111 protein-coding genes and 1 pseudogene (2 of these 112 running past the window's edge) are annotated in these 112402 nt (G+C 68.5%); 58 read left to right on the forward strand and 54 right to left on the reverse strand.

Features of this window, described 5'->3' with window-relative positions:
* The 6 genes from DTA15_RS31285 to bioB form a co-directional block, all read left to right on the forward strand.
* A protein-coding gene (locus DTA15_RS31285; RefSeq protein ID WP_006487607.1) for a YchJ family protein crosses the window boundary here: on the forward strand, positions 1–300 show its 3' portion. It extends 135 nt beyond the left edge of the window; 300 of the gene's 435 nt are visible here — the last part of the coding sequence; its start codon lies beyond the left edge, outside the window; the stop codon is at positions 298–300.
* 106 nt (positions 301–406) lie between these two features.
* Positions 407–1678: a dienelactone hydrolase family protein gene (locus DTA15_RS31290; RefSeq protein ID WP_006487605.1), complete on the forward strand. Its 1272-nt coding sequence runs from the start codon at positions 407–409 to the stop codon at positions 1676–1678.
* 479 nt (positions 1679–2157) lie between these two features.
* Positions 2158–3504: an adenosylmethionine--8-amino-7-oxononanoate transaminase gene (gene bioA / locus DTA15_RS31295; RefSeq protein WP_012492369.1), complete on the forward strand. Its 1347-nt coding sequence runs from the start codon at positions 2158–2160 to the stop codon at positions 3502–3504.
* Positions 3501–4685, forward strand: a complete 1185-nt coding sequence (gene bioF, locus DTA15_RS31300; RefSeq protein ID WP_006483473.1) for an 8-amino-7-oxononanoate synthase — start codon at positions 3501–3503, stop codon at positions 4683–4685. The genes bioA and bioF overlap by 4 nt, the downstream gene beginning before the upstream one ends.
* Complete coding sequence (bioD, locus tag DTA15_RS31305) at positions 4682–5401, forward strand: dethiobiotin synthase (RefSeq protein ID WP_006483466.1); 720 nt, start codon at positions 4682–4684, stop codon at positions 5399–5401. The genes bioF and bioD overlap by 4 nt, the downstream gene beginning before the upstream one ends.
* Positions 5402–5442: 41 nt before the next feature.
* Positions 5443–6462, forward strand: coding sequence for a biotin synthase BioB (gene bioB / locus DTA15_RS31310; protein ID WP_006483467.1), 1020 nt, complete (start codon positions 5443–5445; stop codon positions 6460–6462).
* A 79-nt stretch (positions 6463–6541) separates the two neighbouring features.
* Here bioB and DTA15_RS31315 read toward each other — a convergent pair whose 3' ends face one another.
* Entirely contained in the window at positions 6542–7459 is a 918-nt protein-coding gene (locus DTA15_RS31315; protein ID WP_006483476.1) for a LysR family transcriptional regulator, read from the reverse strand.
* A 259-nt stretch (positions 7460–7718) separates the two neighbouring features.
* On the opposite strand from DTA15_RS31315, the gene DTA15_RS31320 reads away from it, so the two are divergent.
* From DTA15_RS31320 to DTA15_RS31345, 6 genes are all read left to right on the forward strand, one after another.
* Positions 7719–8501: a 5-oxoprolinase subunit PxpA gene (locus DTA15_RS31320; RefSeq protein WP_006483471.1), complete on the forward strand. Its 783-nt coding sequence runs from the start codon at positions 7719–7721 to the stop codon at positions 8499–8501.
* Positions 8502–8523: 22 nt separating this feature from the next.
* Complete coding sequence (locus DTA15_RS31325) at positions 8524–8766, forward strand: acetyl-CoA carboxylase (protein WP_006483474.1); 243 nt, start codon at positions 8524–8526, stop codon at positions 8764–8766.
* A 4-nt stretch (positions 8767–8770) separates the two neighbouring features.
* Positions 8771–10228, forward strand: a complete 1458-nt coding sequence (locus DTA15_RS31330) for an acetyl-CoA carboxylase biotin carboxylase subunit (RefSeq protein ID WP_006483475.1) — start codon at positions 8771–8773, stop codon at positions 10226–10228.
* A complete protein-coding gene (locus DTA15_RS31335) occupies positions 10225–11100 on the forward strand; it encodes a 5-oxoprolinase subunit B family protein (protein ID WP_006483469.1) in 876 nt (291 codons plus the stop codon). The genes DTA15_RS31330 and DTA15_RS31335 overlap by 4 nt, the downstream gene beginning before the upstream one ends.
* Entirely contained in the window at positions 11090–12085 is a 996-nt protein-coding gene (locus DTA15_RS31340) for a 5-oxoprolinase subunit C family protein (RefSeq protein WP_006483468.1), read from the forward strand. The genes DTA15_RS31335 and DTA15_RS31340 overlap by 11 nt, the downstream gene beginning before the upstream one ends.
* Positions 12086–12306: 221 nt before the next feature.
* Entirely contained in the window at positions 12307–13662 is a 1356-nt protein-coding gene (locus DTA15_RS31345; protein WP_006484074.1) for a purine-cytosine permease family protein, read from the forward strand.
* 24 nt (positions 13663–13686) lie between these two features.
* Here the strand turns inward: DTA15_RS31345 and DTA15_RS31350 are convergent, their stop codons facing one another.
* The 5 genes from DTA15_RS31350 to DTA15_RS31370 all read right to left on the reverse strand — a co-directional run bounded on the left by DTA15_RS31350 (position 13687) and on the right by DTA15_RS31370 (position 17902).
* Positions 13687–14775: a suppressor of fused domain protein gene (locus DTA15_RS31350; protein ID WP_006484078.1), complete on the reverse strand. Its 1089-nt coding sequence runs from the start codon at positions 14773–14775 to the stop codon at positions 13687–13689.
* Positions 14776–14836: 61 nt separating this feature from the next.
* The gene (locus tag DTA15_RS31355) at positions 14837–15562 is read right to left on the reverse strand and encodes a copper homeostasis protein CutC (RefSeq protein WP_006484068.1); all 726 of its coding nucleotides are present in this window, start codon (positions 15560–15562) and stop codon (positions 14837–14839) included.
* A 109-nt stretch (positions 15563–15671) separates the two neighbouring features.
* On the reverse strand, positions 15672–16076 hold the full coding sequence (locus DTA15_RS31360; RefSeq protein ID WP_006484079.1) for a hypothetical protein: 405 nt from the start codon (positions 16074–16076) through the stop codon (positions 15672–15674).
* Entirely contained in the window at positions 16073–16459 is a 387-nt protein-coding gene (locus DTA15_RS31365) for a hypothetical protein (protein WP_006484062.1), read from the reverse strand. The genes DTA15_RS31360 and DTA15_RS31365 overlap by 4 nt, the downstream gene beginning before the upstream one ends.
* Before the next feature lie 156 nt (positions 16460–16615).
* Positions 16616–17902: a sensor domain-containing phosphodiesterase gene (locus tag DTA15_RS31370; protein WP_006484063.1), complete on the reverse strand. Its 1287-nt coding sequence runs from the start codon at positions 17900–17902 to the stop codon at positions 16616–16618.
* 308 nt (positions 17903–18210) lie between these two features.
* Here DTA15_RS31370 and DTA15_RS31375 point away from each other — a divergent pair, with 308 nt between their 5' ends.
* Entirely contained in the window at positions 18211–19878 is a 1668-nt protein-coding gene (locus tag DTA15_RS31375; RefSeq protein WP_006484076.1) for a Na+/H+ antiporter, read from the forward strand.
* 92 nt (positions 19879–19970) lie between these two features.
* Here DTA15_RS31375 and DTA15_RS31380 read toward each other — a convergent pair whose 3' ends face one another.
* Together DTA15_RS31380 and DTA15_RS31385 are read right to left on the reverse strand one after the other, a co-directional pair.
* The gene (locus DTA15_RS31380; RefSeq protein ID WP_006484073.1) at positions 19971–23543 is read right to left on the reverse strand and encodes an indolepyruvate ferredoxin oxidoreductase family protein; all 3573 of its coding nucleotides are present in this window, start codon (positions 23541–23543) and stop codon (positions 19971–19973) included.
* Positions 23544–25268: 1725 nt separating this feature from the next.
* A pseudogene (locus DTA15_RS31385) lies at positions 25269–25825 on the reverse strand (DapH/DapD/GlmU-related protein).
* Positions 25826–26186: 361 nt separating this feature from the next.
* On the opposite strand from DTA15_RS31385, the gene DTA15_RS31390 reads away from it, so the two are divergent.
* Positions 26187–26801, forward strand: a complete 615-nt coding sequence (locus DTA15_RS31390) for a glutathione S-transferase family protein (protein ID WP_006484065.1) — start codon at positions 26187–26189, stop codon at positions 26799–26801.
* 32 nt (positions 26802–26833) lie between these two features.
* On the opposite strand, the gene DTA15_RS31395 is transcribed toward DTA15_RS31390, so the two are convergent.
* Together DTA15_RS31395 and DTA15_RS31400 are read right to left on the reverse strand one after the other, a co-directional pair.
* Complete coding sequence (locus DTA15_RS31395; RefSeq protein ID WP_006484077.1) at positions 26834–27802, reverse strand: ion channel; 969 nt, start codon at positions 27800–27802, stop codon at positions 26834–26836.
* Positions 27803–27967: 165 nt separating this feature from the next.
* Positions 27968–28987: a sulfate ABC transporter substrate-binding protein gene (locus DTA15_RS31400; RefSeq protein WP_006484066.1), complete on the reverse strand. Its 1020-nt coding sequence runs from the start codon at positions 28985–28987 to the stop codon at positions 27968–27970.
* A gap of 451 nt (positions 28988–29438) precedes the next feature.
* Between DTA15_RS31400 and dapA the strand changes: the two genes are divergently transcribed.
* Positions 29439–30332 (forward strand): 4-hydroxy-tetrahydrodipicolinate synthase, encoded by an 894-nt coding sequence (gene dapA, locus DTA15_RS31410; RefSeq protein ID WP_006484064.1) that lies wholly within the window; start codon positions 29439–29441, stop codon positions 30330–30332.
* Between the two features lie 56 nt (positions 30333–30388).
* On the opposite strand, the gene DTA15_RS31415 is transcribed toward dapA, so the two are convergent.
* The 3 genes from DTA15_RS31415 to DTA15_RS31425 form a co-directional block, all read right to left on the reverse strand.
* Positions 30389–30769 (reverse strand): type II toxin-antitoxin system VapC family toxin, encoded by a 381-nt coding sequence (locus tag DTA15_RS31415; protein WP_006484069.1) that lies wholly within the window; start codon positions 30767–30769, stop codon positions 30389–30391.
* A complete protein-coding gene (locus DTA15_RS31420; RefSeq protein WP_006484075.1) occupies positions 30769–30978 on the reverse strand; it encodes a hypothetical protein in 210 nt (69 codons plus the stop codon). The genes DTA15_RS31415 and DTA15_RS31420 overlap by 1 nt, the downstream gene beginning before the upstream one ends.
* 114 nt (positions 30979–31092) lie before the next feature.
* The gene (locus DTA15_RS31425) at positions 31093–32145 is read right to left on the reverse strand and encodes a LysR substrate-binding domain-containing protein (RefSeq protein WP_034178329.1); all 1053 of its coding nucleotides are present in this window, start codon (positions 32143–32145) and stop codon (positions 31093–31095) included.
* A gap of 106 nt (positions 32146–32251) precedes the next feature.
* Here DTA15_RS31425 and DTA15_RS31430 point away from each other — a divergent pair, with 106 nt between their 5' ends.
* Positions 32252–33523 (forward strand): MFS transporter, encoded by a 1272-nt coding sequence (locus DTA15_RS31430; protein WP_012492366.1) that lies wholly within the window; start codon positions 32252–32254, stop codon positions 33521–33523.
* A gap of 56 nt (positions 33524–33579) precedes the next feature.
* On the opposite strand, the gene DTA15_RS31435 is transcribed toward DTA15_RS31430, so the two are convergent.
* Positions 33580–34218, reverse strand: a complete 639-nt coding sequence (locus tag DTA15_RS31435; protein WP_006493377.1) for a glutathione S-transferase family protein — start codon at positions 34216–34218, stop codon at positions 33580–33582.
* Positions 34219–34330: 112 nt separating this feature from the next.
* Here DTA15_RS31435 and DTA15_RS31440 point away from each other — a divergent pair, with 112 nt between their 5' ends.
* Complete coding sequence (locus tag DTA15_RS31440; protein ID WP_006483397.1) at positions 34331–35251, forward strand: LysR substrate-binding domain-containing protein; 921 nt, start codon at positions 34331–34333, stop codon at positions 35249–35251.
* A gap of 9 nt (positions 35252–35260) precedes the next feature.
* Here DTA15_RS31440 and DTA15_RS31445 read toward each other — a convergent pair whose 3' ends face one another.
* From DTA15_RS31445 to DTA15_RS38760, 4 genes are all read right to left on the reverse strand, one after another.
* Positions 35261–37486 carry a xanthine dehydrogenase family protein molybdopterin-binding subunit gene (locus DTA15_RS31445; protein ID WP_006493375.1) on the reverse strand — a complete coding sequence of 742 codons (2226 nt, stop codon included), beginning with the start codon at positions 37484–37486 and terminating at the stop codon, positions 35261–35263.
* Positions 37483–38484 (reverse strand): FAD binding domain-containing protein, encoded by a 1002-nt coding sequence (locus tag DTA15_RS31450; protein WP_006488653.1) that lies wholly within the window; start codon positions 38482–38484, stop codon positions 37483–37485. Before DTA15_RS31450 ends, DTA15_RS31445 begins: the two co-directional genes overlap by 4 nt.
* Before the next feature lie 18 nt (positions 38485–38502).
* A complete protein-coding gene (locus tag DTA15_RS31455) occupies positions 38503–39258 on the reverse strand; it encodes a (2Fe-2S)-binding protein (RefSeq protein WP_006488645.1) in 756 nt (251 codons plus the stop codon).
* A gap of 228 nt (positions 39259–39486) precedes the next feature.
* Entirely contained in the window at positions 39487–39816 is a 330-nt protein-coding gene (locus tag DTA15_RS38760; protein WP_127837591.1) for a hypothetical protein, read from the reverse strand.
* Here DTA15_RS38760 and DTA15_RS31465 point away from each other — a divergent pair.
* Complete coding sequence (locus tag DTA15_RS31465) at positions 39815–40099, forward strand: hypothetical protein (protein ID WP_006493376.1); 285 nt, start codon at positions 39815–39817, stop codon at positions 40097–40099. The two genes, DTA15_RS38760 and DTA15_RS31465, sit on opposite strands and share 2 nt — an antisense overlap.
* Positions 40100–40341: 242 nt before the next feature.
* Here the strand turns inward: DTA15_RS31465 and DTA15_RS31470 are convergent, their stop codons facing one another.
* Positions 40342–40965, reverse strand: coding sequence for an RBBP9/YdeN family alpha/beta hydrolase (locus DTA15_RS31470; RefSeq protein ID WP_006488647.1), 624 nt, complete (start codon positions 40963–40965; stop codon positions 40342–40344).
* Positions 40966–41311: 346 nt separating this feature from the next.
* On the opposite strand from DTA15_RS31470, the gene DTA15_RS31475 reads away from it, so the two are divergent.
* The 4 genes from DTA15_RS31475 to DTA15_RS31490 are packed head-to-tail and all read left to right on the forward strand — an operon-like array spanning position 41312 to position 43954.
* Positions 41312–42253: a 2-hydroxyacid dehydrogenase gene (locus tag DTA15_RS31475; RefSeq protein ID WP_006488638.1), complete on the forward strand. Its 942-nt coding sequence runs from the start codon at positions 41312–41314 to the stop codon at positions 42251–42253.
* A gap of 32 nt (positions 42254–42285) precedes the next feature.
* Positions 42286–43218, forward strand: coding sequence for a hydroxymethylglutaryl-CoA lyase (locus DTA15_RS31480; RefSeq protein ID WP_006488652.1), 933 nt, complete (start codon positions 42286–42288; stop codon positions 43216–43218).
* Positions 43219–43244: 26 nt separating this feature from the next.
* Entirely contained in the window at positions 43245–43751 is a 507-nt protein-coding gene (locus DTA15_RS31485; protein ID WP_006488642.1) for a YbaK/EbsC family protein, read from the forward strand.
* Positions 43748–43954 (forward strand): DUF1289 domain-containing protein, encoded by a 207-nt coding sequence (locus DTA15_RS31490; protein WP_006488644.1) that lies wholly within the window; start codon positions 43748–43750, stop codon positions 43952–43954. The genes DTA15_RS31485 and DTA15_RS31490 overlap by 4 nt, the downstream gene beginning before the upstream one ends.
* 252 nt (positions 43955–44206) lie before the next feature.
* On the opposite strand, the gene DTA15_RS31495 is transcribed toward DTA15_RS31490, so the two are convergent.
* Positions 44207–45109, reverse strand: a complete 903-nt coding sequence (locus DTA15_RS31495) for a DMT family transporter (protein ID WP_006488637.1) — start codon at positions 45107–45109, stop codon at positions 44207–44209.
* Positions 45110–45221: 112 nt separating this feature from the next.
* Between DTA15_RS31495 and DTA15_RS31500 the strand changes: the two genes are divergently transcribed.
* A complete protein-coding gene (locus tag DTA15_RS31500; RefSeq protein WP_006488649.1) occupies positions 45222–45713 on the forward strand; it encodes an Lrp/AsnC family transcriptional regulator in 492 nt (163 codons plus the stop codon).
* A gap of 61 nt (positions 45714–45774) precedes the next feature.
* Here the strand turns inward: DTA15_RS31500 and DTA15_RS31505 are convergent, their stop codons facing one another.
* The gene (locus DTA15_RS31505; protein WP_006488641.1) at positions 45775–46671 is read right to left on the reverse strand and encodes an alpha/beta fold hydrolase; all 897 of its coding nucleotides are present in this window, start codon (positions 46669–46671) and stop codon (positions 45775–45777) included.
* 239 nt (positions 46672–46910) lie between these two features.
* On the opposite strand from DTA15_RS31505, the gene DTA15_RS31510 reads away from it, so the two are divergent.
* Complete coding sequence (locus DTA15_RS31510; RefSeq protein WP_006488640.1) at positions 46911–47870, forward strand: NAD(P)H-dependent flavin oxidoreductase; 960 nt, start codon at positions 46911–46913, stop codon at positions 47868–47870.
* Positions 47871–47985: 115 nt separating this feature from the next.
* Here the strand turns inward: DTA15_RS31510 and DTA15_RS31515 are convergent, their stop codons facing one another.
* The 3 genes from DTA15_RS31515 to DTA15_RS31525 all read right to left on the reverse strand — a co-directional run bounded on the left by DTA15_RS31515 (position 47986) and on the right by DTA15_RS31525 (position 51036).
* Entirely contained in the window at positions 47986–48948 is a 963-nt protein-coding gene (locus DTA15_RS31515; protein ID WP_006488650.1) for a LysR family transcriptional regulator, read from the reverse strand.
* A gap of 183 nt (positions 48949–49131) precedes the next feature.
* The gene (locus DTA15_RS31520) at positions 49132–50208 is read right to left on the reverse strand and encodes a porin (protein ID WP_006488646.1); all 1077 of its coding nucleotides are present in this window, start codon (positions 50206–50208) and stop codon (positions 49132–49134) included.
* A gap of 345 nt (positions 50209–50553) precedes the next feature.
* Positions 50554–51036 carry a hypothetical protein gene (locus DTA15_RS31525; protein WP_012492364.1) on the reverse strand — a complete coding sequence of 161 codons (483 nt, stop codon included), beginning with the start codon at positions 51034–51036 and terminating at the stop codon, positions 50554–50556.
* A 355-nt stretch (positions 51037–51391) separates the two neighbouring features.
* Between DTA15_RS31525 and DTA15_RS31530 the strand changes: the two genes are divergently transcribed.
* The 6 genes from DTA15_RS31530 to DTA15_RS31560 all read left to right on the forward strand — a co-directional run bounded on the left by DTA15_RS31530 (position 51392) and on the right by DTA15_RS31560 (position 58389).
* A complete protein-coding gene (locus DTA15_RS31530; protein ID WP_006482179.1) occupies positions 51392–52423 on the forward strand; it encodes a bile acid:sodium symporter family protein in 1032 nt (343 codons plus the stop codon).
* A 206-nt stretch (positions 52424–52629) separates the two neighbouring features.
* Complete coding sequence (locus tag DTA15_RS31535; protein WP_006482180.1) at positions 52630–54474, forward strand: EAL domain-containing protein; 1845 nt, start codon at positions 52630–52632, stop codon at positions 54472–54474.
* Positions 54475–54856: 382 nt separating this feature from the next.
* The gene (locus tag DTA15_RS31545) at positions 54857–55876 is read left to right on the forward strand and encodes a LacI family DNA-binding transcriptional regulator (RefSeq protein WP_006482178.1); all 1020 of its coding nucleotides are present in this window, start codon (positions 54857–54859) and stop codon (positions 55874–55876) included.
* Positions 55873–57153, forward strand: coding sequence for an AGE family epimerase/isomerase (locus tag DTA15_RS31550; protein ID WP_006482177.1), 1281 nt, complete (start codon positions 55873–55875; stop codon positions 57151–57153). Before DTA15_RS31545 ends, DTA15_RS31550 begins: the two co-directional genes overlap by 4 nt.
* Entirely contained in the window at positions 57150–58058 is a 909-nt protein-coding gene (locus DTA15_RS31555; RefSeq protein ID WP_006495474.1) for a carbohydrate kinase family protein, read from the forward strand. The genes DTA15_RS31550 and DTA15_RS31555 overlap by 4 nt, the downstream gene beginning before the upstream one ends.
* A gap of 109 nt (positions 58059–58167) precedes the next feature.
* Positions 58168–58389 (forward strand): hypothetical protein, encoded by a 222-nt coding sequence (locus DTA15_RS31560; RefSeq protein ID WP_006484657.1) that lies wholly within the window; start codon positions 58168–58170, stop codon positions 58387–58389.
* A 54-nt stretch (positions 58390–58443) separates the two neighbouring features.
* Here the strand turns inward: DTA15_RS31560 and DTA15_RS31565 are convergent, their stop codons facing one another.
* Both DTA15_RS31565 and DTA15_RS31570 read right to left on the reverse strand, forming a co-directional pair.
* Positions 58444–58638 (reverse strand): DUF2905 domain-containing protein, encoded by a 195-nt coding sequence (locus tag DTA15_RS31565; RefSeq protein WP_006484654.1) that lies wholly within the window; start codon positions 58636–58638, stop codon positions 58444–58446.
* Positions 58639–58651: 13 nt separating this feature from the next.
* On the reverse strand, positions 58652–59842 hold the full coding sequence (locus tag DTA15_RS31570; RefSeq protein ID WP_006484655.1) for a class I SAM-dependent methyltransferase: 1191 nt from the start codon (positions 59840–59842) through the stop codon (positions 58652–58654).
* A 13-nt stretch (positions 59843–59855) separates the two neighbouring features.
* Here DTA15_RS31570 and DTA15_RS31575 point away from each other — a divergent pair, with 13 nt between their 5' ends.
* The 9 genes from DTA15_RS31575 (at position 59856) to DTA15_RS31615 (ending at position 66845) form a co-directional block, all read left to right on the forward strand.
* Complete coding sequence (locus DTA15_RS31575; protein ID WP_041494513.1) at positions 59856–60455, forward strand: Rossmann fold domain-containing protein; 600 nt, start codon at positions 59856–59858, stop codon at positions 60453–60455.
* Between the two features lie 75 nt (positions 60456–60530).
* Positions 60531–60935 carry a dihydroneopterin aldolase gene (locus DTA15_RS31580; protein WP_006488695.1) on the forward strand — a complete coding sequence of 135 codons (405 nt, stop codon included), beginning with the start codon at positions 60531–60533 and terminating at the stop codon, positions 60933–60935.
* On the forward strand, positions 60932–61912 hold the full coding sequence (ttcA, locus tag DTA15_RS31585) for a tRNA 2-thiocytidine(32) synthetase TtcA (protein ID WP_034178390.1): 981 nt from the start codon (positions 60932–60934) through the stop codon (positions 61910–61912). Before DTA15_RS31580 ends, ttcA begins: the two co-directional genes overlap by 4 nt.
* Before the next feature lie 135 nt (positions 61913–62047).
* Positions 62048–63409 (forward strand): bifunctional UDP-N-acetylglucosamine diphosphorylase/glucosamine-1-phosphate N-acetyltransferase GlmU, encoded by a 1362-nt coding sequence (glmU, locus tag DTA15_RS31590; RefSeq protein ID WP_006488694.1) that lies wholly within the window; start codon positions 62048–62050, stop codon positions 63407–63409.
* Between the two features lie 50 nt (positions 63410–63459).
* A complete protein-coding gene (gene glmS / locus DTA15_RS31595) occupies positions 63460–65277 on the forward strand; it encodes a glutamine--fructose-6-phosphate transaminase (isomerizing) (RefSeq protein WP_006488693.1) in 1818 nt (605 codons plus the stop codon).
* 130 nt (positions 65278–65407) lie between these two features.
* Complete coding sequence (locus DTA15_RS31600) at positions 65408–65773, forward strand: type II toxin-antitoxin system RelE/ParE family toxin (RefSeq protein WP_006488696.1); 366 nt, start codon at positions 65408–65410, stop codon at positions 65771–65773.
* A complete protein-coding gene (locus DTA15_RS31605) occupies positions 65766–66086 on the forward strand; it encodes a helix-turn-helix domain-containing protein (protein ID WP_006477596.1) in 321 nt (106 codons plus the stop codon). Before DTA15_RS31600 ends, DTA15_RS31605 begins: the two co-directional genes overlap by 8 nt.
* Before the next feature lie 70 nt (positions 66087–66156).
* Positions 66157–66627 (forward strand): hypothetical protein, encoded by a 471-nt coding sequence (locus tag DTA15_RS31610; RefSeq protein ID WP_012492362.1) that lies wholly within the window; start codon positions 66157–66159, stop codon positions 66625–66627.
* Positions 66627–66845, forward strand: a complete 219-nt coding sequence (locus tag DTA15_RS31615; protein ID WP_006477594.1) for a DUF6566 family protein — start codon at positions 66627–66629, stop codon at positions 66843–66845. The genes DTA15_RS31610 and DTA15_RS31615 overlap by 1 nt, the downstream gene beginning before the upstream one ends.
* 125 nt (positions 66846–66970) lie before the next feature.
* On the opposite strand, the gene DTA15_RS31620 is transcribed toward DTA15_RS31615, so the two are convergent.
* Complete coding sequence (locus DTA15_RS31620; RefSeq protein ID WP_006488051.1) at positions 66971–67807, reverse strand: FTR1 family iron permease; 837 nt, start codon at positions 67805–67807, stop codon at positions 66971–66973.
* 12 nt (positions 67808–67819) lie between these two features.
* Complete coding sequence (locus DTA15_RS31625) at positions 67820–68152, reverse strand: cupredoxin domain-containing protein (protein ID WP_006488047.1); 333 nt, start codon at positions 68150–68152, stop codon at positions 67820–67822.
* A gap of 330 nt (positions 68153–68482) precedes the next feature.
* On the opposite strand from DTA15_RS31625, the gene DTA15_RS31635 reads away from it, so the two are divergent.
* Entirely contained in the window at positions 68483–68683 is a 201-nt protein-coding gene (locus tag DTA15_RS31635) for a heavy-metal-associated domain-containing protein (RefSeq protein ID WP_006477591.1), read from the forward strand.
* Positions 68684–68741: 58 nt separating this feature from the next.
* Here DTA15_RS31635 and DTA15_RS31640 read toward each other — a convergent pair whose 3' ends face one another.
* Together DTA15_RS31640 and DTA15_RS31645 are read right to left on the reverse strand one after the other, a co-directional pair.
* On the reverse strand, positions 68742–70232 hold the full coding sequence (locus tag DTA15_RS31640) for an aldehyde dehydrogenase (protein WP_006488053.1): 1491 nt from the start codon (positions 70230–70232) through the stop codon (positions 68742–68744).
* A gap of 88 nt (positions 70233–70320) precedes the next feature.
* Positions 70321–70872 carry a cupin domain-containing protein gene (locus tag DTA15_RS31645; RefSeq protein ID WP_034178391.1) on the reverse strand — a complete coding sequence of 184 codons (552 nt, stop codon included), beginning with the start codon at positions 70870–70872 and terminating at the stop codon, positions 70321–70323.
* A gap of 455 nt (positions 70873–71327) precedes the next feature.
* On the opposite strand from DTA15_RS31645, the gene DTA15_RS39265 reads away from it, so the two are divergent.
* From DTA15_RS39265 to DTA15_RS31705, 12 genes are all read left to right on the forward strand, one after another.
* On the forward strand, positions 71328–71510 hold the full coding sequence (locus DTA15_RS39265) for a hypothetical protein (RefSeq protein ID WP_006488040.1): 183 nt from the start codon (positions 71328–71330) through the stop codon (positions 71508–71510).
* A 283-nt stretch (positions 71511–71793) separates the two neighbouring features.
* Positions 71794–72579 carry a gamma-glutamyl-gamma-aminobutyrate hydrolase family protein gene (locus DTA15_RS31655; RefSeq protein WP_012492361.1) on the forward strand — a complete coding sequence of 262 codons (786 nt, stop codon included), beginning with the start codon at positions 71794–71796 and terminating at the stop codon, positions 72577–72579.
* 28 nt (positions 72580–72607) lie between these two features.
* Positions 72608–73945 (forward strand): glutamine synthetase family protein, encoded by a 1338-nt coding sequence (locus DTA15_RS31660; protein ID WP_006485614.1) that lies wholly within the window; start codon positions 72608–72610, stop codon positions 73943–73945.
* A gap of 34 nt (positions 73946–73979) precedes the next feature.
* On the forward strand, positions 73980–75422 hold the full coding sequence (locus tag DTA15_RS31665; RefSeq protein ID WP_012492360.1) for an aspartate aminotransferase family protein: 1443 nt from the start codon (positions 73980–73982) through the stop codon (positions 75420–75422).
* A 63-nt stretch (positions 75423–75485) separates the two neighbouring features.
* Positions 75486–76601, forward strand: a complete 1116-nt coding sequence (locus DTA15_RS31670; protein WP_006485616.1) for a polyamine ABC transporter substrate-binding protein — start codon at positions 75486–75488, stop codon at positions 76599–76601.
* Positions 76602–76789: 188 nt separating this feature from the next.
* Entirely contained in the window at positions 76790–77944 is a 1155-nt protein-coding gene (locus DTA15_RS31675) for an ABC transporter ATP-binding protein (protein ID WP_006485613.1), read from the forward strand.
* A 10-nt stretch (positions 77945–77954) separates the two neighbouring features.
* Positions 77955–78941 carry an ABC transporter permease subunit gene (locus DTA15_RS31680; RefSeq protein ID WP_006485610.1) on the forward strand — a complete coding sequence of 329 codons (987 nt, stop codon included), beginning with the start codon at positions 77955–77957 and terminating at the stop codon, positions 78939–78941.
* Entirely contained in the window at positions 78938–79777 is an 840-nt protein-coding gene (locus DTA15_RS31685) for an ABC transporter permease subunit (protein ID WP_006485612.1), read from the forward strand. Before DTA15_RS31680 ends, DTA15_RS31685 begins: the two co-directional genes overlap by 4 nt.
* 115 nt (positions 79778–79892) lie before the next feature.
* Complete coding sequence (locus DTA15_RS31690; RefSeq protein ID WP_006495490.1) at positions 79893–81482, forward strand: DUF3138 family protein; 1590 nt, start codon at positions 79893–79895, stop codon at positions 81480–81482.
* Positions 81483–81579: 97 nt separating this feature from the next.
* The gene (locus DTA15_RS31695; protein ID WP_006485894.1) at positions 81580–82884 is read left to right on the forward strand and encodes an NAD(P)/FAD-dependent oxidoreductase; all 1305 of its coding nucleotides are present in this window, start codon (positions 81580–81582) and stop codon (positions 82882–82884) included.
* A gap of 25 nt (positions 82885–82909) precedes the next feature.
* A complete protein-coding gene (locus DTA15_RS31700; protein ID WP_006485896.1) occupies positions 82910–84211 on the forward strand; it encodes an NAD(P)/FAD-dependent oxidoreductase in 1302 nt (433 codons plus the stop codon).
* Between the two features lie 95 nt (positions 84212–84306).
* A protein-coding gene (locus tag DTA15_RS31705; RefSeq protein WP_085964365.1) for an IS3-like element ISBcen10 family transposase occupies positions 84307–85670 on the forward strand; the annotation gives its coding sequence in 2 pieces (ribosomal slippage) (positions 84307–84769 and positions 84769–85670; 1365 coding nt in all).
* An 84-nt stretch (positions 85671–85754) separates the two neighbouring features.
* Here the strand turns inward: DTA15_RS31705 and DTA15_RS31710 are convergent.
* The 8 genes from DTA15_RS31710 to DTA15_RS31740 form a co-directional block, all read right to left on the reverse strand.
* Positions 85755–86429 carry a DUF799 domain-containing protein gene (locus DTA15_RS31710; RefSeq protein ID WP_006492460.1) on the reverse strand — a complete coding sequence of 225 codons (675 nt, stop codon included), beginning with the start codon at positions 86427–86429 and terminating at the stop codon, positions 85755–85757.
* A 10-nt stretch (positions 86430–86439) separates the two neighbouring features.
* Entirely contained in the window at positions 86440–86871 is a 432-nt protein-coding gene (locus tag DTA15_RS31715) for a DUF4810 domain-containing protein (RefSeq protein WP_006484285.1), read from the reverse strand.
* Between the two features lie 57 nt (positions 86872–86928).
* A complete protein-coding gene (locus DTA15_RS31720; protein ID WP_185626066.1) occupies positions 86929–87600 on the reverse strand; it encodes a CsgG/HfaB family protein in 672 nt (223 codons plus the stop codon).
* Positions 87601–87658: 58 nt separating this feature from the next.
* Positions 87659–87808, reverse strand: a complete 150-nt coding sequence (locus DTA15_RS38765; protein WP_154641531.1) for a hypothetical protein — start codon at positions 87806–87808, stop codon at positions 87659–87661.
* A 324-nt stretch (positions 87809–88132) separates the two neighbouring features.
* Positions 88133–89488, reverse strand: coding sequence for a glutathione-disulfide reductase (gene gor / locus DTA15_RS31725; RefSeq protein ID WP_006484284.1), 1356 nt, complete (start codon positions 89486–89488; stop codon positions 88133–88135).
* Positions 89489–89728: 240 nt separating this feature from the next.
* The gene (locus tag DTA15_RS31730) at positions 89729–89953 is read right to left on the reverse strand and encodes a hypothetical protein (RefSeq protein ID WP_011546403.1); all 225 of its coding nucleotides are present in this window, start codon (positions 89951–89953) and stop codon (positions 89729–89731) included.
* A 374-nt stretch (positions 89954–90327) separates the two neighbouring features.
* Complete coding sequence (locus tag DTA15_RS31735; RefSeq protein ID WP_012492356.1) at positions 90328–91449, reverse strand: porin; 1122 nt, start codon at positions 91447–91449, stop codon at positions 90328–90330.
* A gap of 344 nt (positions 91450–91793) precedes the next feature.
* On the reverse strand, positions 91794–92540 hold the full coding sequence (locus tag DTA15_RS31740; protein WP_006495495.1) for a YoaK family protein: 747 nt from the start codon (positions 92538–92540) through the stop codon (positions 91794–91796).
* Between the two features lie 287 nt (positions 92541–92827).
* Here DTA15_RS31740 and DTA15_RS31745 point away from each other — a divergent pair, with 287 nt between their 5' ends.
* On the forward strand, positions 92828–93166 hold the full coding sequence (locus DTA15_RS31745; RefSeq protein ID WP_006483072.1) for a hypothetical protein: 339 nt from the start codon (positions 92828–92830) through the stop codon (positions 93164–93166).
* Positions 93167–93212: 46 nt separating this feature from the next.
* Here the strand turns inward: DTA15_RS31745 and DTA15_RS31750 are convergent, their stop codons facing one another.
* Together DTA15_RS31750 and DTA15_RS31755 are read right to left on the reverse strand one after the other, a co-directional pair.
* Positions 93213–93740: a chromate transporter gene (locus tag DTA15_RS31750; RefSeq protein ID WP_006477572.1), complete on the reverse strand. Its 528-nt coding sequence runs from the start codon at positions 93738–93740 to the stop codon at positions 93213–93215.
* Positions 93737–94396 (reverse strand): chromate transporter, encoded by a 660-nt coding sequence (locus tag DTA15_RS31755; RefSeq protein WP_006495497.1) that lies wholly within the window; start codon positions 94394–94396, stop codon positions 93737–93739. Before DTA15_RS31755 ends, DTA15_RS31750 begins: the two co-directional genes overlap by 4 nt.
* Before the next feature lie 96 nt (positions 94397–94492).
* Here DTA15_RS31755 and DTA15_RS31760 point away from each other — a divergent pair, with 96 nt between their 5' ends.
* Entirely contained in the window at positions 94493–95377 is an 885-nt protein-coding gene (locus tag DTA15_RS31760; RefSeq protein WP_006483074.1) for a transcriptional regulator GcvA, read from the forward strand.
* Positions 95378–95440: 63 nt separating this feature from the next.
* Here the strand turns inward: DTA15_RS31760 and DTA15_RS31765 are convergent, their stop codons facing one another.
* The 4 genes from DTA15_RS31765 to DTA15_RS31780 all read right to left on the reverse strand — a co-directional run bounded on the left by DTA15_RS31765 (position 95441) and on the right by DTA15_RS31780 (position 101148).
* On the reverse strand, positions 95441–96748 hold the full coding sequence (locus DTA15_RS31765; protein ID WP_006483073.1) for a solute carrier family 23 protein: 1308 nt from the start codon (positions 96746–96748) through the stop codon (positions 95441–95443).
* A 278-nt stretch (positions 96749–97026) separates the two neighbouring features.
* The gene (gene flgL, locus DTA15_RS31770) at positions 97027–98262 is read right to left on the reverse strand and encodes a flagellar hook-associated protein FlgL (RefSeq protein ID WP_006489190.1); all 1236 of its coding nucleotides are present in this window, start codon (positions 98260–98262) and stop codon (positions 97027–97029) included.
* Positions 98263–98279: 17 nt separating this feature from the next.
* Positions 98280–100211: a flagellar hook-associated protein FlgK gene (gene flgK, locus DTA15_RS31775; protein ID WP_006493512.1), complete on the reverse strand. Its 1932-nt coding sequence runs from the start codon at positions 100209–100211 to the stop codon at positions 98280–98282.
* 181 nt (positions 100212–100392) lie between these two features.
* Complete coding sequence (locus DTA15_RS31780; RefSeq protein ID WP_006477567.1) at positions 100393–101148, reverse strand: flagellar brake protein; 756 nt, start codon at positions 101146–101148, stop codon at positions 100393–100395.
* A gap of 207 nt (positions 101149–101355) precedes the next feature.
* Between DTA15_RS31780 and DTA15_RS31785 the strand changes: the two genes are divergently transcribed.
* Positions 101356–102173, forward strand: a protein-coding gene (locus DTA15_RS31785) for an IS5-like element IS402 family transposase (RefSeq protein ID WP_085964347.1) whose coding sequence is annotated in 2 segments (ribosomal slippage) — positions 101356–101704 and positions 101704–102173 — 819 coding nt in all. Because the reading frame shifts where the segments join, the coding sequence is not laid out codon by codon here.
* 112 nt (positions 102174–102285) lie between these two features.
* Here the strand turns inward: DTA15_RS31785 and flgJ are convergent.
* From flgJ to flgB, 9 genes are read right to left on the reverse strand one after another with little or no spacing between them, the layout of a single operon-like run.
* The gene (gene flgJ, locus DTA15_RS31790) at positions 102286–103263 is read right to left on the reverse strand and encodes a flagellar assembly peptidoglycan hydrolase FlgJ (RefSeq protein WP_006493513.1); all 978 of its coding nucleotides are present in this window, start codon (positions 103261–103263) and stop codon (positions 102286–102288) included.
* On the reverse strand, positions 103264–104448 hold the full coding sequence (locus tag DTA15_RS31795) for a flagellar basal body P-ring protein FlgI (protein WP_034195648.1): 1185 nt from the start codon (positions 104446–104448) through the stop codon (positions 103264–103266).
* 5 nt (positions 104449–104453) lie between these two features.
* The gene (gene flgH / locus DTA15_RS31800) at positions 104454–105143 is read right to left on the reverse strand and encodes a flagellar basal body L-ring protein FlgH (RefSeq protein ID WP_006495504.1); all 690 of its coding nucleotides are present in this window, start codon (positions 105141–105143) and stop codon (positions 104454–104456) included.
* A 20-nt stretch (positions 105144–105163) separates the two neighbouring features.
* Positions 105164–105952, reverse strand: coding sequence for a flagellar basal-body rod protein FlgG (gene flgG / locus DTA15_RS31805; protein WP_006485706.1), 789 nt, complete (start codon positions 105950–105952; stop codon positions 105164–105166).
* A 34-nt stretch (positions 105953–105986) separates the two neighbouring features.
* Positions 105987–106745 carry a flagellar basal-body rod protein FlgF gene (gene flgF, locus DTA15_RS31810; RefSeq protein WP_006485699.1) on the reverse strand — a complete coding sequence of 253 codons (759 nt, stop codon included), beginning with the start codon at positions 106743–106745 and terminating at the stop codon, positions 105987–105989.
* A gap of 19 nt (positions 106746–106764) precedes the next feature.
* Positions 106765–108006 (reverse strand): flagellar hook protein FlgE, encoded by a 1242-nt coding sequence (flgE, locus tag DTA15_RS31815; RefSeq protein ID WP_006485700.1) that lies wholly within the window; start codon positions 108004–108006, stop codon positions 106765–106767.
* Between the two features lie 27 nt (positions 108007–108033).
* The gene (locus DTA15_RS31820; RefSeq protein WP_006485702.1) at positions 108034–108780 is read right to left on the reverse strand and encodes a flagellar hook assembly protein FlgD; all 747 of its coding nucleotides are present in this window, start codon (positions 108778–108780) and stop codon (positions 108034–108036) included.
* A gap of 55 nt (positions 108781–108835) precedes the next feature.
* On the reverse strand, positions 108836–109261 hold the full coding sequence (gene flgC / locus DTA15_RS31825; RefSeq protein ID WP_006485701.1) for a flagellar basal body rod protein FlgC: 426 nt from the start codon (positions 109259–109261) through the stop codon (positions 108836–108838).
* A 38-nt stretch (positions 109262–109299) separates the two neighbouring features.
* Positions 109300–109788 carry a flagellar basal body rod protein FlgB gene (flgB, locus tag DTA15_RS31830; RefSeq protein WP_006485705.1) on the reverse strand — a complete coding sequence of 163 codons (489 nt, stop codon included), beginning with the start codon at positions 109786–109788 and terminating at the stop codon, positions 109300–109302.
* A gap of 203 nt (positions 109789–109991) precedes the next feature.
* Here flgB and flgA point away from each other — a divergent pair, with 203 nt between their 5' ends.
* The 3 genes from flgA to DTA15_RS31845 all read left to right on the forward strand — a co-directional run bounded on the left by flgA (position 109992) and on the right by DTA15_RS31845 (position 112166).
* Positions 109992–111203 carry a flagellar basal body P-ring formation chaperone FlgA gene (gene flgA, locus DTA15_RS31835; protein WP_012492352.1) on the forward strand — a complete coding sequence of 404 codons (1212 nt, stop codon included), beginning with the start codon at positions 109992–109994 and terminating at the stop codon, positions 111201–111203.
* 117 nt (positions 111204–111320) lie between these two features.
* Complete coding sequence (flgM, locus tag DTA15_RS31840) at positions 111321–111647, forward strand: flagellar biosynthesis anti-sigma factor FlgM (protein ID WP_006483180.1); 327 nt, start codon at positions 111321–111323, stop codon at positions 111645–111647.
* Positions 111648–111725: 78 nt separating this feature from the next.
* A complete protein-coding gene (locus DTA15_RS31845; protein ID WP_006483184.1) occupies positions 111726–112166 on the forward strand; it encodes a flagella synthesis protein FlgN in 441 nt (146 codons plus the stop codon).
* Positions 112167–112215: 49 nt separating this feature from the next.
* On the opposite strand, the gene DTA15_RS31850 is transcribed toward DTA15_RS31845, so the two are convergent.
* On the reverse strand, positions 112216–112402 hold the 3' portion of the coding sequence (locus DTA15_RS31850) for a M24 family metallopeptidase (RefSeq protein WP_006483179.1). The gene runs 1664 nt beyond the window's last position; only the last 187 of its 1851 coding nucleotides appear in the window; its start codon lies beyond the right edge, outside the window; it ends in the stop codon at positions 112216–112218.

Here is a 112402-nt window from a genome sequence, read left to right on the forward strand (position 1 = left end):
TTGATGCGTTCGCGGTACAGCGCGTACGTGCTCGGCGCGACCGATTACCTGCGCGCGACGTGGGCCGCGCGCACCTGCCCGCCCGATCTCGACACCGACCCCAGCGCGCCGGACGCGCCGCGCTGGCTGGGCCTCGCGGTCAAACGCCACGCGCCGCTCGACGACCGGCACGCGGAGGTCGAATTCGTGGCCCGCTACAAGGTCGGCGGACGCGCCTACCGGCTGCACGAGACGAGCCGTTTCGAGCGCGACGAGCACGGTTTCTGGCGCTATGTCGACGGCGAAGTAAGTGAACGCTGACAAATAGTTGCTGTGTCAGACGCCGGGTTATTCCCGCATTGCACAACCCGATTTTGTCGGGCTACGATGACCTCGAATTGGTCATGTTGCATGGCAGGGCTTACGGATGGCGTTCAGCAAGGTATTGGTGGGATGGATGGCGGCCTGTGCGCTGTCGGCCGCTCAGGCCGGTACGCTGCCGAGCGCCAATACGGGTGCGGGCACCAGCGGCTCGCTCGCCCATGCCGAGCACTTCGACTACGCCGACGCGAACCTGCCGCAGGTTGCCGCCGACCTCAACGAACAGATCCTCCGCATTCCGGCCGACGCGTCGGGCGCCGTCACGCTCGAGGCCACGCTGTTCAAGCCGAACGGCCCCGGCCCGTTCCCGCTCGTCGTCTTCAACCACGGTAAAAACACCGGCGATCTCCATCTGCAGCCGCGCAGCCGGCCGCTCGCGTTCGCGCGCGAATTCGTGCGCCGCGGCTATGCGGTGATCGCGCCGAATCGCCAAGGCTTCGCCGGTTCGGGCGGCACGTACCAGCAGGAAGGCTGCAACGTCGGCAAGAACGGCCTCGCGCAGGCCGCCGACGTCGACGCGACGGTGCGCTACATGTCGCGCCAGCCGTACGTCGATGCGTCGCGCATCGTCGTCGCCGGCACGTCGCACGGCGGCCTCGTGTCGGTCGCCTACGGCACCGAAGCCGCGGCGGGCGTGCGCGGCATCATCAACTTCTCCGGCGGGCTGCGCCAGGACCTGTGCGACGGCTGGCAGCGCAACCTCGTCGACGCGTTCGACCAGTACGGCGCGCATACGGCCGTGCGGTCGCTGTGGTTGTACGGCGACAACGATTCGGTGTGGACGCCCGCGCTCGTCGCGCAGATGCACGATGCGTACGTGTCGCATGGCACGCAAGCGCAGTTCATCGATTTCGGCCGCTACAAGGACGACGCACACCGGCTGATCGTCGATCGCGACGGCGTGCCCGTGTGGTGGCCGGCCGTGCACGCATTCCTCGCCGAACTGAACCTGCCGACCGCGGTGCGCTATGCGGTCGCGAACCCGCACGAGCCGAAGGCCACCGGCTATGCGTCGATCGATGCGGTCAACGCGGTGCCGTACGTCGACGAAGCCGGCCGCGAAGGCTATCGCCGCTTCCTGAACCAGCATCCGAGCCGCGCGTTCGCGGTGTCGTCGGAAGGCGCGTGGTCGTGGGCCGAAGGCGGCGACGATCCGATGGCGCTCGCGCTCGACAACTGCGCGAAGCAAGGCGCGGGCGCATGCCGGCTGTATGCGGTCAACGACCGTGTCGTGTGGAACGACAACGCGACGCAGACGGCCGACAACGGCGACGCCCCCGCCCGCGACACCGATACGCGCGCACTGGCTTCGCGCTGACGTCCGACGCGCGGCGGATCGTACGCCGCGCGCGTTTTTCGTCTTTTCCCCCGCTTCGCTTCCTTTTCTTTTCTCCTGAGCGCGTGTCCGTCGCGCGGCGCCGCCTGCCGTTCCGGCTGCCCGATTGCGTTCCGGTTCCCCCCACCGCCGCGCCGCCGCCTTTCGGTCGCGACATCGCCCCGCACGCCCGTATTGCGCTTCGATCCCCGATTTTTCGCCCGCGCACCGTGCGCCGCGCCGCGATTTTTTTCTGTCGGGGGGTGTCACTCGAACGTCGTCATTTGCGCGCATTTCGCCCGATCCGTCGCGTTCCGTTCCGAGCCCCCACGAACTGCGCCGAACTCCCGCCCGACAAGGCTTTGCGGCACTTGTAACCGCTAGTGCAACGTCCGGCGGAACACGCTAATCTCAGCGCGTTTCGTATCCCGCCGCGCGGCATCCCGTCGATGCCGCGCGGTCGTTTTACCCCCGGAGTCGCCTTGAGTACGCCAGCCACCGACGACTGGGTCGCGCGCAGCCTGCGCGCGGTCTGGCACCCCTGCACCCAGATGAAGCATCACGAGCGCCTGCCGCTCGTCCCCGTCGCGCGCGGCGCGGGCGTGTGGCTGTACGACCGTGACGGCCGCCGCTACTTCGACGCGATCAGCTCGTGGTGGGTCAACCTGTTCGGCCATGCGAACCCGGACATCAACGCGGCGCTGAAGGACCAGCTCGACACGCTCGAGCATGCGATGCTCGCCGGCTGCACGCACGCGCCCGCGATCGAGCTCGCCGAACGGCTGCACGCGCTCACCGGGCGCACGCTCGGCCATGCGTTCTTCGCGTCGGACGGCGCGTCGGCCGTCGAGATCGCGCTGAAGATGAGCTTCCACGCGTGGCGCAACCGCGGCCGCGCGAACAAGCAGGAATTCGTCTGCGTCGCGAACAGCTATCACGGCGAGACGATCGGCGCGCTCGGCGTGACCGACGTTGCGCTGTTCAAGGATGCGTACGACCCGCTGATCCGCCACGCGCACGTGGTCGCGTCGCCCGATGCGCGCGGCGCGCTGCCGGGCGAGACGGCCGCCGACGTCGCCGGCCGCGCGCTCGCGGACGTGCGGCGTCTGTTCGTCGAACGCGGCGACCGGATCGCCGCGCTGATCGTCGAGCCGCTCGTGCAGTGCGCGGCCGGCATGGCGATGCACGATCCGTCGTACGTGCGCGGGCTGCGCGCGCTGTGCGACGAATTCGGCGTGCACCTGATCGCCGACGAGATCGCGGTCGGGTGCGGACGCACCGGCACCTTCTTCGCGTGCGAGCAGGCCGGTGTCTGGCCCGATTTCATGTGCCTGTCGAAAGGGATCAGCGGCGGCTACCTGCCGCTGTCGCTGGTGCTCACGCGCGACGACGTGTTCGCGGCGTTCTACGACGACGACACGACGCGCGGCTTCCTGCACTCGCATTCGTACACCGGCAACCCGCTCGCGTGCCGCGCGGCGGTCGCGACGCTCGACCTGTTCGCGCGCGACGACGTGCTCGCGCGCAACGCCGGCAAATCGGCGACGCTGCGCGCGGCGCTCGCGCCGCTCGACGCTCATCCTCAGGTGCGCCATCTGCGCGAGCGCGGCACGCTGTTCGCGTTCGACGTCGCGCTCGACGGCGACGCGGCGCGCGGTTTCTCGCGGCGCTTCTTCGAACATGCGCTGGCGCGCGAGCTGCTGCTGCGCCCGATCGGCACGACCGTGTACCTGATGCCGCCGTACGTGATGAGCGACGACGACATCGCGTGGCTCGCGCAGCGCACGCGCGACACGCTCGACGCGACGCTGGAGGATCTCGGCCGATGAGCCTGCTCGACACCCTGCAACGCGGCCTCGCCGACCTCGACGCGCAAGGGCTGCGCCGCGTGCGCCGCATCGCCGACACCGCGTGCGACGCGCGCATGACCGTGAACGGCCGCGAGATCGTCGGCTTCGCGAGCAACGACTACCTCGGCCTCGCCGCGCATCCGGCGCTCGTCGCCGCATTCGCGGAAGGCGCGCAGCGCTACGGCTCCGGCAGCGGCGGCTCGCACCTGCTCGGCGGCCATTCGCGCGCGCACGCCAGACTGGAAGACGAACTCGCGGGCTTCGCGGGCGGCTTCTCCGACGCGCCGCGCGCGCTGTACTTCAGCACCGGCTACATGGCGAACCTCGCCGCGATGACGGCGCTCGCGGGCAAGGGCGCGACGATCTTCTCCGACGCGCTGAACCACGCGTCGCTGATCGACGGGATGCGGCTGTCGCGCGCGAACGTGCAGGTCTATCCGCACGCCGATACGGCCGCGCTCGCCGCGCTGCTCGACGCATCGGAGGCCGAAACGAAGCTGATCGTCAGCGACACCGTGTTCAGCATGGACGGCGACGTCGCGCCGCTCGCCGAACTCGTCGCGCTGGCCGAGCGCCACGGCGCGTGGCTCGTCGTCGACGATGCGCACGGCTTCGGCGTGCTCGGCCCGCAGGGGCGCGGCGCGCTCGCGGCCGCCGCGCTGCGTTCGCCGCATCTGGTGTACGTCGGCACGCTCGGCAAGGCGGCCGGCGTCGCCGGCGCGTTCGTGATCGCACACGAAACCGTGATCGAATGGCTGATCCAGCGCGCGCGCAGCTACATCTTCACGACCGCCGCGCCGCCGGCCGTCGCGCATGCGGTCTCCGCGAGCCTGAAGGTGATCGCGGGCGACGAAGGCGACGCGCGCCGCGCGCACCTCGCCGCGCTGATCGAACGCACGCGTGCGCTGCTGCGCAACACGCGCTGGCAGCCGGTCGATTCGCACACGGCCGTGCAGCCGCTCGTGATCGGCAGCAACGATGCGACGCTCGCGGCGATGCGCGCGCTCGACGCACACGGCCTGTGGGTGCCCGCGATCCGGCCGCCGACGGTGCCGGCCGGCACGTCGCGGCTGCGCGTGTCGCTGTCGGCCGCGCATTCGTTCGACGATTTCGCCAGGCTCGAAGCCGCGTTGATCGAAGCTAGCGAGGCAGCCGCATGACCGCCCCGCTCTCGCTGTTCGTCACCGGCACCGATACCGAAATCGGCAAGACCTTCGTGTCGGCCGCGATGCTGCACGGCTTCGCGCGGCACGGGCTGCGCGCGGCCGCGCTGAAGCCGGTCGCGGCCGGCGCGTATCAACGCGACGGCGTCTGGCGCAACGAGGATGCCGATCAGCTCGACGCCGCCGCGAACGTCGTGCTGCCGCCCGAGCTGCGCACGCCGTTCCTGCTGAAAGCGCCGGCCGCGCCGCACATCGTCGCTGCGCAGGAAGGCGTGACGCTCGATCTCGACACGATCGTCGCGTGCCATCGCGAAGCGCTGACGCGCGCGGACGTCGTCGTCGTCGAAGGCGTCGGCGGCTTTCGCGTGCCGCTGAACGACACGCAGGACACCGCCGATCTCGCGGTCGCGCTCGGCCTGCCCGTCGTGCTCGTCGTCGGCATCCGGCTCGGCTGCATCAGCCACGCGCTGCTGACGGCCGATGCGATTCGCCAGCGCGGGCTCGCGCTCGCGGGCTGGGTCGCGAACCACGTCGACCCGGCCATGTCGTTCGCCGACGAGAACGTCGCGACGATTCGCGACTGGCTCGCGCGCGAGCACCGCGCGCCGCTCGTCGGCCGCATCGCGCACATGACGCCGGCCGCCCCCGAATCCGCCGCGGCGATGCTCGACATCGCCGCGCTCGTCGAGTCGCTGCGCGCCGCGCGGCCTTGACCCAACCGATCCCCCAATCCCGCCCAGGACAGGAAAACGAAATGACCCAAGCCCAGACCGTCGCCGTGCAATCCGACGCGATTCCCATGGCTGCACCGGCGCCGCAGCGCTGGCGCGTCGCCGACGTCGTCGCGCTGTTCGAACTGCCGTTCAACGACCTGATGTTCCGCGCGCAGCAGGTGCATCGCGAGCACTTCGACGCGAACGCGGTGCAGCTGTCGACGCTGCTGTCGATCAAGACGGGCGGCTGCGAGGAAGATTGCGGGTACTGCTCGCAGTCGTCGCATCACGACACGGGCCTGAAGGCCGAGAAGCTGATGGACGTCGACACGGTGCTCGACGCCGCGCGCGCGGCGAAGGCGAACGGCGCGAGCCGCTTCTGCATGGGCGCCGCGTGGCGCAACCCGAAGGAGCGCCACATGCCGGCGCTGACCGAGATGGTGCGCGGCGTGAAGGAGCTCGGCCTCGAGACCTGCATGACGCTCGGCATGCTCGAAGACGAGCAGGCTCGGCAGCTCGCCGACGCGGGCCTCGACTACTACAACCACAACCTCGACACGTCGCCGGAGTTCTACGGCCAGGTGATCTCGACGCGCACCTACCAGGATCGCCTCGACACACTCGACCGCGTGCGCGACGCGGGCATCAACGTGTGCTGCGGCGGCATCATCGGGATGGGCGAATCGCGTCGCGAACGCGCGGGCCTGATCTCGCAGCTCGCGAACCTGAACCCGTATCCGGAATCGGTGCCGATCAACAACCTCGTCGCGATCGAAGGCACGCCGCTCGAAGGCACCGCGCCGCTCGATCCGTTCGAATTCGTGCGCACCATCGCGGTCGCGCGCATCACGATGCCGAAGGCCGTCGTGCGCCTGTCGGCCGGGCGCGAGCAGCTCGACGACGCGATGCAGGCGATGTGCTTCCTCGCCGGTGCGAACTCGATGTTCTACGGCGACCAGCTGCTGACGACGAGCAACCCGCAGACGCAGCGCGACCGCGCGCTGTTCGAGCGCCTCGGCATCCGCGCGAGCCAGGCCGACGCGCTGTCGGACAACGCGTAAGCGGCAACGGCCGGCGCGCCGCGCCCGCCAACGAAAAAGCCGGGGCGCGCCCCGGCTTTTTCACGCCCGCGCGCACGGCTCAGGTCGCGCCGCCCAGTGCGCGCGGCTCCATGAACGTGTGCCGGAAATAGTCGCGCACCGCGTGCATCGCGGGACTCAGCTCGATGTTCTTGCGCCACGCGAGGCCGACGCTCATCGGCGGCACCGGGTCGCGCAGCACGATCGTCTCGATGCGCCGCCCTTCGAGCGACCACGGGCGATACACCATGTCGGACAGGATCGCCACACCGCTGCCGTTCGCGACCATGCTGCGCACCGCCTCGACCGACGAGGTGCGCAGGATCACGTTCGGCCGGTACGGCGTCTCGTTCCAGTAACGCAGCGCGGTCTGCCCGGCCTCGTCCACCGTCAGCATCACGAACGGCTCGTGCGCGACCTCCGCGAACGTGACGCTCTCGCGCCGCAGCAGCGGATGATGCGCGCCGACCCACAGCCTGCGCACCGAATGGATCACCGGCTCCAGCACGAGCTCCGGATTCGACACGTTCGACGTGAGCAGCACGGCCATGTCGTAGCGGCCCGCGATCAGCCCTTCCTCGATCGACTCGCGGTTCAGCTCATGCAGGTGGATCGTCAGGCGCGGATAGAGCGTATTGAGCCGCAGCACGTGATGCGGCAGGAAGTAGCCGAGCACCGTGTAGCTCGCGGCGATCGCGAGCGTGCCGGTCAGCGTGCTTTCGAGATTCGGGATCCGCATCGCCTCGTCGACCGACGACAGGATCGTGTACGCGTGATTGAGAAAACGCCGCCCGGTATCGGTCAGCGTCACGCCCGCCGACGTGCGCACGAACAGTTGCGTGCCGAGACTGTCCTCCAGTTCCTTGATCGCGCTCGTCACGGCCGACTGCGAGATGGTGAGCTGGATCGCGGCCTGCGAGATCTGTCCGAGCTCGGCGGTCGCGACGAAGTACTTGAGCTGTCTGAGCGTCAGGGCCATGCGCGGTGGAAAACTGATGGGGGCATGGCAACCATCATATCAACCGTCCGTTGCGCGGCAATCCGGGCCCGCCCGACCCGCGCGCATCCGCCTGCCGCGGCGCCGGGCAGCCGCTTTCCGCGATATCTGAAAAATCGATACGCTCGCATATAAAAATAGAACTATTTTGACGCACCCGGCACGGCTAACCTGCGTTCAACACGGTGTCGACACGCGCTGCGACGCACGCGAGACCGGAGAACCTGGAGGAACGAACCGTATGAGGAAGCACAGTGTCGACCTGAATTCGGACATGGGCGAAGGTTTCGGCCCGTGGACGATCGGCGACGGCGTCGACGAGCAGATCATGCCGCTCATCAGCTCGGCGAACATCGCCACCGGTTTTCATGCCGGCGACCCGAACATCATGGCGCGCACGGTGCAGCTCGCGCGCGACGCCGGCGTCGGGATCGGCGCGCATCCGGGCTTTCGCGATCTGGCTGGCTTCGGTCGCCGCACGATCACCGAAACGCCGCAGGCGCTCGTCCACGACATCCTGTATCAGCTCGGCGCGCTGCGCGAGTTCGCGCGGCTCAACGGCGTGAGCCTGCAGCACGTCAAGCCGCACGGCGCGCTCTACATGCACGCGGCGGCCAACGAGGCGTTCTCGCGGCTGCTGATCGAGACGCTGCAGCGCGTCGATCCCGGCCTGTGGCTGTACTGCATGGAAGCGTCGGTCACGTATCGCGTGGCGCGGGAGTACGAACAGCCGGTGATCCGCGAGTTCTACGCCGATCGCGACTACGACCGCAGCGGCTCCATCGTGTTCACGCGCCGCGTCGGGCGCCTCGACCCGCAGCAGGTGGCCGACAAGGTGCTGCGTGCGTGCATCGACGGCAAGGTGCGCACGATCGACGGCGACGACATCGACATCGATTTCGATTCGGTCTGCATCCACAGCGACACGCCCGGCGCGCTCGAACTCGTGCGCGAAACGCGCGACGCGCTGGTCCGCGAAGGCATCCGGACCGCCGGCCCGCAACCGCTCGCCGCTCATCACTGAACCCGATTCAAGGAGACGCAAGATGGCATTGCACGACATCGTCAGCCCGCTGCCGGGCACGTTCTACCGACGCCCGTCGCCCGAGGCGGACTACTACGTCGCGGTGAATGCGACGGTCGCGGCCGGCGCGGTGGTCGGCCTCGTCGAAGTGATGAAGCAGTTCACCGAGATCGAAGCCGATGCGGCGGGCCGCGTCGTCGAGCTGCTCGTCGACGATGGCGAGCCGGTCGACGCCGGCCAGGTGCTGATGCGGATCGAGGGGTGATGCGATGAAACCGGCAAACGCCCCCGACACCTTCTATCGACCGTCGCGGATCAAGACCGTGCTGGTCGCGAACCGCGGCGAAATCGCGGTGCGCGTGATCCGCGCGGCACGCGAGCTCGGCATGCGCGCGGTCGCCGTGGTCAGCGACGCGGACCGCGACAGCCTCGCCGCGCGCATGGCCGACGAAGCGATCCACATCGGGTCGTCGCATGCGGCGAAGAGCTATCTGAATCCGGCCGCGATCCTCGACGCCGCGCGGCAATGCGGCGCGGACGCGATCCATCCGGGCTACGGCTTCCTGTCCGAGAGCGCGGCGTTCGCCGCGCAGGTCGAGGCGGCTGGGCTGATCTTCGTCGGCCCGGCCGCGCAGGTGATCGCGACGATGGGCGACAAGGCGCGCGCCCGCGACACCGCGCGGCGTGCCAATGTGCCGACCGTGCCCGGCAGCGACGGTGTCGTGCAGTCGCTCGACGAGGCGCGGGAAGTCGCCGCGCGCATCGGCTATCCGATCATGATCAAGGCGGCCGCGGGCGGCGGCGGACGCGGCATCCGCGTCGCGCGCGACGCCGCGCAGCTCGACGCCGAACTGCCGCTCGCGCAGCGCGAGGCGCAGGCCGCGTTCGGCGACGGCGGCGTCTATCTCGAACGCTTCATCGCGCGGGCGCGGCACATCGAGGTGCAGGTGCTCGGCGACGGCCGCGACGTCGTCCACCTGTTCGAGCGCGAATGCTCGCTGCAGCGGCGCCGCCAGAAGATCCTCGAGGAAGCGCCGTCGCCGTCGCTCACGCCGGCGCAGCGCGACGCGCTGTGCGCGTCGGCCACGCGCCTCGCGCGCGAGGTCGGCTACCGCAGCGCGGGCACGCTCGAATACCTGTTCGACGATGCGCGCGGCGAGTTCTACTTCATCGAGATGAACACGCGCATCCAGGTCGAGCATCCGGTGACCGAGGCGATCACCGGCATCGATCTCGTGCGCGAAACGCTGCGCATCGCCGACGGCGAGCCGCTGCGGTTCGCGCAAGCCGACATCGCGATGCGCGGCGCCGCGCTCGAATGCCGGATCAACGCGGAAGATCCGCTGCAGGATTTCCGCCCGAATCCGGGCCGGATCGACGCACTGGTGTGGCCGACCGGCCCCGGCGTGCGCGTCGATTCGCTGCTCTACCCGGGCTACGTCGTGCCGCCGTTCTACGATTCGCTGCTCGCGAAGCTGATCGTGCACGACGAGAGCCGCGCGGCCGCATTGCGGCGTCTGTCTCGCGCGCTCGGCGAGCTGCAGGTCGGCGGCCTGAAGACCACCGCGCCGCTGCACGTCGCGCTGCTCGCGGACGACGACGTGCGCGCGGGCCGCTATCACACGAATTTTCTCGAAGCGTGGATGCCGTCATGGCGCGAGGCCGCGACGGCCGCCGCCCGGCAGCACGAAACCGCGGACGCCGCGCGCGTCGGGGAGGCCCTGTGACGACCCGTTATACGTTCGGCGGCGACGAATTCGTGTTCGTCGAGATCAGCGAGGCGATGTCGCTCGACGCCTTCTTCAAGGGCACGGCGATCACGCGCGAACTGCAGCGGCGCGCGGTGCCGGGCATCACCGAGATCTGTCCGGCGAACGCGTCCTACCAGGTGCGCTACGACCCGGACGTGATCGAGCCCGACACGCTCGTCGCGCTGCTCAAGGCGATCGAGGCCGAGGTCGGCGACGCGCCGCTCGAACTCGATACCCGCATCGTCGAGGTGCCGGTGCTGTACAACGACCCGTGGACGCACGAGACGCTGATGCGGTTTCGCGAGCGTCACCAGGACCCGTCGTCGACCGACCTCGAATATGCGGCGCGGATCAACGGCAAGCGCGACGTCGACGACTTCATCGCCGCGCACTCGGGCTCGCCGTGGTTCGTGTCGATGGTCGGCTTCGTCGCGGGCCTGCCGTTCATGTACCAGATGGTCGAGCGCGCACGGCAGCTCGAAGTACCGAAATACCTGCGGCCGCGCACCGACACGCCGAAGCTGACGGTCGGCCACGGCGGCTGCTTCGGTTGCATCTACTCGGTGCGCGGCGCGGGCGGCTACCAGATGTTCGGCGTGACGCCGGCGCCGATCTTCGATCCCGCGCAGCGGCTCGACTACCTGCGCGATTTCATGGTGTTCTTCCGGCCCGGCGACATCGTGAAATTCCAGCCGATCGATCGCGACGCCTATGACGCCGCGGCGGCGGCCGTCGAAGCGGGTACCTTCTCGCTGCGCGTGCGCCCCGTGAAATTCTCGCTCGACGCGTTCCGGCGCGATCCCGATGCGGTCAACCGTTCTCTCGTCGAGGTGCTGCATGCCCGCTGACGCGCACAACCTGATCGAGGTCGTGAAACCCGGCCTCGCGACGTCGGTCCAGGATACGGGCCGGCAAGGCTACTACCACGTCGGCATCCCGCCGTCGGGCTCGCTCGACCAGTACGCGTCGCGCGCGGCAAACCTGCTGGTCGGCAATCCGGAACAGGCGGCCGTGCTCGAATGCACGCTGCTCGGCCCGGAGCTGCTGTTCCATGCGGACGCGCTGGTCGCCGTCACTGGCGCCGAGATGACCCCGAAGATCGACGGCGTCGGGCAGCGCTGCAACGTCGCGCTGTGGATTCGCGCGGGCAGCGTGCTGTCGTTCGCCTACGTGAAGGGCGGCGCCCGCGCGTACCTGGCCGTCGCGGGTGGCATCGACGTGCCGGTCGTGCTCGGCAGCCGCTCGACCTACACGCTCGGCGCGATCGGCGGCCACGCGGGCCGGCGCCTGCAGAAAGGCGACCGTTTGCCGATCGGCGCGGCGCGCGGCACGCTTCGCGAAGGGCGCGAACTGCCGGCGTCGGTCAGCCGGCCGCTGGACAGCCAGGTCGAACTGCGCGTGCTGCCGGGGCTGTACCACTACCGGCTCACCGACGCGTCGGCGCACACGTTCTTCGATGACGAATGGACGGTCGCGCCCGAGGCGGACCGCATCGGCTACCGCTACAAGAACGGCCGGCCGCTGCAGTTCCGGCCGCGCGAGCAGCCGTTCGGCGCCGGGGCCGATCCGTCGAACATCGTCGACGCGTGCTATCCGATCGGCTCGATCCAGGTGCCGGCCGGGGTCGAGCCGATCATCCTGCATCGCGATGCGGTGTCGGGCGGCGGCTACGCGACGATCGGCACGGTCATCAGCGCCGACATGGACCTGATCGGCCAGATGCAGCCGAACCATCGCGCACGCTTCGTGCGCGTGACGATGGCCGACGCGCTCGCCGCGCGCCGCGAGTACCAGCGGCGCCTCGCGCTGCTGCGCGCCGTACTGAAGGACTGAGCGCCACGCGCCCGGCCGTCGCGCCGGGCGCCGTGCGCCGCCCTCCGTTTTCATCCTTCGCTTCCGTTTCCCGTCCGTGCGGCCGCGCGCGGCGCGGCGGGGACGCCTGCGCGCCGTTTTCGCCGGACCGGTTGCCCGCCCCGACGTCGGGGCAACCCCGCGGCTCGCATGGGCCGCGGCCCAGACGTCGTCCGCTGTTTCGCTCATCGAGGAGCACGCTCATGGCCAACCTGGCTCAGGCCCGCACCGACGAGGATCTCGACCTGTCGACGCTCGCCATTCCCGATCACGCACGCATGCCGCCCTTTGCGCTGACGATGGCGTGGTGGGCCGTCTGCAGCGCGGTGTTCTACATCGTCGTCGGCGCGACGCTCGCGCTCACCTACGGCGCGCGCAACGCGCTGATCGGGATGGCGCTGTCGGTCGTCTCGTACGGCATCGTCAATTCGATCATCAGCCGCTACGCGATCCGTACCGGCCTGTCGGTCGCGCTGTTCTCGCGCGTGCTATTCGGCAGCGCGGGCGCGGCGCTCGCGACGCTGATCTTCTTCGCGACGGCGATCTACTACGCGGTGTTCGAGGGCTCGGTGATCGCGGTCGCCGCGCATCACCAGTTTCCGGCGCTCGACTACAAGTGGGCCGCGCTGATCGTCGTCTGCTACAGCGTGCCGCTCGTGTTCGGCAGCGTGCAGCACTGGCTCGACAAGTTCAACGGCGTGCTGCTGCCGTTCTACCTGTTCGGGTTGCTCGCGGCGGTCGGGCTCGCGACGGCCGAGTACGGCTATCACGCCGCGTGGCTCGATTTCGGGCCGGCGGGCGGCGCCCCGGCCGGCGGCTGGTGGCAGTGCTTCGTCTACTACATGGGCGTATGGGTGCTGATGATGTTCACGTTCGACTACGCGCGCTTCGGCCGCAAGGCCGACGCCCGCTATCACGGCCGCTTCAACTTCGGGATGCCGTTCTACCTCGTCACGTTCCTCGTCAACGGCGCGGCCGGCATCTATCTCGTCAGCACGATTCCCGGGCTCGGCACGCTGTCGGAAGTGTCGGTCGTGCTCGCGCTGCTGAAGCTGATGGGCGTGTGGGGGCTGCTGTTCGTGTGGGTCACGCAGTCGCGCATCAATACCGCGAACTACTACCTCGCGACCGTCAACATGCAGGCGTTCTTCCAGAAGGTCGCGGGGCTGCGCGCGCCGAAATTCGTGTGGGCGGTCGTGGTCGGCGCGGTCGTCTATGCGCTGATGATGGCCGACATCTTCTCGCGGATCCTGCAAGCGCTCGCGTACCAGGGCATCTTCGTCGTCGCGTGGGTCGGCGTCGCGCTCGCGCACATCCTGTCGGCGCGCTACGGGCAGCTCGTCGGCGACGACGTCGAATGCCGCGACGCGCACGTGCCGGTGTTCAATCCGGGCGGCCTGACCGCGTGGTTCGCGGGCGCGTTCGCGGGGCTCGCGCTGAACCAGGCGACCGGGTTCGCCGCGTCGCTGTCGGCGCCGGCCACCTTCGTCGTGTCGTGGCTCGTCTATCGCGCGCTGCTCGGCACCGCGAAGCGGACCTGGTTCGTGCGCAACACGTGACGCGCCGCGGCTCGGGCGCCGGCCCTAGCCGATCGTCTGCACCGGATGGCCCTGCGCGTCGCGGATCACCGTCGGCTCGACCCGCCAGCGCACGCCGTCGAGCCCGTCGATCGCATACTCGCCGGCGCGCGGCTTCAGCGTGCGCGCCAGCGCCTGCACCGTCGCGTCGGTGAGCCGCAGCGTCAGCGTGCCGTCTTCGTCGCTCACGCCGTTCGCGTCGCCGCGCACGAACCGCACCGCGCCGTCGTGACCGACGAGGCGAAACGGCCGGTCGAACGGCAGCCGCAGCGGCAGTAGCGTGACGAGTTCGTCGACCTGCCGCGCGCCGACGGTGATCTCGATCACCGGCGCGCGCAGCAGCCGCTTGCGGGTGCCCCAGCCGAGCACGTCGGTGAACAGGTAACCGCTCGCCGAGCCGTCGCGCTGCGTGCCCGCGTCGACCTGCTCGCGCACGTCCGCGCGTTCGAGCAGCGACGCGCGGCCGAGATCGGTCACCCACAGCGGCATGTGCGGCAGCAGCGTGTCGAGCAGCGCACGCGTGCGCCAGCGCTTCGCGGCGCGTTCCTCGTCGAGCGTCAGCCCGACGACCTGCAGGAACGCGAGACGGCCGTGCGGCGTGTCGATCGCCGGCAGCTCCGGATCGAACGCGAAGCCCATCGAGCAGAGCGCCGTATCGGTATCGAGCGCGATCGGGCCGTTGGCCGTCATCCAGTGGCCGTCGTCGAACGCGTTGCCGCTCTGGAACACGTAGCGCGCGAGATTCTGCAGGAAGCTGAACACCCAGCGCGGCGGCTCGTCGTCGCCAGCCACGCACGCGACGCGCATCGTCAGCTCGAAGCCGAAGCCGCTGACGGCCGGATCGTCCGACTCCTTCGCATACAGCTCGCTCAGCCCGTACGTGACGAAATGCCAGTGCGGCACGGGCGCTGCGCGCCGCCACACGCTGATCCCGTCGAGCGGATCAGGGCCGCCGAGCCGCCACTTGACCAACGTGCCGTAGTGCTTCGGCTCCTGGCCCGGATAAAGGCGCGCGAGCGCGGCGTCGATCGCGTCCCACCCGGGCGCGGCATCGTCGTCCGCGCCGTCGTGCGTGTCGTGCGTGGCGTCCGTCATGTGGCCCGCTCTCCCCGATGATGTCGTGTCGTGTTTGTGTCGTGCGGTGTCGGGACGTGCGTCACACGTGCGACGCCGCGCCGTCGAGCGCCGCGCGCACGCGCTCGACGCGTTGCCCGTCGACGGGCGCCAGCACCTCGCCGCGCGGCCGCACGCCCGAGCCGAAATGCACCGCACGCACGCCGGTGGCGCGGACGAAATCGCCGACCGCGTCGATCGTGAGCCCCGAGCCGGCCAGCACCGTGCAGGTCGTGCCCGCCGCCTGCCGCACGAGCCGCGTGATCGTCGCAACCGCATCGAGCACCGACGGATGACCGCCCGACGTCAGCACGGACGTAACGGCCGGCACGCGCAGCAGCGCGTCGAACGCGGCGTTCAGATCGCGCGCGACGTCGAACGCGCGGTGAAACGTGAGCGCGCGCCCGTCCGTGGCGGCCGCGATCCGGGCCAGCGCGCCGAGATCGACGTCGCCGCGCGGGTCGAGCGCGCCGAACACGACGCCGTTCGCGCCGGCCGCGACGGCCGCGCGCACGTCGCGCTCGATCACGCGCAGGTCGTCGGCGTCATAGACGAACGAGCGGCTGTGCGGACGCACGATCACGTTGACCGGAATCGGCACGGCGGCCACGACGGCCTCAATCAGGCCGACGCTCGGCGTCAGCCCGCCTTCGGTGATCGCGGTCACGAGTTCGAGGCGGTCGGCGCCCGCGCGGGCGGCGGCCTGGGCATCGCCGACGGTCGTGGCGATCACTTCGAGGAGGACGGAAGAAGCGGCATGTCGGTTCATGGGCGGCCCGCGAATCGTCTGGATAATTCGCGCATCCTAGCCGAGCCGCGTGACGGACGCCAGCGTGCCGGCGGCCGCGTATTTCAGTCGCGCATTTCAGCCATGTCCTTCAGCCGCGCCGCACGAGCCAGACGCCGACGAGCGCGGACAACGCCGTCACCGCGGTGCCGGACACGAACCGGAACATGCGCGCGTCGAAGTACGCGCCCTGCTGCTGCATCATGTCGACGATCGCCGGTGTGAGCAGGAGCATTCCCCAGCCGATCATCCCGAGCGCGGTGGTCGCGGCCGCGGCCAGCAGCGTGATGCCCGCGCCGCGCGCACGCGGCCGGAATGCGCCGGCAAACGCGCCCGCAGCCAGCAGCACGGCCGACGCCGTGAACAACACGGCGACGAATACGACCGTCACACCCGCCTGCCCGACTTTCAGGAACGCGGCCATCTGCGCGGCCATCACGCCGAAGCCGGCGATCGTGAACAGCACGATCGCCAGCGCGTTGCGCACGACGTTCACGCGAGGGCGTGCCGGAAATACGCGGTCGCGGGACGCCGGAACAGCAGGTAGATGAACAGCGCGAACAGCAGGAAGCCGGGGATCAGCACCGCGAACATCGACTTCGGCATGTTGATGAACGAAAACGCGAAGCCGAACACCGACGTCGCGACGTAGGCCTTGCGCGACCACTCGCGCCCCTTGAGGATCGCGATGCCGATCACGACGTTCGCGGCTTCGATGATCACGCTGATGCCGAGCGTCGCCCAGACGGGCAGCAGGTAGTGCGACAGCAGCGCCTGGGTGGTCGGCATGCCGATCGAGAACGGCGTATACACGCAGGTGATCGCGTTGGTCACGATGATGACCCACGCGAGGATGGTCAGCGAAATCGGTCGTTTCATGGTTTTTTTCCTTTTTTATTCGCCGCCATGGTGGCCCCCGGGACGGCGCGCGCGGTCACGATGGCCGCGGTCGCGCCATTGTCGGGGAAGCCCGCGATGAACGCAACGGCCGCCCCGCGCCCCGCTCGCTGCTCATCGCATGCGCGCCGTGCGTCGCTACGCGACTGGCGCGTCGTCGTCGACCCAGTCGATGTCGCCGCACAGCACGCGCTGCGCATCGCCGACGCGCACGGCCACCGACAGCGTCACGCACGGCTGCGCCTCGTTGATCGACAGGTACGGCCGCGTGACCTGCACGCGCCCCGGCTCGGCGATCGCCGAGCGGAAATACGGCCGGCGCAGCCAGTTCGCGCCCTGCGCGTCCGCCAGCGGCGAAAAGCGCGCCTCGGCCAGCGCGCGATCCGCGCGCAGCACGACGTTGCGGCCCGACTGCCGGCCCTGCGCATCGAGCAGAAAACAGCGCGCGGCCGCGTCGAGCGCGAGGAAGTTCCAGCACACCTCGTCGAGCGGCTCGCCGGCCTCGAGGCGCTCGGCCGCCCGTTCGAACGCGCGCAGGTACGGCGCGAGCCGCTGCGTGTCGCGCCGCTCGCGCGCTTCGGTCTGCTGACGAAAGCGCTCGGTCAGCTCGCCGATGCAGCCGGTCGCGGCCGCGCTGTCGGGCAGCCCCGGCGCCGGCCGGCCGAAGTAGTAGCCCTGCACGAAATCGGCCTCGCACGACAGCGCGATCTGCGCTTCGTGCTCGGTCTCGATCCCTTCGACGAGCACCAGCTTGCCGGCCTCGTGCAACAGCGTCACGAGCCCGTGCAGGATCGCGGTCAGTCCCGTGCGATGTGCCGCATGCGACAGCATGATCCGGTCGAGCTTCACGATGTCCGGGTTCAGCTGCCAGATCCGCTCGAGGTTCGAATGGCCCGCGCCGAAATCGTCGAGCGCGATCAGGAAACCCTGCGTGCGGAACGCGCGCACGGCCTCCGCGAGCCGCTCGACGTCCTCCGCGCGCTGTTCGAGCACTTCGAGCACGATGCGCCGCGGCGGCATGCCGAGCCGCTTCAGGTTCGCGAGCAGCGCGGCCGCCTGGAACGGGTCGGTGAGCACGCCCGGATGGACGTTGAGAAACAGCCACTCGCGCTCGGCGCCGAGCAGCGCGAAGTTCTCCAGATGCAGCGCCTGCGCGAGCCGGTCGAGCTGCAGCAGTTCGCCCTGGCGCGCGGCTTCGCCGAACACGTCGAGCGGCGACACGGCGCGGTCGAGCGCATCGTGCGCGCGCAGCAGCGCCTCGTAGCCGACCGCACGCTGGTGCGACAGGCTGAATATCGGCTGGAACACGGTCGTGAGCGTCAGGTCGCGGTGCTGCGTCGCCAGCCGTTCGAAGCCGGAGCTCATCTCCCGCTCGAACCGGTACGGCGACGCGGCGGCCGGACGCTCCTGTTGCACGATCGTCATGCCCTTCTCCTGGTGATGCACTCGAACGCGCCGTCCGGCGTCACGGACGACGACCGGGACGGCGCGCGCAATGTCATGGTTGGACCCTCGGTTGCCCGGCGCGGGCCGGGCGGCTGCTCTCCCTCAAGCAAGCTCCGTGCAAGGTGCGCATGAGCCGTGCGCCGCAGGGTCGCGCCGGGCTGCCGCACCACCGTGGCGCGCCGTCGATGCACCATTTCCGTGCGCACGCACCGCCCGTTCGAGCGCATCCGTCACGTCGGCACGCTACACTCCGTACGATCGTTTCATTCTGCCTATCCGCCGTATCGATGGAAATCGTCTTCACCGTCCTCATTCTGCTGCTGACCGTCGCGCTGTCCGGCGCCGTCACGCGCCTCCTGCCGTTGCAACTGCCGCTGCCGCTGATGCAGATCGCGTTCGGCGCGATGCTCGCGTGGCCGAAGCTGAACCTGCACGTCACGTTCGATCCCGAGATCTTCATGCTGCTGTTCATTCCGCCGCTGCTGTTCGCGGACGGCTGGCGGATTCCGAAACGCGAGCTATACCTGCAGCGCCGCGCGATCCTGATGCTCGCGTTCGGGCTCGTGTTCATGACGGTACTCGCAGTGGGCTACTTCGCCCACTGGCTGATTCCCGAGTTGCCGCTGCCGATCGCGTTCGCGCTCGCGGCCGTGCTGTCGCCGACCGATGCGGTCGCGCTGTCGGGCATCGCCGGCAAGGGTCGCATCCCGCCGCAACTGATGCACATCCTCGAAGGCGAGGCGCTGATGAACGACGCGTCGGGCCTCGTCGCGCTGAAGTTCGCGATCGCGGCCGCGCTGACCGGCGTGTTCTCGCTGCGCGCCGCGTCGGTCACGTTCGTGATCGTCGCGGCCGGCGGGCTCGCGACGGGCGCGATCGTGTCCTGGCTGTTCAGCGCGCTGTCGACACGCTTCCTGAACGCCGAACAGGAAGGCGACCCGGCGCCCGGCATCGTGATGACGCTGCTGGTGCCGTTCGCGGCCTACCTGTTCGCCGAGCACCTCGACCTGTCGGGCGTGCTCGCGGCCGTGTCGGCCGGGATGATGATGAATTACACGAGCTTCTCGCGCAAAAGCACCGTCGCGTCGCGCGTGCGCGCCGAAAGCACGTGGGCGATGATCGAGTTCGTGTTCAACGGCATGGTGTTCATCATGCTCGGGCTGCAGTTGCCGCACATCATCGGCCGCGCGCTCGTCGACGCGCACCATACGAGCGACGCGCTGGTCGGCCGCATGATCTTCAACGTGTGCGCGATGATGCTCGCGCTGTATGCGATCCGCTTCCTGTGGGTATGGCTGCTGCGCTGGTTCGCGAGCCGCCGCGCCGCGCGCCAGGGCCTCGCCGGCACGATGGCCGGCGTGCGCACGATCGCGGTGATGACGGTCGGCGGCGTGCGCGGCGCGGTCACGCTCGCCGGCGTGCTGTCGATCCCGGTCGCGCTGTCCGACGGCGCGCCGCTGCCCGGCCGCGACACCGCGATCTTCATCGCGTCGGCCGTGATCCTCGGCTCGCTGATCGTCGCGGTGATCGGCCTGCCGCTGCTGCTGCGCGGCGTGCGCTCGTCGCGCAACCCGCTCGGCGACGAGGAGCGCATCGCGCGCTCGGCCGCCGCGCAGGCCGCGATCCGCGCGATCGATTCGTCGCACGACGCGATTTCGGCCGATCTCGACGAATCGGGCGCGGCGCGCTGCGCGGACATCTCCGCACGCGTGATGGACCAGTATCGCCGCCGGCTCGCCGCGCTGGCCGAGGACGGCCCCACGCCGCGCGCGGAAGCGAAGCAGGCCGAAACGATGGAGCTGCAGATGCGGATCGCGGCCGTGCGCGCGGAGCGCTCGGCGCTGTACCGGCTGCGCAGCGACAGCAAGATTTCCGACGAGACGCTGACGAAGCTGATTCGCGAGATCGACCTGTCGGAAACCGCGCTGTCGACGCGCAAGAAAGGCATTCTTTGACGGGCCTGCAACGGCCTGCGCGCGGCAACCGGCATGCATGAAAAAACGGCGACGCACCCGCGTCGCCGTTTTCGCATCCACTCGCGTTCGCGTTACTTCGCGACGACGACCGGAATCCCCTTCAGCATCCCCGCGCCCTTCATCTCGTCGAGCGCGTGCTGCACGGCCGCGCTCGTCGCCGCGTCGATGCCGAGCTGCAACGCGAGCTCGCGTTCCGCGCGCTTCACGCCGGCCAGGTTGCGCACCTTCACGTGACCGAAGCCGCGCACGCGGGCGTGCAGGTCGGCCAGTTGCGCGACCTGCGTCGCATTGCCGGGGGTCATCGCGGCGAACGCGCGCGTGAGCGTGGTCTCGTAGTCGTCGGCCAGCGCGCGCTCCATCTTGCGCTCGACGGTGCGGCCGAACGGATCGAGCCACGTGCCGCGCAGGCTGCGCACGCGCGCCAGTAGGCCGAGCACCGGCCACATCCACTGGCCGAACACGCGCTTCTTCGGCGTGCTGCCGTCGCTGCCGGCCTTCGCGACCGTCGGCGGCGCGAGGTTGAACTTCACGCGGTACGCCTGGCCCGGCACGCCTTCGAACTGCGCTTCGAGCGCGGTGCGGAACGCGTCGTCCGTGTACAGCCGCGCGACTTCGTATTCGTCCTTCACCGCGAGCAGCCGGTAGAACGTCGTCGCGACCGCGCGCGTCAGCGTGTCGTCGCCCTTCGCGCGCGCCGCACTCACCAGCGCCCGGTAGCGCTCGACGTAGCGCGCGCCGCCGTAGGCGTCGAGGCGCGCCTCGCGATCGGCGATCAGCTCGGCGAGCGTCTCCGGCGCGGCATGGACGGCCACCACATGGCGCGCGTTCCACAACGCGTCGAGGCCCGCCGCGTCGCCGGCCGCCATCCGGCCGATCGAGAACGCGAGCTTGTTCATCGGCACCGCGACGTTGTTCAGCTCGATCGCGCGCATCATCGCGGCGAGCGACACCGGCACGAGGCCGAGCTGCCATGCGTAGCCGAGCATCAGGATGTTCGCGCCGATCGAATCGCCGAGGAACTTCGCCGCGAGCGCCTGCGCGTCGCAGCTCGACAGGTAGCCGTCGCCGGCCGCGTGGCGCATCTTCTCGAGCAGTGCGTCCGCATGCAGGTTCGCGTCGGGGTTCTGCACGAACGACGCGTTCGGGATCCGGTGCGTGTTGACGACGATCCGCGAACGCTCGTGACGCACCGTCTGCAGCGCCTCGGCGCTCGCGCCGACCACCATGTCGCATGCGAGCAGCACGTCGGCCTGCTGCGTGTCGATGCGCACCTGGTTCAGCCAGCGGTCGCTCGACGCGATCCGCACGAACGACAGCACCGAGCCGCCCTTCTGCGCGAAGCCCATGAAGTCGAGCACCGACGCGCTCTTGCCTTCGAGATGCGCGGCCATGCTGATCAGCGCGCCGACCGTCACGACGCCGGTGCCGCCCACGCCCGTCACGAGCATGTCGAACGGCGCGGCATCCAGATGCGTCGCCGGCACCGGCAGCGCGTCGACGCGCGCGGCGAGCGCCGCTTCGTCGAACGCGGCGCCGGCGGCCTTCTTCAGCGCCGCGCCTTCGACCGTCACGAAGCTCGGGCAGAAGCCGTTCACGCACGAATAGTCCTTGTTGCACGACGACTGGTCGATGCGGCGCTTGCGGCCGAGCGGCGTCTCGAGCGGCTCGACCGACAGGCAGTTCGACTGCACGCCGCAGTCGCCGCAGCCTTCGCAGACCGCGTCGTTGATGAACAGGCGCTTGTCCGGGTCGGGGAATTCGCCTTTCTTGCGGCGGCGGCGCTTCTCGGCCGCGCAGGTCTGGTCGTAGATCAGCACGGTGACGCCCGGCGTCTCGCGCAATTCGCGCTGCACCGCATCGAGTTCGCTGCGGTGATGGAACGTCGTGCCCGTCGGGAACTGCCCGTGATGGCCGTCGTACTTCTCCGGTTCGTCGGACACCACGACGAAGCGCGACACGCCTTCCGCCTCGACCTGCCGCGCGATCTGCGGCACCGAGATGCTGCCGTCGACCGGCTGGCCGCCCGTCATCGCGACCGCGTCGTTGTAGAGGATCTTGTACGTGATGTTCGCTTTCGCGGCGACCGCCTGGCGGATCGCGAGGATGCCCGAGTGGAAGTAGGTGCCGTCGCCGAGGTTCTGGAACACGTGCTTCGTGTTCGTGAACATCGCGTGTGCGGCCCAGTCGACGCCCTCGCCGCCCATCTGGATCAGGCCCGTCGTGTCGCGCTCCATCCACGACGCCATGAAGTGGCAGCCGATGCCGGCCTGCGCGATCGAGCCTTCGGGCACCTTCGTCGACGTGTTGTGCGGACAGCCCGAGCAGAAGTACGGCGTGCGCTTCACCGCGTCGGCCTCGTTCGACAGGATCTGCGGCGCGACGAGATCGACGACGCGCTCGCGGCGGTCGAGCGCCGGCTTGTGCCGCGCGAGCCAGTCGGCGAACACCGGCAGGATGCGCGACGGGCGCAGCTCGCCCAGCTCCGACAGCAGGCACCCGCCGGCCGCGTCGTGCTTGCCGAGCACGCGCGGGCGCGCGCCTTCGGTGCGGTTGTACAGGTAGTCCTTGATCTGCTGCTCGATGACCGGGCCCTTCTCCTCGATCACCAGCACTTCGGCCAGCCCGTCGACGAAGGTCTCGAGCCGCGTCATTTCGAGCGGATACGACAGGCCGACCTTGTAGATCCGCACGCCGGCCGCGTCGAGATCGGCGACCGTCAGGTCGAGGCGGCGCAACGCCTCCATCAGGTCGAGGTGCGCCTTGCCGCAGGTGACGATGCCGACGTTCGCGTGGGTGCTCGGCGCGATCCATTTGTCGATGCTGTTGGCGCGCGCGAAATGGCGGACCGCGTCGAGCTTCGCGGCGAGGCGCGCCTCGATCGTGAGGCTCGGCAGGTCGGGCCAGCGGTTGTGCAGGCCGCCCGCCGGCGGCGTGAAGCCGGCCGGCGCCGGCCAGCGCGTCTGCAACGCATCGAGGTCGACGGTGGAGCCCGACTCGACCGTTTCCGAGATCGCCTTGAAGCCGACCCACGCGCCCGAGTAGCGCGACAGCGCCCAGCCGTACAGGCCGAATTCGAGCATGTCGGCGATGTTCGACGGGTTCACGACCGGCATGTGCCACGCCATCATCGCGAAGTCGCTCTGGTGCGGCATCGACGACGACACGCAGCCATGGTCGTCGCCCGCGACGACCAGCACGCCGCCGTGCGGCGACGAACCGTACGCGTTGCCGTGCTTCAGCGCGTCGCCCGCGCGATCGACGCCCGGGCCCTTGCCGTACCACATCGCATACACGCCCTCGACCGTGCGCTCGGGGTCGGCCTCGACCCGCTGCGTGCCGAGCACGGCCGTGCCGCCGAGTTCCTCGTTGATCGCCGGCAGGAAGCGCACGCCACTGGTGTCGAGCAGTTTCTTCGCCTTCCACAGCTGCTGGTCGACCATGCCGAGCGGCGAGCCGCGATAGCCGCTGACGAAACCGGCCGTGTTGAGCCCCTGTTCGGTGTCGACCGTGCGCTGCATCAGCAGCAGGCGAATCAGCGCCTGCGTGCCGGTCAGGAAGATCCGGCCGCGCGTCGCGGTCAGGTTGTCGGTCAGGCGGTAGTCGGACAGGGCAGGCGTGCCGTCGACGGGCAGGCGGGCGGTCATGAGGGGATGTCTCCGGATTGTGCTGTTCTGGGCCGTGCGCGGCGGAGCGTCGGATGACGCGCGGGTGCCGGCAGCGAATGGCTCTATTTTTTCGCGCGCCGGCGAGAATGTTTTTTCTCATCTTGCGCGGACCGGCCCGTGGCGAGAAAAACTGCGCAGCTTTTTGCCGTGATTTGAGAGAGTTTTCGCGCGGGTGGCGGGAGCGTGACGGGCGGCGCGTCAGGGCGGTCGAGTGGTTCGGCAGAAAAGCCGGTGCGTGCCGCAACGCTCGCCGCCAGCCGGGTGGAGGGCGCTCGAACCCCGAGCGGCAAGGGTTTCAGCGGCATCGGGACGTCACGCTCACCGTCGAAATGCACAGCGTTCCGATTGGTCGGTGGCGGCGGATGTCCACAACGACGCGTCCTTCGGCCGGTCGGGCAAGCGCGCTCACCGTTCGATTGCACAGCGTTTCGAGTGGCGTCGGGGGCGGGATGTCCACCTCCGGAATCGGCATGCAGAGCGCTCGGAGGCCGACGCTCACCGTTGAAATTCACAGCGCGGCGAGTCGGTTTGTGGGCGGATATCCACATTGGAGCCTGCGCATTTCGTCGCTCGGCTGCTCGCCCTCACCGGTCGGATACACAGGCGCGCGAGTACGTCCGTCCGGCGGACGGTCGCGCCGGAATACGCCGGTCGAGGGACTATCGCTTCACCCTCACCGTTGAAATACACAGGACTTCGAGTGGTTGCCGCGACAGTTTTCCACGCCCGGACCAGCATTGCGCGCCGGCCTGGCGCGCACCCTCACCGTCGAAAAACACAGCGCTTCGAGTGGTCCCGGGAACCGGATATCCACATGGACGAATGTGCCTGGATCGACAGAGGATGCACGCGTCGAAACCCATCGGCGACCGGCAATCCGTACCGGAAGCAGCACCGCGCCCGACGAAGCCCCGATGCTCACCGTCGAAAGTCACAGTGGCGAGAGTCGTTTCGGCGGCCGGATATCCACACGGGAATGCGTAGACGCCTCGCTCGCAACCTCGCGTCCAGGCGTGACACGGACGGTGCTTCGCGTGGCTTCATCGGTCGAGCGGCTGCTTCTTCGCGCGCTGCGCGCAGATCACGGGCCCAGATTCACCATTGGGTTACACGATGCGTCGAGTCCCGCGAACAGGCGAAGACGCGCACCGAAACCCGCATGTTGCGAACCACGCGCCGGCGCTCACCGTTAGAATGCACAGCCCTTCGATTGGGGCCGGAGCCGGATGCATACGTCCCCGGGCACGTATGCGGCGGTTACGCGCTCGCGACAGTCGGCTAGAATGCGCGGCGCGCCGAACCGCGGCAAACGGCGCGAAACCCGCGCCGGTGCAGGCGCCCCGCGTGATCGGGCGCGACACTCACCATCGAATTTCACAGCGTTTCGCTTCGTCTTGCCGCGAGTTGTCCACAACCTGCGTCATCTATCGCGCCGCATCCGGTCACCCTCACCTGTGAAAACCACAGCGCGCCGAGTCGTTTCGCGGCGCGGATATCCACAACCCGTACGCGACCGGATTTTCATCCGCCGTTCGGCGGATGCGTGGTTGGACGAAAGCAGCGGAAAGCCCGGAGGGCTTGTCCGGGCGGCCTCGGCGGCACGCTCACCGTTCAGATGCACAGCGTTTCGAGTGGCTGGGGCGACGGGTTGTCCACATCCGTTCGACGACGCCTCACCGCACCCGCACGCGCGCCCGGACGACGTTATTCGGCAATCGACCGGATGACCTTCGCCGGATTGCCGCCGACCAGCGTATTCGGCGGCACGTCCCGGGTGACGACGGCCGCTGCCGCGACGACCGCGTTCTCGCCGATCGTCACGCCGCCGATGATCGTCGCGCCCGCGCCGATCCACACGTTGCGTTCGATCACGATCGGCTTCGCGACCACGCCATCGCGCCGCCGCGAAGGTTCGACCGGATGACCGGACGTGATCAGGCTGACGTTCGGGCCGATCATCACGTCGTCGCCGATCTCGAGTCCGCCCAGATCGTAGAACGTGCAGTTCTGGTTGACGAACACGTTGTGCCGAGCTTCATGCCGGTGCCGCCGGTCGCATGAAACGGCGGGATCAGCACGAAGCCGTCGTCGGCCTGCGTGCCGATCAGTTCACCGAACAATGCGCGCACGTCGGCCGCATCGTCGAACGTCAGGCGGTTGAGCCGCGCGGTGATCGCCATCGCCCGTCTGACCTCGGCCACCATGGCCGCCGATTCGGGCGTTCTGCGCGGAACGAACGTGGTGCGATCGTCGTTTGTCATGCGTGACTTGTCTCCTCGTTATTGCGGCGGTACGTGGCGCGTTTCCGGTCCCAGCCGGACGATCGCGTTGCAATATGCGCGGGTACGGCGGAATGCGGCCGGGCGCATCGTAACGATGCGGATTTGCGTTGAAAGCTATCGATTTTTATAACTAGTTTATAAATAACTAGTCATTCATTGAACTCCCGTTGCCGAAGGCTTCACGAGGCATTTCGCCCGGTTCACCCGTGCTCCCGCGCACCGAATCAGGCACACGCAACCGACCGGCGCCCATGGCCGGGTTCCTCTGTCCGAACCTCCCGCGCTCGGGTACGCTTGAGCATCCACCGGATCGACAGCAGCACCCAAACGCGGAGGCGCGATGAAGCTCTACTACTGGCCGAAGACCCGGGCATTCCGGGCGCTGTGGATGCTCGAGGAACTCGGTGTGGTGTACGAACTCGTGCCGATCGACCTGCGCTCGCACGAGCAGGGCAGCGATGCGTTCGTGCAAGTCAACCCGATGGCCAAGCTGCCCGCGCTCGACGACGGCAGCGCGCCGTTCGCCGAATCGGGCGCCGTGCTGCTCTATCTCGCCGACCGTTGCCCGGGCGCCGGGCTCGGCGTCGCGCCCGACGATCCGCTGCGCGGCCGTTTCCTTCAGTGGATGTTCTTCACACCGACCTGTCTCGAACCGGCGATGGCCGAGAAATTCACCGGCGCGTCCGGCAATCCGGTCGCGTTCGGCTGGGGCAACATCGCGCGCGTGCAGCGCGCGCTCGCGCAAGCGCTCGCCCACAGCCGCTGGCTCGTCGGCGACCGCTTCACCGCGGCCGACCTGCTGCTGGCCAGCACGCTGAAGATCGCGTTCGACGCACATCTGCTGCCGCACGAAGGCGTGCTCGGCGACTACGTCGCGCGCGCCGAGGACCGCGACGCGTTCCGCCGCGCGGTCGCGATCGAACAGCGCGAAGCGGCGCGTCTGCTGCACGCGTGACGCCCGAACGGGCGGCGCCCCGCCGCCCTCGATCACGCCTGCGCGGCCGGCCCCGGCGATGACGCGTCCGCGTCGATCACCACGCCCGGCGAACCACGCTCGTCCGTGTCGACGTCGATCGGCACGACTTCGTGAAAATGCGTGTAATCGATGTGCGTGATGCCGTCCTCGTCGTGCATCAGGTCGACATAGCGGTGGCGCCAGCGGATCTCGCCATGCGCCCACGCATGACGCGCCTGCATGACCTGCGCGGTAGTCTCGTCCGAGCCCTCGATCGTGATCAGCAATTGCGCGTCGCGCGCGGCGAGCGATTCGGGCGTCTCGCCGAACAGCGCGCTCGACTCGTCGATCACGTGCATCAGGTTCCAGCCGAGCAGGAAGATCGGATGCTCGCTGCGCACGAGCGGCAGGTCGTGAATCTTGCGCAGCGAGTAGCCCTCGTGCGTGCCTTCGACGCGCATCAGCCGCAGTTTCGCCTGCGCCTCGGCAATCACGTTCTGGCGGGCATTCGCGGCGCGCACCATCAGCGTCATCCGGCCGTTCAGCGGCCGCACGATCGCGTAGCGCGCGAACAGGATCTTCGCCTGCGGCCGCGAAAACCGCGCGAACACGAGCCCGGTGGCCAGCGCGATGCCCGACATCCCGACGAAAATCTCAAACGTCGCGACGAGGTGCGCATAGACCGTCTGCGGATGCATGTCGCCGTAGCCGACGGTCGCGAGCGTCTCGACGCTGAAGAAGAACGCGCCGCCGAAGCCCGCCGGCGACTGGTTCGCGATCGGCGCATGGCCGAGCAGATAGAGCGTCGCGAAGCCGCCGTTGAGCAGCAGGAACAGCACCGCGAGCGACAGGAAGAACACCGGCCAGCTCACCGTCAGCGCGCGATGGTAGAAGTCGCGCCAGCCGAGCGGCGGCATCCCGTACGCGATCACCGGGCGGGTGCCCGACCAGATCTTGCGGCCACGGCCGCGGGAGGCTGGGGAGGACGAATCGACGTTCATCGCGCGGCGCCGGTTGCAGGGAGGCGATGAGCGTAGCACGCGCGGCGGCGGCCGGGAATGCGGGCCGGCTCGGAACGGAAATCCGCCGCGCAGGCACAAAAAAAGCCGGCCGCGGGAGCGGCCGGCTGCGTCGTCATGCGAGCGCGCGCGTCGTGCGCGCCGCACTCACTTCCGGTCGACGATCACCTGGTCGAACGTGCCGCCGTCGGCGAAATGGGTCTTCTGCGCGTTCGCCCAGCTGCCGAAGACCTGCTCGACGCTGAACGTCTTCAGCGCCTTGAACTCGGCCGCATGCTTCTTCAGCACGGCCGCGTCGCGCGGGCGCAGATGGTGCTGCGCGATGATCTCCTGCGCTTCCGGCGTGTACAGGTAATCCAGATACGCCTGCGCGACCTTGCGCGTGCCTTTCTTGTCGACCACCTTGTCGACGACGGCGACGGGCGGCTCCGCGAGGATGCTCGCCGACGGATACACCGCGTCGAATTGCGCGCCCGATGCGCCCGTGTCCATCAGCGCGACCTCGTTCTCGAACGTGACGAGCACGTCGCCGATGCCGCGCTGCGTGAACGTCGTCGTCGCGCCGCGGCCGCCCGAATCGAGCACCGGCACGTTGCGGAAGATCGCCTTCTCGAAGTCGAGCGCCTGCTGGTCGGTCGCACCCTTCTGCTTCTGGAAGCCCCATGCGGCGAGATACGCATAGCGGCCGTTGCCCGACGTCTTCGGGTTCGCGATGATCACCTGGACGCCCGGCTTCGCGAGATCGCTCCAGTCCTTGATCGCCTTCGGGTTGCCCTTGCGCACGAGGAACACCATCGTCGTCGAGTACGGCGAGCTGTTGTCCGGGAAGCGTGCGCGCCAGTCCTTCGGCAGCAACTGGCCGCGCTCGGCGAGCAGGTCGATGTCGTTCGGCTGGTTCATCGTCACGACGTCGGCCTGCAGCCCCTGCAGCACCGACAGCGCCTGTGCGCTCGATGCGCCGTGCGACTGCTTGATCGTGACCGTCTCGCCGGTCTTCTGCTTGTAGGCGGCGGCAAAGCTCGCGTTGATGTCCTTGTACAACTCGCGCGTCACGTCGTACGACACGTTCAGGATCGACGTGTCCGCGTGCGCGGCCGTCGCCGCCACGACCAGCGCCGCCGCCGCGCCCGTGTGCAGCCAGCGGCCGATCCCCTTGATGCTTGCCATCGTGATATGCCCCGTTTCCAGTGGTGGTGAATGTGCGTGACCGCACGCGTACGCGCTGTCATCGAAACGTAAGCGGGCATTCTAGCGGCCGGGCGCGGCGCGCTTTCCAATCAGTCGTGGAAAGCAAATCTCGAATCCTGCTAAGCGTCGGCCGGGGCTCGCGCGCGCCGCCGCTCCGGTGTTAAGATCGCCGCTCAGCCCATTCACGGTTCATCCATGTCCGCTACCCTGCGCTCGCCCTCGATCCTCGCCGCCGTCGCGGCAGGTGCGCGCGCGGCCGGGCTGAAACTGAAAAAACGACTCCTCGACTGACGGGGGCGTCGCGTCCCGTCAGGCGAATGCCGGACGGGATGCCCGCAGGTCGTTTCATTCTCCTTGCACGCACGCCTCGCTCCGGCACGCCGCCGGCGGAACGGTTCCTTCCCACTCCGTTTCCACCCTGAGGTTTTGCATGAACACACGTTTCGAAGGTATCTGGCTGCCGATCATCACGCCGTTCCACCACGGCGAGGTCGACCATGCGGCGCTCGCGCGGCTTGCGCGCCACTATGCGGCCGCGGGCATCGCGGGTTTCGTCGCGGGTGCGACGACCGGCGAAGGCGTGCTGCTCGACGCGCGCGAACAGGACGCGGTGTTCGCGACGCTGCGCGACGCGGCGCCCGGGCTGCCGATCGTCGTCGGGCTGACCGCGAGCGCGACGCATTTCGCGGCCGCCCGCGCACGGGAACTCGCGGCGCTGCGCCCGGACGGGCTGCTCGTCACGCCGCCCGTCTACGTGCGGCCGACCCAGGACGGCATCCGCCGCCATGTCGAGGCGATCGTCGACGCGGCCGACCTGCCGGTGCTCGTCTACAACATCCCGTACCGCACCGGCGTGAACGTCGAACTGGACACGCTGCAGGCGCTCGCCCGCGATCCGCGCGTCGCGGGCATCAAGGAATGCGGCGGCACGCTCGACCGGATGAGCCGGCTGGTGCACGACACGCCGCTCGCGATCCTGTCCGGCGACGACAACCAGAACTTCGCGGCGATGTGCGCGGGCGCGCACGGCGCGATCGCGAGCAGCGCGCACGTGCTGCCCGACTGGCATGTGCGGATTCACGCATGGCTGCGCGACGGGCGGCTCGCCGATGCGCGGCGCCTGTCGGTCGCGCTGCAGCCGCTTGTCGCGGCGCTGTTCGCGGAACCGAACCCGGCGCCGGTGAAGGCCGTGCTCGCCGCGCAAGAGTGGTGCGAGGACGGATTGCGGCTGCCGTTCGTGCCGGCGAGCGAAGGGTTGCGAGCACGGTTGGACGCGCTTTGCGCGGCGCTCGAAGCAATCGAGCCGGACGTCGCCACGGCATAGGCCGCTAAGCCACGCATGGCGCTGGCGGCAGATGAATCCCGCCCCGACGGATTATTTCAAACTGTCAAAACCAGGGACCGGTCATACCGAGCCAGATGCGCGTCGGCCGTCACAAGCCGAAGGGGTTCATGTCGCGCCTGCGCGACCAGCAATCGATCGAAAGGATCGCGATGGTGATGAGGCAAATCGCGCACCGCGGCTCCATGTACGGCGCGAACCGGTAACTCGCGAATCCCGCTTGCGCTGATTGCGCGGATCAGCTCGCCAACGTCGATGTCGAGCTTCCCAAGGCCGGCCTTGATGGCGGCCTCCCAGATGCTCGCGCTGCTGACGAAGCGTTCGTCAGCAGCCGAGATCAGTCTGCGCGCACGCGTGCTGAGCCTCGGATCGTTGGTCGCGATCCACAGGAAGATGTGCGTATCGAGCAACAGGCGCATCACCGTCCTTCGAAAGCATCCAGCAGATAATCGGGCAGCGGCGCATCGAAGTCGTCCGCGATCCGGACCTGTCCCTGCAGGACCCCGAACCGAACGGGTAGCGAGGCAGGCGCGGACTGATCGGCGGGTTCCCCGTCACTGCGGATCGAACCATCCGTCCGATGCGCAGGATCGATCGCGCCGGCACCGGGAACATTCGCTTTTTGCATGATGACCTCCGTTTCAGATGATCATCACTGTAGTCAGGTTCGCCCGATCGATCCATTCGGCCAATCGGCAGAGGGGCTGTCGGATAACCGGCAGTGACCATCGCGAACGTGTCGTCAGGCCGCCAACGCCGCGCCTTCCGCCCCCGTCGCCCCCCGCACCGCCTGCGTCACGATCCGCGCAAGCCGGTCGACCGTCGGCGTCGCCGACGACGTGCGCCGCAGCAGGATCAGCGGCAGGCCAGGCAGCGCCGGCAGCCCGCACGACGCCGCATCGAGCACGCGCACCGACGCGGGCAGCCCGTAATGCGAGCGCACCGTCAGCCCGAGGCCGGCCGCCGCGGCCGCCCATAGCCCGGCCAGGCTCGGCGTCGTGAACGCGACGCGCCACGGCACCCCCGCGCGGTCGAGCGCATCGGTCGCCGCGCCGAAGAACCGGCACGGCCGGTCGAACACGACGAGCGGCAACGGCTCGCCCGTCGCGTGCACGGCGCGACCGCCGGTTTCGTCGACACGGCCCGTCACACCGGCATCCCCGCCGCCATCCGGCACACCGGCACCACCACCCGCCGCCGCGCCGATCCATTGCATCGGTACCTGCGCGATCGCTTCGCTGTCGATCCCCGCCCGCGACACGAGCGCCGCCGACGCCGGATCGCCCCACACGAGCGCCAGATCGAGCTGGTTCGCGTCGAGCCGGTCGAGCAGATCGGCGTTGCGCGCCACGCGCGCCTCGATCTTCACTTTCGGATGCGCACGCGCGAACCGCCCGAGCACGTCGGGCAGGATCGCTTCGCCGAAATCCTCCTGCAACCCGACGCGCACCCAGCCGTCGAGATTCACGCCACGCACGGCCGCGGCCGCTTCGTCGTTCAGCTCGATCATCCGCCGCGCGTAGTGCAGCATCGCGTTGCCGGCGTCGGTCAGCGCGAGCCCGCGTCCGGCCTTCACGAACAACGGCGTGCCGGCCTGCTCCTCGAGCTTGCGGATCTGCGCGCTCACCGCCGACGACGAGCGCGCGACGCGGTCGGCCGCCTTGGCGAAACTGCCGAGATCCACGCCCGCGACGAGGCTGCGCAGCGCCGCGACATCGAAGTTGGGCCGCGCCAGCGCGGCATCGGCCCCCGCGAGCGGCTCGCCGCCGTCGCGCGGCAGGTCTTGTCCAGGCATTTCAACCATCCTGTTTCATCGAACGATTCATCAAAAACTTTCCGATTTTCAGGATGAATGTAGGCCGCCAGACTGTGGACGTCAACTTCGAACCGGGCCTGCCGTCATGGACACTTCGTGCATCGTTTCTCCTGCTTCGCCAGCCCGCGACGTGCGCGGGCCGGCCCATCGCTGGCGCGTGCTGGCCGCCGGCGTCGCCGCGAACATGAGCTTTTCGGCCGCCGCGGCCGGCATTCCGACCACGGCCGTGTGGATGCGCTCGGCCTATCACCTCGACAATGGCGCGCTCGGCCTCGTGCTCGGCGCGCTCGGCTTCGGCGTCGCGCTGTCCGAGCTGCCGTGGGGCATCGCCGCCGACCGCTTCGGCGACCGCCGCGTGCTGCTGACCGGGCTCGTCGCGACGGCCGCGATGCTCGCGCTGATGGTGGGCACGGTCGTCCCGACCGCGCACGCGGCGCCGCCGCTGATGCGGGTCGTCGCGGCCATGTGCTGCGTCGGCCTGCTCGGCGGCAGCGTCAACGGCTCGAGCGGACGCGCGGTGATGCGCTGGTTCGGCGAGCGCGAACGCGGGCTCGCGATGAGCATCCGCCAGACGGCCGTGCCGCTCGGCGGCGGCCTCGGCGCGGCGCTGCTGCCGTCGCTCGCGTCGCATGCCGGCTTCGCCGCGGTGTTCGGGGCGCTGATGCTGCTGTGCGCGGGATCGGCCGCACTCACCTGGCGCTGGCTGCACGAACCGCCTGCCGAGCCGGCCGCGGCGCCCGTCGCGACGCGCCGCATCGCCCAACGGCCACCGACCGCCGGCCACGCGCGCAACCCGCTCGCGAGCGGCCCCGTGTGGCGCATCGTGCTCGGCATCGGCCTGCTGTGCGCGCCGCAATTCGCGGTGCTCACGTTCGCGACAGTGTTCCTGCACGACTTCGGCCGGCTCGGCCTGTCCGGCATCAGCGCGGCGATGGTCGCGCTGCAGCTCGGCGCGATGGTGATGCGGGTGTGGAGCGGCCGCCATACCGACCGGCACGGCAATCGACGCGCGTACCTGCGCGGCTCCGTGTTCGTCGCGGCCGGGTCGTTCACGCTGCTCGCGGCGGCGACGGCCGGCAGCCCGCATGTGCCGCTCGCCGCGATCGTCGCGATTCTGGTGTTCGCCGGCATCTGCGTGTCGGCGTGGCATGGCGTCGCGTACACGGAGCTCGCGACGCTCGCGGGCGCGAACCACGCGGGCACCGCGCTCGGGATGGCGAACACGATCGTCTACCTCGGACTGTTCGCGACGCCGCTCGCGATTCCGCCGCTGCTCGCCGCGAGTTCGTGGAGCGTGGTGTGGCTCGCGGCCGCGCTGGTCGCGGGCGCGACCTATCCGCTGTTCGCGGCGAAATAACCGCCGCCCGTTTCACTCGGACGTCGCGGCAAGGACCCGCGACGCCCGCTCCCCCGTCAGGCCGCCTCGCGCGCCAGCGCGCGCCGCGCGGCCGGCCGTTCGGCCTCGCGCTGCGCATGAGCGGTCCATGCTGGATGCCGCGTCATGTCGAGCCCGATCGCGACGCCCCAGCGATACAGCACGAGCAGGAACGGATCGACGATCGAATGCGCGCCCGGCTCGGCCCACGTGCGCCCGTCGGCCAGCAGGGCTTCGATCGACGCGTTCGCGGCCTCGATCGTGCCGCGCCCATGCGCGCTGATCGCGCCGTGCAGCGCCGGATCGTCGATGAAGCGCCCCGGCCGCCACAGCGCGCCATAGCCGACGCCGTGCACCCAGCCGACCAGCCACGCGAGCCATTCGTGGCAGCGCGCCTCGCGCAGCGGATCGTCGAGCGGCAGCAGTTGCGCGTCCGGATAGCGGCGCGCGAGATACGTGAGGATCGCCGGCGTTTCGGTCAACACGCGCGGCTCGCCCGGAATCGCGAGCACGGGCACGCGCGCCTTCGGGTTGATCGCGAGATAGCGCGCTTCGAGGTTCTGCTGTTCGCGCACGGACACGATTTCGACGTCGAACGGCGCGCCGGTTTCCTCCAGCGCGATGTGGGCGGCAAGCGAGCAGGCGCCCGGCGAAAGGTAGAGACGATAGGCGTTCATGGCGGTGTGGCCCGATGGGGCTGTGGAAGACGGAACCGAGTGTAGGAACGCGTACCGATACGCGGCAAACGATGAATTGTCGTGCTCGGACATTAGTGTTACTAATACCCGTATGCGACGCATCCACCTCCCTCCGCTGCAGACGCTGCGTGCGTTCGAAACCGCCGTGCGGCTGCAGAGCTTCACGCGCGCGGCCGACGAACTCGCGCTCACGCAAGGCGCGGTCAGCCAGCACATCCGCGCGCTCGAGGCGCAGCTCGGCTATCCGCTGTTCACGCGCGAGCGCAACGGTGCGACGCCGACGCACGCCGCGCACGCGCTCGCGCTGCAGGTCCGCCAGGGCCTGAGCGTGCTCGAACGCGCGTTCGAACCCGCGCTGGCGGTGCGCCGCCGCCCGCGCACCTGCGACGTGACGCTGAACGTGAGCGTGCTGCCGAGCGTCGCCGAGCGCTGGCTCGCGCCGCGCCTGCCGCGCTTCTCCGCCGCGCATCCGCACATCTCGATCGTGCTCCATCCGGACGTGGCGCTCGCGCCGCTGCGCAAGCGCGACCGCATCGACGTCGCGCTGCGCTACGGGCCCGGCACCTGGCCCGGCGTCGTCGCCGAGAAGCTGATGAATGAGACGATCTTTCCGGTCGCGAGCCCCGCGTACCGCAATCGCGACGGCATCGCCCCGCGCACGCCGGCCGACCTCGTCCGCGCGACGCTGCTGCGCCATCCCGCGCAACCGTGGGAACCGTGGTTCCAGGCCGCGCGGCTCGACCTCACCGAATCCGCGCGCGCGCCCCGTTTCACCGATACGAACGCGCTGATCGACGCGGCGCGGCAAGGCCGCGGCGTCGCGCTCGCGCGCCGCTCGCTGATCGAGCCCGAACTCGCGGACGGCACGCTCGTGCGCGTGTCGACGGTGCGCATTGCCGACGTGTATGCGCACTACGTCGTATGGCGCCCCGGCCATCCGCACGAAGCGGCGATCCGCACCTGGCTCGACTGGCTGCGCAGCGAAGTGCGGCGCAGGACGCCGCGACGCTGACGTCGCGGCTCACGCACGCGTCGGCATCGCCACCTTGTCGAGCGTGATCGGCAAGTCGCGCACCCGCACGCCGGTTGCGTGATAAACCGCATTGGCGATCGCGGCCGGCACGCCGGTGATGCCGATCTCGCCGATGCCGCGAATGCCGAGCGGATTGAAATGCGTGTCGCTTTCGTCGACGAAACTCACGTCGAGCGCGCCGATGTCCGCGTTCACGGGCACGTGATATTCGGCAAGATTCGCGTTCGTGAAGCGGCCGTGGCGCACGTCGAGATGCGAACCCTCCTCGAGCGCGGTACCCAGTCCCCATACCATTCCGCCGATCAACTGGCTGCGCGCGGTCTTCGCGTTGAGCAGACGCCCGACGCTGTACACGCCGACGATGCGCGGGACGCGGATCGTGCCGAGCTCCGCGTCCACGCGCACTTCCGCGAACACCGCGCCGAACGAATGAGACGCGTAGCGCGACTTCTCGTCGCCCGGCTTCGTCGTCGCCTGCGCGTCGATCGGTCGACCGCCCGCGCGCGCGAGCACCGCCGCGGCCGGATCGCGCCGCGACGGCGCGCCGCGATGCACGATCCAGCCGTTGTCGACCGTCACGTCATCGGCCGCGGCGCCGTGCAGCGGCGACCCCGGATCGGCGATCGCCAGCGCGATCAGCTTCGCGCGCGCCTGCCACGCGGCCTCGCGCACGGCCGGCGCCACGCTCGCCGCCGACTGCGAGCCGCCCGATACCGGCGCGCGCGGCAGGCTGGAATCGCCGAGCACGAAGCGCACGTTCCGCGGCGCGAAACCGAGCGCATCGGCCGCGACCTGGGTCATCACGGTGTAAGTGCCGGTGCCGATGTCCTGCGTGCCCGACGCGACTTCGGCCGTGCCGTCCGGCAAGATCCGCGCACGCGCCGACGCCTCGCTGCGGTTCGCCGGATACGTGGCGGCCGCCATCCCGAGGCCGATCAGCGTGTCGCCGTCGCGCATCGTGCGCGGCGCGCCGGCTCGGCGCGACCAACCGAAGCGCTGCGCGCCGACGCGGTAGCATTCGCGCAGCGCGTTGCTCGACCATGGCTTGCCGTCCTGCGGATCGACTTCCGCGTAATTCGCGAGCCGCAGCGCGACCGGATCCATGCCGAGCCGCCACGCAAGCTCGTCCATCGCCGATTCCAGCGCGAACGAGCCGGACGCCTCGCCGGGCGCGCGCATGAACGTCGGCGTGCCGACGTTCAGCGACACGATCCGGTGCGTGGTCGCGTGGTTCGGCACCGCGTACAGGATGCGCGACGGCATCCCGCAGGTCTCCATCCAGTCCTCGAACGTCGACGTGGTGGCGATCGTGTCGTGGCGCATCGCCGTCAACGTCCCGTCCTGGCGCGCGGCCAGCACGATGCGCTGCTCGGTGAACGGCCGCCCGCCGACCGGGCCGAACATCTGCGGCCGCGTCAGCGCGAGCCGAACCGGGCGCCCGACCTGTTTCGCCGCCATCGCGCACAACGACACGTGCGACCACGACGAACCCTTGCAGCCGAAGCCGCCGCCGAGGAACGGCGAAATCACGCGCACCTGCTCCGGTGCGATGCCGAAGACCGCGGCCACCGCCGCGCTCGTGCCCGACACGCCCTGCGTCGCATCGTGCAGCGTGAGCATCGGGCCGTCCCAGCGCGCCATCGTCGCGTGCGGCTCGATCGGGTTGTGGTGCTGCATCGGCGTCGTATAGGTTGCGTCGATGCGCACCGCGCCTTCGCGCAGGCCGGCATCGAGGTCGCCGCGCTGCGTGTCCATCGCACGCCCCTGCTGTTTCGGCGGCACGCGCGCGCCGTGCTTCGCCTGCGCGAAATCGAGCACGGCCTCGCTCGCGCGATAGCGCACCTGCACGGCGTTCGCGGCGTCGGTCGCCTGCTCGAGCGTCTCGGCGACGACGACCGCGACGGGCTCGTTGCTGTAGCGCACCGTGTCGTCCTGCAACAACGTGAGCCGGCGCCCGGCGGGCGGCGACAGCGGCGGCCGGCCGCCGTCGGGCAACCGCATCGCGTTCTCGTGCGTGATCACGATCAGCACGCCCGGCATCGCGCGGGCGCGCGCCGCATCGATCGATTCGATGCGCCCGGATGCGATCGTGCTCGTCACGAGCACCGCGTGCGCGAGCCGCGCATCGGCAAACTCGGCCGCGTAGTGCGCGCCGCCCGTCACCTTGAGTACGCCGTCGACACGGTCGAGCGGCTGTCCCGTCAACGTGTTCATGCGACACCTCCCGTCGTGGCGGCTGCCGTTGCGACCGCACGGACGATCGCCCGCTGCGCGAGCGCGACCTTGAATCCATTGCCGTCGAGCGGCCGCGCATCGCGCAACGCCAGCGCGGCCGCCTCGCGCAGCGTCGCGTCGGTTGGCGTGCGGCCCGCGAGATGCGCTTCCGCCTCCAGCGCCCGCAACGGCTTGTGGGCGACGCCGCCCAGCGCGATCCGCGCGTCGGCAACGTGCGGGCCGTCCATCCGCAAGGCGGCCGCGACCGACACCAGCGCGAACGCGTAGCTCGCGCGATCCCGCACTTTCAGATAGTGCGCATGGTCGGCGAAGCGCGGCGGCGGCAAGTCCACCGCGGTGATCAGCTCGCCCGGTTCGAGCGTCGTGTCGAGATCGGGACGATCGCCCGGCAAGCGGTGAAACGACGCGATCGGAATCTGCCGTGCGCCGCGCGGGCCGCTCACCTGCACGACGGCGTCGAGCGCGGCGAGCGCGACGCTCATGTCCGACGGGTTCACCGCCACGCAGTGCGGACTGGCGCCGAGGATCGCGTGCATCCGGTTGTGGCCGCCGATCGCCGCGCAGCCGCTGCCCGGCGCGCGCTTGTTGCACTGCGCGAACGCGGGATCGTAGAAATACGGGCAGCGGGTGCGCTGCATCAGGTTGCCGCCGACGGTCGCCATGTTGCGCAATTGCGCGGACGCCCCGGCGAGCAGCGCCTGCGACAGCAGCGGATAGCCGGCGCGCAGGCGCGGATGATCGGCCGCATCGCTGTTGCGCACGAGCGCACCGATGCGCATACCGCCGCCGGGCAACGCATCGACCGTATCGAGGCCCGCGATCCGCGTGATGTCGATGAGCGTGACGGGCCGCGCGACGCCGCCCTTCATCAGGTCGAGCAGGTTCGTGCCGCCGCCGATGAAGGCCGTGCCGGGCCGCTGCGCCGCGTGCACGGCGCCGGCGACGTCGGTCGCGCGCTCGTAGGAGATCGCTTCCATTGCGGTGCCCTCCGTCGGCTAGCCGTGCGCCGCATGCGCGGCGCGCACGGCGGCGACGATGTTCGGGTACGCGCCGCACCGGCACAGGTTGCCGCTCATGCGCTCGCGGATCTCGTCGTCGGACAGGCGCGCGGGGCGACGCCGCACGTCGTCGGTGGCGGCGCTCCCGGCGCCGGCCGCGAACTCGTCGAGCAGCGCGGTCGCGGAGCAGAGCTGGCCGGACGTGCAGTAGCCGCACTGGAACGCATCGTATTCGACGAACGCGCGCTGCACCGGGCTCAGCACGCCGTCGCGCGCCAGCCCTTCGACGGTCGTGATCCGCTCGCCTTCGTGCATCACCGCGAGCGTCAGGCACGCGTTGATGCGCCGCCCGTCGACGAGCACCGTGCACGCGCCGCACTGCCCGCGATCGCAGCCCTTCTTCGTGCCCGTGAGGCCGGCGTATTCGCGCAGCGCGTCGAGCAGCGTGACGCGCGGTTCGAGCTGCAGCGTGTACGCGCGCCCGTTGATGTCGAGACGCACGGGCTGCGCCGGCGCCGTATCGCGGCGCGGCGCGGCCGGCTGCGCTGCCGCGTGCGGCGGCTGCGAATGAACGTGCGATGCGGCGCTGACGGTCGCGGCAGCCGCCGCGGATTGCAGGAAGCGGCGCCGCGCGGCGCTGGACGGCGTATCGTGCGGCAACGGCGGCGCCACGGGATGGCCGGGCCCGAGCGGCGACGGGGCGGCATCGCGCGCCGGTTCGGCGGACGGAGAATCGGATCGATCGCTGGACATGGCTTGTGCTCGCTCCATGGTGGAGGGACGCGGATGTGCCGCTCGTGCCCGGATGGCAGCGCAGTCGGCACGCGGATCGGCAAACGAGCAATTCCGGTGCCGCGACACCGCGGGAAGCCGCGCCTCTGCAGCGTGCCGGCGCCGGGCCGCGGCGCGCACATGCGATCGCCAGGCTGGGGCGCCCGAGATCGCGCGTTCATGACGCCACGCTGGCGCGCGGCTGGCAATTCACTGACGAAGCGGCAATAACGCCCGGTTTTCGGGCGAAACCGGCCGCCCGTCGATCGCAAGTTGCCGGTCGCATCGCCAATGGCGCGCATGGCGGCCGCTTCGCGGTGGCCGGGTTGGGAAGTTGCGCGCCGTGTAAATGCGCGCAGCATCCGCGTCTGCTGGAAAATTCCGCCATGCGTGCAGGCGGATCGCCGCGAAGGCGCGCGGTCGGCCTGACGAAAACATGTCGCGATCGCGCCCCGATCGCCAACGATTCACCGAAACGTCGCATCGCGGCGGCATACTCGAAAACGTTTCCCGATCAGCCTGCCAGGAGAGAGAAGTCATGCGTCGCGTTTCCGTCGCCGTCGTTCTGTGTGCCGCCGTATTCGTCGCCGCCTGCAGCGACGACGCACCGCCCGACGCTCACGCGACCGACGCCGCGCCGCAGGCCGGCGCATCGAGCGGCGCCGCCAGCGCGTTCAACAGCGACGCGCCCGCGAACGCCGCCGCATCCGATGCCGCGCCGCTCGCGCCGCCCGTCGTGCACTACCCGCCCGATGACGACGACGATGCGAAGCCCGCCACGAACGCGGCCGCATCGAGCGCCGCCGCCTCGTCGCCGGGTTGATTCCTTCGTAACCTGACAGGAGTCGGCACCGCTCGCGCAGAGCAGCAGGCGCTCGTGCGGAGGCGTGACGGGTATGACGTGACGGTTGGGTGGACGGCGGCGCAAACGGCACGTTCGCGCGCCGCTTCGCGAGCCACATCGAGAACGGCCGGCCGAGCGATTCAGCGCCGGCCGGCGTCAGGCCGGCGCGTCATGGGCGCGACGGTGCCGCATGCCGCGGCAGCCGCCGCGCAGCCTGCCCGTCAGACCGCGTGCGCGAGCGCGCGATCGACGAGCGCGGCCTCGAAGCCGTCGTCCGCGTCGCGAAAGCGCAGCGGCGCCGCGCAATGCACCAGCGTGTCGATGAAGTATTTCGCGCGCGGCCACGGCCCGAAGCCGGCTGCGGTGTTGATGTGCCCGGCGTCGCCGAGGTTCACGAACGCGCTGCCCAGGCGCTGCGCGAGCGTGCGCGCATCGGCGAGCGGCATCCACGGATCGGTCTCGCTGCCGATCACGATCGACGGCACCGCGAGCCGGCGCGCGTCGAACGGCCCGGCAAACGTGAATTTCTTCGGGCTGGCCGGCGCGACGAACAGCACGCCCGCAACATCGCCCACGTGCGGCCACTGCGCGAGCGCATGCGCGGCCGCGAGGCAGCCGAAGCTGTGCGCGGCGAGCACGAACGGGCCGCGCTCGCGATCGAGCAGCGCGCGCACCGATTGCGCCCAGCCCGCGAGATCGGGCGCATCCCAGTCGTGCTGCTCGACGCGCAACGAGCGCGGGAACTGCCGCTCGAGCCAGGTCTGCCAGTGGGCGCCTTCGCTGCCGTGCAGGCCCGGAACGGTGACGAGCCGCGGCGGCCACGCCGATTTGCTGCATGCGCGCATGATTGCCCTCGCTTGCTTGAAGACGAGGTTCGATTGTGGCGCCGGGTACGCGGCGACCGAACCAATATTTTGTGCTTTGCTTTTGCACGACCGGTGGCGCGGTGGCGGCCGGTGGCCGCGTGACGGCGGCCCGCACCGGCCGCGCCGTCCCGCACGACGGCGCGATGTGCCGCGAAACCGTAGAATGTGGGCTTCCCGTCAGCTTCACACGGAACCGGTCCCCGCGCCGACGCGCCGGACCGCTCGTCAGGAGACGCCCGATGTCCGCTACGTCCGCCGGTGCGCTGCACCCGGCTTCGCTTGCCGTTCCCGCGGCGCGCCTTGCCGGCGCGCGCGCCCTCACGCAATGAAGATCCTGTTCTACTCGCCGCATCAGGAAGCCGGCGCATGGCGCGACGAGATCGCGCGTGCGCTGCCGGAAGCCGAACTGCGCGCGTGGCAGCCGGGCGATACGGCTGCCGCCAACTACGCGCTCGTGTGGCGCCCGCCGCGCGAGTTGTTCGCGCCGCGCGACGGCCTGCGCGCGATCTTCAACCTCGGCGCGGGTGTCGATGCGCTGCTCGCGCTCGACCGCGCGCATCCGGGCACGCTGCCCGCGCACGTGCCGCTGGTGCGGCTCGAGGATTCGGGCATGGCGCAGCAGATGGTCGAATACGTGACGCACGCGGTGCTGCGCTACCTGCGCCGTTTCGACGAATACGACCTGCAGCAGCGCGAGCGCCGCTGGCAGCCGCTCGAGCCGCATGCGCGCGCGAACTTCACCGTCGCGGTCCTCGGGCTCGGCGTGCTCGGCGCCGAGGTCGCCCGCGCGCTCGCCGCCCTCGGCGTGCCGGTGCGCGGCTACAGCCGCAGCGCGAAGCAGCTCGACGGCGTCACGACCTTCGCCGGCGACGGCGCGTTCGACGCGTGCATCGACGGCGCGAAGGTGCTCGTCAACCTGCTGCCGAGCACGCGCGACACCGACGGCATCCTGTCGTCGCGCGCATTCGCGCGACTCGCGCCCGGCGCGTACGTCGTCAACGTCGCGCGCGGCGCGCATCTCGTCGAAGCCGACCTGCTCGACGCGCTCGCGAGCGGCCAGGTCGCCGCGGCCACGCTCGACGTGTTCCAGCACGAACCGCTGCCGGACGACCATCCGTTCTGGCGTACGCCGCGCATCACGATCACGCCGCACAGCTCGGCCGAGACGCTGCGCGCGGAAGCCGTCGAGCAGATCGCCGGCAAGATCCGCGCGTTCGAGCGCGGCGCGCCCGTCAGCGGCATCGTCGACTACGCGCGCGGCTACTGAATTCCGCCACAAAGAGAAACCAGGAGACAACCATGACGTTCCCCACCGCCGTCAAGATCGTCGAAGTCGGCCCGCGCGACGGGCTGCAGAACGAGAAGACCTTCGTGCCGACCGACGTGAAGATCGCGCTCGTCGACCGGCTGTCGCGCGCCGGCTTCCGCAACGTCGAGGCCGCGTCGTTCGTGTCGCCGAAATGGGTGCCGCAGATGGCCGACGGCGCCGACGTGATGGCCGGCATCGAGCGTCGCCCGGGCACCGTGTACTCGGTGCTCACGCCGAACCTGAAGGGCTTCGAGAATGCGGTCGCGGCACGGGCCGACGAAGTCGTGATCTTCGGCGCGGCGAGCGAGGCGTTCTCGCAGCGGAACATCAACTGCAACATCGCCGAGAGCATCGCGCGCTTCGAGCCCGTCGCGAAAGCCGCGAAGGATGCGGGCCTGCGGCTGCGCGGCAGCGTGTCGTGCACGCTCGGCTGCCCGTACCAGGGCGAGGTGCCGGTCGCGTCGGTGGTCGACGTCGTCGAACGGTTCGCCGCGCTCGGCTGCGACGAGATCGACATCGCCGACACGATCGGCGTCGGCACGCCGAAGCGCACGCGCGAAGTGCTCGCGGCCGTCACGCGCGTGTTCCCGCGCGAACGCCTGTCGGGTCACTTCCACGACACCTACGGCCAGGCGCTCGCGAACATCTACGCGGCGCTGTTCGAAGGGATCGAGATCTTTCACGCATCGGTCGCGGGCCTCGGCGGCTGCCCGTACGCGAAGGGCGCGACCGGCAACGTCGCGACCGAGGACGTGCTGTACCTGATGCAGGGCCTCGGCATCGAAACCGGCATCGACCTCGCACAGGTCGTCGCCGCCGGCGATTTCATCTCGAACGCGATCGGCCGCGCGAACGTGTCGCGCGCCGGTCGTGCACTGCTCGCCAAGGCGCAGAGCGCGGCCGACGCCGAGAACTGCGTCTGATCACCTCGTTCCACGGATTCCCCGACATGACGACACCCGCTTCATTCGATTCCCTCCCCGATTCCGCGCGACGCGTCGCGCTGCTGCTGCGCGAGCGCGGCCATGCGAAAGGCATCGTGATGCTCGCCGAAACCGGCAAGACGTCGGCCGAGGCCGCGGCCGGGCTCGGCTGCTCGGTCGCGCAGATCGCAAAGTCGATCCTGTTTCGCCGGCAGGCCGACGGCGCGCCCGTGCTGGTGATTGCGAGCGGCGTCAACCGCGTGGACGAAAGGAAGGTCGCCGAACAGGTCGGCCCGGTCGGCCGCGCGGACGCGAAGTTCGTGCGCGACAACACCGGCTATGCGATCGGCGGCGTCTGCCCGATCGGCCATCTGGTCGAACCCGTCACGCTGATCGACGCCGATCTGCTCGCGCTCGACAGCCTGTGGGCCGCCGCCGGCCATCCGCACGCGGTGTTCAACCTGTCGCCGCACGAACTCGTGTCGCTCACCGGCGCGCCGGTCGCGGACGTCGCGTTGCGGGAGTCCGCATGAGCGACGTGACGATGCCGGTCGCCACGGTCGCGTCGCCGTGCACCGACGTCTGCCGGATCGATCCGCGCACCGACTGGTGCGCGGGCTGCCTGCGCACGCGCGGCGAGATCAAGGGATGGCGTACGTCGGACGACGACGCGCGGCGCGCGCTGCTCGCGCGGCTCGACGCACGGCGGCGCCTGATCGCAGGCAGCGAGACATAAAAAAAAGCCGTTCAGCCTCACGGGCGAACGGCATCGAGATCGGAATCCTGTGAACGTGATCAACGTCACAGCCCGCATCATACGAGCGACGCGGCCGCATCGCATCGGGTGTTTCCCTACAACTTCTTACAGCGCTTTTCCGAGTGCGCGCGGCGTCCGCTGGGCGTCGTTTCAAGCGCAATCTCCGTTCCCGACTCGCCCCTTCGACGGCCGCTGCATGAGCCCGCCGCGGCGCCGAATCGTCTGACCGTATCAGTTGCCGACCGCCGTGCGACGCGCCGGCACGATGCGCCAGCCGAGGTTCACGCCGGCCGCCGCGAGCAGGATCAAGAGCGCGCCGACCACCTGCGTCCACGCGAGCGTCTGCCCGAACGCGACGCGATCGACGACGATCGCGACGACCGGATAGACGAACGACAGCGCGCCCGTCATCGCGGTCGGCAGCTTCTGGACCGCGCCGTACAGCAGCACGTACATCAGCCCGGTGTTGACGATGCCCAGCACGATCAGGTCGGCCCATTGCCCGACCGTCGCCGGCAAGGTGTCGAAGTGTGCGAACGGCGCAAGCAGCAGGACGCCGAGGCCGACCTGCAGCAGTGCGAGCAGATGCGGCGGCGTGCCCTTCAGGTGCTTCGTGATGATCGACGAGATCGCATACAGGAACGCCGCACCGAGCGACAGCGCGACCCCTTCCAGGTATTCGCCGGGCACCGCGAGCACGGCCGGCTCCACGCGCACCACGAACACCAGCCCCGCGAACGCGAGCACGAGCCACGCGACCGTCGACGCGGTGATCCGCTCGCGGAACACGATGGCGCCGAGCGCGACGAGCATGAACGGCTGGGTGTTGTAGACAGCGGTCGCCATCGAGATCGACGCGCGCGAATAGGCGGCGAAGAGCAGCAGCCAGTTCGCGACGATCGCGAGGCTGCCGAACATCGTGAGCACGAGCATCCGCGGCGAGAACAGGGAGCGGCGCAGGAAACCGAACGCCGCACAGACGATCGCGAGCGTCGCCGTGCCGAATACGCAGCGGAAGAACACGACATTGGTCAGCGGCTGCTGCGACGACATCACGAGCCAGCCGATCGTGCCGGACATCAGCATCGCGACGATCATCTCGGCGGCGCCGCGGCGAATTTCATTCGTGGCCATCAGGAACTCCGTTGAAGAGAGTGGATGACTTCGATTCTAGAAACTTGCTTTCGCCGCAACCACGGCTAAACTGAAGTGAATCAGCCGATTCACCTTCGAAAGCAAAGCAATCATGCCGAAACGCCTTTCCCCGCCTGCCGTCGCGTCGCTCGACGCGACCGACCGCGCGATCGTCGCCGCGCTGGCCGACGACGCCCGCATCGCGACCAGCGAACTCGCCCGGCAGATCGGGTTGTCGGCGCCCGCGACAGCCGACCGCGTGCGGCGGCTCGAGGCGCAAGGCGTGATCGCCGCGTTCACCGTCGAGCTCGACCCGCGCGCGCTCGGCTACACGCTGCAGGCGATCGTCCGCGTGAAGCCGCTGCCGGGCCAGTTGCATCTGGTCGAGGAGTTGCTGCGGCGGATTCCCGAATTCGTCGAATGCGACAAGGTCACCGGCGACGACTGCTTCATCTGCCGGCTCTACCTGCGCACGATCGAGCATCTCGACGACATCCTGTCGAAGGTGACGGAGCGCGCGGAGACGAGCACCGCGATCGTGAAATCGACGCCCGTGCCGCGCCGCCTGCCGCCGCTCGCCGAAGACGAGCACGCGCACCGCTGAGCCGCGAGCGGCACGCCCCGCCGAGGCGCGGGCGACCCGCGCCGGCCGCCTGCAGGCACCGTCACGCAGCCGCGTCGCGCGCGTCGAAGAACGCGAGCAGTTCGTCGATCAGCGCGGCGGGCGCCTCTTCCGGAATGTAGTGCCCGCACTCGAGCGCACGGCCGCTGACGTCGCGCGCGACGCGCCGCCATTCGTCGAGCGGATCGAAGCAGCGGCCGACGATCCCGTGCTCGCCCCACAGCACGCGCAGCGGGCACGCGACCTTGTTGCCGCGTTCGAGATCCGCACGGTCGTGCTCGAGATCGATCGTCGCCGACGCGCGGTAGTCCTCGCACATCGCGTGCACGGCGCCCGGCTGCGCGAGCGCCGCCCGGTACGCGTCGAGCGCCTCCGGCGCGAACGGCGCCAGCCCGGCCGACCGGTTGCCCATCACGCGCTCGATGTACGCATCGGTGTGCGCGCCGACCAGCGTCTCGGGCAGCGGCTCGGGCTGGATCAGGAAGAACCAGTGGAAATACGCGGTCGCGAACGCGCGATCGGTTTTCTCGTACATCGCGAGCGTCGGCGCGATGTCGAGCAGCATCATCCGCTCGACGGCATCCGCGTGATCGAGCGCGAGCCGGTGCGCGACCCGCGCGCCGCGATCGTGCGCGCATACGTGGAAATGCTCGAAGCCGAAATGCCGCATCACGGCGACCTGGTCCGCCGCCATCGCGCGTTTCGAATACGGCGTGTGCCGCGCGTCGCTCGGCGGCCGGCCCGATGCGCCGTAGCCGCGCAGGTCGGTGGCGATCACCGTGAAGTGATCCGCGAGCGTCGCGGCAACACGATGCCAGATCATGTGGGTCTGCGGATGGCCGTGCAGCAACAGCAGCGGCGGCCCCGTGCCTCCTTTGACACCGAAAATGTCGGTGTCCTGCACCGTCACGCGAAACGGTGCAAACGCCTCAAACGACATGGTTTGTTTCTCGTTGGTTTGTTATGGCGGCTATTTTAGGAGCGCCGGCGCGTCTTCACAGCGGGGTAAGCACCCGAAACCATAGAAAGAGAACACTCACTCGATTGCCGGCACACCGCGCAGTTTGTTAAGCTCGCGTAGAATCGCACGACCGTTCGTATTAATATGAACGAACGCATTCCACAGCTACACTCGAATCACCGTCCGACCGCAACGCCCCCGGAGACTGGAGACATCACATGGCATTGCCCACCGTCCTGCAGAACCTGACGCTCCCCGTCATCGCGTCGCCGATGTTCATCGTCAGCTACCCCGAACTCGTGCTCGCGCAATGCAAGGCGGGCATCGTCGGCTCGTTCCCCGCGCTCAACGCGCGCCCGGCCGAACTGCTCGACGAGTGGCTCACGCAGATCCAGTCGGAACTCGCCGACCACAAGGCGAAACATCCCGATGCGGTGATCGGCCCGATCGCGGTCAACCAGATCGTCCACCAGTCGAACGCGCGGCTCGAACACGACGTGCGCGTGTGCGTCGAGCACAAGGTGCCGATCTTCATCACGAGCCTGCGCGCACCGGCGCGCGAGATCGTCGACGCGGTGCACAGCTACGGCGGCATCGTGCTGCACGACGTGATCAACCTGCGCCACGCGCAGAAGGCGCTCGAAGCGGGCGTCGACGGGCTGATCCTCGTCGCGGCCGGCGCCGGCGGCCACGCGGGCACGACGTCGCCGTTCGCGCTGGTCGGCGAAGTCCGCAAGATCTTCGACGGTCCGATCGTGCTGTCCGGCTCGATCGCGAACGGCGGCTCGATCCTCGCCGCGCAAGCGATGGGCGCCGACTTCGCGTACATGGGCACGCGTTTCATCGCGACGCAGGAAGCGCACGCGATCGACGACTACAAGCACGCGATCCTGAACGCGAAATCGTCGGACATCATCTACACGAACCTCTTCACGGGCGTGCACGGCAACTACATCCGCGAGAGCATCGAGAAGGCCGGCCTCGATCCGGACGCGCTGCCGGAATCCGACAAGACCAAGATGAATTTCGGCAGCGACAAGACGAAGGCGTGGAAGGACATCTGGGGTGCGGGCCAGGGCGTCGGCCTGATGGACGACCTGCCGAGCGTGGGTGCGCTCGTCGAGCGGCTCAAGCGCGAATACGACGACGCGAAGGCGCGGCTCGGCATCCCGCGCTGACGGAGGCGGCGGCCATCGCGGCCGCCATCGACGCGAAATCGTCGAGCCAGGCAAAAAGCGCGAACCGCAGCGGTTCGCGCTTTTTTTATTGCCCCGCCGCGGCGGACGATGCGGGTCAGACCGCGCGCTTCATCCGCGTGATCGGCAGCACGCGCAGACGCGCTTCGATCGACGGGCACAACGACTGCCCTTCGAAGCGCGCGGCAAGGAAGTCGACGAACGAGCGCACCTTCGCGGACACGTGACGACGGCTCGCGTACACCGCGTAGATCGGCGCCTCGTGCGGCGGCACCGAATCGAGCAGCACCGGCACGAGCCGGCCCGACTCGATGTCGTCGCCGACCACTTCGGTGCCGAGCAGCGCGATGCCCGCGCCGGCGAGCACGGCCGCGCGCAGCCCTTCGAGATGGTTCACGATCAGGTTGCCGTTCAGGCTCACGCGCGACGCGGCGGCCGCGTCGATCACCAGCGAATCGAGCATCGTCGAATTCGAATCGCGCCGCAGGTAGTTGTGGTTCGCGAGATCGGCGATCGTCTGCGGCGTGCCACGCTTCTCGAGATACTCGGGCGACGCGACCAGCAGGATGTGCGCGGTCGCGATCTGGCGCGCGACCAGCGACGACGATTTCAGGCCGTTCGGCGCCGCGCGCACCGCGACGTCGTAGCCTTCCTCGATCAGGTCGACCACGCGATCGGAGAGCGTCATGTCGACCGTCACGTCCGGGAACCGACCCGCGTAATCGGTGACGGCCTGCATCACGTGCCGCAGCCCGAACGCGGACAGCGACGTCACGCGCAGCCGGCCCTGCGGCACCACGCTCGCGGCGCCGACGGCCTGACCGGCCTCGTCGAGTTCGGACAGCGCCTGCACGAGGCGCTCATAGTATTCACGTCCGGCCTCGGTGGGCGCGACGCGTCGTGTCGTGCGATGCAGCAGCCGCGCGCCGAGCTGCTGCTCGAGGTGCATCACGTGCTTGCTCGCCATCGCCGCCGACATCTGCATGCGCTCCGCCGCGCCGACGAAGCTGCCCACTTCGACGACGTAGCGAAACACATTCATGCTGACGAGGGTATCCATCGAACTAGCTCGCAATCCCGGGGGAATCAACCAATTACGAGATAGGGTAACAAAGGCGAGGAAACAGAAAGGTCAAGAAAGGCAAAACGGCGCCGCGGGTGGCGGCGCCGTTTCGGGCGGGAAAACATGCAGCCAAAACGCGCGATTGACGCGCGCAGCCGGCGCGCCGATCGCGCGTGCGCGTCAGAACTTCGCGCGGATGCCTGCGCCGAACGTGTTGCCGGTCGACAGGCCGCTGATGTGGTCGTTCATGTAGGCCGCGTAGACGTCGGTGCGCTTGGACAGCGGATAGTCGTAGCCGACGGCCCAGGTCTGGCGCGTCTGGTCGAGGCCGCCCGCGTCGCGCGAGTACGCATACGACGCCATCGCGTTGCCCACGCCGAGCGGCACCGACACGCCGCCCTGCGCGGTGTTCACGTGCCAGCTGCCCGCGACCTGGTCGTTCTTCGTGTACATGTACTGGCCGAACAGCTTCACGAGCTTCAGGTCGTAGGTCGCGCCGACCAGCGCGATGCCCTGGCTCTTCATGCCGGTCACGAGCGCGCTCAGATCCTGCGGGCCGTTGTTGAAGTTCACGTACTGATAGACGGCGGTCGCCGCGAACGGGCCGTTCGCATAGTTGAACTGCGCGCTCCACTTCTTCGAACGGTTGTCGCCGGCCTGGTTGCCGAGTGCGTACATCGCGCCGAAATTCAGGCCACCGAACGAAGGCGACGTGTACGACAGCGCGTTGTTCCAGCCCGAATCGCCGACCGCGCCCTGGTCGCTCGGATAGGTCGGGAACGTGCCGAGGCCGAGGAACACGTGGTACACCATCGGCGAGAAGGTGTACGAGTCGTAGAACGGGTTGAACAGGATCGTCGACAGGAACAGGTGCGTCGTCAGGCGGCCTGCCGTCACCGTGCCGTACGGCGAGCTGATGCCGACGTACGCGTTGCGCGCGAAGAACGTGTCGCCCTGGAAGCGGCCGTACTGGCCGTTCTGCGCGCGGAAGAAGCTCTCCATCGTGAAGATCGCCTTGTAGCCGCCGCCGAGGTCCTCCGCGCCGTGCAGGCCCCAGTACGACGTCGACATGCCGCCGCCCGACACGTTCCACGCACGATTGCCGCCCGGGAACTTGGTGGCGCCGACCCATTCGTCGACCTGACCGTAGAGCGAGACGCTCGACTGCGCATGGACGGGTGCGGCGGCCGCCACGCAGGCGGCTGCGGCGATCAGCTTGACGGACGTGCGCGACGCACGGCGAGCGAATGCTTTCATGGGATCTCCAGGTTTTGTCGAATAGTCGATAAGTGGCGCGAGCGTTGTTTTTTGGAGCCGAGTGCTTGCGTCGTATGGGGCGCAGCCATCTTTACGGATCATTCGTCCGGTCAAAATTGCGCACACTTATTGCTGGTATAGCGCCAGCCTTAACTTCGCGGAACGTATCCATGGCCGGATGCACGGCGGCGGCCCGGCGCGAACGCGGTCGCACGGGCGGGCGGCGGCGTGGCATGCGCGTGCCGGGCGCGAAAGATAGCGCAATGCGGCGGGAAAATCAGCGGAAATCTGCGCGCGACTGTGGCGAATTCGCATCAGCCGGCGGGGGGACGCGCGCCGGGGCGCTTAGTTTCGGTAGAACGGGGAGAAAAACGGCGAGTGCGCAGGCTCTTCCTGCGAGCGGGGCGGCGGCATCGGACGACCGCCGCGCTCCTCGTTGTAGCGGGCGACGTCGGCGCGGATCGAACCGGCGCGCAGCGGGACGTTGCCGCCGCCCGGCGGGCGCGGCATCTGGCGGACCTCGGCGCTGATCGGCCGATACGGGCTTTGCGCGGCGTAGTGGCCGTACGACGGCGTCGGGCGCAGCCCCCAGCGGGAGCCGGAGCCGCTGACGCCGCCGGGACGTACGCCGGCAGGCGGCGCGGCGCGGCGCCAGACGGGACCGCCGGCGGCCGCCTGGCCGTACGCGCGCATGTCGCCGCTACCGAAGCCGTGGCCGCCGAACCCGTGACCGCCATGGGGCGGCTGGGCGAGCGCGAGCGGCATCAGCAGCGTGCCGAGCACGCCTGCCACCCATCGTCCGATCTTCCGTTTCACCCGTTCCGTCATCGTTCCGTGCCCATCGACGCCCGCCGTCGGCTCCTTTCGGCCGACCCAAGGCTTTCAGCAGTAATTTATGAGCGGGCGGAAAGTGTGTCGAGCCAAAAAGTGTTATGTCGCCGGCATCGGTGTAACACCATGTTACTGCTAGGTTTTTTCACTTCGGGGCGCGATCGCGACAGAACATTCTTCTGCTGTTTTGCGGGGGGCCGGACAGGTGTGGCGGACGCCATTGCATGCAACGGATTCATCAATCGATTCGCACAATGAATTTGTGTAGTGAATCGCCAACCGCGACAATGACGCCATCCGCGCGCGCGACGCGCGCCTTTGCCGCCCGTGCTGTTTCCGAATCGAGTTCCCGATGGCCCGTCCCCGTTTTCTTCCCGACAACTTCACGCTCGCGCTGGTCGGCACCGTCGTGCTCGCGAGCCTGCTGCCCTGCCGCGGCCCGGCCGCCCATGCGTTCAACTGGGCGACCAACATCGCGGTCGGCCTGCTGTTTTTCCTGCACGGCGCGAAACTGTCGCGCGAAGCCGTCGTCGCCGGCGCGACCCACTGGCGGCTGCACGCGGTCGTGCTGCTCAGCACGTTCGCGCTGTTCCCGCTGCTCGGCCTCGCGCTGAAGCCCGTGCTGCAGCCGCTCGTCACGCCGACGCTGTATGCGGGCGTGCTGTTCCTGTGCACGCTGCCGTCGACGGTCCAGTCGTCGATCGCGTTCACGTCGATCGCGAAGGGCAACGTGCCGGCCGCCGTGTGCGCGGCATCCGCGTCGAGCCTGCTCGGGATCTTCGTCACGCCGGCGCTCGTCGGGCTGATGATCACGTCGCAATCGGCCGCCGCCGCGTCGCCGTGGAGCACCGTCGGCAGCATCGTGATGCAGTTGCTCGTGCCGTTCATCGCCGGCCAGTTGCTGCGGCCCGTGATCGGCGGCTGGATCGACCGCAACCGCGGCGTGCTGCGCTTCGTCGACCAGGGTTCGATCCTGCTGGTCGTCTACGTCGCGTTCAGCGAGGCCGTCAACGAGGGGCTGTGGCACCAGATTCCGCCGCGCGCGCTCGGCGGGCTGCTGGCCGTCAACCTCGTGCTGCTCGCGATCGCGCTGCTGCTGACCGCGTTCGTCAGCAAGCGGCTCGGCTTCAACCGAGCCGACCAGATCACGATCATCTTCTGCGGCTCGAAGAAGAGCCTCGCGGCCGGCGTGCCGATGGCGAAGGTGATCTTCTCGGCGAACGCGGTCGGCGCGATCGTGCTGCCGCTGATGCTGTTCCATCAGATCCAGCTGATGGCGTGCGCGGCGCTCGCGCAGCGCTGGGGCGCGCGCGACACGAGCGGCGAGCAGGACGAGGGGGATGCGACGGCCACGTCGGGCGCGTTGAGTACCGGCAAGCGCTGACGTGTCTCCGGGGGGCCGGATGGCCGCCGCTGGCGGCCTCCTGCCTCCTGCCTCCTGCCTCCTGCCTTCCGCCCCTTCCAGCCGCACCCCAACGCGCTCGCGGCGCGATGCACCAACAACGCCCATCGCGTCACGAAATCTTCATTCAATTCTCCGCGAGCGGTGCCGTTAAGTCGGGCGTCCCGTCGATTCGGCTGCCCTCGCCCATGCCCGCGCTTCCCTCCGATTCCGCTGTCGCCCGCACCACGCGCCTGATCGCGGATCGCGCGCTCGCCGCCGTGTTCCAGCCGATCGTCGACCTCGGGTCGGGGACGGTCGTCGGTTACGAGGGGCTGATCCGCGGCCCGCGCGGCACCGACCTCGAACCACCCGCCGCGCTGTTCGCGCAGGCCGCGCGCGAAGGCGAAACCATCGCGCTCGAACGGGCCGCCGCGCTCACCTGCCTCGACGCGTTCGCGGCGCTCGGCTGCGACGGCAAGCTGTTCCTCAATTTCAGCGCGGGCACGATCCTCACGCTCGCCAGCGAACGCGAGCGCACCCGCCAGTTTCTCGGCCGTGCGCGCGTCGGCGCCGAGCGCATCGTGATCGAGCTCACCGAGCAGAACGCGATTCCCGACGTCGCGCACATCGGGCCGGCGGTCGCGTCGCTGCGCGACGCCGGCATCCAGTTCGCGCTCGACGACTACGGCACCGCGAACGCGAGCATGAACCTGTGGCTGCGCCTGCATCCGGACGTCGTGAAGATCGACCGTTTCTTCATCCACGACATCGCGCGCGACCCGCTCAAGTTCGAAGCGGTGAAGGCGATGCAGCACTTCGCGCAGGCGAGCGGCGCGCAGCTGATCGCGGAAGGCATCGAGAACGAATGCGACCTGATCGTCGTGCGCGACATGGGCATCTGCTGCGTGCAGGGCTTCCTGCTCGGCCGGCCGAACGCGCAGCCGTCGCGGGTGGTCGCGCCGGCCGCGCGCGACGCGATCCGCGCGCCGCACATCGCGGTGTTTCCCGGCGTGACGCGCGCGGTGCGGCCGGCCGGCACGATCGCCGGGAAGATGCTCGTACCCGCCCCGGCGCTGCCGCGCGACGCGACCAGCAACGACGTGCTCGAGCTGTTCAACCGGATGCCCGACCTGCACGCGGTCGCGCTCGTCGAGCGCGGGCGGCCCGTCGCGCTCGTGAATCGCCGCGGCTTCATCGACCGTTTCGCGCTGCCGTATCACCGCGAGGTGTTCGGCAAGAAACCGTGCCTGCAGTTCGCGAACGATGCGCCGCTGATGATCGACGTCGCGACGACCTTCGAGCAGCTCGCGCTGCTGCTCGCGAGCCACGACCAGCGCTATCTCGCGGACGGCTTCGTGATCACCGACCACGGCCGCTATGTCGGGCTCGGCACCGGCGAGAGCCTCGTGCGCGCGGTGACCGAGATGCGCATCGAGGCCGCGCGCTACGCGAATCCGCTGACGTTCCTGCCCGGCAACATCCCGATCAGCGCGCACATCGACCGCCTGCTCCAGCGCGACGCCGGCTTTCATGCGTGCTACGTCGACCTGAACCAGTTCAAGCCGTTCAACGACCAGTACGGCTACTGGCAGGGCGACGAAGTGTTGAAATTCGCCGCGACGGTGCTGGCCGGCGTGTGCGACCCGCAGCGCGACTTTCTCGGCCACGTCGGCGGCGACGATTTCCTCGTGCTGTTCCAGCGCGACGACTGGCGCGAGCGCGCCGCCGACGCGATCGCGCGCTTCAACGACGGCGCGCAGCTCTTCTACACGCAGGCCGACCGGCAGGCGGGCGGGTTGCGCGGCGAGGATCGCCACGGCAACCCGGCGTTCTTCGGCTTCGTGACGATGGCGATCGGCGCGGTCGGCGTGCCGGCCGGCGCGCACGGCGCCAAACGCTACGGCAGCGACGAGATCGCGTCGGTCGCGGCGCTCGCGAAGCGGCGGGCGAAGCAGCAGCCGGACGGGCTCGCGGTCGTCGATCTCGATGCCGGCCGCGCCGCGCTGCGCCATCGCGGCGAACCGCCGGCCGTGGCGGTGGCGGCAGGCTGAACCGCGCGCTGCCGCGGACGCACGGAACAGCTAGACGCCTGCGCACCGTGCGAGGAAACCGATGCCGGTGCGACGCAAGGTTCGGCGGTTGCGCCGCCGGCCCTCATCGTCGCGCGCGAAGTCCACGGGGCAGCACGCCTTCATGCGCGCCGCCGGCCCGCGCTCCTTCCGCTGTTTCCCGCGGCACCGTCGATGCCGCCCGATACCCGCACACGCACCTTGCCTTTTTCGCGTTTTGTTTAGTATTTTTAGTAACGGCGTTTTCGCAGATTAGCGCTTAAAAACCCGTTATTTTCGGGTATTCCCCGGTTATCCGGCCCGAATTCGGCGATGCGTTTTACTATACAATCGCTTTCACCCTAAACAAACCGGACCCCGAACGATGGGTACGACCATTCGCGATGTGGCGCGGGCGGCAGAGGTCTCGATCGGCACCGTCTCCCGCGCGCTGAAAAACCAGCCGGGCCTGTCCGAAGCGACGCGTGCGCGCATCGTCGAGATCGCGCAGCAGCTCGGCTACGATCCCGCGCAGTTGCGGCCGCGCATCCGCCGGCTCACCTTCCTGCTGCACCGCCAGCACAACCGCTTTCCGGCCAGCCCGTTCTTCTCGCACGTGCTGCACGGCGTCGAGGACGCCTGCCGCGAGCGCGGCATCGTGCCGACGCTGCTCACGGTCGGCCCGAACGACGACGTGCTGCGCCAGATGCGTCCGCACGCGCCCGACGCGATCGCGGTGGCCGGCTTCATCGAGCCCGAGACGATCGAGGCGCTCGCCGCCACCGGCCGGCCGCTCGTGCTGATCGACCTGTGGGCGCCCGGGTTGCGCTCGGTCAACATCGACAACGCGACGGGCGCGGCGCTCGCGATGCGCCACCTGCTCGCCACCGGCCGCTCGCGGATCGCCTTCATCGGCGGCTCGCCCGCGCACTACAGCATCGCGCAGCGCGCGATCGGCTACCGGCGCGCGTTCTTCGAAGCCGGGCGGCTGTTCGATCCCGCCTACGAAGTGACGATCGACGCGGGGCTCGACCCGGACACGGGCGCCGCGCGCGCGATGGAGCAACTGCTCGACGCGCCGGGCCCGCGCCCCGAAGCCGTGTTCGCATACAACGACGCGGCCGCGCTGGCCGCGCAGCGCGTGTGCACCGCGCGCGGCCTGCGGATTCCGGACGACATCGCGATCGTCGGCTTCGACAACATCCCGGCCGCCGCGCACGCGAGCCCGCCGCTCACGACGCTCGCGGTCGACAAGGAAGCGCTCGGCCGCCGCGGCGTCGAGCTGCTGCTCGCCGAAGCGCCCGAGCGCACCGAGATTTCCCTGCCCGTCGAGCTGATCGTGCGGGCCAGCAGCCAGCCCGCCGGCTCCCCGGCACTCGATACCGTAACGGCCACCGAATCATGAACATGCCTCCGGTCCAACCCTGCACGGCCGCGCCGGCCGCCCACACGCAAGCCGCACCGTTCGTCGCGAGCTTTCGCGATCCGTCGTTCCTGCTGTCGCACATCGAAGACACGCTGCGCTTCTACGCGACCCACGCCTTCGACCCGACGGGCGGCTTCTACCATTACTTCCGCGATGACGGCAGCATCTACAACCGCACGTCGCGCCACCTCGTCAGCAGTTGCCGGTTCGTCTTCAACTACGCGATGGCGTACCGCCATTTCGGCGATCCGCGTCACCTCGACTACGCGCGCCACGGGCTGCACTTCCTGCGCGACGCGCACTGGGACGACACGCTGCAGGGCTACGACTGGGAACTCGACTGGCGCGACGGCGCGAAGCGCGCGACGCTCGACGGCACGCGCCACTGCTACGGGCTCGCGTTCGTGCTGCTCGCGGCCGCGCACGCGACGATGGCCGGCATCGACGAAGCGCGCCCGCTGATCGCCGCCACCTACGAACTCGCCGAGCACCGCTTCTGGGATGCGGCCGCGGGCCTGTATGCGGACGACGCGACGGCGAACTGGAACGTGCCGTCGTATCGCGGCCAGAACGCGAACATGCACATGACGGAAGCGCTGCTCGCCGCGTACGAGGCGACCGGCCACCTCACGTACCTCGATCGCGCGGAAAAGCTCGCCACCCACATCACGCAGCGCCAGGCCGCGCTGTCGGGCGGCCTCGTGTGGGAGCACTACCATGCGGACTGGTCGATCGACTGGGACTACAACAAGGAAGACAGCTCGAACATCTTCCGTCCGTGGGGCTTCCAGCCCGGACACCAGACCGAATGGGCGAAGCTGCTGCTGATCCTCGAGCGGCACCGCCCGCTCGACTGGCTCGCGCCGCGCGCGGCCGAGCTGTTCGACGCGGCGCTCACGCACGCGTGGGACGCCGATCACGGCGGCCTGTACTACGGCTTCGGCCCCGACTTCACGATCTGCGACCACAACAAGTATTTCTGGGTGCAGGCGGAAACCTTCGCGGCGGCCGCGATGCTCGGCGCGCGCACCGGCAGCGAGCGCTTCTGGGACTGGTACGACGAGATCTGGCGCTACAGCTGGGCGCATTTCGTCGATCACCGCTACGGCGCGTGGTACCGGATCCTCACCTGCGACAACCGCAAGTACAGCGACGAGAAAAGCCCGGCCGGCAAGACCGACTATCACACGATGGGCGCCTGCTACGACGTGCTCGCGACCCTCGCGCGCGCGCAACGCAGCGAGCCGACGCAATGAGCGGCGGCACGTTTCCGGCTTTCGTGTCGGCGGGCGACATCCTGACCGACATGGTGCGCGCGGGCGATGCGCAGTGGACGTCGGTGCCGGGCGGCGCCGGCTGGAACGTCGCGCGCGCGGTCGCGCGGCTCGGCGTGCCGAGCGCGCTCGCCGGCGCGATCGGCGAAGACTGCTTCTCCGACGTGCTGTGGCACACGAGCGAAGCGGCCGGGCTCGACCTGCGCTTCCTGCAGCGCGTCGCGCGGCCGCCGCTGCTCGCGATCGTCCACGAGACGCGCCCGCCCGCGTACTTCTTCATCGGCGAAGCGAGCGCCGACCTCGCATTCGATCCCGCCCGGCTGCCGGCCGGCTGGACCGAGCACGTGAAGTGGGCGCATTTCGGCTGCATCAGCCTCGTGCGCGAACCGCTCGCGGGCACGCTGGCCGCGCTCGCGGCCGACCTGCACGCGCGCGGCGTGAAGATCAGCTTCGATCCGAACTGCCGGAACCTGATGACGGCCGCGTACCGGCCGACGCTCGAGAAGATGGCCGCCCTCGCCGACCTGATCAAGGTGTCCGACGAGGACCTGCGGCACCTGTTCGGCGGCGACGGCCCCGACGCGATCGCGGCGGTGCGCGCGCTGAATCCGCGGGCGGCCGTGCTCGTCACGCGCGGCGCGCAGGCGGCGACGCTCTACGCGGACGGCGACGTGCACGAAGCCAGCCCGCCGCGCGTCGAGGTGGCCGACACGGTCGGCGCGGGCGACGCGTCGATCGGCGGGCTGCTGTTCAGCCTGATGGCCGCGCCGCAGCGCGGCTGGCGCGAGCATCTGGCGTTCGCGCTGGCGGCCGGCGCCGCCGCGTGCCGGCACACGGGCGCGCACGCGCCGACGCTCGACGAGGTCGTCGCGCTGCTCGAAGGTTGAAGGGACGTTGAAGGAACGGTGACCGGTCGCTGATCGGTCACCGATAAACCGCACTCACCATGCTGCGCCGCAGTGCTACGATGAAGCGTCCTATTGCGGGAGAGGCACGATGGACACGAACACGTTCACCAAAGGCATCTATACGGCCAAGGCGCATACGCACCGCGCGGACAACGGCGAGTTTCAGGGCTACGTGATCCTCGCGCGGGACGACGGCGACGAGACGGAGAACATGCGCTACGACGTTCACACGACGAGTTCGAGCGAGGAAGAAGCGTTCGAGGAAGCGAAGGCGCTCGCGCACCGGATTCTCGGCGAAATCGAACTGTAAGGCGCGAGCCGTCATGCGCGCGCCGCGGCCCGGCCGCGACGCGCCGCCTGCAGCTCAGAGCAGCCGCGCCACCATCGATACCAGCATCGTCAGCACCAGCGTCGACATGAACGGGAACGGGTAGCGCCGCCCGCCGAGCGTCAGCGTGACGTCGCCCGGCATCCGGCCGATGCCGAGCTTGCCGAGCCACGGCCAGCAGCGCGTCAGGATCATCACCGCGACAAACGACGCCATCAGCCAGCGCAACATGAGGGATGCCTCGTCAGAGCGCGTGCGAGCGGTCGCCGCGCGCGAACGCGTCGAGCGTGCCGTCGATCCCGCGCGAAAACGCGATCACCTTGAACAACTCGCCCATCTCGGCTTCCGAGATCAGTTTCTGCACCGCGTTCGCGGCCGGCAGGAAGGCGTGGATGTCGGACGGATCGATCGCGGCCAGCGCGTCGGTGATGCCCGCGTTCAACAGGAAGCGCGCCTGCGACGTATAGCCGAGCAGCTCGGCGCCGGTGGCGATCGCGGCCTCGTAGATGCCGGTGAATTCGACGTGCGCGGTGATGTCCTGCAGGCCCGGGTACGCGAACGGGTCGTCGTGCGCGTGATGGCGGTAGTGGCACATCAGCGTGCCGCGGTCGCGCTGCGGGTGGTAGTACTCGTGCGCGGGGAAACCGTAGTCGACCAGCAGCACCGCGCCGCGGCCGAGCATCGTGCAGACGGTGCGCGTGAACGCGAGCGCCGCCTCGTGCGTTTCGGTCACGTAGCCGTCGCCGACGTCGAGCGCCGCGAGCACCGCCGGCAGGCCGGCCGCGCCGACCGGCCGGTCGTCGAACACGAACGCGTGCCGCGCGTCGAGCGCGACGCCGCGCTCGCGCCATGCGCCATCCGCCTTCGCGAACAGCCGCACCGGCATCGCATCGAGCACCTCGTTGCCGACCACGACGCCGTCGAACCGCTCGGGCAGCGCGTCGAGCCAGCGCACCTTGGCGGCCAGCGCCGGCACCGCGGCTTCGATCGTGTCGCGCTGCCGTTCGCGCAGCTCGCCGGACAGGTCGACGATCAGGTATTCGTCGAGCTCGACGCCCGGCGCGTCGAGCGCCGCGAGCAGCCCGGCCGCGAGCTTGCCCGTGCCGGCGCCGAATTCCATCACGCGGCGCGTGCCGCTCGCCGCGAGCGCCTCGGCCACCGGTTGCGCGAGCGTCTGCGCGAACAGCGGCGACAGTTCCGGTGCGGTGACGAAGTCGCTGCCGTCGTCGGCGCGGCGCCCGAACTTGCGCGCGCCGCCGCTGTAGTAACCGAGGCCCGGCGCATACAGCGCGCGCTCCATGAAACGGTCGAACGGCAGCCAGCCGCCGGCCGCCGCGATCTCGTCGCGCAGTTGCGCGGCAAGGGTTTCGGACTGCGCGAGCGCGTCAGGGCCGGGAGCAGGTAAACTAGCGGGTTCGTGAGCTTTCGGGTTCATCCCGGCATTGTAAATGACCGTTTCAGCCGATACGTCGACCCCACGCGTGGTGCTCGTCACGGGCGCCCTGAGCAGCGCGGCCGTGCTCGACGCCGATCTGGCCCTGGAGGCCAATGCCGCGGCCCTCGTCGCCGCGTGCGGCGAAGCGCTCGGCCGGCCCGCATGCGCGGTGTTCGTCAGCGCCAGCGCAGGCGCCGACGACGCGCACACGGTGGACGGCGCGTCGCTCGCCGCCGCGCTCGCGCGCAACGTGACCGCGCCGCTCGCGCTGGCCCGCGCACTCGCCGATGCGACGCCCGACGCCGCGCGCGAGCACGAAGCGCTGCGCGCGTGCGCGATCCACGTACTGGATCAGGCGCTGTTCCACCCCGCACCGGCGCAGCTGTCGCACGCGCTGATGCAGGCCGCGTTGAACCGCGCGACGTCGGCGCTCGCGCTGGCGCTCGCACCGAAGGTGCGGGTCGCGGCGCTCGTGCGCGGCCACGCGCCGCACGCGGACGACATCGCGGCGGCCGCGTGCTATCTCGCGAGCGCGCCCGGCGTCACGGGCGCGACGCTGACCGTCGACGGCGGCGAGCACCTGGTGCCGCCGGCCGCCGGCCCGAATGAATGAACCGCGCGGGCGCGGCCTGACCGCCGCCGCCCGCGCCGCTTTGCGTGCGCGCACGCCAATTTGACTGGGACGACCATGTTTTCCGCTCTCCTGCACCCCCGCCTCGCGGATTGCCGCAGGCTCTACCTGCGCGACTACGAGGTGCACATCAACATCGGGGCCTTCGAACACGAGAAGCGCGGCGAGCAGCGCGTCGTCATCAACGTCGACCTGTTCGTGCCGCTCGCGCTGTCCACCCCGGTCGACGACCGGCTGCACGAAGTCGTCGACTACGATCTGATGAAGCAGAGCGTCGCGCAATGCGTGGCGCGCGGCCACATCCACCTGCAGGAGACGCTGTGCGATTCGATCGCCGCGCACCTGCTGGCGCACGATGCCGTGCGCGCGGTACGCGTCCGTACCGAGAAACCGGACGCCTATCCGGACTGCGACGCCGTCGGCGTCGAAGTCTTTCGCATCAAGGACGAGGAGCGCGCATGAACGCCCCCCACATGAACGACACGGCGGCCGACGCCACGACCGCCGAAACCGGCCGCCCCGCGCTGACGCGCCGCGAGCAGAAGGAAGCGTACGAGAACAACAAGCTGTTCAAGCGGATCGTGCGCCAGGTCGGCCAGGCGATCGGCGACTACAACATGATCGAGCAGGGCGACAAGGTGATGGTGTGCCTGTCGGGCGGCAAGGACAGCTACGCGATGCTCGACGTGCTGCTGCGCCTGCGCGAACGCGCGCCGATCGACTTCGACATCGTCGCGGTGAACCTCGACCAGAAGCAGCCGGGCTTCCCCGAGCACGTGCTGCCCGAATACCTGAAGCAGGTCGGCGTGCCGTTCCACATCGAGAACCAGGACACCTACAGCATCGTCAAGCGGCTCGTCCCCGAAGGCAAGACGACCTGCTCGCTGTGCTCGCGGCTGCGCCGCGGGATCCTGTACCGCGTGGCCGGCGAGCTCGGCGCGACCAAGATCGCGCTCGGCCATCACCGCGACGACATCGTGCAGACGCTGCTGCTGAACATGTTCTACGGCGGCAAGCTGAAGGGAATGCCGCCGAAGCTGCAGTCGGACGACGGCAAGAACATCGTGATCCGCCCGCTCGCGTACGTGAAGGAAACCGATCTCGAGAAATACGCGGAGCTGCGCGAATTCCCGATCATCCCGTGCAACCTGTGCGGCAGCCAGCCGAACCTGAAGCGCGCGGAAATGAAGGCGCTGATCCGCGACTGGGACAAGCGCTTCCCGGGCCGCGTCGACAACATGTTCAACGCGCTCGCGAAGGTCGTGCCGTCGCACCTGATGGACACGACGCTGTACCCGTTCCAGTCGCTGCGCGCGACGGGCGAAGCCGATCCGCAGGGCGACATCGCGTTCGACGAGGAACCGTGCGCATCGGGCGACGACACCGCGACGCCGGGCGCGTCCAAACCGATCTCGATCGTCCAGTTCGACGACCTGTAAGCAGGGCCGGAACACCCGCCGGAACCGGGCGCCGGCCGCCCTTTCCGGCGTCGCGCGCCCGCCGCGGCAGGCCCGGAACGGCGGGAGCCGCATGCTAAAATGGACGGCTTCGAACTCCTCTGACAAGCTGGCGCCATGAATATCGTGATTTTGGCGGCAGGCACCGGCAAGCGCATGCGTTCCGCGCTGCCGAAAGTGCTTCACCCCCTGGCCGGCAGGCCGCTCCTCTCCCACGTCATCGACACCGCGCGCACGCTGCAGCCGTCCCGGCTCGTCGTCGTCGTCGGCCACGGCGCCGAGCAGGTCCAGGCCGCGGTCGCCGCGCCCGACGTCCAGTTCGCGGTGCAGGCCGAGCAGCTCGGCACCGGCCATGCGGTCCGCCAGGCGCTGCCGCTGCTCGATCCCGCGCAACCGACGCTCGTGCTGTACGGCGACGTGCCGCTCACGCGCGCGTCGACGCTGCAGCGTCTCGTCGATGCCGCACGCGAGGGCCGCTACGGGATCCTGACCGTCACGCTCGACGACCCGACCGGCTACGGCCGCATCGTGCGCGACGCGTCCGGCTTCGTCACGCGCATCGTCGAGCAGAAGGATGCGTCGCCGGAAGAGCTGAAGATCGCCGAGATCAACACCGGCATCATCGTCACGCCGACGGCGCAGCTGTCGATGTGGCTCGGCGCGCTGAAGAACGAAAACGCGCAGGGCGAGTACTACCTGACCGACGTCGTCGAACTCGCGATCGAGGCCGGCTTCGAGGTCGTCACGTCGCAGCCCGACGAGGAATGGGAAACGCTCGGCGTGAACAGCAAGGCGCAACTCGCGGAGCTCGAACGCATTCACCAGCGCAACGTGGCGGACGCGCTGCTCGTCGACGGCGTCACGCTCGCCGATCCGGCGCGCATCGACGTGCGCGGCACGCTGCGCTGCGGGCGCGACGTGTCGATCGACGTGAACTGCGTGTTCGAAGGCAACGTGACGCTCGCCGACAACGTGACGATCGGCGCGAACTGCGTGATCCGCAATGCGTCGGTCGGCGCCGGCACGCGCATCGACGCGTTCACGCACATCGACGGCGCCGCGCTCGGCGCGAACACCGTGATCGGCCCGTACGCGCGGCTGCGCCCCGGCGCGCAGCTCGCGGACGAAGCGCACGTCGGCAACTTCGTCGAGGTGAAGAACGCGGTGATCGGCCACGGTTCGAAGGCGAACCACCTCACGTACATCGGCGACGCCGACATCGGCGCGCGCGTGAACATCGGCGCGGGCACGATCACCTGCAACTACGACGGCGCGAACAAGTTCCGCACCGTGATCGAGGACGACGTGTTCGTCGGCTCCGACACGCAGCTCGTCGCGCCCGTGCGGGTCGGCCGCGGCGTGACGATCGCCGCCGGCACGACGATCTGGAAGGACGTCGCCGAAGGCGTCCTCGCGTTGAACGAGAAGACGCAGACCGCGAAGAGCGGCTATGTCCGGCCGGTCAAGAAGAAAAGTTAACCTCATGCGGGTGCCGGACGGCATCCGCTTCCACATAGAAGGTAGATTTCATGTGCGGCATTGTCGGCGCAGTTGCGCAACGTAATATCGTTCCGGTGCTGATCGAAGGTCTGCGGCGCCTCGAATACCGCGGCTACGACTCGTGCGGCGTCGCCGTGCTCGAGCCGGGCGCCCCGAAGCGCGCGCGCAGCGTCGCCCGCGTCGCCGATCTCGATACACAGGTGCAGGAATCGCACCTCGAAGGCACGACGGGTGTCGCGCACACGCGCTGGGCCACGCACGGCGCGCCCGTCACGCACAACGCGCACCCGATCTTCTCGTCGAACGCGCTCGCGCTCGTGCACAACGGCATCATCGAGAACTTCGAGCCGCTGCGCGAAACGCTGCGCGCGAAGGGCTACGAATTCGTGTCGCAGACCGACACCGAAGTGATCGCGCATCTCGTGCACAGCCTGTATCGCGGCAACCTGTTCGACGCGGTGCGCGAAGCCGTGCAGCAACTGCACGGTGCCTACGCGATCGCCGTGATCCACAAGGACCAGCCGCACACCGTCGTCGGCGCGCGCCAGGGCTCGCCGCTCGTCGTCGGTCACGGCGACGGCGAGAACTTCCTCGCATCCGATGCGCTCGCGCTCGCCGGCAGCACCGACCGCTTCACGTTCCTCGAGGAAGGCGACGTGTGCGAGCTGTCGCTCGACGGCGTGACGATCGTCGACCGTCACGGCGCCACCGTGCAGCGCGAAATCCGCGTCGTCAGCGCGTACGGCGGCGCGGTCGAGCTTGGACCCTATCGCCACTTCATGCAGAAGGAAATCTTCGAGCAGCCGCGCGCGATCGGCGACACCGTGCCGCAGACGGACGCCTTCGACGCGACGCTGTTCGGCGATGCGGCCCCCGCCGCGTTCGCGGAGATCGACAGCCTGCTGATCCTCGCGTGCGGCACGAGCTACTACTCGGGCCTCACCGCGAAATACTGGCTCGAATCGATCGCGAAGATCCCGACCCAGGTCGAGATCGCCAGCGAATACCGCTACCGCGAGTCGGTGCCGAACCCGCGCCAGCTCGTGCTCGTGATCTCGCAGTCGGGCGAGACGGCCGATACGCTCGCGGCGCTCAAGCATGCGCAGTCGCTCGGCCACACGCATACGCTCGCGGTGTGCAACGTCGCGACGAGCGCGATGGTGCGCCTGACCGAAATGCAGTTCCTCACGCACGCGGGCACCGAGATCGGCGTCGCGTCGACGAAGGCGTTCACGACGCAGCTCGTCGCGCTGTTCGTGCTGGCCGCGACGCTCGGCAAGCTGCGCGGGCACGTCGACGCCGCGCAGGAAGCGCAATTCCTGAAGGAGCTGCGCCACCTGCCGGCCGCGCTGAACAGCGTGCTCGTGCTCGAGCCGCAGATCATCGCGTGGTCGGAGGAATTCGCACGCAAGGAAAACGCGCTGTTCCTCGGCCGCGGGCTGCACTACCCGATCGCGCTCGAAGGCGCGCTGAAGCTGAAGGAAATCTCGTACATCCACGCCGAGGCCTATCCGGCCGGTGAACTGAAGCATGGGCCGCTCGCGCTCGTCACGGAAGCGATGCCGGTCGTCACGGTTGCGCCGAACGACACGCTGCTCGAGAAGCTGAAGTCGAACATGCAGGAAGTGCGCGCGCGCGGCGGCGAGCTGTACGTGTTCGCCGATGCCGATACGCAGATCGTCAACGACGACGGCCTGCACGTGATCCGGATGCCGGAGCACTACGGCCAACTGTCGCCGATCCTGCACGTCGTGCCGCTGCAACTGCTCGCGTATCACACCGCGTGTGCACGCGGCACCGACGTCGACAAGCCGCGCAACCTCGCGAAATCGGTGACGGTGGAGTAAGGCCGGACGTCGGGATGGCCCCTCGCCGGGCCGTCCCGACCGTATGCGGATGCGAGGTCGGCCATTCGGCCAGGTCGAAATATGTACCACGTAGTGGTATATAATCCTGTGCTAACTCGACCGGCTCGACATGTCTGCCTCCGTACGACGCGTCTTCAAGACGAAGTGGTTTCACACGGCAGCCGGGAAAGCGGGAATCGCCGATGACGAGCTCTGCCGCGCGGTGCGGGATCTGGCCCGCGGCCAGGGCGTCGATCTCGGCGGCAACGTGTGGAAGAAGCGCCTCGGCGGCAATCGGCAGCGCGGGATCGTGCTGGGCAAGGTCGGGCACACGTGGGTGTTCGTGTTCCTGTTCGCGAAATGCGACCGCGAGAACATCGACGCACGCGAACTGCGCGCCTTCAGAAAGCTCGCCGCGGATGTCGGCCGACACACCGACAGCGACATCGCGACGCTGGTTACCCTGAAAGAGTGGGTGGAGATGTGCAATGGCTAAGAGTCGATTCAAGAGCGACGCAACGGAGGCGATCCACAGCGCCGCGTCCGGCCTTTATCGTGCGCAACTGATCGACAAGAAGACGATGCGGGAATACGACGATCTCTGCATCGAAGCCGCCCCGCAGTTCGATCCGGAAGCGATCGCCCGCATTCGCAAGTCCGTCAACGTCAGCCAGAGCGTGTTCGCGCTCTACCTGAACACGACGACCTCGACGATCCGCCAATGGGAACAGGGCGACAAGCGGCCGAGCGGCATCGCCGCGCGCATGCTCCAGATCGTCGAGAAACACGGACTCGAGGTGTTCTCCTGAGCCGGCTTCCCCGAGTGCAGAGGCACGGCCCCGGCCGGACGCGCGCCGCAACGAATATGACGGAGAGACAATGGTAAGACTGTTTGGATGCGGATTGCTGGCGCTGACGTTCGCGTCGACGGGCTGGGCCGCCGAGCACTATGTCGAGGTCTGGAACCCGCCCGAGGCGCGGCAGCCTGCTGCCCGTACGCCGGATGCCCGTATGCCGGCCGCCCACACAAGCGCCGACGCACGCACCGGCAAGAGCGCGGAGAAGCACGCGAGCGCCGCCACGCCGAAAGCCGCGGCGAAACCGCACAAGCGCCGCGTCGCGCAGGCCGTGAAGGCCGGCCCGCACCGCCCGGCCGCCGCCGCGCCCGACACGCCGGCCGCGCCGCGCCCGGTTGCGCAGCCGGCACCCGGGCGTCTCACGGTGATGCAACCCGCCGCACCGGATGCGACGCACGCGCCCACCTTCTCCAACATCCCGCGTCAATACACGCCGGACGGCAACGTGCTGCAGGTCGGCACGCACGGCCGCGCGGCGGAGGTGACTCGATAATGGAAGCGCAGACCTACCACGGCTACCAGATCTGGGGCCACGCGATCCTGCAGCAGGACGAGATCATGCAGCCCGAGCGCTTCGCGGCAAGCGGCACGATCACGCAGAACAATCGGCTCGTCGAGGCGTCGGGCGTGCTCGGCGTGTTCGACACCGAAGACGACGCGCGCGATGCCGGGCTCGAATGGGCGCGCGCGTGGATCGACAACCACAGCTGACGCACGCAACGCGCGCATCCGGGGCCGCCGTCAGCAAGGCCGCGCAGGTGCATCGCGCACCGCACATGAACAAGGGGCGTCCATGACGCCCCTTGTTTCATTCGAACCGGGAAACCCGGAAACACTCACGCCGCGGCGCGCGGCGGCCTCACCGTCTCCTGCGGCCGGCCGACGAACCGTGCCAGCACGAGGATCGCCACCAGCGTCGCGACGTACGCGGCGATCTGGATCCCCGCCGGGCGCGCGGTATAGCCGATCAGCGTATGCAGCGCCTTGCCGACGATGCTCGTTTCCTTGAGCAGCCACGACGTGTCCCAGACCGCATCGCCCCACGACGGCACGAGCCCGGCCGCCAGCAGGAAGCCGACGCACTGGCTCGCCATGCCCGCGGCGAGCAGCACGATCAGCCCGTTGGTGACGGAGAACAGGCGCTTCAACGGAATCTGCAGCAGGCCTGCGTACATCGCATAGCCGAGCCCCGCACCGCCGAGCACGCCGAGCAGCCCGCCGGCGATCATCTGCGGCGTCTGGCCCGGATCGCCCGCGGCGATCCCGTACAGGAACAGCACGGCCTCGGAGCCCTCGCGCAGCACCGCGACGCCGACCACGATCGCGAGCCCCGTCAGCGGCCGGCTGCCGGCCGCGACCGCGCGGCCGACCTCGCCCATGTGCAGCGCCATTTCGCGACCGTGCCGGCTCATCCAGATGCAGTGCCACGCGAGCATCAGCGTCGCGACGAACATCACGCCCGCGTTGAAGACTTCCTGGCCCATGCCGGACGCCCATTGCGAGATCACGTCGGCGAACGCCGCGATCAGGCCGGCGCCGACCACGCCGCCGACCAGCCCGCCGCCCACCCACCAGCCGCGCCGCGGCACGCCCTTCGTGGCAGCCATCACGATCGAGACCACCAGCGCGGCCTCGAGCACTTCACGAAAGACGATCAGGGCAGTAGACAGCATGTCGGTATCGGCTTACTTGACGGTCAGGTGCGTCTTCGACTGCGCTTCGTGATACTCGTCGTGGAACTCGTAGGTCCCGGCCTTCAGCGGCCCGACCAGGATCTCGACCGACTTGCCGGCCGGCACGACCTTCTCCGCCTTGAAGTCGTCGCTCTCGAATTCCGCCGGCGTCGCGTCGAGGTTCTTCACGACGAATTTCACTTTCTTGCCGGCGGGGATCGTCACGCCATCGGGCGAAAACTTGTGGTCCTTCAGCGTCAGGTTGACGACGTCGTCGGCCGCGAAGGCGGACGTGGCCGAGGCGCCCAGCAGGGCCAGTGCGAAACCGATAGCGAAACGGGTCATGTGCGTAATGAACGGAAATATCGAAGGGAATCGATACTAAGATCGATTCGCATTTTCACCTCGGAGTACCCTTACTCCGAACATGGAGATCGTACGCGATCGACGTGACACGCCCGTTGCCGCGCAAGGCTCCGCCAGATTTCGTCGACAATGGATGGCCGTCAATCGGGAAAAATTCGGACTGACGCGCGCACACGAATCGCGATTCGTCAGACTTCAGCATTACAAATGGCTGATGCCGTACACCTCGTTGCGTGCGGCGCTTGACCTTCCCACCATGGCAAGCTTCATGCTGCACGTATTCGTCAACCATCCATCCGGGAGAACACGATGGAATTCGAAGTCCAGGACATGACCTGCGGCGGCTGCGCCAACGCAATCACGCGCGCGGTGACGGCCGCCGACCCCGCCGCGAAGCTCGACATCGACGTCGCGGCGAAGATCGTCAAGGTCGACTCGGCGCAAGGCGCCGAGCGCGTGCAGTCGATCATCGAAGCCGCCGGCTTCCATCCCGCGCTGCGGACCGCGTAACGCGCACCGAAGGCTGGGCGCGTCGCCGGACGGCGACACGCCCGCGCCCGGCCGCGCGTCAGCGCAGCCGGATCAGCGTCGACTTCAGTTCGGTGTACTTCTCGAGCGCATGCAGCGACTTGTCGCGACCGTTGCCCGACTGCTTGTAGCCGCCGAACGGGAAGTTCATGTCGCCGCCCTCGTCATAGCAGTTCACCCACACGGTGCCCGCCCGCAGCCGGCGCGACACGTCGTGCGCGGTCGTCAGGTTCGACGTCCACACGGCCGCGGCCAGCCCGTATTCGGTGTCGTTCGCGATCCGCACGGCCTCGTCGACGTCGTCGAACACGATCACCGACAGCACGGGCCCGAAGATTTCCTCGCGCGCGATCTTCGCGTCGGGCTTCACCTCGAACACCGTCGGCTCGACATAGAAGCCGCCCGTTTCCGCGTTCACGCGCGCACCGCCCGTGACGAGCCTGCCCTCGCCGCGCCCCGCTTCGATATAGCCGAGCACGCGTTCGAGCTGGATGCCGTCGACGATCGCGCCCATCGACACCGACGGATCGAGCGGATTGCCGGGCACGTATGCGCGGGCGGCCGCGACGAGCTTCTCGATGAACGCGTCCTTGATGTCGCGATGCACGAGCAGCCGCGAGCCGGCCGTGCACATCTCGCCCATGTTGTAGAAGATCGCGCCGGCCGCCGTCTGCGCCGCGCGGTCGAGATCGGGACAGTCGGGCAGCACGATGTTCGGTGACTTGCCGCCGAGCTCGAGCCACGCGCGCTTCAGGTTCGACTGCGCCGCATACTGCATGATCAGCTTGCCGACCGCCGTCGAGCCCGTGAACGCGATGCAGTCGACGTCGCGATGCAACGCGAGCAGCTTGCCCGGTTCGCCCGCACCCGGCACGACGTTGAATACGCCGGCCGGGATGCCGGCTTCGAACGCGAGCTGCGCGACGCGGATCGCGGTCAGCGGCGACTTCTCCGACGGTTTCAGCACGACGCTGTTGCCGGCCGCGAGCGCGGGGCCGAATTTCCATGCGGCCATCAGGATCGGGAAGTTCCACGGCACGACGGCGGCCACCACGCCGACCGGCTCGCGCGTGACGAGGCCGACGAGATGATGATCGGCCGGCGCGACCTCGCCGCCGACCTTGTCGATCGCCTCGGCGAACCATTCGACGCAGTACGCGGCGCCCGGCACGTCGACCGTCGTCGTGTCGCCGATCGGCTTGCCCGCGTCGAGCGTCTCGAGCAGCGATAGTTCGTCGAGATGCTCGCGCATCAGCGCGGCCCAGCGCAGCAGCACGGCCTTGCGCGCGCGCGGGTTCAGGCCGGCCCATACGCCTGCGTCGAATGCGCGGCGGGCTGCCGCGACGGCCGCGTTCACGTCCGCTTCGCCGCAATCGGCGACCTTCGCCAGCACGCGGCCGTCGATCGGGCTCACGCAGTCGAACGTCCTGCCGCCATGTGCGTCGCGCGACGCGCCATCGATGAATGCGCGCCCTTCGATCTCGAGCGACGCCGCCTTGTGTTGCCAGTCAGCCAAAGTCAACTTGTTCATCAGGATGCCTCAATGTTGTGGCATTCGCGATGCGGCGCGCCGCGCGCGAGGCATGCGGCCGGCCTGCAGCGAATGCGGTGACGCGCGGTCAGAAGGTCGCCGGCGAATTGGCCGACACGACCTCGCAGATCAGTTCCGCGCTGGGATTGCGAAAACGATGCGGCAAACGGCTTTCGAAGTAGTAGCCGTCTCCGGGGTCGAGCAGCCACGTCGCGCCGTCGACGGTCAACTCGAGCCGGCCCGACACGACGACGCCGCCCTCGTGTCCCGCGTGCACCAGCATCTCGGGCCCCGTGTCGGCCAGCGGCTGGTAGGTCTCGCGCAGGATGCACATGTTGCGATCCTTCACGTTCGCGCCGACGAGCTGAAACGCGAGCGACTCGTTGCCGAGGTTCGGCATCTCGTCGCGGCGCGACACGACCGCGCGCGATTCGACGAGCTCGAACGTGAAGAACTCCGCGAGACTCATCGGGATGCATTCGAGCAGTTTCTTCAGCGAGCCGACCGACGGGCTCACGCGGCCCTGTTCGATCAGCGAGATCGTGCCGTTGGTGACGCCGGCGCGTTTCGCGAGTTCGCGCTGCGACAGGCCATGCTTGTTGCGCACGAAACGCAGGCGCTCGGCGACTTCGGTGGACATCGATTCGGTTTCGGACACGATAAGTGCGATGACAAAGTGAAACGACGCATGGGACAGCCGTTGAATATTCTAATCACTTTATGCCGCACATCAGCGGGGAAAACCCTGAAAGCCGTTCGAAATAATGAACGGCATGCCGATTATTCCTTTTGCGAATCTTTTGTTCGCACTGCTCGGGAAAGCCCTGATGCAGGACCATTAAAAAACATTTGACGCCGTTATTGGCTCGTATATGCTGGCTCTCAGGTCGGCGTCATCAGGCTTTCATAGGCATCGAAAAGCGTTATCGCAACGCAACAATTGATGCCCGTCAATGTAAATGATGCAGGACCGGCGCCTCGATTATTTTAAACGCCCCGTGCGTCGAAACGATCAGGTGTTCAATACTTTCAACAAACCAGTCGAGTGTAATCGTGAGAGTCCGTGGCCCTCTGGTGAGGTGGGATCGAGGCGATGTGCGAAGTTTGCGCAGCGCCGTTCCCGCTTCCGACGGCAGTTGCGGCTGGCATAGTCCTCGCCTGCTTCACCTGTCGATCTACACCATCCTGTCCCGTCGTTCCGTTCGGCGTCACAACGCCGTTTCCGCACGCGCATTCGTCGCCGTCGATACCGACGAAGTGGCGTCGCTGCTGCCGTAGCGCCTCTCCTTTCTTCACGTCGTTCGTTTCATGTGCCGATTCGCCAACCGTATCTTCCGTGCGGTGACGGAACGCGTTCGCGCATACGTTGCCGCGTCGCGTATCGCGAGGAAACGAACGACGGCCTGATCGTCGCGCGCAGCGCGGATCGCCACGCCATCCCGTTGCGCCCATTCACCAGCGGCCGTGCGCCTCGCGCCCGGCTGCGGGGTCGTGTCGCGCCTGCGTTTTGCCGCATCCGGCTCGATGCACGTCACGTCCCTACGGATTACTGATTGACGTCATGGAAAGGAAACCTCTCGTCGGCATCACCGCCGACCTCACCCAGATCGGCGCCCACGCGTCGCATACGGTCGGCGACAAATACGTCGCCGCGATCGTCGACGGCGCGCAGGCGCTCGCGATGGTGCTGCCCGCCCTCGGCGAGCGCCAGTCGACCGCCGACGTGCTCGACGCGGTCGACGGGCTGCTGTTTACCGGCAGCTACTCGAACGTCGAGCCGCATCTGTATGGCGGCGAACCGAGCGCACCGGGCACGAAGCACGACCCGGCGCGCGACGCGACGACGCTGCCGCTGCTGCGCGCGGCCATCGTCGCGGGCGTGCCCGTGCTCGCCGTGTGCCGCGGCTTCCAGGAGCTGAACGTCGTGTGCGGCGGCACGCTGCATCAGCGCGTGCACGACGTGCCCGGCTTCGCCGATCACCGCGAGGACGACGACGCGCCGATGGATACGCAATACGGCCCCGCGCACGTCGTGCGCCTGACGCCCGGCGGCCAGCTGCATGCGCTCGCCGGCGGCCGCGACGAAGTGCAGGTGAACTCGCTGCACAAGCAGGGCGTCGCGCAGCTCGGCTCCGGCCTCGCGGTCGAGGCCGTCGCGCCGGATGGCCTGATCGAGGCCGTGAGCGTCGTCGACGCACCGGCGTTCGCGCTCGCCGTGCAGTGGCATCCGGAATGGCGACATGCGCAGGACCCGCTGTCGAGCGCGATCTTCCGCGCGTTCGGCGACGCGTGCCGCGCGCGCCGCGCCGCCCGCACGCGCGCCACGGCCGCCGCCGCGCTCGCCTGAGCGCGCCCACCAGACAACGAGAACAGACATGCAAGACATCGAAGACTTTCTGAAGCAGCATCGGATCACCGAGATCGAAGCGATCATTCCCGACATGGCCGGCATCGCGCGCGGCAAGATCACGCCGCGCAACAAGTTCACGTCCGGCGAATCGATGCGCCTGCCGCAAGCCGTGATGGTGCAGACCGTCACCGGCGAATATCCGGAAGACGGCTCGCTGACCGGCGTGACCGACCCCGACATGGTATGCGTGCCCGACACGTCGACGATCCGCCTGATTCCGTGGGCGGTCGACCCGACCGCGCAGGTGATCCACGACTGCGTGCACTTCGACGGCTCGCCGGTCGAGATCTCGCCGCGCTACGTGCTGCGCCGCGTGCTCGACCTGTACAAGGCGAAGGGCTGGAAGCCGGTCGTCGCGCCGGAACTCGAGTTCTACCTGGTCGACATGAACAAGGACCCCGACCTGCCGCTGCGTCCGCCGGTCGGCCGCACGGGCCGCCCCGAAACGGGCCGCCAGTCGTATTCGATCGAGGCCGTCAACGAGTTCGATCCGCTGTTCGAGGACATCTACGAGTACTGCGAATCGCAGAACCTCGACATCGACACGCTGATCCACGAAGTCGGCGCCGCGCAGATGGAGATCAACTTCATGCACGGCGACGCGCTGTCGCTGGCCGACCAGGTGTTCCTGTTCAAGCGCACGGTGCGCGAGGCCGCGCTGCGCCACAACATGTACGCGACGTTCATGGCCAAGCCGATGGAAGACGAACCGGGCTCGGCGATGCACGTGCACCAGAGCATCGTCGACGAGGAAACGGGCCAGAACCTGTTCACGTCGCAGGAAACCGGCGGCGCGACGTCGATGTTCTACAACTATCTCGCGGGGCTGCAGAAGTACACGCCGGCGCTGATGCCGATCTTCGCGCCGTACATCAACTCGTACCGCCGCCTGTCGCGCTTCATGGCCGCGCCGATCAACGTGCAGTGGGGCTACGACAACCGCACGGTGGGGTTCCGCATTCCGCATTCGGGTCCGGCCGCGCGCCGCATCGAAAACCGCATCCCCGGTGTCGACTGCAACCCGTACCTCGCGCTCGCCGCGACGCTCGCGGCCGGCTATCTCGGCATGACGCAGCGCCTGGAGCCGACCGAGCCGCTGGTGAGCGACGGCTACAGCCTGCCGTACCAGTTGCCGCGCAACCTCGAGGAAGGGCTGACGCTGATGGCCGCGTGCGAGCCGCTCGGCGAGATCCTCGGGCACAAGTTCCTGAAGGCGTATTTCGCGCTGAAGGAAACCGAATACGAAGCGTTCTTCCGCGTGATCAGCTCGTGGGAACGCCGCCATCTGCTGCTGCACGTGTAAGCGTGCCAACCGCATACGGAATCACGGAGGAAACATGACTTACCGCAACGAATCTGCCTGGATCCAGCCGGCCGCACCGACCGCCACGGCCGCCGCGCCGCGCGCGACGCAGGCACGCTCGACCGCCGAATACCGCGCGCTCGACGCCGCGCACCACATCCATCCGTTCTCGGACATGGGCGCGCTCAATCGTGCCGGCAGCCGCGTGATCGTGAAGGCCGACGGCGTCTACCTGTGGGACTCGGACGGCAACAAGGTGATCGACGGGATGGCCGGCCTGTGGTGCGTGAACGTCGGTTACGGGCGCAAGGAACTCGCCGACGCCGCGTATCGCCAGATCCAGGAACTGCCGTTCTACAACACGTTCTTCAAGACCACGCACCCGCCGGTGATCGAGCTTTCCGCGATGCTCGCGGAAGTGACGCCGGCCGGCTTCAACCACTTCTTCTATTGCAACAGCGGCTCGGAAGGCAACGACACCGTGCTGCGTCTCGTGCATCAGTACTGGCGCGTGCAGGGCAAGCCGCAGAAGAAATACGTGATCTCGCGCAAGAACGGCTATCACGGCTCGACGATCGCGGGCGGCACGCTCGGCGGGATGGGCTACATGCACGAGCAGATGCCGTCGAAGGTCGAGCACATCGTGCACATCGACCAGCCGTACTTCTTCGGCGAAGCGCAAGCCGGCGAAACGCTCGAAGCATTCGGCCTCGCGCGCGCGCAGCAGCTCGAAGCGAAGATTCTCGAACTCGGCGCGGAGAACGTCGCGGCGTTCATCGGCGAGCCGTTCCAGGGCGCGGGCGGCGTGATCTTCCCGCCGTCGACGTACTGGCCGGAAATCCAGCGGATCTGCCGCAAGTACGACATCCTGCTGGTCGCCGACGAAGTGATCGGCGGCTTCGGGCGCACCGGCGAATGGTTCGCGCACCAGCACTTCGGCTTCGAGCCGGACCTGATCACGATGGCCAAGGGCCTCACGTCGGGTTACGTGCCGATGGGCGCGGTCGGCATTCACGAGCGCGTCGCGCGCCCGATCATCGACAACGGCGAATTCAATCACGGCCTCACGTATTCGGGTCACCCGGTGGCAGCCGCCGTCGCGATCGCGAACCTGAAGCTGCTGCGCGACGAGGGCATCGTCGAGCGCGTGAAGACCGATACCGGCCCGTACTTCCAGGCGCTGATGCGCGAAACCTTCGCGCGTCATCCGATCGTCGGCGAAGTGCATGGCCACGGGATGGTCGCGAGCCTGCAACTGGCCGAAGCGCCGGCCGCACGCCTCCGCTTCGCGAACGGCGGCGACGTCGGCACGATCTGCCGCGACTTCTGCTTCAACGGCAACCTGATCATGCGCGCGACCGGCGACCGGATGCTGCTGTCGCCGCCGCTCGTGATCTCGCGCCAGGAAATCGATGAACTCGTGTCGAAGGCGAAGAAGGCCGTCGATGCCACCGCCCAGCAACTGGGTATTTCGTAACGGTTTTTGCCTACAGGCGTGCGGCGGGCGCCGCACGCCGCCATCATCCAGGGGAATTCCACCATGCGTGCCTGCATTCTTCGCCAAGCCTGTTCCGTCGCCGCCCTCGCCGCCGCGGCCGCGCTCACGTCGGTCGCCAGCCCGTCGGCGCATGCCGACGAACTGAACGTCTACAACTGGTCCGACTACATCGCGCCGGACACGATCCCGAACTTCCAGAAACAGACGGGTATCCACGTCAAGTACGACAACTACGACAGCGACGACACGCTGCAGGCGAAGCTGCTGGCCGGCAGCTCGGGCTACGATATCGTCGTGCCGACGTCGAACTACATGGCCAAGCAGATCCAGGCCGGCGTGTACCAGAAGCTCGACAAGTCGAAGATTCCGAACCTCGCGAACCTCGACCCGCTGCTGATGAAGATGATCGCCGACGCCGATCCGGGCAACCAGTACGGCGTGCCGTGGGCCTACGGCACGGACGGCATCGGCTACAACGTGCAGGCGGTGAAGAAGGCGCTCGGCGACAAGGCGCCGGTCGACAGCTGGGCGCTGGTGTTCGACCCGGCCAACATGGAGAAGCTCAAGGGCTGCGGCGTGTCGTTCCTCGACCAGGCCGTCGACGTGTTCGCCGCCACGCTGCAATACATGGGCAAGGACCCGAACAGCAAGAACCCCGGCGACTACCAGGCTGCCTTCGAAGTCCTGAAGAAAGTCCGCCCGTACATCACCCAGTTCAACTCGTCCGGCTACATCAACGATCTCGCGAACAACGACGTGTGCGTCGCGCTCGGCTGGTCGGGCGACATCGGCATCGCGCACCGCCGCTCGTCGGAAGCGAAGCGCTCGTACGACATCAAGTTCGCGAACCCGAAGGAAGGCGGCCTGCTGTGGTTCGACGTGATGGTGATCCCGAAGGATGCGCCGCACCCGGAAGCCGCGATGAAGTGGATCAACTACGTGTCCGATCCGAAGGTCAACGCGGCGATCACCAACACGGTGTTCTACCCGACCGCGAACAAGGCCGCGCACCCGTTCGTCACGCCGGCCGTCGCGCAGGACCCGACCGTCTACCCGCCCGAGGACGTGCTGAAGAAGATGGTGCTGATGAAGCCGATGCCGGCCGACATCCTGCGCCTCGAGAACCGTCTGTGGGCCCAGTTGAAGACGGGCCACTGACCGCCATGCATCGCGGCGGCGCAGGCATCGCGGTACGCCTGACCGCCTGAGATCCGCGGACGTCCGTCCGCTCGCGCGCCCCGCGCGCGCTGTTCCATCCGGCACGAGCCGTCGTCCGCGAGTCGCGTTGCGCGCCTCGCGCGGGGACGCTCACGCCTGCAATCCGTGAAGAACGAATGGTGACTCCCATGCAATCGATACCCTCTTCCGCTGCTGCACGACAGACCCAACCGGCCACGGCGCCCCGCACGCAAAACGACGCGTTCGTGCGCATCGAAAACGTCGTGAAGAAATTCGGCGACAGCACGGCCGTCGACAACGTGAACCTGACGATCGCGAAGAATGAGCTGTTCGCGCTGCTCGGCAGCTCGGGCTGCGGCAAGTCCACGCTGCTGCGCATGCTCGCTGGGCTGGAAACGGCGACCTCCGGCAAGATCTTCGTCGACGGCGAGGACCTCGCGTCGCTGCCGCCGTACCGCCGCCCGGTCAACATGATGTTCCAGTCGTATGCGCTGTTTCCGCACATGACGGTCGAATCGAACGTCGCATTCGGCCTGAAGCAGGAAGGCACGCCGAAGCACGAGATCAAGGAGCGCGTGGCCGACGCGCTCGCGCTCGTGCAGATGAGCAAGTACGCGAAGCGCAAGCCGCATCAGCTGTCCGGCGGCCAGCAGCAGCGCGTCGCGCTCGCCCGCTCGCTGGTGAAGCGCCCGAAGCTGCTGCTGCTCGACGAGCCGATGTCCGCGCTCGACAAGAAGATCCGCCAGAAGACCCAGCTCGAACTGGTCAACATCATCGAGAAGGTCGACGTGACCTGCGTGATGGTCACGCACGACCAGGAAGAAGCGATGACGATGGCGAGCCGCCTCGCGGTGATGAGCGAAGGCAAGATCGTGCAGATCGGCTCGCCCGGCGAAGTCTACGAATACCCGAACAGCCGCTTCTCGGCCGAATTCATCGGCTCGACCAACCTGTTCGAGGGGCGCGTCGTCGAGGACGAGCCCGATCACATCTTCGTCGAAAGCGACGATCTCGAAACGCGCATGTACGTGAGCCACGGCGTGACCGGCCCGCTCGGGATGCCGGTCGGCATCTCGGTGCGCCCGGAGCGCGTGCACGTGTCGCGCGAGAAGCCGGGCTCGAAGCACAACTGGGCGCGCGGCGTCGTCACCGACATCGCGTACATGGGCAGCTATTCGCTGTACCACGTGCGTTTGCCGAGCGGCAAGACGGTGGTGTCGAACCTGTCGAGCTCGCACCTGATGAACGACGGCGCGCCCGCGTGGAACGACGACGTGTTCGTGTCGTGGTCGCCGGCCAGCGGCGTCGTGCTGACGCAGTGAGGACGCCACGATGAGAACCTCCGCTTCCACGCCTTCCGCGCCGGTGCCGACCGGCGCTACCGCTGTCACCCAGGCTCATCAACGCCGCAGCCGCTTCTCCGTGCTGTCGCGCTTCCTGCCGTCGGGCCGCAACGTCGCGATCGGCGTGCCGTTCCTGTGGCTCGCCGTGTTCTTCGCGCTGCCGTTCGTGCTGGTGCTGAAGATCAGCTTCGCCGACCAGGTGATGGGCATCCCGCCGTACACGTCGCTCGTCGAGATCAAGGACGGCGTCGTGCACTTCGCGCTGCAGCTGTCGCACTACGCGTTCCTGCTGCAGGACGACCTGTACATCGCGACCTACCTCAGCTCGCTGAAGATGGCCGCCGTGTCGACGGTGCTGTGCCTGCTGATCGGTTACCCGATGGCGTACTACATCGCGCGCTCGGAGCCGAACCGTCGCAACGTGCTGATGATGGCCGTGATGCTGCCGTTCTGGACGTCGTTCCTGATTCGCGTGTACGCATGGATCGGCATCCTGAAGGACGACGGCCTGCTGAACCACACGCTGATCGCGCTCGGCATCATCCACACGCCGCTGCGGCTCTATCACAGCGACGCGGGCGTCTACATCGGGATGGTCTATTCGTACCTGCCGTTCATGGTGATGCCGCTGTACGCGCACCTCGTGAAGATGGACCTGACGCTGCTCGAAGCCGCGTACGACCTCGGCGCGAAACCGTGGGTCGCGTTCACGCGCATCACGCTGCCGCTGTCGAAGAACGGGATCATCGCCGGCAGCCTGCTCGTGTTCATCCCGGCGGTGGGCGAGTACGTGATTCCGGAGCTGCTCGGCGGCGCCGACACGCTGATGATCGGCCGCGTGATGTGGGATGAATTCTTCAACAACATGGACTGGCCGATGGCGTCCGCGGTGACGGTCGCGATGGTGATGCTGCTGCTCGTGCCGATGGCGCTGTTCCAGTACTACCAGGTCAAGGAACTGGGAGACGCGAAATGATCAAGCCGAGCAAACCGCTGTCGACGGGCGTTCTCGCCTTCGGCTTCCTGTTCCTCTACATCCCGATCATCAGCCTGATCGTGTACTCGTTCAACGAATCGAAGCTCGTGACGGTGTGGTCGGGCTTCTCGCTGAAGTGGTACGCGGCGCTGCTCGACGACGACGAGCTTCTGACCGCCGCGTGGCTGTCGCTGAAGATCGGCCTGCTGACGGCCACCGCGTCGGTCGTGATCGGCACGTGGGCCGGCTTCGTGCTCGCGCGCTTCGGCCGCTTCAAGGGCTTCACGCTGTACACCGGGATGATCAACGCACCGCTGGTGATTCCGGAGGTGATCCAGGGGATTTCGCTGCTGTTGCTGTTCGTCGCGCTCGAGCAGATGTTCGGCTGGCCGAAGGGGCGCGGGATGGTGACGATCTGGATCGGCCACGTGATGTTGTGCGTGTCGTACGTGGCGATCATCGTGCAGTCGCGCGTGAAGGAGATGAACAAGTCGCTCGAGGAGGCCGCGCTCGACCTGGGCGCGACGCCGCTGAAGGTGTTCTTCGTGGTGACGCTGCCGCTGATCTCGCAGGCGCTGCTGTCGGGTTGGCTGCTGTCGTTCACGCTGTCGATCGACGATCTGGTGCTGTCGGCGTTCCTGTCCGGGCCGGGGTCGACGACGCTGCCGCTGGTGGTGTTCTCGCGCGTGCGCCTGGGGCTGAACCCGGAGATGAACGCGCTGGCGACGTTGTTCATCACGGCCGTGACGATCGGCGTGATCGTCGTGAACCGGATGATGATCGCGCGCGAACGACGCCGGATGGCCGACCTGAAGGCCGCGTTCGCGGTGGCCTGACGGCCGGCCTCCTGCTTCGACGATAACAAGCACTGCAGACAAGCAAGACGCGCTGCCCCAGGGGGGCGCGCGATTCGATCCCGATTTGACAGGCGCACGACTAGGAGAATCCGCAATGAAGAAGAAACTGATCTGCCTGCTGGTGGCCGGCGCGTTGCCGGGCATCGCGCTGGCCGGTTCGACATCCGCCGAAATCAAGGCGCTGCAGGCGCAGGTCGCCGCGCTGCAGAAACAGATGAAGGCCATGCAGGCGCAGCTCGCCGCGAAGCCGGGCGGCGCAGGGGGGGGCGCGACGTCCGGCGCGAGCGGCGGCATGGCCGGCGGCGGCAACGCCGTCGCGGTCGCCGCCGACCCGGGCTCGCCGGATTACGGCAAGGCACGCGCGACGCTGACCAACGACGAGGTCAGCGAGATGAAGCAGCAGATCGCGAACCAGCAGCTGAAGGTCGATTCGCTGACCGACGCGGCCAACACCGGCCCGCTCGCCGGCCTGTCGGTCACCGGCTACATCGATCCGACCTACATCTACAACCGCGCGGCCGGCACGTCGTCGTTCCTGTTCGCGAACCACGAGAACGCGTACAACTACTTCAACAGCACGTTCGGCGATCTCTACCTCGACATCAAGAAGACTTTCGGCGTCGGCCCGATGGCACCATCGGCCGAGATCACGTTGATGCCGAACCGCGGCAACGGCATCACGCTGCTGCAGAACTCGCGCGGCTCGATCACCGACAACCTGCTGAACACGGCGGTGATCAACGTGCCGATCACCGCGGAAACGACGCTGGTCGCCGGCCTGATCCCGAGCTTCGGCGGCTACGAAGTGCAGCAGTCGAACCAGATGCTCACGCTCACGCACAACCTGCTGTACGATTTCTCCGATCCGGGCAGCTACGTCGGTGTCGGCGCGAACTACACGAAGGGCGCCTGGGCGTGGAAGTTCTTCCTCGGCAACGAGCAGTACCGCACCTACGGTTCGGTCACGCAGACGGGCACCAATGCGCTCGGCGACCCGATCACCACCAGCAACAAGGTGCCGACCTTCACCGCGCGCGCGGACTACACGTGGTCGAGCGCGCTCGATCTCGGCGGCTCGTTCAACATCGGCCGCCAGACGCTGTCGAGCGCGATCGACGCGGACGGTGTCGTCCACTACGGCCCGGGCGGCGCGGCGCCGAGCGGCTACGGTTCGTTCTTCTTCGGCGAACTCGACGCGACCTACACGCTCGCCGACGTGCAGTACAACGCCGAAGTCGACTACGGCCGGCAGCAGCATGCGGCGTTCAACGGCGGGCTCGCGCAGTGGTACGGGCTGTCGCTGCTCGCGCACCGCAAGTTCAACGCGCCGGTGGTCGGCCGCATGGGCGTGACGCTGCGCTACGACCTGCTCGCGAACTCGAAGAACGGTGGCGGCGGCGGCGGCATCGCGCTGAACGGCAACGGGATGGACCCGAGCAACGGTTTCGGCGTCGACGCGGACTGCCTCGCGCAGTCGAAGGCCGGCGGCGGCCTGGGCTTCGAGTGCAAGGGCGCGGTGCGCCAGGACGTCGCGCTCGACCTGCTGTTCTATCCGACCCAGCAGATCACCGTGAAGGTCGAATACCGGCACGACTGGGCGAACAACAAGGTGTTCCTGCGCAACGACGGGTCGTACGGCAAGTCCAACGACCTGCTCGCGACGCAGTTCATCTATTCGTTCTGATGCAGCACGCGCGGGGCGACGTGCCGCACGCACGGCGTCCCGCGCCGTTTTCCGGGTGGCTGCGCGCCGTTGCAGCCTTGTCGAGGGAGTCGGTTTCATGACGCAGTCTTTCACCCGCCGCGCCGATGCGCTCGCGCGCGACTCGTACTACGAAGCCACGGCCACGCGGCCCGTGGCGGACGATCCGATGCTCGACGCGGCGATCGACGTCGACGTCTGCGTGATCGGCGCCGGCTTCGCCGGCCTGTCGACGGCGCTCGACTGCCGCGCGCGCGGGCTGTCGGTCGCCGTGATCGATGCGCAGCGGCCCGGCTGGGGCGCGTCGGGCCGCAACGGCGGCCAGGCGATCACCGGTTTCGCGAAAGACGAGGTGATCGAGCAGCAGCTCGGCGCCGACGGCGCGCGCGCCGCGTGGTCGCTGTCGCTCGACGGCGTCGCGCTGATCGCCGAGCGCATCGCGCGCTACGGGATCGACTGCGACTTCACGCGCGGCTACCTGACGGTCGCGACGAAGCCGCGCCGCATCGACGACCTGCGTGCGTGGATGAACGCCGCGACGTCGCGCTGGGGCCATCCGTCGCTCGCATGGCTCGATACCGGCGAGATCCAGGCGCGCATTGCATCGACGCGCTATCTGGCCGGCGTGCACGATCCGCTGTCGGGCCATCTGCATCCGCTCAAGTACTGCCTCGGCCTTGCCGATGCCGCACTCCGCGAAGGCGTCGCGCTGTACGCGCACACGCCGGCGCTCGACGTCGTGCGCGGCGCCCGGCCCGTCGTGCGCACGCCGTCGGGCGAAGTGCGCTGCCGCTTCGTCGTGTCGTGCTGCAACGCCGGGCCCGGCGGCGTGCTGCCGGCCGCGACCGCCGCGCGCATCGCGCCGATCGCGTCGTACATCATCGCGACCGAGCCGCTCGGCCGGGCGCGCGCCGATGCACTGATCGCCCGGCGCGAAGCCGTGTGCGACAACAACTTCTTCCTCGACTACTTCCGGCTGTCGGCCGACCACCGGATGCTGTTCGGCGGCCGCGCGAATTCGGCCGGCGCGTCGCCCGCGGCGCTCGCCGAAGCGATCCGGCAGCGCATGGTCGACGTGTTCCCGCAGCTCGGCGACGTGCGCGTCGACCACGCGTGGGGCGGCTTCGTCGACGTCACGCGCAACCGCGCGCCGGATTTCGGCGCGATCGATCCGAACTTCTTCTACGTCCAGGGCTTCAGCGGCCACGGCGTCGCGCTCACCGGCATCGCCGGACGCGCGGTCGCCGGCGCGATCGCGGGCGACACGCACGCGTTCGACCTGTTCGCCCGCCTGCGTCACCGGCGCTTTCCCGGCGGCGATGCATGGCGGCAACCCGCGCTCGAACTCGGGATGCTGTACCACCGCGTACGCGAGCTGTTCTGAGCCCTTTCACTCCGCTTTCCTGATCATGCAGACATTCGCCAACCAGCCGCACGTCGCGTCGTACTACGCGGCGACCGCCAACGATACGACCCGCCACGCGCCGCTCGCCGGCACGATCGACGCCGACGTGTGCGTGATCGGCGCGGGCCTCACGGGCCTGTCCGCCGCGCTCAATCTCGCCGAGCGCGGCCATTCGGTGACCGTGCTCGAAGCGTCGCGGGTCGGATGGGCGGCGAGCGGCCGCAACGGCGGCCAGTTGATCGGCGGCTTCGCGTGCGACATCGACACGTTCGCGCAGTTCATGCCGGAAGGCGACGTGAAGCGCATCTGGGACATGGGGCTCGAGACGCTGTCGCTCGTGAAGTCGCGCATCGCGCGGCACGACATCGACTGCGCGCTGGTGCCCGGCTATCTGACCGCAGCCAACACCGAGCGCGACGCGGATGCGCTGAAACGCTGGCGCGACGAAGCCGCGAAGCGCTTCGGCTACGACCGCTTCCACTTCGTCGAAGCCGACGAACTCGGCGACTACGTGCAGTCGGCCCGCTATTGCGGCGGCCTGTACGACCCCGATAGCGGCCATCTTCATCCGCTCAACTACACGCTCGGCCTCGCGCGGGCGGCCACCGACGCGGGCGTGCGCATCCACGAGGACAGCTGCGTGACACGCTTGCGCGACGTGGCCGGCGGCCACGTCGTCGAGACGGGCGGCGGCAACGTGCGTACGCGCTTCGTCGTGCTCGCCTGCAATACCTACGTCGGCACGCTCGCGCCCGCGCTGTCGAGGAAGATCATGCCGGTCGGCACCTACGTGATCGCGACCGAGCCGCTCGGCGAAGCGCGCGCCACCGCGCTGATGCCTGCCCGCGCGGCGATCTGCGACAGCCGCTTCGTGCTCGACTACTTCCGGCCGGCGCCCGACACGCGGCTCGTGTGGGGCGGCAAGGTCAGCTATTCGACGCGCGCGCCGCGCGATCTCGCGGCGGCGATGCGCGCCGACATGCTGAAGACGTTCCCGCAGCTCGCGGACGTGAAGGTCGACTATGCGTGGGGCGGTTTCGTCGACATCACGATGAACCGCGCGCCGCACTTCGGCCGCATCACGCCGACCACGTATTTCGCACAGGGGTTTTCGGGGCACGGCGTGAACACGACCGCGCTCGCGGGCAAGCTGATCGCCGAGGCGATCGACGGACAGGCGAGCCGCTTCGACCTGTTCGACAAGATCCGGCATCGCGACTTCCCCGGCGGCGCGGCGCTGCGCACGCCGGCGCTGGTGCTCGCGATGAGCTGGTATCGGCTGCTGGATGCGTTCGGCGTGCATTGAGCGCGCGCAGCGTCACCGCGCAAAAGCAGAACGGCCGCTCGTTCGTGAGCTGCACCCCAAAAGTTGGACTAGATCCAACCTTTGGGGTGTTTTTCATGACGAAGTACGACGAACGTTTTCGGCGTCGAGTGGTTCAGGCGTACCTGGCTGGAGAGGCCGGCACCAAGACACTTGCTCACCGTTACGGAGTGGGCAGGACAATGGTGCGACGTTGGGCGGCGAGCTATCGCGAGCATGGTGAACAGGGGCTGCGCAAGAAGCACAGCCACTACGACGCGCGATTCAAGTTGTCAGTCCTTCAGCGGATGCGGCGCGATGAACTGTCGTATGCACAGGTGGCAGCGCTGTTCGGCATCCGCAATGAACGAAGCATCCCGATCTGGGAGCGTCTGTATCATGAGGGCGGTATAGATGCGTTGGCGCCTCGTCGCCGAGGGCGCCCTCCGAAAATGATCACCTCACCACCACCGAAATCCCCCGACGATACCGTGCAGAAAGAGCCGAGCCGCGAGGAACTGCTCAAGGAAATCGTGTATTTGCGCGCGGAGGTGGCATACCTAAAAAAGCTCGATGCGCTGCTGCAATCCAAGAAGCAGGCAGCGCCCAGGAAAAAGCGCAAATAGTGCGTGAGCTCAGGCAGTGTCATCCGGTAGCTGCGCTCCTGAAGGCGGCAGGCCTGGCGCGCAGCACGTTCTATTACCAGCTCAAGGCATTGGCTGCCGGCGATCGGTATGCGAATCTCAAAGCGAAGATCCAGACCGTATACGACCACCACAAGGGCCGTTACGGCTATCGGCGAATCACGGCGGCGATCCGGCAGACCGGAGATGCGATCAACCACAAGACCGTGCAACGGTTGATGGGACAGCTGCAATTGAAATCTCTGGTACGCCCAAAGAGATATCGTTCCTGGCGAGGCGAAGTCGGCCGCGTTGCCCCGAATCTACTGCGGCGTCAGTTTGATGCTGAACGCCCGAATCAGAAGTGGGTGACCGACGTGACCGAATTCAATGTAGAGGGCCAAAAGCTCTATCTATCGCCGGTGATGGACTTGTACAACGGGGAGATCGTCGCTTACCAAATGGATGAGCGCCCGAGCTTCGAGTTGGTCAGCTGCATGTTGAAGAAGGCGTTGGCCAAGCTCGATGATGAAGGACGGCCGTTACTGCATTCGGATCAAGGCTGGCAGTATCAGATGCCCGCCTACCGTCGGCTGTTGAAGCAGCATGCGCTCACCCAGAGCATGTCGCGCAGAGGCAACTGCCTTGATAACGCAGCCATGGAGAGCTTCTTCGGCACGCTGAAATCCGAGTGCTATCGGCTGACGCGCTTTGCGAGCGTGGAGCAGTTGCGAGATGCGTTGAGCCGTTACATCCACTACTACAACCACGAACGCATCAAGCTGAAATTAAATGGGCTGAGTCCCGTGCAATACAGGACTCAGCCCTTGGCCGCTTAGCTTTTAACCGTCCAACTTCGTGGGGTCAGTTCATTCGAGCGGCCGTTCGGTCCGGCGGCAGGATTCGGGAGAAGCCGCCGCGCGTCAGTCGGTACCGTACTTCGGCGAGCGCGGCCCGTACAGCAGCCCGTTCGGCGGGCCCGCCGACAACAGCCGCGTGCTCGTCAGCCCGGCCACGTCATGCGCTTCGTCGGTCAGCGAATGCGCGACCTGCTTGACGGCTGCCTGCACGAGCGCCCCGACGATCCCGAACGCATTGACGCTCATGTTGTTGCCGACTTCCTTGCCGGTCGCGCGTCCCTCGCCCTGCCACAGCACGTCGCCGCTCTTCAGGTCGACGAGCTTCGCCGACGCGGCAACGGTCGTCGTGCTGTCGACCAGCTGGTAGACGGAGCCGTATTGCGTGACCTTCGAATACAGCACGGCGTCCGCGCCGAAGATCTCGCGCAGCTTCGCCGGCGACGTAGCCTGGATGTCGGTCGCATTCGTCAGGCCGTTCTGCTTGAACGTCTCGTCCATCACCGCGACGGGCACCACGTAGTAGCCCGACTCGGCGAGCGGCAGCGTCATTTGCGACAGCACGCCGTAAGTCGCGCCGACGTCGGTGGTTTCATTGACCGGCGGCAGCACGAGGATCGAGCGCGGCTGGCTCTTCTTGAACGCCGTGTAGTCGGGACGTTGCACCGGCTGCGCGCACGCGCTCAGCAGCGCGGCGATCGACAGCGCGAACAGCAGCTTGAATGAAAGTGTCTTGAACATGGCGGGCGTGTCACTGTTTGGCAGGATTCGAATCGGCATTCTTCCGACCGGCAACGGTCTGGCCGGCGGCCGCCGGATTCGCGGCTTTCGACGCACCGGTCTTCTTCTTCATCAGGAAATCCATATACGACGCGGATTCCGGGAACAGCTGCTTCTCGGCCTGCAGTTCCTGCTCGGCCTGCTGCTCGTTGCCGACGCTCGCATACAGCATCCCGAGATGCGCATGGAAACCCGGCGGCGGCGTGTGGCCCTTCGCGCGGATCTCCTGCAGCGCTTTTTCGAGCGCATCGATCTGCTGCTGCGGCGCTTGCTGCCCCTTGAAGTATTCGTACACCTGCGGCTGATAGCCGGTCCACTGATACAGCGGCGGCGTGGTCGGCGCCGCGCAGCCCGCGAGCAGCAAGGCGGCCGCCGTCGCCGGCAGCCAGATTCCCCGTTTCATGGTCTTGTCTCTTCTGGTTGGTGAAATGATTCGTGCGCGCCGTATCGCGCGCGGCACTTACTGCGCGGCCTTCAGCACGCCGGCGTCGACCTGGTCGACGAGATGGTTCACGGCTTCCTGGATCGCGAGGTCCAGCACCTTGCCGTTGAGCGTCGAGTCGTAGCCGGCGGTGCCGCCGAAGCCGATCACCTCGCGGTTCGACAGGCTGAATTCGCCCGCGCCCTGGCTCGATGCGACGACTTCCGACGTCGTCGTGTCGACGATGTTCAGGTTGACCTTCGCGTACGCGACCTGCGTCTTGCCGCGACCGAGAATGCCGAACAGCTGATGATCGCCGACGTCCTTGCGGCCGAACTCGGTCACGTCGCCGGTCACCACGTAGTTCGCGCCCTTCACGGCCTGCGCCTTCTTCATGAAGCCCGCTTCCTGCCTGATCTCGTCGAGATTCTCGCGATCGAGCACGTTGAAGCGGCGGCTCTGCTGCAGGCGCGTGACGAGGATCGTCTTCGCCTGTCCGCCGAGGCGGTCGATGCCGTCGGAGAAGATGCCGCGCATGTAGCTCGAGCGGTTGTCGAACTTGCCGACGGCGATCGCGACGGGCTTGCCCGCGTACGGCTTCTGCGCGCTGCTGACGGCCGGCACGTCGAGCGTGCGCGACGATTCGGTCGCGCAGCCGGACAGCGCCGCGACGACCGCGGCCGCCACGAGGACGGTGCGTCGTGTCTGAATGTTCACTGCTGGTCTCCTTGCTGGAAAAGATGGCACTGCGCGGGGCACACGCACGCGTTCATCGCCGGTTCGGCGATCGCTGCAAGTCATGGAGGAGCGCGCGCAACGGATGCGTCACGGCGAAAAGCGGATCGATAATGCGATACGCGCCTGCATCGCGCGCACGGATAATTCCGTTATTCTGATTACTGCGCTGTTGATCGCGCATGGTCGGCCCCGTATATGATTTTTCGCGATCATATCAAGCCTGTTTACCAAGACGGCTTATCTTGATAATAATTGACGATTTTCACGCTTATTTTTATTCGGCGACCCATTCGCGCGCAAAGCCCTGCAGGCAAGGGCTCGCGCGACATGCGCTCGATACTCGCCGGTCTTCCGCGTCGATATCGGCGGATTAACGGTCGATCCGCCGATATCGACACGCGTTAATCCATACCGTCGATCCGAACGATCGATATCTCTAAAATACGCCGTTCGGCATTCCGGCCGCACACGCGCGTGCAGCGATGCACACGCGCGTGCCATTCTGCTAATCGGCCACCTTCTGCCGCATCGTTACGAACTCCTCGGCCGCGGTCGGATGAATGCCGATCGTGTCGTCGAACTGCGCCTTCGTCGCGCCCGCGCGAATCGCGATCGCGATGCCCTGGATGATCTCGCCCGCATCGCGACCGACCATGTGCGCGCCGACCACGCGCTGGCTGTCGCGCGCGACGACGAGCTTCATCAGCGTGCGCTCGTCGCGGCCCGACAGCGTGTGGCGCAACGCCTTGAACGACGTGCGGTAGATGTCGACGTCGCCGTGCGCGTGCCGCGCACCGGCTTCGGTCAGGCCGACCGTCGCGACCTCCGGCTGGCTGAACACGGCCGACGGCACGTACGCGTGATCGACCGCCACGCGCGACCCGCCGAACAGCGTGCGCGCGAGCAGCGCGCCGTCGCGCGTCGCGACCGGCGTGAGCTGCGGCCGCGACGTGACGTCTCCGATCGCGTGGATCGACGGCACCGACGTCGCCGAATACGCATCGACGGCAATCGCGCCGCGTGCATCGAGCAGGATGCCCGCCTGCTCGAGCCCGATTCCGTCGACGTTCGGCACGCGCCCCGTCGCATAGAGCACCTGATCGTACGGCCCGTGCCGCGCGTCGCCGACGCGCACGAACAGTGCGCCGTCGTCCACGCGTTCGATCGATTCGATCACCGCGCGCGCGTGAATCGTGACGCCCTGCTTCGTCATCTCGTCGGTCAGGAACTGGCGCACGTCGTCGTCGAAGCCGCGCAGGATTTTTTCGCCGCGATAGAACACGTCGACGTGGCTGCCGAAACCGTTGAAGATGCCCGCGAACTCGACCGCGATATAGCCGCCGCCGACCACCGCGATGCGTTTGGGCAGCGCCGCGAGCGACAGCGCCTCGCGCGACGTGATCGCGTGCTCGATGCCGGGCCGCGGCGGCAGCGACGGCCGCGAGCCGGTCGCGATCGCGAGGTGGCGCGCGCGGATCGTGCGCGTGCCGATCGCGACCGTGTGCGCATCGACGAGCGTCGCGCGGCCGGCGTGCATGTCGACGCCCGACTGCCGCAGCAGGTTGACGTAGATGTCGCTCAGCCGGTTGATCTCGCGATCCTTCGCGGCGATCAGCGCGGACCAGTCGAGCGTGCCGGCGCCGAAGGTCCAGCCGAAGCCCTTCGCGTCGTCGACCTCGTGCGGATAGTGCGACGCATAGACCAGCAGTTTCTTCGGGATGCAGCCGCGCAGCACGCAGGTGCCGCCGATCTGCTCTTCTTCCGCTATGCCGACGCGTGCGCCGTAGGACGCCGCCATGCGTGCGAGCCTCACGCCGCCCGAGCCGGCGCCGATGACGAACAGGTCGTAGTCGAAATCCATCGCATTCCCTCATCGCAGTTCGGATGGAGGGACGATAGCAAGATTCGGGGATTCGTGCGGCGCGTGGTGCGTGCCGCGCGCCCCATAAAAAACGGCGAGAGACGAGGCCTCTCGCCGGTCAAACCGGCTGGCGGTTGTGCCATGCGTCACCGATCGACCGCATGCCCGACCTGCCGATTGCGCGGCACCGGCCGGCCCTGGCGCGCGAAGGGCGCGCCCGCGGCCGACCGGCCGCCATGCTCATGCCTGCGACGTGTCGCTGCCGTCCGTCGCCTGCGTGTCGTCCGCCTGCTGCGGCTGCTCGTCCTTCTTCTCGAGCATGCCTTCGATCGCCTCGGCGCCCTTGAAACCCGCGACGGCCGCGGCCGCCTTGGTCAAGAGGCCCGCATCCGGATCCAGCTTTTCCGCGCCTTCGACGGCGGCGACTGCGCCGGCGATTTCACCCACGACGTTCAGGATACCCATCGTCATCCCCTTTCAAGAAAATCGTGAGCGCATCGTCCCACGAAAGAAACCGGCGGACCGTGTTTGTCATCGCCGGATACACAAGTTACGCATCAGGCCGGCCGCGCTCGCGGAGCGCCACCGGAACGACGCACGCGCACGCCTGACGGCATGCCACGAGCGATGCACGCAGCGTAGCGGAAAGCCTGCGCGCGCACTGTAAAAGTATGTTCTGGATTGCCGACGGATCGCTTACGGCGCGGGACTTCCGCAATGGAGCGCCCGCCGAATAGTCGTGCGCGCGTATGAAGGTCGCGTGACGAAAAAAAAGAGGCTCCTCGCGGAGCCTCTTCGATGTGCGCCGGACGAAGCCGGCGCATGCGTTCCGACGTTCGTCAGAAGATATTGCGCAGGCCGATCGCGATGCCCGTCTGGTTGCTGCGGCCGGGCAGCTCGACGTTCGCCGCGCCGGTCGTCTTGTTGAAGTCGACGGTGCCGTAGATTTCGGTGCGCTTGCTCAGCGCGTACTCGGCGATGCCGACGACCGCGTAGCGGTTGCCGCTCGCGAGCGTGCCGTTCGTGGTCATCGCATTGCGCATATGGTCGTAGTAGAACGCGCCCGTCAGCGTCAGCGGCGCGCTGACCTGCCAGCTCACACCCGCGAACGGACCGTCGTCGATACGGCCCGTGCCCTTCGCGACCGGAATCGTCTGCTGCGCGAGCAGGCTGTCGACGAAGCCCGTGTCGTCCTTCGAACGCAGGTAGCCCGCGTAGATCTTCGCCTTGCTGAACGCGTACACGATGTTCGCGTGGTAGATCGTCTGCTTGCGCGCCGAGTTGTCGCTGTTCTGCTGCGCGCCGGCCGCGATGCTGAGCGGACCCATCACGTACGACAGCGACACGCCCCACGCATTGCCCTTGCCGAGCGAGCCCGGAATCTGGCCCGAGAAGCCGCCGGCGCCGGTCGATTCGTAGTTGGTGCCGGTCGAGTACATCGCCTTCGCCGTCAGGCCCTCGAACTTGCCCGTGTACTTGATCTGGTTGTCCGCATACAGGCCGCCGCCGAGGGCGACCGGCAGCCACGCGTTTTCGAGGTAGTTGCCGACGGTGAGCGGATCGTACGTATCCGACAGCAGGTCGAACAGCGGCGTCTTCTGGCGGCCGAGGGTCACCGTGCCGTACGGGCTCTGCAGGCCGACGTACGCCGCGCGGTTGAACAGGCGGCCGCTGTCGGCGAATGCGCCGTTCTGCAGGTTCACGCCGCTCTCGAGGTTGAACACGGCCTTCAGGCCGCCGCCGAGGTCTTCCGTGCCGTAGATGCCGAAGCGGCTGTTGGTGATCGCGCCGTTGCTCATCGACAGCAGGCCGTCGTTCTTGGCGTTGGCGTTGGTCAGGTAACGGATGCTGGCGTCGGCGACGCCCCAGAGCGTGACCGAGCTTTGTGCGGCCGCGTACTGGCTGGCAAATGCGAGCGCGGCGCCCCCTGCGATGGCTGCGAGTCGGGTGGTCTGCTTCATGAGCTTTCCTTTTTGTAGGTGTCTCCATTCATGGCCGGCCGCGTGCGCAGCCGGGTGGCGATCGCACGCGTTCATGGCACGCACGATGTGGGCTGAATCATATGACGAGTGCGAACGCTGAAAGAAATTGAAATACGCGGTAATCGCGCGATTGTCGTCCGGGAACAACGTTTCCCGCGCCGGGCCTGGCTCGCGCGGCGGCAGGGCGCGGTGCGACGGCGCCGGCGAGCGCACATGGCGCCGCAAGGTCCGGCGAGGGTGCGGCGCGGTAGCGCGGATCGGGCGAAACAGTCGGGGCGATCGTTGCGATCGGCTACCGCGGGCTGCGGGCGGGCTGAGTGCCGTCAGGCGGTTTGCGCCGCGCCGTCGCTGCCGCTGCCCGCGTCGCCGCTGCCGCCCTCGCCGCCCGCACCGCCGTTCCCCGCGCGACGCCTGGCCCGTCGCACGATCTCCGCGAACGCGCCGACGAGCAGCAGCACGGCGCCCCACAGCGCGACGTCCGGCACCAGCCGCGTCACGAGGCCGCCGACCACCGCGCCCGCCAGGAAGCAGAAACTGATCGTCGCGAGCAGCGCCGAGTCGTGCAGCGCGCCCACGTCGTAGCGTGGAATCAGCCCGACGAACAGTTTCTGCGCGGCACGCCGCAGGTTGCCGGTCGTCATCACCGACGTGTACGACAGTGCCTCGAGATGGGTGAACGACAGCGTCTGCAGCGTCGCGACGAACGAGATGCCCGGAATCAGCCATGCGCTCGACGCGCCGACGAGGCCGCTCGCGGCGACGCCGAGAAACGCGATCTCGACGATCAGGCTCACGAACGCCGTATGCCGCATCCAGCCGCGCTGCGCGGCGAGGCCCAGCAGGTGCGCGACGAACACCGCGAGCACGAAGCCGCCGAGCGGCGGCACGTGGTGCAGCGCGGCGGCCCATTCGCCGGCCGACAGGTTGATGCCGAGCAGCGCGACGTTGCCGGTCATCGTGTTCGCGAACACATGGCCGTGGCCGACGTACGTGTACGCGTCGAGATAGCCGCCGGACAGCGTCAGCAACGCGGCGACAGTGAGATTGCGGCTGGCGCCGTCGAGATCCATCGATCCTCCGTGGTGCGCCCCGCCCGGCCGCGCGCGGCGGGCGGTGCGCAGGTCAGTCGTGCCGGCACGCGCGGGGCGCCGCCGGCACTGCGCGGCCGGGCTTCGCCACCTGCCGCGCGCCAATATAATGTCCGTCGTCGGGGGACGGCCGAGCGCCGCACATCGCAGCCGGCCGGTACAGGTCCAACGCGCGGGTTTCACCGCCGCAAGACCGGCCGAGTATACCGGCCGGCCGCCACCGGCCGCGGCCAAGCGCGCCGCCCCGCCGTTCTTCACCGGGCCTTCGAATGACACTCGCGAAGTTCTTCCTGCGCTACACGGTCATCCCGTTCGCGGCGATCGTGCTGGTGGCCGTCTGGGCGTTCAACCGCGAATCGGACGAGATCGATGCGCGCCAGTACGCGGCGCTGGTGGCCGCCTATCCGTCGTTCACGCCGACGCTCAAGCACGAGGTGGCGGACGCGTTGCGCGGCGGCCGGCTCGCGAAGGCCGACTACGGCGCGATCATGCGCGATGCGCTCGACGCGGGGTTCGTGGTCGACTGGCCGGCCCCGACGGACGACGTCGGCGGCGAGCGCGGCCGGCTGCTGGGCCTCGTGAACGGCGACCTGCCGGCATCGCGGTAACCTGCAACCGCCGCCGCCGGCAACGGCGGGCGGCACGACGGGCCGCTCATTGCCCGATGCCCGTGAGCCCGATCAGCGCGCCGCCCGCGAGCAGCCACAGCGGGTGGATGCGCGTGCGCCACGCCAGCACCGCGCACGCGGCCGTGATGCCCCACTGGATCGCGGTGCGGTTCGACGCCTCGGAAATCAGCACCGCGCTCGCCGCGACGAGCCCCGCCGTCACCGGCATCATTCCCTGCTGCACGTAGCGGCGCCACGGCCGGTCGCGAAAACGCTCCCACGCATGCAGCGCGAGCACGGTGACGATCGACGACGGCCCGAATTTCGCGAGCGACGCGACGAGCAGCCCGGCCCAGCCGGCCACGTGCCAGCCGACCAGCGACACGATCATCATGTTCGGCCCCGGCGCCGCCTGGGCCAGCGCGAACAGCGCGGTGAACTCGTGCGCGCTCATCCAGTGATGCACGTCGACGACCTGCCGCTGCATCTCCGGCAGAATCGTGTTGCCGCCACCGAACGCGAGCAGCGACAACTGGCTGAAGATCGTCGCGATGGCGATCAGCGTATCGCTCATGGCCGGCGCTCCTGTTGCGTGTCGGACGTACCGTGCGCGCGATGCGCGGCAGCCGGCGCCGGCCGCGGCGTGCCCGCGTCGCGGCGGCGCGACGCGAGCCATACGCTGACGGGCGTCAGCACGAGCATCGTGGTCAGCAGCGGAACGCGCAGCACCGCGATCGCGACGAACGCGAACACGGCGATCGCAGCCGCCGCGCGCGGCGCCCGAAGCAGCGGCTTCGCGACCTTGATCGCCATCGCGACGAGCAGGCCGGCCGCCGCCGCCGCGAGCCCCGCGAACAGGTGCTGCACGTGCGGATCGTTCTGCGTCTTCGCGTACAGCACGCCGAGCGCGACGACGACCAGCGTCGGGCCGGCAATCAACCCGAGAATGCCGGCGAATGCGCCGGCGACGCCGCGAAAGCGCATGCCGACGGCGACCGACAGGTTGATCACGTTGCCGCCCGGCAGGAACTGGCACAGGCCGAGCAGATCGGTGAATTCGTCGGCGGAGAGCCATTTGCGCTCGTCGACGATGGTGCGCCGCGCGAACGGCAACGCGCCGCCGAACGACATCAGGCCGAGCGACAGGAAACCGGTGAACAGCTCGGCGAGGCCGACGCTGCGGGGCGGCGCGCCGGACGGCGGGGGGACGGGCGGCGAAGCGGATTGCATGGGGCTCCTCATCAAACGGTGAAGCGAGGTTACCGCCGTTCAGGATGCCGGCAAAACGATTTTATCGGCGCGCCCTTGTGATCTAGAATCACAAGCATGGCACGCGATCTCCCGCCCTTTTCCGCGCTTCGGGCCTTTGAAGCCGCGGCACGACATGAAAGCTTCAGCGCCGCCGGCGACGAGCTGCATGTGACTCACGGTGCCATCAGCCGGCAGATCGCCGGGTTCGAGGCGTGGCTCGGCAAGCCGGTGTTCCACCGCTACGGCAAGCGCGTGAAGCTCACCGACGAAGGCCGCCGCTACCTGGACACCGTGCGCGCGGCGTTCGACAGCATCGCGCTCGCCACCGAGCAGTTGCGCCACACCGGCGCGGCGCGCGTGCTGCGCATCAACGCGCTGCCGACCTTCGCGATGAAATGGCTGCTGCCGCGCCTGTCGCGGTTCCAGCGCGACGTGCCGAACGTCGAGCTGAAGCTGTCGACGTCGAACGCGCCGCTCGACACGCTGAACGGCTTCGACGTCGCGATCCGCCGCGGCCCCGGCCACTGGCCGAACTGCACGAGCGGCCACTTCCTCGACGAAAGCGTGATTCCGGTGTGCAGCCCGGCGCTGCTCAAGCGCGCGCCGATCACGCGCGCGGACGATCTCGCGCGGCACGTGCTGCTGCATTCGGATACGCGGCCGGAAGGCTGGCGCGACTGGTTCGCGGCGGCCGGCGTCGCGATGAAGGGCCGCAAGCGGCAGTCGTTCGACCACTTCTACCTGGCGCTGCAGGCGGCCGTCGACGGGCTCGGCGTCGCGCTCGGCCCGTTGCCGCTGATCGACGACGAGCTCGCGAGCGGGCGCCTGGTGATGCCGCTCGACGGGCCGCGCATCGCGACGCGCAGCTACTGGTGGATCGCGCCGGGCGCGCCGGCCGACGATCCGCTCGTCGCGCAGTTCTGCGGGTGGCTGCAGGGACAGTCGAATACCGGCGCATAACGCGCACGCGCCGCCGGGATCGACAGGACGGCGGCGGGCGGCATGGCACCGCCCGCGCCCGAATCAGACCACCGGGCCCGGTTCCTTTTCCTTGCGCAGGATCGCGTACAGGATGATCGCGCCGAACGTCGCGGTGCCGATCCCGCCGAGCCCGAAGCCGCCGATCTTCAGCGAGAAGTCGCCGGCGCCGAGCACGAGCGTGACGGCCGAGACGATCAGGTTGCGGTTGTCAGAGAAGTCGACCTTGTTGACGACCCAGATTCGCGCACCCGTCACCGCGATCAGCCCGAACACCACGATCGACACGCCGCCGAGCACGGGGCCCGGGATCGTCTGGATCACCGCGCCGAACTTCGGCGAGAAGCCGAGGCCGATCGCGATCAGCGCGGCGAGCGCGAACACCAGCGTCGAATAGATCCGCGTGACGGCCATCACGCCGATGTTCTCCGCGTAGGTGGTGACGCCCGTGCCGCCGACGCTGCCCGACACGATCGTCGCGAGCCCGTCGCCGATGAACGCCCGGCCGACGTAGCGGTCGAGGTTGGTGCCCGTCATCGCGCTGACGGCCTTGATGTGGCCGAGGTTCTCCGCGACCAGGATCACCGCGATCGGCGCGAGCATCAGCATCGCGTGCGGATCGAACACCGGCGCGCGGAAGCTCGGCACGCCGAACCACGCCGCATGCGCGACGATCGCGAAATCGATCGGCTTGCCGAGGCCCATCCCGTTGGTCGCGATCGCGTAGATCACGTACGCGATCACGAGCCCGACCAGGATCAGCAGGCGCTGCATCATTCCGCGCGCGAACACCGCGACGCCGCCGACGCACAGCACCGTGACGAGCGCCATCACCGATTCGAAGGTGGAGCCCGACACGCCCTTGACCGCGATCGGCGCGAGGTTCAGCCCGATCACCGCGACCACCGCGCCGGTCACGACGGGCGGCATCAGCGTCTCGATCCAGCGCGTGCCGATCGCCTGCACCAGCGCGCCGAGCGCGACGTACACGACGCCGCACGCGACGATCCCGCCGAGCGCGACCGGAATGTTCGGGTTCGGGCCGCTGCCGCCGTAGCCCGTCACCGCGATCACGAGGCCGATGAACGCGAAGCTCGAGCCGAGATAGCTCGGCACGCGGCCGCCGACCAGCACGAAGAACAGCAGCGTGCCGATGCCCGACATGAAGATGCACAGGTTCGGGTCGAAGCCCATCAGCAGCGGCGCGAGCACGGTCGAGCCGAACATCGCGACGACGTGCTGCACGCCCATCGCGACCATCTGCGGCCACGCGAGGCGCTCGTCGGGACCGACCACGCGCGAGCTCGCGCCGGTCGGCTGGACCCGCCAGCGCGGGAAATAGGAATCGGACATGGGGAAAGCGCTCCTGTCGGTCGTCGGTCGCCGGCTGCCAGGGATGCGCCGGTCTGGAATCTGGCGCGAGTTTACGGAGCGGAAATGGGGCTGGCAAGCGAACCGGTACGCGGCGTCGGCGGGCGGAACAGCCAGGTGCGGGGCGGCAGGCCGCGCGCGAGAACCGGTGCGCGACCGCGCCGGCCGGCGACGTGCCCGCCCGCGCACGATGCGCGTGCGGCGGCGAGCGCCGGCCGTGAAGTAAGCGTGCGCTCACATCGCGGCCGGCACGTCGTGCATCAGGGGTTGATGTACTGGAACAGCGACAGGTTCTGCAACTGCGCGTAAGCCTTCTGCGAGCCCGTCAGCGCGTTCTGCATCTGCAGGAACTGGCTGATCGTCGCGACCATGTTGGTGCTCGTCAGGTCGGCCAGGTTGCTGCTGACCTGCAGCGTGTTGGTCTGGTTCACGGCCTGCATCGCCTTGATTTCCTGCTCGCGGCCGCCGACCGACGCCTGTACCGTGAGCACGTTCGTCATCATGTTGTTCAGCTTCGTCGTGCCGGTGGTCATCGCGTTCGCGAGCGCGGTCGCGGCGGTCGTATTGCTGCTGATCGGCACCTTCAGCGCGGCGATCATCGTGTCGAGCGCCGCGAACACGTCGGTGCCGGCCTGCGGCGCGGGCGTGACCGTGAACGTGTCGCCCGGCGCCGGCTTGCCCGACACGGGCACCGACAGGCCGTTGCCGAGCGCGATCCCGGCGCCGTCCGAATACGGTTGCGCGGGGGTCGTGGTCGGCGGCACGACGGTGTTGTCGGTCACCGTGTAGGTCGGCGCGGCGGCCGTGCCGCCGAACGCGATCGTGAACTGGTGCGCGTTGGACGCGGCCGACGGGCTCGTGATCGTCACGCTGCCGATCGTGCCGGTGCCGGTGTTGCCGGTGCCGGCGAGCGGCACCGGCTGGCTGCCGAGCATCGGCACCGACAGGAACACGTTCGCGCCGTTGTCGCCCTGCGCGATCGAGCGCGTGTCGGCGATCTGCACCTCGCGCGAGCCGGTGTCGCCGCTGTAGGTCACGCCGCCGCCCGGCGCGTTCGAGAACGGCGCGGTGGCCGTCTTGAAGCCGGCGAACAGGTAGTTGCCCGCGCCGTCCGTCGAGTTCGCGAGCGTCAGCAGCTGGTCGCGATAGCCCTGCAGTTGCGTCGACAGTGCCGAACGATTGCTGTCCGACAACGAACCGTCGCCGGCCTGGATCACGACCGTGTGGATGCTGTTCAGCAGGTTGTTGACGCTGATGAGCGTCTGGTCTTCCTTCTGCAGCGACGACAGCGCGGCGTTCTGGTTCGCCGCGTACTGCGACAGCGTCGCCGACGTCATCGACAGCTGCACGGCCTGCGCCGCGCCGAGCGGGTTGTCGGCCGGCGTCGCGAGGCTCACGCCGCTCGAGATCTGCTGGTACAGCTGCGAGAGCTGCGCCTGCTGGTCGCTCATCTGGGCGACGTTCATCTGGTAGAACTGCGCAGTGGAAATCCGCATCGCTTCGAACCCCGAAATCAGTTGAACAGGCCCAGCACGGTCTGGAACAGCGTCGACGCGGTCTGGATCACCTTCGCGTTCGCCTGGTAGAGCTGCTGGTACTGCATCAGGTTGGCCGCTTCCTCGTTCTGGTTCACGCCCGACACCGACTGCTGCGCCTGCGTGATCTGGCCGACCAGCGCGGTCTGCGCGGCGCTCGACGACTTCAGCTGGCTCGCCGTGTTGCCGATGCCGTTCACGTAGTTCGCGTACGCGCCCGTCAGCGTGGTCGAGCCGTTGCCGAACGCCTTCGAGTTGACGAGCTTCGACAGCGCGAGCGCGTTGCTGCCGTCGTTCGTGCCGCCCGTGTTCGGCGCGACCTTGAACGTGTCGCCGGCCGCCGGCGTGCCCGACACCGTCACCGTGACACCCGCCGTCAGCGTGATCGGCGAGCCCGACTGGTACGGCTGCGCGGCGCTGGTCGTCGGCGGCACGGCCGTGTTGTCGGTGACCGTGTAGGTCGGCGCGGCCGCGGTGCCGCCCATCGTGATCGTGTAGTTGTGCGCGTTGGCCGCGGCCGTCGCGCTCGTGACGGACAGCCCGCCGATCGTGCCGTTGCCGGTGTTGGTCGTCGTGGCCGACGGCACGTACGGCGCGGCCGCCGCGATCGCGGAGCCGTTCGACGTCGCGAGGCCGAAGCCGTTCAGCGCGCCGCGCGTCGGCTGCACGGTGAACTTGTCGCCGGCGCTCATCGAGCCGGACGAGAACGAGAAGTTCAGCCCGCCGATCGAGGCCGGCATCGACGTCGACGTCCCCACCACCGTGCCGGTCGCACGGTCGGTCAGCGTGTAATTCGTGCCGTCGTACGCGAGCGTGTAATCGCTGGTGGTCGGCTGCGCGGCGTTCGCGAACGACACGGACAGCGTCGCGTTGCCGGTATTGCCCTGGTTCGCGTAGGTGATCGGCGCGCCGGTCGAAAACAGGTTGCCGCCGATCTTGCCCGACAGGTCGATGCCGAGCGCGTTCTGCGCGTTGACCTGCGCGGCGAAGCTGGTCGCGATCGCGCCGAGCTGGGCCTGGGCCGGGTCGAGCGTCTGGCTGCGGAACGCGAGCAGGCCGCCGAGCGTGCCGCCCGACAGCGACGCGTCGGACAGGAACTGGTTCGGCCCCTGCGGGTTCGCGCCCGCGATGCCCTGCGACACGACGGTCAGCTCGCTCGGATCGGACGGCGACGTGACGGTCGCGAGCTGGTAGCTCTTGTCCGCGACGACGAGCGGCGTGCCGCCCGACATGAACACGCTGTAGCCGTCGCTGTTGCGCACGACCTGCACGCCCGCGAGATTCGACAGGTTCGACACCGCGAGGTCGCGCTGGTCCATCAGCTGGTTCGGCGGCTGGCCCTGGCTGCTCGCCGCGGCGATCTGCTGGTTCAGTTGCGCGATCTGCGCGGTGTACGCGTTGATCTGCGTGACGGTGCTCGTGAGCTGCGTGTTCACGCTCTGGCGCAGCGCGTCGTACTGCTGGCCGGCCGCGGTGATCTGGTTCGCGAGCGTCTGCGCATTGCTCATCGCGGTCTGCCGCACCGACGAATCGGACGCGCTGTTCGCGACGTTCTGCATCCCGGTGAAGTAGCTCGTGATCGCGGTCGAGATGCCGGCCGTCGGGCTGCCGATGTAGTTGTTCAGCTGCGTGACGAGCGAGTACCACGTCGAGAGCGCGCCGCCCTGCGTCTGCGCGCCGTTCAGCTGGTCGCTCAGGTACTGGCTGTACTGCCGCTGCACGGTGACGGTGTTCACGCCCTGGGGCATGTAGCCGCTGCTGGTGTACTGCCCGCTTGCCTCCGCATAGACGGGGCGTTCGACCGAATAGCCCGGCGTCGCGGCGTTGCTGATGTTCTGGCCGGTCGTCGTGAGGCCCCAGAGCGCGGCATTCAGGCCGCTGACGCCGAGGTTCATGAGTGTGTTGGACATGCGCGATCCTGATGAGCCGGCCGCGCTGCGGCCGCCGGGTTGCGTGACTCCCGGTATAACGGCCGCGGATCGAAAAAATTGAGGAAAAAATGCACGTGCGACGCACGGGCGTGCGTCGCCGGTCGAAGCGGCCGGCGGGGGGCGCCGGCGTTGCTGCGCGGGCGGCCCCGCCAGGTGCGCGTCAGGCCCGCGCGAGCGAGCGGCGCTTCATTTCGAGCTGCGTGATCAGCCGCTGCAGCGTGTTCTCCGCACTGCCCGGCAGCGACATGTAGCGAAAGCCGAGCTGGTAGCGCCGCGACCCGTTCGGCATCTGGGTCGAACGCTGCGACACCAGTTGCAGGTCGAGCGACAGCTTGCCGTGGCCGGTCAGCTCGAGTTCGACGTCCGGCAGCAGCGTGCCGACCTCGAGCGCCTCGACACGCTCGTCGGCCGTGCGCAGCCCCACGCCGCCGAGCGACAGGTTGTGCACCTCGAACAGGAAGCTTTCGCCGTCCGGCAGCTTGCCGCGGCACAGGAACGGATCGACGATCGGCGCGTCGACGCGGAAATATTCGCGGCGCTGGATGCAGACCAGCACGTCGGGGAAATCGGCGACGAACGCGGGCAGCCCCTCGTAGCGCGTCTCGCGCGGCGTGCCCGTGGTGAATTCGACGCGCACGCCCTCCGGCGAGGCCGCGAACGTGCAGTGCGACGCGCCGAGGATGCCGGCGTTCTGCTCGGACAGCGCGCCCCAGTCGAACGTGAACGTCCGCGCGCCGACGTCGACCTCGAGCAGGCGCGTGACGAGCTGGCCGCCCGGATACTGGACGGTCAGGAAATCGCCGCGATTCACCAGGTTGCGCAGCTGCACGCCGATTTCCAGCGGATTGCGGCGGGCATAGTCGGGCCCGGAGTGGCCTGCATCCAGGCTGGGGTCCGTCGACGTTTCGATATTCATGGCTAGCCGGTCTTTCTTGTCATGGGCGCCCGGGGCAACCGGTGCGCAATAAAACCGGGCCAGAACGGGGGCCCGGTCGCAGGTCTCTCACACTTAGCGGCAGTGCTGACCGAAAGTTTAGAGACGGTTTCAAAAAGGCCCGGTGGGGCTGTTAACTTGCGCGGCGAGCTGTTAACCTCAGGCATCGGAACAACTGAGACCGAGGAGATGGCCAAGCCGATCATTGACGACGAACTGTGGACATTGATCGAGCCGTTATTGCCGCCACCCAAGCCGCGGCGCGAGAAAAACCCAGGCCGCCTGCCTGTTTCGAATCGCGCCGCGCTGACCGGCATCCTGTTCGTTCTCAAGACCGGACTGCGCTGGCGCGACCTGCCCGCCGAGATGGGCTGCGGCTCGGGCGTGACTTGCTGGCGACGGCTACGCGATTGGCAGGCTGCGGGCGTATGGGATCGCCTGCACGAATTGCTGCTTGCGAAGCTGCGAGCAGCAGACCAAATCGATTTCTCGCGAGCCGCAGTCGATTCCTCATCGATTCGCGCCGTTGGGGCGGGCCAAAAACTGGGCCAAACCCCACCGATCGCGCGCGACCAGGTTCTAAGCACCACATCGTCACCGACGCCAATGGCACGCCGCTCGCGGCGATCCTGACCGGCGCGAACGTTCACGATGTCACGCAGCTGCTGCCGCTGATCGATGCGATTCCGCCAATTCGTGGGTTGCGCGGCCACCCACTGCAGAGACCGCGCGTGGTCTACGCCGATCGCGGTTACGACTCTGAGCGGCATCGACGCGCGTTGCGCGATCGCGGTATCGAGCCGGTTATCGCCAAGCGCCGCACCGAACATGGCAGCGGCCTTGGAAAATATCGCTGGGTCGTTGAACGCACGCATGCCTGGCTGCATCACTTCCGTCGTCTCCGCATTCGTTTCGAGCGCCGTGCAGACATTCACGGCGCGTTCCTCAAACTCGGTTGCTGCCTGATCTGCTGGAATACCCTTCGGCGGGCCGACCAGTCTTTATGAAACCGTCTCTTAGATCGAAACGGCGATTTTTTTCGCGCAAACGTTGAAACCGCGCGCGGCGGGGTGCCGGGCGCGGTCCGAAGGGGGGACAAATCGGTGGCGGGCGGGCCCGTCAGCCGATCTGCTGCATGATCGAGATCAGCTTCTTCGCGTAATTCGGGTCGGTTGCGTAGCCGGCCTTCTGCATGCCGTGCGCGAAGCCCTCGACGCTGCGGCTCGCGCTCAGCACGCCCGCATAGCGCGGATTGTTCTTCAGCAGGTTCGCGTAGTCGGTCATCGCGTGCTCGTACGAGTCGTACGCGCGGAATTTCGCGACCACGCGGCGCGGCGTGCCGTTCACGTATTCGGTGGTCAGCGCCGACACGGTGCGCCCGGTCCAGCCCTTGTTCGCCTTGATGCCGAACACGTTGTAGCTGGTCGAGCCGTCCGCCGCGCGGATCTCGCGCTTGCCCCAGCCCGATTCGAGCGCGGCCTGGCCGACGATGAACCGCGCCGGGATGCCGGTCGTCGCACTGGCCGCCTGCGCGGGGCCCGCGAGCCGGTCGACGAACGCGTCCGCGTCCTGCACGCCGCTCGCGCCCTTCAGCGGCGGCGTCAGCGCGCTGCCGGCCGAGTAGCCGCGCGCGCCGGCGAGCGCGCCGTTGTTCGCCGCGTTCGCATAGGCCTTCGCCATCGCGTTCATCGCGGCGAGGCTGCCTTCGTTGCCGGCCGTGCCGAGGCCGCCGATGCCGCCCGCGCCGATGTCGGCCGCCGTGTCGCTGCCCGCGCCGACGCCCGCGTTGCGCAGCAACTGCTTCATCAGCGCGTCGGCGACGCCGATCCCGCGCGTCGACATCTGCTGCGCGAGCTGCTGGTCGAGCATCGACGTGTACATCTTCGACGTATGCGAATCGAACAGCCCGCCGTCCGGCGACGCGTCGCGCATGCTCTTGAGCATCATCTGCGTGAACATCGCGTCGAACTGGCCGGCCACCGCCTTCGCGCCGGCCTGCGGCGACTGCTTCGCCTGCGCGCGCAGCGCATCGAAACCCTGCACGTCGAGCGCGAAGCGCTGCGTCAGGTCGTTTGCGTTCGGAAGGTTCGCCGCCATTTAGATGATCTCCAGATCCGCACGCAGCGCGCCGGCCGCCTTCATCGCCTGCAGGATCGACATCAGGTCCGCGGGCGTCGCGCCGAGCGTGTTCAGCGCCTTCACGACGTCGGCGAGATTCGCGCCGGCCGTCACCATCTTCAATGCACCGTTGTCCTGCTTCAGCTGGATCTGCGACTGCTGCGCGACCACCGTCTGCCCGTTCGAGAACGGCCCTGGCTGCGACACCACCGGCTGCGTGTTGACGACCACCGACAGGTTGCCGTGCGCGACCGCGCAGCTCTGCAGCGTGACCATCTGGTTCATCACGATCGAGCCGGTGCGCGCGTTCAGGATCACCTTCGCCGCGGCCTTGTCCGGGCTCACGTCGAGGTTCTGCAGTCGCGCCATGAACGCGACCTGCTGCGCCGAATCGGCCGGCGCCGCGAGCTGGATCGTGCGGCCGTCGAGCGCCGTCGCGGTGCCCGGGCCGAAACTCGAGTTGACCGCGGACACGATGCGCTGCGCGGTGCCGTAGTCCATGTCGTTCAGTTGCAGCTGCAGCACGCCGTTCATCTGCGCGATCGCGTTCGGCACCGCGCGCTCGACGATCGCGCCGCCGACGATCCGGCCGGCCGCGAGCTGGTTCACCTGCACGCGGCTGCCGTTCGCGCTGGCGCCCGCGCCGCCGACCGCCATGTTGCCCTGCGCGAGCGCGTACACCTGCCCGTCCGCGCCCTTCAGCGGCGTGAGCAACAGCGTGCCGCCGCGCAGGCTCTTCGCGTTGCCGAGCGACGATACGGTCACGTCGAGCGCCTCGCCGGGCCGCGCGAACGGCGGCAGCGTGGCCGTCACCATCACGGCCGCGACGTTCTTCAGCTGCATGTTGTTCAGCGACGACGGGCCGCCGTTGGCCGAACCGTTGTTGATCGAGATGCCGAGGTTTGCGAGCATGTTCGCGAGCGTCTGCGTGGTGAACGGCGTCTGCATCGTCTGGTCGCCCGTGCCGTCGAGGCCGACGACGAGGCCATAGCCGATCAGCGGGTTGTCGCGCACGCCCTGGATCTGCGCGAGATCCTTCAGGCGTTCCGCGTGCGCGGGCGCGGCGCCGAGCACGCAGGCGGCCGCCACGGCCGCGAACGCGACGGCGAGCCGCGCGGCCGCATGCGCGCGGGCCGACAGGCGGTGGAACAGGGTCGTCTGCATCGTCATCACCACGGCGCGATGTTGAGGAAGAAGCGCTGCAGCCAGCCCATCGTCTCGGCTTCGTTGATGTAGCCCTTCGACGAGTATTCGATCTTCGCGTCGGCGACCTGCGTCGAGTAGACGGAGTTCGCGCCCGAGATCGTGTTCGGGTTGACGACCCCCGAGAAACGCACGAATTCGTTGCCCTGGTTGATCAGCATCTGCTTCTCGCCGCTGACCACGAGGTTGCCGTTCGGCAGCACGTTGGTGACGGTCACCGTGATCGTGCCGTTGAACGTGTTCGCCGCGCTCGCGCCGCCGGTCGCCGCGAACTTGTTCGCGCCGGTCGCCGATAGATTCGCCTTCGCGAACAGCCCGCCGAGGAAGCCGGCGGTCGGCACGTTGAAGTCGGTGTTGCCCTGCCGGTTGGTGTTCGCGCCGGACGACTTGGTCGCGTTGATGTTCTCCGCGATCATGATCGTCAGGATGTCGCCGATGTTGCGCGGCCGCTGATCCTCGAACAGCGGCCGCCCCGCGAAGCCGGGGTTGTAGATCGAGCCGGGCGCCTGCATCGACATCGGCATCGGCGGCTGCGCCGTCATCGGCTGCTGGATGATCGGATCGCGCGGGATCTGCGCGCAACCGGCGAGCGCCGCCACCGCGACCGCGCACGCGGCGCGGACGGTGGCTGACGAGGGGAGGCGAACCTGCTTCATGGCGACGGCGGGACTTCCGGTTAGCTCTTCATCTGCGTGACGGTCTGCAGCATCTGGTCGGACGTCGTCACGGCCTTGCTGTTGATCTCGTAGGCACGCTGCGTCTGGATCATGTTGACGAGTTCCTGCACGACGTTCACGTTCGACGCCTCGACGTAGCCCTGGTTGAGCACGCCCGCGCCGTTCAGCCCCGGCTGCGACACGTTCGGCGCGCCCGACGACGTCGTTTCCGCGAACAGGTTCTCGCCCTTCGCCTCGAGGCCGGCCGGGTTGATGAAGGTCGCGATCTGCAGCGAACCGATCTGGACCGCGTTGCTCGAGCCCGGCTGCGTGACCGACACGACGCCGTCCTTGCCGATCGTCAGCGACTGCGCGTTCTGCGGCACGGTGATCGCCGGCAGCACCTGGTAGCCGCTCGACGTGACGAGCTGGCCCTGCGCGTTGGTCTGGAACGAGCCGTCGCGAGTGTACGCGTTGGTGCCGTCCGGCATCAGCACCTGGAAGAAGCCCGCGCCGTTGATCGCGACGTCCTTCGAGTTGCCGGTCTGCGTGAGGCCGCCCTGCGTGTACAGGCGCTCGGTCGCGACCTGCTGCACGCCGGTGCCGAGCTGCAGGCCCGACGGCAGCTCGGTCTGCTGCGTCGAGTTCGCGCCGGGCTGGCGGATGGTCTGGTACAGCAGATCCTCGAACACCGCGCGCGACGCCTTGAAGCCGTTCGTGCTGGTGTTCGCGAGGTTGTTCGAAATCACGTCCATCTGCGCCTGCTGCGCATTCATGCCGGTGGCGGCGATGTAGAGCGAACGATTCACTTGTCTGGTCTCCTGCTTAGGCTGGCGCGGGCGCTCAGCTGAAATTGAGCAACTGGTTCGCCGTCTGCTCGTTCTGGTCGGCCGTCTGGATCAGCTTCGACTGCAGCTGGAACGCCCGTGCGTTGTCGATCATCGCGACCATCGCGGTCACCGGGTTCACGTTGCTGCCTTCGAGCGAATTCGGCGTGACGACCACGTTCGGGTCGACGTCGGCCGGATTGCCGTCGGCGGTGCGGAACAGCCCGTCGTTGCCGCGCGTGAGCGTGGCCGGATCGGGATTGACGAGCTTCATCTGGTCGACGATCGCGACGGCCGTCGGCGGGTCGCCCGGCATCAGCGCGGACACCGTGCCGTCCTTGCCGATCGTCACTTCCGCGTTCGGCGGCACCGAGATCGGGCCGCCGTTGCCGATCACCGGCAGGTTGCTCGCGTTGACGAGCTGGCCGTTCTCGTCGACATGCAGGTTGCCCGCGCGCGTGTACGCCTCGCTGCCGTCGGCCGTCTGCACCGACAGCCAGCCCGGGCCCTGCACGGCGACGTCGAGCGGATTGCCGGTGCGCGTGATCGGACCCGGCGCGTAGTCGGCGCCGGGCGTCGACGACAGCACGTAGGTGCGCGTCGTCGTCGGATCGATCTTGCTGCCGTCGCCGAAATTCATCGGCACCGCGCGATACGTCGCGAGTTGCGCGCGAAAGCCCGTCGTCGATGCGTTCGCGAGGTTGTTCGCGACCACCGCCTGCTGGTCAAGCGACTGCGACGCGCCCGTCATCGCCGTATAGATCAGTCGGTCCATGGCTGCCGGTTATCCGCGCTTACAGGTTGATGAGCGTCTGGTCGACGGTCTGCTGCGTCTTGATCGTCTGCGCGTTCGCCTGGTAGTTGCGCTGCGCGGTGATCAGGTTGACGAGCTGCGACGTGAGGTCGACGTTCGAGTTCTCGAGCGCGCTGCCCTGCAGCGTGCCGTGGTTCGTGCTGCCCGGCGCGGAGACCTGCGGCACGCCCGACGCGGCGGATTCCGCATACTGGTTGCCGCCGAGGTTCACCAGTCCGTTCGGGTTGTTGAAGTTGGCGAGCGCGATCAGGCCGAGCACGGCGGTCTGGCCGTTCGAGTAGTTGCCGGTCAGCTTGCCGTCGGCGCCGATCGAGTAGGTCGTCAGCGTGCCGCTCGCGTAGCCGTCCTGCGCGAGGTTGTTCACGCCGTCCTTGCCGCCGTACTGCGTCGTGCCGGTCAGGTCGAGCGTGAGCTTCTGCGGCGTCGCCGAGCCGTCGGTGTTCGGCACGGTGAACTGGAACTGGCCGAGCGACGCGGTCGGCGTGGCCGGCGTGCCGGTCGTCGTGCTCTGGATCGCGCCGGACGTATCGAACGTGATCGTGCCGAGATCGGTCGTCGCGCCGCCCTGCACGCCCGCGTACGCTTCCCACGTGCCGGCCGCCGACTTCACGAAGTACATGTTGACCGCCTGCGAACCGCCGAGCGAGTCGTACACCTGGATCGACGTCGTGTAGTTGTACGTCGTGTTGTCGGTCGCGCTGAACGGCGTCTTGGTCGGCACCGTGTCCTGCGAGTTCAGGTTGAACTGGCCGGTGATCTTGGTCGTCGCGGTCGGCGCGATGTTGGTGGTCGGCGCCTGCAGCGGCACGGTCTGCGCGGTATTGATCACGCCGCCCGCGTTGGCCGCGTAGCCCATCAGGTTACGGCCCTGCGAGTCGACGATGAAGCCGTTCTTGTCGCGCTGGAACGTGCCGTCGCGCGAGTACGTCGTCACGCCGTTGTTCGACATCTGGAAGAAGCCGTTGCCGTTGATCGCTACGTCGAGCGACGAGTTCGTCGTATTGATCGTGCCCTGGCCGAACTGCTGCTGCACCGAGTTCAGCGACGTGCCGATGCCGATCTGCGTGTTGACCGACGTCGCGACCGAGTTCGCGTACATGTCGGCGAATTGCGCGGTGCTCGACTTGAAGCCGACCGTGTTCGCGTTCGCGATGTTGTTGCCGATCACGTCGAGCGCGTTCGATGCGCCGGCGAGGCCGCTCAGACCCTGTTGATAACCCATTTCGGTCTCCGTTACGAGAAAGCTCGATCAGTTGGTAGTGGTGTCGCCGGACGTGGACGACTTGGTGTTCGGGAAGATCGACGCAACCTGGGTGAGCCCCACCGTCGTGCCGTTCGACAGCACGAGCCCCGCGGTGCCGTCCGCCTGCTTGACCACGCTCTGCACCGTCGCGGCCGCGAGCGTCGTGGCCGCCTGCGGCGTGCCGGCGCTGTTGGTGTACGACGCGCTGACCGTGTACGTGCCGTCCGGCAGCGCGTTGCCGGCCGCGTCGGTCGGCGTCCAGTTGAACGGCACGGTGCCGGCCGACTGCGCGCCCGCGTTGATCGTGTTCACGACGGCGCCCGCCGAGTTCTTCACGGTGATCGTCAGGTTCGACACCGAATTCGCGAGCGACACGCCGAACGGCGACGCCGCGCCGCCCTTCACCGCGACGCTGTTGCCCGGCGCGAGCACGTTGGTGCCGATCAGCAGCGCGGCCTGCGTCTGCTGGCCGGCCGCGAGCTGCGTCGACAGCGACGTGAGCGACGTGTTCAACTGCGCGATGCCGCTCACCGTGTTGATCTGCGCGAGCTGCGACGTCATCTGCGAGCTGTCGACCGGGCTGGTCGGATCCTGGTTCTGCAACTGCGTGACGAGCAGCTTCAGGAACGTCGCCTGCAGGTCGCTCGCCGACGTGCCGTTGGTCGACGACACGTTGTTGGTGTTCATCGTGTCGGTCGGCAGCGTCGACACGTTGGTGCCGTTGCTGCCGATCGTCGTGTTGGAGGAAGTCATCCTGGGTGGCCTTCTGTCGGAACTGTCGGGTCGGTAAGGTCGGGCCGCGCGCGGCTTACGAGCCGATCGTCAGCGTCTTGAGCATCAGCGTCTTCGCGGTGTTCAGCGTCTCGACGTTGGCCTGGTACGAGCGCGACGCCGAGATCATGTTCACCATCTCCTGCACCGGATCGACGTTCGGCATCTGCACGTAGCCGTTCGCGTCGGCGGCCGGGTTCGCCGGGTCGTAGGTCGATTTCATCGGCGACGGGTCGTCCATCACCTTGGTCACCCGCACGCCGCCCACGCCCTGGCCGGACGCGGTGCGCGCGCCGCCCATCGGGTCGGTCGCGAACACGACCTGCTTGGCCTTGTATGGCTTGCCGTCGGGGCCGGTCGCGCTGTCGGCGTTCGCGAGGTTCGACGCGGTGACGTTCAGGCGCTGCGATTGCGCGGACAGCGCCGAACCGGCGACGCCGAAGATGTTCATCAACGAAGGCATGGAAGCTCCTTGTGCTGGGCGAGGTTCGGAAGCGGCGCTTACGAGTTGGTCGTGATCGCGGCGATCATCGCCTTGATCTGCTGGGTCATCACGGTCATTCCGGTCTCGTAGTGCAGCGCGTTGTTAGCGAACTGCACGCGCTCGACGTCGAGATCGACCGTGTTGCCGTCGAGCGACGGCTGCAGCGGCATCCGGTATTGCGCACGGCCGTAGTCGTCCGCCGGGCCGCCGGTCGGGATCAGCTTCGCGGTGCCGGCCATGTGCCCGGGCGCCGTCGACACCATCGACATGCCGCTCGTCACGCCGGCCGGCTGCGTCATCGGCAGTTGCGCGGCGTTGCTCGGCGCCAGGCCGCCGCTCGTCTGCTTCAGCGAGCGCGCGAGCGTCGACGCGAAATCGACGTCGCGGGCCTGGTAGCCGGGCGTGTCGGCGTTCGCGATGTTCGACGACAGCAGTTCCTGCCGATAGGCGCGCACGTCGAGCGCCTGTCGGCCGAACGCGAATTCCGCATCGAGTTTGTCCAGCATGTGTGCGTCTCTCCGTATGAAGCGCTGCACGCCCCTCGCGCCGGATGGCGACCCGAGAGGCTTTTTTCCATGACAGCGATGGTAGGCGCGGGACGCAACCGGCAATCGGGCGAATAACGCGGCAAAGGCCCCTCTATTCATCGTTTGCGCGACGCCCCCGCTCCCTAGAATGCGAAGCGGATCAACGGATCGGAGGCATGGCGATGACTGGCGGCGCACTTCGCGACAGGAACGGGCGGCTCGCGCACGTCCGGCGTGCGTTCGCGCTCGCCGCGGCGCTGTGGATCGCCGCGCCTGCCGCCCACGCCGACGACGGGATGATCGTGATTCCCGGGCGCGGCGAGACGGCAGAAACCGCGCTCGCGCATGCCAATGCGGCGAGCGGCGGGCAGTTCGACCGGAATGCGGGCGCCGCTTCGGTTCCGGGTGCGCAGCGCGCGGCCGGCGGGGCGAGCGCCTCGACCGGCGCCGGCTACGCGGCGCAACCGGCCGGCCAGATGGTCGTGACGAGCGTCCCGCCGCCGGCCGCTGCGGCGGCCCCCGTCTACGCAGCCGCCCGCCCGAACGCCGGTTACGGTGCGTCGTCGCGCACAGTCGATCCTTCCGCGATCGCGACGGTCGTCGCCGGCACGGCCGAGCCTGTATCGAATCCCGCGCGGCCGGCGCCGCAACCGGCCGCCGCCGCCCGCCTCGCGGCAGCCCGTGCGGCATCAGCGGCAGCGCCGCGCACGGCGGCCGCTTCCGGCAATCCGGCTCCGGCCGCCCCTGCCGCCCGGCCCGCGACGGCGCCCGGCCAGCAAGATCCCGAAACGATCCGGCGCGCGGCGCTCGCGTTCCTGCAGCAGCAGATCGCCGGCCTTCCCGGCAAGACCACCGCGACCGTCACGACCGCCTTTCCGCGCGGGCTCGCCGCGTGCACGACGCTCGAACCGTTTTTGCCGACCGGCGCGCGCCTGTGGGGCCGCACGACGGTCGGCGTGCGCTGCGCGGGCGAGCGGCCGTGGACCGTCTACCTGCAGGCGAAGGTCGCCGTGCAGGCCACCTATTACGTCGCCGCGCGCCAGATCGCGCCCGGCGAGCCGCTCTCCGCGGCCGACCTGGTCGCGCGCGACGGCGACCTGACGGTGCTGCCGCTGGCGGTGATCACCGATCCGGCGCAGGCGATCGGCGCAACCGCGCTTGCGCGCATCTCGGCCGGGCTGCCGCTGCGGCAGGACATGCTGAAGAGCGCGGCGTCGGTGTCGGCCGGCCAGACGGTGCGGGTCGTCGCGGCCGGCCCCGGCTTCACGATTTCGGCCGAAGGCAGCGTGCTCGCGAATGCGGCGCCCGGCCAGTCGGTGCGGGTACGGATGGCGGCCGGGCAGATCGTCACGGCGATCGTCAAGGACGCCGGCACCGTGGAAATTCCGCTGTAGGGACGGATCTGCCGCAAGAATGTAAAGAATTGTTTATTCGGAGCATTTCGGGCTCGCGATGCTAAAGTTCGGGCCGACCCGGCCGTTATCTGGGTCAAACCGTACAGGAAACCCATCGTGAAGATCGATTCCACTCCGAAACCGAGCCCCCTCGCGCCGACCGGCAACGGCGCGGCCCGTGCGCCGTCCGGCACGGCCCAGTCGTCCGCGCAGGCAGGCGACGCCGGATCGACCGGCGGCGACACGACCGTGAACCTGTCGGGTCTGTCCGGCCAGCTGCGTTCGGTATCCGCGTCGGGCGACGCCGATATCGACACGGGCCTGGTCCAGTCGATCAAGGACGCGCTGAACAACGGCACGCTGACGATCGACGCGAACAAGATCGCCGACGGCGTATTGAACACCGCCCGCGAGCTGCTCCAGCGGCAGCGCCCGGGCAGCTAACTCCCGGCCTCGTGGCCGGGTCACCCGGTTTGCCGGCGTGCGCAGCACTGCACGCGCCGGCGTGACGAGCATGACGCGATGAGAGAAGAGCTGCTGGCCACGGTCAACGACGAACACGCGACGGTCGAAGCGTTCGCGTCCCTGCTCGTCTACGAGGAAAAGGCGCTGACGACGGCCGAGCCGCTCGAGATGCTGCCCGGGATCGTCGAGAAGAAAAGCGAATTGATCGACCGGCTCGCGCAGCTCGAACGCACGCGCGACACGCAGCTTTGCGCGCTCGGCTTTCCGGCCGGCAAGAAAGGCATGGACCAGGCGGCCGAGCGCGATGCGCGCCTCGCCAGCCGCTGGCAACTGCTGCAACAGGCCGCCGAACGCGCGCGCCAGGCCAACGCGAACAACGGAATGCTGATCCGGATCCGGATGGACTACAACGAGCGCGCGCTCGCGGTGCTGCGCTCGGCGCCCGCGCCGGCCGGCGTGTACGGCCCCGACGGGCGCGTGTCGGCGCTCACGCGCTGACGTCGCGCCGCGCGGCCGCCCGGCGGCCGCGCTCCCGCCTCTCCCTTCGTTACAACAGCGGACACGCGGTGACCTGCGTGCCGCGCGCCACGCACAGCCGCTCGTAGTCGCGCAGGTACGCGCGCTCGGCGTCGTCCAGCAGGTCGAGATCGATCAGGTCCCAGTCGTAGCCGACCGTCACGATGTTCTCGAACGTCACGGTGTCCGGCTGCGCGTCGTCCGCCCGCACGATCACG

The sequence above is a fragment of the Burkholderia cenocepacia genome (assembly GCF_900446215.1).
Classification (GTDB): domain Bacteria; phylum Pseudomonadota; class Gammaproteobacteria; order Burkholderiales; family Burkholderiaceae; genus Burkholderia; species Burkholderia cenocepacia.

Coding starts and splice junctions, on each gene's coding strand:
- DTA15_RS31670 (WP_006485616.1), top strand. CDS start 75,486: ATGCGTGCCTGCATTCTTCGCCAAGCCTGTTCCGTCGCCGCCCTCGCC.
- DTA15_RS31495 (WP_006488637.1), bottom strand. CDS start 45,109: ATGGCCACGAATGAAATTCGCCGCGGCGCCGCCGAGATGATCGTCGCG.
- DTA15_RS31570 (WP_006484655.1), bottom strand. CDS start 59,842: ATGAACCCGAAAGCTCACGAACCCGCTAGTTTACCTGCTCCCGGCCCT.
- DTA15_RS31765 (WP_006483073.1), bottom strand. CDS start 96,748: ATGTCCGATTCCTATTTCCCGCGCTGGCGGGTCCAGCCGACCGGCGCG.
- flgB (WP_006485705.1), bottom strand. CDS start 109,788: ATGCTGGACAAACTCGATGCGGAATTCGCGTTCGGCCGACAGGCGCTC.
- DTA15_RS31820 (WP_006485702.1), bottom strand. CDS start 108,780: ATGACTTCCTCCAACACGACGATCGGCAGCAACGGCACCAACGTGTCG.
- flgL (WP_006489190.1), bottom strand. CDS start 98,262: ATGCGGATTTCCACTGCGCAGTTCTACCAGATGAACGTCGCCCAGATG.
- DTA15_RS31545 (WP_006482178.1), top strand. CDS start 54,857: ATGGGTACGACCATTCGCGATGTGGCGCGGGCGGCAGAGGTCTCGATC.
- DTA15_RS31325 (WP_006483474.1), top strand. CDS start 8,524: ATGGCATTGCACGACATCGTCAGCCCGCTGCCGGGCACGTTCTACCGA.
- bioD (WP_006483466.1), top strand. CDS start 4,682: ATGACCGCCCCGCTCTCGCTGTTCGTCACCGGCACCGATACCGAAATC.
- DTA15_RS31515 (WP_006488650.1), bottom strand. CDS start 48,948: ATGGATACCCTCGTCAGCATGAATGTGTTTCGCTACGTCGTCGAAGTG.
- flgA (WP_012492352.1), top strand. CDS start 109,992: ATGACTGGCGGCGCACTTCGCGACAGGAACGGGCGGCTCGCGCACGTC.
- DTA15_RS31380 (WP_006484073.1), bottom strand. CDS start 23,543: ATGACCGCCCGCCTGCCCGTCGACGGCACGCCTGCCCTGTCCGACTAC.
- flgF (WP_006485699.1), bottom strand. CDS start 106,745: ATGGACCGACTGATCTATACGGCGATGACGGGCGCGTCGCAGTCGCTT.
- DTA15_RS31745 (WP_006483072.1), top strand. CDS start 92,828: ATGACACTCGCGAAGTTCTTCCTGCGCTACACGGTCATCCCGTTCGCG.
- DTA15_RS31605 (WP_006477596.1), top strand. CDS start 65,766: ATGGCTAAGAGTCGATTCAAGAGCGACGCAACGGAGGCGATCCACAGC.
- DTA15_RS31535 (WP_006482180.1), top strand. CDS start 52,630: ATGCCCGCGCTTCCCTCCGATTCCGCTGTCGCCCGCACCACGCGCCTG.
- DTA15_RS31640 (WP_006488053.1), bottom strand. CDS start 70,232: ATGAACAAGTTGACTTTGGCTGACTGGCAACACAAGGCGGCGTCGCTC.
- DTA15_RS31420 (WP_006484075.1), bottom strand. CDS start 30,978: ATGCAAAAAGCGAATGTTCCCGGTGCCGGCGCGATCGATCCTGCGCAT.
- DTA15_RS31320 (WP_006483471.1), top strand. CDS start 7,719: ATGAGGAAGCACAGTGTCGACCTGAATTCGGACATGGGCGAAGGTTTC.
- flgK (WP_006493512.1), bottom strand. CDS start 100,211: ATGTCCAACACACTCATGAACCTCGGCGTCAGCGGCCTGAATGCCGCG.
- DTA15_RS31415 (WP_006484069.1), bottom strand. CDS start 30,769: ATGCGCCTGTTGCTCGATACGCACATCTTCCTGTGGATCGCGACCAAC.
- DTA15_RS31685 (WP_006485612.1), top strand. CDS start 78,938: ATGATCAAGCCGAGCAAACCGCTGTCGACGGGCGTTCTCGCCTTCGGC.
- DTA15_RS31465 (WP_006493376.1), top strand. CDS start 39,815: ATGCGTCGCGTTTCCGTCGCCGTCGTTCTGTGTGCCGCCGTATTCGTC.
- DTA15_RS31350 (WP_006484078.1), bottom strand. CDS start 14,775: ATGACGGACGCCACGCACGACACGCACGACGGCGCGGACGACGATGCC.
- DTA15_RS31580 (WP_006488695.1), top strand. CDS start 60,531: ATGTTTTCCGCTCTCCTGCACCCCCGCCTCGCGGATTGCCGCAGGCTC.
- DTA15_RS31490 (WP_006488644.1), top strand. CDS start 43,748: ATGAGCGACGTGACGATGCCGGTCGCCACGGTCGCGTCGCCGTGCACC.
- DTA15_RS31390 (WP_006484065.1), top strand. CDS start 26,187: ATGAAGCTCTACTACTGGCCGAAGACCCGGGCATTCCGGGCGCTGTGG.
- flgH (WP_006495504.1), bottom strand. CDS start 105,143: ATGAAGCAGGTTCGCCTCCCCTCGTCAGCCACCGTCCGCGCCGCGTGC.
- DTA15_RS31845 (WP_006483184.1), top strand. CDS start 111,726: ATGAGAGAAGAGCTGCTGGCCACGGTCAACGACGAACACGCGACGGTC.
- DTA15_RS31455 (WP_006488645.1), bottom strand. CDS start 39,258: ATGTCCAGCGATCGATCCGATTCTCCGTCCGCCGAACCGGCGCGCGAT.
- DTA15_RS31795 (WP_034195648.1), bottom strand. CDS start 104,448: ATGCAGACGACCCTGTTCCACCGCCTGTCGGCCCGCGCGCATGCGGCC.
- DTA15_RS31425 (WP_034178329.1), bottom strand. CDS start 32,145: ATGCCTGGACAAGACCTGCCGCGCGACGGCGGCGAGCCGCTCGCGGGG.
- DTA15_RS31610 (WP_012492362.1), top strand. CDS start 66,157: ATGGTAAGACTGTTTGGATGCGGATTGCTGGCGCTGACGTTCGCGTCG.
- DTA15_RS31730 (WP_011546403.1), bottom strand. CDS start 89,953: ATGGGTATCCTGAACGTCGTGGGTGAAATCGCCGGCGCAGTCGCCGCC.
- DTA15_RS31520 (WP_006488646.1), bottom strand. CDS start 50,208: ATGAAAGCATTCGCTCGCCGTGCGTCGCGCACGTCCGTCAAGCTGATC.
- DTA15_RS31660 (WP_006485614.1), top strand. CDS start 72,608: ATGCAAGACATCGAAGACTTTCTGAAGCAGCATCGGATCACCGAGATC.
- flgJ (WP_006493513.1), bottom strand. CDS start 103,263: ATGGCGGCGAACCTTCCGAACGCAAACGACCTGACGCAGCGCTTCGCG.
- DTA15_RS31695 (WP_006485894.1), top strand. CDS start 81,580: ATGACGCAGTCTTTCACCCGCCGCGCCGATGCGCTCGCGCGCGACTCG.
- DTA15_RS31330 (WP_006483475.1), top strand. CDS start 8,771: ATGAAACCGGCAAACGCCCCCGACACCTTCTATCGACCGTCGCGGATC.
- DTA15_RS31560 (WP_006484657.1), top strand. CDS start 58,168: ATGGACACGAACACGTTCACCAAAGGCATCTATACGGCCAAGGCGCAT.
- DTA15_RS31315 (WP_006483476.1), bottom strand. CDS start 7,459: ATGGCCCTGACGCTCAGACAGCTCAAGTACTTCGTCGCGACCGCCGAG.
- DTA15_RS31735 (WP_012492356.1), bottom strand. CDS start 91,449: ATGAAGCAGACCACCCGACTCGCAGCCATCGCAGGGGGCGCCGCGCTC.
- DTA15_RS31505 (WP_006488641.1), bottom strand. CDS start 46,671: ATGTCGTTTGAGGCGTTTGCACCGTTTCGCGTGACGGTGCAGGACACC.
- DTA15_RS31440 (WP_006483397.1), top strand. CDS start 34,331: ATGCGACGCATCCACCTCCCTCCGCTGCAGACGCTGCGTGCGTTCGAA.
- DTA15_RS31740 (WP_006495495.1), bottom strand. CDS start 92,540: ATGGATCTCGACGGCGCCAGCCGCAATCTCACTGTCGCCGCGTTGCTG.
- DTA15_RS31565 (WP_006484654.1), bottom strand. CDS start 58,638: ATGTTGCGCTGGCTGATGGCGTCGTTTGTCGCGGTGATGATCCTGACG.
- DTA15_RS31750 (WP_006477572.1), bottom strand. CDS start 93,740: ATGAGCGATACGCTGATCGCCATCGCGACGATCTTCAGCCAGTTGTCG.
- DTA15_RS31615 (WP_006477594.1), top strand. CDS start 66,627: ATGGAAGCGCAGACCTACCACGGCTACCAGATCTGGGGCCACGCGATC.
- DTA15_RS31690 (WP_006495490.1), top strand. CDS start 79,893: ATGAAGAAGAAACTGATCTGCCTGCTGGTGGCCGGCGCGTTGCCGGGC.
- DTA15_RS31645 (WP_034178391.1), bottom strand. CDS start 70,872: ATGTCCACCGAAGTCGCCGAGCGCCTGCGTTTCGTGCGCAACAAGCAT.
- flgE (WP_006485700.1), bottom strand. CDS start 108,006: ATGGGTTATCAACAGGGTCTGAGCGGCCTCGCCGGCGCATCGAACGCG.
- DTA15_RS31655 (WP_012492361.1), top strand. CDS start 71,794: ATGGAAAGGAAACCTCTCGTCGGCATCACCGCCGACCTCACCCAGATC.
- DTA15_RS31680 (WP_006485610.1), top strand. CDS start 77,955: ATGAGAACCTCCGCTTCCACGCCTTCCGCGCCGGTGCCGACCGGCGCT.
- DTA15_RS31710 (WP_006492460.1), bottom strand. CDS start 86,429: ATGTTCAAGACACTTTCATTCAAGCTGCTGTTCGCGCTGTCGATCGCC.
- DTA15_RS31345 (WP_006484074.1), top strand. CDS start 12,307: ATGGCCAACCTGGCTCAGGCCCGCACCGACGAGGATCTCGACCTGTCG.
- DTA15_RS31700 (WP_006485896.1), top strand. CDS start 82,910: ATGCAGACATTCGCCAACCAGCCGCACGTCGCGTCGTACTACGCGGCG.
- DTA15_RS38760 (WP_127837591.1), bottom strand. CDS start 39,816: ATGACTTCTCTCTCCTGGCAGGCTGATCGGGAAACGTTTTCGAGTATG.
- DTA15_RS31635 (WP_006477591.1), top strand. CDS start 68,483: ATGGAATTCGAAGTCCAGGACATGACCTGCGGCGGCTGCGCCAACGCA.
- bioB (WP_006483467.1), top strand. CDS start 5,443: ATGACCCAAGCCCAGACCGTCGCCGTGCAATCCGACGCGATTCCCATG.
- DTA15_RS31780 (WP_006477567.1), bottom strand. CDS start 101,148: ATGAATATCGAAACGTCGACGGACCCCAGCCTGGATGCAGGCCACTCC.
- DTA15_RS31445 (WP_006493375.1), bottom strand. CDS start 37,486: ATGAACACGTTGACGGGACAGCCGCTCGACCGTGTCGACGGCGTACTC.
- DTA15_RS31525 (WP_012492364.1), bottom strand. CDS start 51,036: ATGACGGAACGGGTGAAACGGAAGATCGGACGATGGGTGGCAGGCGTG.
- glmU (WP_006488694.1), top strand. CDS start 62,048: ATGAATATCGTGATTTTGGCGGCAGGCACCGGCAAGCGCATGCGTTCC.
- DTA15_RS31475 (WP_006488638.1), top strand. CDS start 41,312: ATGAAGATCCTGTTCTACTCGCCGCATCAGGAAGCCGGCGCATGGCGC.
- DTA15_RS31395 (WP_006484077.1), bottom strand. CDS start 27,802: ATGAACGTCGATTCGTCCTCCCCAGCCTCCCGCGGCCGTGGCCGCAAG.
- DTA15_RS31715 (WP_006484285.1), bottom strand. CDS start 86,871: ATGAAACGGGGAATCTGGCTGCCGGCGACGGCGGCCGCCTTGCTGCTC.
- DTA15_RS38765 (WP_154641531.1), bottom strand. CDS start 87,808: ATGCGCGATCAACAGCGCAGTAATCAGAATAACGGAATTATCCGTGCG.
- DTA15_RS31510 (WP_006488640.1), top strand. CDS start 46,911: ATGGCATTGCCCACCGTCCTGCAGAACCTGACGCTCCCCGTCATCGCG.
- DTA15_RS31400 (WP_006484066.1), bottom strand. CDS start 28,987: ATGGCAAGCATCAAGGGGATCGGCCGCTGGCTGCACACGGGCGCGGCG.
- ttcA (WP_034178390.1), top strand. CDS start 60,932: ATGAACGCCCCCCACATGAACGACACGGCGGCCGACGCCACGACCGCC.
- DTA15_RS31485 (WP_006488642.1), top strand. CDS start 43,245: ATGACGACACCCGCTTCATTCGATTCCCTCCCCGATTCCGCGCGACGC.
- DTA15_RS31340 (WP_006483468.1), top strand. CDS start 11,090: ATGCCCGCTGACGCGCACAACCTGATCGAGGTCGTGAAACCCGGCCTC.
- DTA15_RS31365 (WP_006484062.1), bottom strand. CDS start 16,459: ATGAAACGACCGATTTCGCTGACCATCCTCGCGTGGGTCATCATCGTG.
- DTA15_RS31625 (WP_006488047.1), bottom strand. CDS start 68,152: ATGACCCGTTTCGCTATCGGTTTCGCACTGGCCCTGCTGGGCGCCTCG.
- DTA15_RS31430 (WP_012492366.1), top strand. CDS start 32,252: ATGGACACTTCGTGCATCGTTTCTCCTGCTTCGCCAGCCCGCGACGTG.
- DTA15_RS31675 (WP_006485613.1), top strand. CDS start 76,790: ATGCAATCGATACCCTCTTCCGCTGCTGCACGACAGACCCAACCGGCC.
- DTA15_RS31470 (WP_006488647.1), bottom strand. CDS start 40,965: ATGCGCGCATGCAGCAAATCGGCGTGGCCGCCGCGGCTCGTCACCGTT.
- DTA15_RS31500 (WP_006488649.1), top strand. CDS start 45,222: ATGCCGAAACGCCTTTCCCCGCCTGCCGTCGCGTCGCTCGACGCGACC.
- DTA15_RS31435 (WP_006493377.1), bottom strand. CDS start 34,218: ATGAACGCCTATCGTCTCTACCTTTCGCCGGGCGCCTGCTCGCTTGCC.
- DTA15_RS31575 (WP_041494513.1), top strand. CDS start 59,856: ATGACCGTTTCAGCCGATACGTCGACCCCACGCGTGGTGCTCGTCACG.
- DTA15_RS31290 (WP_006487605.1), top strand. CDS start 407: ATGGCGTTCAGCAAGGTATTGGTGGGATGGATGGCGGCCTGTGCGCTG.
- DTA15_RS31550 (WP_006482177.1), top strand. CDS start 55,873: ATGAACATGCCTCCGGTCCAACCCTGCACGGCCGCGCCGGCCGCCCAC.
- flgC (WP_006485701.1), bottom strand. CDS start 109,261: ATGCCTTCGTTGATGAACATCTTCGGCGTCGCCGGTTCGGCGCTGTCC.
- DTA15_RS31450 (WP_006488653.1), bottom strand. CDS start 38,484: ATGGAAGCGATCTCCTACGAGCGCGCGACCGACGTCGCCGGCGCCGTG.
- DTA15_RS31530 (WP_006482179.1), top strand. CDS start 51,392: ATGGCCCGTCCCCGTTTTCTTCCCGACAACTTCACGCTCGCGCTGGTC.
- dapA (WP_006484064.1), top strand. CDS start 29,439: ATGAACACACGTTTCGAAGGTATCTGGCTGCCGATCATCACGCCGTTC.
- DTA15_RS31600 (WP_006488696.1), top strand. CDS start 65,408: ATGTCTGCCTCCGTACGACGCGTCTTCAAGACGAAGTGGTTTCACACG.
- DTA15_RS31370 (WP_006484063.1), bottom strand. CDS start 17,902: ATGACGATCGTGCAACAGGAGCGTCCGGCCGCCGCGTCGCCGTACCGG.
- DTA15_RS31355 (WP_006484068.1), bottom strand. CDS start 15,562: ATGAACCGACATGCCGCTTCTTCCGTCCTCCTCGAAGTGATCGCCACG.
- DTA15_RS31755 (WP_006495497.1), bottom strand. CDS start 94,396: ATGCAATCCGCTTCGCCGCCCGTCCCCCCGCCGTCCGGCGCGCCGCCC.
- DTA15_RS31665 (WP_012492360.1), top strand. CDS start 73,980: ATGACTTACCGCAACGAATCTGCCTGGATCCAGCCGGCCGCACCGACC.
- DTA15_RS31480 (WP_006488652.1), top strand. CDS start 42,286: ATGACGTTCCCCACCGCCGTCAAGATCGTCGAAGTCGGCCCGCGCGAC.
- bioF (WP_006483473.1), top strand. CDS start 3,501: ATGAGCCTGCTCGACACCCTGCAACGCGGCCTCGCCGACCTCGACGCG.
- gor (WP_006484284.1), bottom strand. CDS start 89,488: ATGGATTTCGACTACGACCTGTTCGTCATCGGCGCCGGCTCGGGCGGC.
- glmS (WP_006488693.1), top strand. CDS start 63,460: ATGTGCGGCATTGTCGGCGCAGTTGCGCAACGTAATATCGTTCCGGTG.
- DTA15_RS31375 (WP_006484076.1), top strand. CDS start 18,211: ATGGAAATCGTCTTCACCGTCCTCATTCTGCTGCTGACCGTCGCGCTG.
- DTA15_RS31555 (WP_006495474.1), top strand. CDS start 57,150: ATGAGCGGCGGCACGTTTCCGGCTTTCGTGTCGGCGGGCGACATCCTG.
- DTA15_RS31760 (WP_006483074.1), top strand. CDS start 94,493: ATGGCACGCGATCTCCCGCCCTTTTCCGCGCTTCGGGCCTTTGAAGCC.
- DTA15_RS31620 (WP_006488051.1), bottom strand. CDS start 67,807: ATGCTGTCTACTGCCCTGATCGTCTTTCGTGAAGTGCTCGAGGCCGCG.